This window comes from Actinomadura vinacea, assembly GCF_039532545.1.
Taxonomy (GTDB): domain Bacteria; phylum Actinomycetota; class Actinomycetes; order Streptosporangiales; family Streptosporangiaceae; genus Spirillospora; species Spirillospora vinacea.
Genome location: NZ_BAAARW010000011.1, coordinates 56,649 through 171,991, shown reverse-complemented (window position 1 = coordinate 171,991; position 115,343 = coordinate 56,649). Strand labels below are relative to the sequence as shown.

The following is a 115,343-nucleotide window of genomic DNA, read 5'->3' as shown; positions in this document are numbered from 1 at the left end:
GCGTGCTCTTGCGCCAGGACGGCGCCGGCCCTTGAAAGGTGGTCATCGTCTATTACCGATATTTCTACTGATATTCACTGGATATCTTCCGGATCATCTCGCGCGAGCCGTCCTCGTCCAACGCGCTCGACGAGATGTGCTCGAACACATGGGTGTATTCGAATACCTTGGCCTCGTCCTCGATGATGAGGCTGCCGCTCATCTGGCTGATGTAGATGACCGCGGGGTACTCCGGCTCCTGGAAGTCGAGAACGCTGAAGCTCTGCGACGTGGAATAACCCCTTTCGAAGGGAAAGACCTGGAGCCGCACATTGGGCAGCGCCGCCACCTCGAGCAGATACTCCAACTGGCGGCGCATCACGTCCGCCGAGCCTATTCTACGGCGCAGCGCCCCCTCGTCGAGGACGACGTGCAGTTCCAAGGGCTCGAACGACCGGATCCGACTCTGCCGCTGCATCCGGACCTGGACCACCAGGTCGACCTCACTGGGGAGCAGCGGCGGAATCGCGGCCTCGCTGATCGCGCGCGCGTATTCCTGGGTCTGCAGCAGGCCGTCCATGATGTTGACCCGGTAGGTGCGCATCTTCTGCGCGTCGGCCTCCAGGCCGATGAACGCGGAGTACTTGTCCGGGAGGATGCCGCTGTGGCTCTCCCACCAGCCGCGTTCGCGGGCCGCCTTCGCCAGCTTCACATAGCGCTCCGCGGCCTCGCCCGTGATGTCGTAGAAGTCCAGCAGCCGGTTCAGGTCGTTGACCGTGATGAGCGTGTAGGCGGTCTCCAGGCGGGAGACCTTCGCGGTCGACCAGCCGAGCTCGGCGGCCACCTCGTCCATGTTCCGTCCTGCGCTCGTCCGCAGCTCACGGAGTTCCCGGGCAAGCTGGCGCGCCCGCACTGAGGGCGACTGCCGAGCGGCCATGACGACCTCCGAATCACCGGCCGGATGCATCCCTGCATGCAGCCTCTCACGGATGCGTGCATGCATGCGTGCGTGGAATTCTACATGCAAGCTTGCATGCACGCATGCGTTGGTTGACAATGCATACATACGGGGCGAACCGCGCCAGTGACAGGAGGCGGGGGCGACATGCGGGCAATGGAAACGAGCGGCGGGGTGTACGTCGCTCCGTCCGGTGACCGGCTGACGTACCACTTCCTGGTCGCGGTCGACATCGAGGGGTTCAGCACGCTGAGCGCCGCGCAGCAGAAGCGCATCCAGGCCGACCTGCACACGGTCCTGGAGAACGCGGCGGAGGCGGCGGGGCTCGACCGGAACTCCTGGCTGCGGCAGGTCGGCGGCGACGGCGAGCTGGCGATACTGCCGTCGGAGACCGACGGGCTGCGCCTGCTGGTGGCCTATCCCCGCGCGCTGGCGATGGCGCTGGCCCGCGTCAACCGGCGGCGCGCCCGGCGGCTTCGGCTGCGGCTGTCGATGCACCACGGGCCGCTGTCGGACGGGGTGTTCGGCGCGGTCGGCCGGGCCCCGATCGTGGTCTCCCGGCTCGTGGACGCCGACGTCCTGCGGCAGGAGTTGCGCGACCGTCCCCGGCTCGACCTCGTCCTCATCATGTCGGGGTCGCTGTACAGCGACGTCGTCGAGACCGAGTTCGGCGGGCTGGATCCCAGCGAGTTCCACCGGGTCGACGTGCACGCGAAGGGCGTCACCTATCCCGCCTACATCCATCGCGCGGTCCGGTAGGGCCGATCAGGTCCGGGCTTTCACCGCCTCCCGTTCGGAGGTGGACGGCGTGGGAGTACCCGAAGAACGCCGGGACGCGCGCACGCCCCAGAAGTGACGCGCGGTCCCCCAGATGCCGCGGCGGAAGAGCAGCACGACGACGATGAAGATGGAGCCGGTCACGATGCCGATCTCCTGGAAACCGGCCGTGGCGAGGTAGTCGTGCAACTGGACGACCAGCGCCGCCCCCACTGCGGCGCCCCACAGCGTGCCGATGCCGCCGAGGACGACCATCATCACCGCCTGCCCGGACGTCGTCCAGTAGACCTCCTGCAGGGACGCGAAGCCGTGGCTTATGGCGAAGAGGCCGCCGGCGATACCGGAGAGGGCGGCGGACAGAACGAAGGCGAGCAGCTTGTAGCGATCCACCGGATAGCCCAGGGCACGAGCACGCGCGGGGTTGTCGCGAATGGACACCAGGACGCGTCCAAAGGGAGACCGGACGATGCGCCAGGCGGCGAAGAGCCCGAACAGCACGAACGGCAGGCCCGCGTAGTAGAAGAAGAACGGGTCGGACAGGTCGACTCCGAAGAGTTCGCGCGGGATGCCTTGAAGCCCGTTCTCTCCCCCTGTGACGTCCCGCCATTGGTTGGCGACGAAGTACACCATCTGGGCGAACGCCAGGGTGACCATGGCGAAGTAGATTCCGCGCAGGCGCACCGAAAGGAATCCGATCGGCAGCGCGAGCACCGCCGCGAACACCGCACCGCCCAGGATGGCCAGCGGGAACGGCAGGCCGGAGTGCAGCGCGATCAGGCCGGTGCAATACGCGGAGCCGCCCCAGAACGCGGCGTGCCCGAACGACAGCAGTCCGGTGAAGCCGAGCAGCAGGTCGACGGCCGCGGCGAACAGCGCCCAGCAGGCGATGTCCAGGGCGACCGGCGGATAGACCATCCAGGGCAGGGCGAGGGCGGCGAAGAGGCCGGCGGCCAGCAGGACCGGGCGCCCGGCCAGCTTGGACAGGATCAACGGAACGCCTCCTCGCGTCCGAACAGCCCGGCCGGGCGCCACAGCAGGACGGCGGCCATGAGGATGAACACCAGGGTCTGGGAGAGCGCGGGCGTGTACAGGTTGCCCAGCGCCGACACCAGCCCCACCGCGAACCCGGCGGCGACCGAGCCGAACACCGAGCCGAGCCCGCCGATGACGACGACCGCGAACACCGTGATGATCAGGTCGGCGCCCATCAGCGGGTTGACCGCGCGCATCGGCGCGGCCAGCACCCCGGCGAACCCGGCCAGCGCGATCCCGAAGCCGAAGACCGGGGTGACCCAGCGGCCCACGTCGATGCCCAGGGCACGGGTCAGCTCGGGCCGTTCCGTGGCGGCGCGGACGATCATCCCGACCCTGGTGCGGGTGAGGACGACCCAGACCGCGCCGCACACCACCGCGGACACCGCCAGCACGAACACCTGGTACGCGGGGTAGCTGAACACCACCAGGTCGATGGAGCCGCCCAGCGCGGACGGCCGCGGATACGGTTGGGACTGCACGCCGTACTGCCGCTTCACCAGGTCCTGCAGGATCAGCGCCAGGCCGAAGGTGAACAGGAAGTTGTAAAGCGGATCCAAGGGCGTGAGCCGCCTGATGAAGAGCCGCTCCAGGACGACCCCCACGGCTCCTAGGACGACCGGGATCAGCAGCAGGGCGAGCCAGAAGTTCACGCCGAACGAGTCGAGCAGCACGAACGCACCGAACGCGCCAAGCATGTAGAAGGCGCCGTGGGCGAAGTTGACCACGCCGAGCATCCCGAAGATGACGGCCAGGCCGAGGGCGAGCAGGGCGTAGAACGCCCCGCCCACCAACCCGTTGAAGGCCTGCTGGAGCATCCCGGCCGCCTACAGCTTGCAGGCCGCGTCGGGCTGCGGCTGGAAAGCCTCCGCCGCCGGAATGGTCTTCAGGATCCGCTGGTAGTCCCAGGGCTCCTTGACCTCGCTGGACGGCTTCACCTGCGCCAGGTACGAGTCGTGCAGCAGCAGGTGGTCCTGGGCGCGGATGGTGCCGTTGCGGGCGAAGACGTCCTCGACCTTGCGCCCTTCCAGCTGCTTGACGACGTCGTCGGAGGCGTCGGTGCCGCCGCGCTGAACGGCCTCCAGGTACTGCAGGGCGGCCGAGTAGTTGGCGGCGTGCACAGAGGTGGGCCGTTTCCCCGTCTTGGCCTGGAACTTGTCGGCCCAGGCGCGGTTCTGCGGGTTGGCGTTCCAGTACCAGGCGTCGGTGAAGCGCGTCCCGGCCATGGCGTCCGGGCCGAGCGAGTGGATGTCGGTGAGGAACATCAGCCCGGCGGCGAGCTGCACGCCCTTGTCCTTGAGCTTGTACTCGTTGTACTGCTTCACCAGGTTGACCAGGTCACCGCCGGCCTGCATGGTGCCGAGCACCTGCGGCTTGGGGTTGAGGCCGGGCGCCTTGAGCAGGAACGTCGAGAAGTTGTCGTTGGGGAACGGCGCCGGGTCCGCCTTCACGACCTTGCCGCCCGCCCCCTGCACGGCCGCGGTGAACGTCTTGTTCATGTCCTGCCCGAACGCGTAGTCCGGGTAGACGACGTACCAGTTCTTGGCGCCGTCCTGCGTCAGCGCCCTGCCGGTGCCGTGCGCCAGCATGTAGGAGTTGTAGCCGTAGTGGAAGGTGTACTTGTTGCACTGCTTGCCTTCCAGCTCCGTCGTCGCGGCGCCCACGTCTATGAAGACCTTCTTCTTGTTCTTGGCGACGTTGGCGACGGCGAGCGCGGCCGAGGAAGTCGGCACGTCCAGGATGATGTCGGCGCGCTTCCGGTCGTACAGCTCCTGGGCCTTGGAGTTGGCCACGTCGGGCTTGTTCTGGTGGTCGGCGGCGACGACCTCGACCTCCTTGGCGGCGGCCTTGCCCCCGTACTTGGCCTTGTAGTCGGCGACGGCCATCCGCACGGCCTCGACGCTGTTGCGGCCGGACAGGTCGGCGTAGATGGCGGACTGGTCGTTCAGCACGGCCAGCACCACCTTCCCGTCGCTGATCTTGCCTCCGCCGCCGCCCGGTCCCCCCGCGCAGCCGGCCAGCAGCACTCCCGCGGCCGCGAGGCCGCCCCAGCCAATGAGTCTCATCGGGGTTCTCCTCTAGATTCCGAGATAGTCGAGCAGCTCGTGTTCGCGCTCGCGGACCTCGTCGTTGTCCAGCGATTCGACGATCCGGCCCTCGGCGAGCAGGTAGTGGCGGTCGGCGACGGTCGCGGCGAAGTGCACGTTCTGCTCGATCAGCAGGACGGTGACCCCGGCCGCCTTGACCTCGCGCAGGATGTCGCCGATCTGGGCGACGATCAGCGGCGACAACCCCTCGGTGGGCTCGTCGCACAGCAGCAGCCGGGCGCCCATGCGCAGCACGCGGGCGAGGGCGAGCATCTGCTGCTCACCGCCGGACAGCTTGGTCCCGGGAAAACGGCGCCGCTCGCGCAGGCGCGGAAAGGTGTCGTAGACCCGTTCCAAGGGCCACGGCTCCGCCCCCGCGGTCTTGGCCGTGAGGGGCAGCAGGAGGTTCTCCTCCACCGACAGCGTCGCGTAGATGCCGCGGTCGTCGGGGACGTAGCCGAGCCCGCGCCGCGCCCTGCGATGCGGGCTCAGGGCCGTGATGTCCTCGTCCAGGAACGACACCGCGCCGGACACCGGGTGCACTGGATGCAGACCCATCAGGCAGCGCAGCAGCGTGGTCTTGCCGGCGCCGTTACGGCCGACCAAGGTGACGATCTCGCCCTTGCCGACGTCCAGCGACACCTCGCGCAGCGCCTGCGCCTCGCCGTACCAGGCCGACAGTCCGTCAACGCGCAGCATGGGAGTCTCCGAGGTAGGCGGCGATGACGCGCGGGTCGTTGCGGATCTCGCCGTACGGGCCCTCGGCCAGGACGGCTCCGTGCTGGAGCACGGTCACCTTGTCGGCGAGGCTGGCGACGACGTTCATGTTGTGCTCGACCAGGACGACGGTGCGTCCGGTGCGGATCCGGCGGACCAGCTCGACGGTGCGGTCGACGTCCTCCACGCCCATTCCGGCGGTCGGCTCGTCCAGGAGCAGCACCTTGGGGTCGAGGGCGAGCGCGAGCGCCAGTTCGAGCGCGCGTTTGCGCCCGTACGAGAGGGCCCCGGCCAGGGTGTCGCCGTGCTCGCCGAGCCCCACCTGGTCGAGCAGCTCCGCCGCGCGCGGGGCGAACCGGTCCAGTGCCCGGTCCGAACGCCAGAACCGCCAGCCCAGTCCGGTGCGGCTCGCCAGCGCCAGCTCCACGTGCCGGCGCGGCGTCATCTCGGCGAACAGGCTGGTGATCTGGAACGAGCGCGCCACGCCCAGCCGCGCGATCGTCTCGGGACTGCGCCCGGCCAGCTCGCGGCGGCCCTCCAGCAGCACGCTGCCCGCCGTGGGCCGCAGGAACCCGGTCAGCAGGTTGAACAGGGTCGTCTTGCCAGCGCCGTTCGGGCCCACCAGCGCGTGCACGTCGCCGGCCGCGATGTCCAGGTCCACGCCGTCCACGGCCCGGAACCCCCGGAACTCCCTGACCAGACCCCGCGCCGTCAGAACGGGGGCCGGGCCTTCCCCGCGTTCCTCTGCCATGCGCCCTCCTAGCGTTCAGGACGTGACCGGGCCCACACCCGGGACGCCGTGACCGTGAACGCTAGGTCGCGCGGGGTGACGCGGCCATGTGACCGCTCCACACATTCGGACGACCCGATAAGGGAGTGACTCACACCACACTCCGGCCGTCCAGGGGCCACACGCCACGGCCCGCGGGCATGTGGACGGGGCGGCGCGGCCGCCCGTGCCGGCATGGGGGCACCGCCCACAGCGCCCCGGCCAGAGTGGTCTCCGCACACGTGGGCGGGCTCACGGCCTGACAGGGACCACGGCCAGGCGGTTCAGCGCGCTCCGGTCGTCCAGTCCAACAGGTCGCCGACGGAAAGGGTGTTGACGACGCGTTCCGGCGGCACGCCGCAACGGGCCGCGCGCTCGCAACCGTGGGGCTGCCAGTCGAGCTGGCCCGGCGCGTGCGCGTCGGAGTCGATCGAGAAGCGGCACCCGGCCTCGAACGCCAGGCGGAGCAGCCGCTTGGGCGGGTCGAGCCGCTCGGGACGCGAGTTGATCTCGACGGCGACGCCGTACGCCGCGCAGGCGTCGAAGACCAGCGCCGCGTCGAACTCCGACTCCGGCCGCAGCCCGCCCCGCTTGCCGCCCGCCTTCACGATCCGGCCCGTGCAGTGCCCGAGGACGTTCACCCGCGGGTCGGCGACCGCGGCGACCATCCTCCTGGTCATGGCGACCTTCTCCATGCGCAGCTTGGAGTGGACGCTGGCCACCACCAGGTCGAGCCGGTCGAGCAGATCGGGCTCCTGGTCGAGAGAGCCGTCCTCCAGGATGTCGACCTCGATCCCGGTGAGGATCCGGAACGGCGCCAGTTCCTCGTTCAGTTCCGCGACCACGTCGAGCTGCCGGCGCAGCCGCTCGGCGGACAGGCCGTTGGCGACCGTCAGGCGCGGCGAGTGGTCGGTCAGCGCGATGTAGTCGTGGCCCAGACCGCGTGCCGTCTCGGCCATCTCCCGGATCGGCGACCCGCCGTCCGACCAGTCGCTGTGGGTGTGCAGGTCGCCCTTGAGCGCGGCGCGGAGCGCGGCCGTCGAGTCGTCCAGCGGCTCCCCCTCGGTGGCCTCCAGCCGCCGCAGGTACACGGGCACCTCGCCGCGCAGCGCCTCCTCGACCACCAGGGCGGTGACCTTCCCGACCCCGTCCAGCCTGGTCAGCGTGCCCTCGCTGGCCCGCGACTCCAGTTCGCCGGGCGGAAGGCCCGCGACGACGTCGGCCGCCCGCCGGAACGCCCGCACCCGGTAGGTCGGCTCCTGCGCGCGCTCCAGCAGGAACGCGATCCGGCGCAGCGCCTCGACTGGTTCCACGGACGCACCGTACCCAGGTACTACAAGGTCATGGCACCGTGGTCGCATTCGGGATGTCCTGCCCGGCCTCTAGCCTGAGCGCATGACCAGCGAGAACAGCGGCGGCGCCGGAGAGACGCTCCGGCTCGTGACGCGGCCGGTGGCCTGGCCGTTCGCGGCACTGGTGACCGGTAAGGCCGATCCCCTCCCCGCCGAGCGCCCGTGGCCGTCCTGGTTGCGCTGGACGCGCCGCGCCGGCGTCGGGCGGCTGCCGTACGGCCTGGTGCTCCAGATCGTCGACCTGATCATCGCGGTGAGCGTGCTGTTCGGCACCTACCAGCTGTTGCAGACCCAGGTCGCGAAGACCAATACGTACGGTCCGGACTGGTACCTGTTCCTATGGTCGGCCGCGCTGGCGGCGCCGGCGGCGCTGCGGCAGCGCCATCCGGTCGGGGCCTGGCGGCTGTCGGCGCTCGCGCTGCTGGTCACGTCGTCGCACAGCTGGATGATGGACAAGCCGAGGGACGTGCCGTACGTGCCCGGCGGGGTGTTCGTCCTGATCCTGTGCCTGTACGCGGTGGCGCTGCGCAGCCCTCGCGGGGTCACGATCGGCGCCGGCCTGGTGCTGTTCGCCGGGGCGCTCGCCTTCGACTCGCACACCGCGGCCGGCGCGGCGGTGCTGATCACGCTGCCGCTGCTGTTCGGCCATCTGGTCCGGCAGCGCCACCTGACCCGCCGCGAAATGGCCGAACGGGTCGAGGCGGCCGAGCGCGAGTTGGCCGAGCAGGAGCGCCGGCACCGCGACGCCGAGGCCGTCCTGAAGGAGCGGCAGCGCATCGCGCGCGAGCTGCACGACGTGGTCGCCCACCACATGTCGATGATCGCGATCCAGGCGGAGGCCGCGCCGTACACCGTCCCCGAGATGCCCGACAAGATCCGCAAGGATCTCGCCGAGATCCGCGGGACCGCGCTGGACGCGCTCACCGAGATGCGACGCATCCTCGGCGTGCTGCGCGCGGAGGACGGCGCGGAGACCGCCCCGCAGCCCGGCCTGGACCGGCTCGACATGCTGTTCTCCGGCGCGCGGGTCAGCGGGCTGTCGGTCTGGACGAGCCTGGACGGCGACCTCGACGGCGTGCCGCAGGGCGTCAGCCTGAGCGCGTACCGGATCGTCCAGGAGGCGCTGAGCAACGCGATGCGGCACGCCCCCGGGGCGAGGGTCGACGTCGAGCTGATCCGCAAGGAGGCCATCCTCCTGCTCAGCGTGATCAACGGGCCCGCGGCCGACGGGCACCGGCCGACCCCGTCGCCGCCCGGCAGCGGGCACGGGCTCATGGGGATGCGGGAACGTGCCACGATGCTGGGCGGCGGCCTCACCGCCGAACCGACCCCCGAAGGAGGATTCGCCGTGACCGCGACGCTCCCGCTGGGACCGGAGGCATGACGATCAAGGTCGTGATCGTCGACGACCAGGGCATGGTCCGCACCGGTTTCGGGGTGCTCCTGAACGCCCAGCCCGACATCGAGGTCGTCGGCGAGGCGGTGAACGGCGAGGAGGGCCTGCGGGTCGTCGCCGAACTGGCCCCCGACGTGGTCCTCATGGACGTGCGGATGCCCGTCATGGACGGCCTGGAGGCCACCCGCCGGCTGCTCGCCGACGCCCAGGGCGACGGCGACGGCGAGCGGACCGGCCCGAAGGTGCTGATGCTGACCACCTTCGACCTCGACGACTACGTGTACGAGGCGCTGCGCGCGGGGGCCAGCGGCTTCCTCCTCAAGGACGCCTCCGCGACCGAGCTGTCCGACGCGGTGCGCGTCATCGCCGCCGGCGACGCGCTGCTGTCCCCGTCGATCACCCGCCGGCTGATCGCCGAGTTCTCCCGGCTGGGCGCTCCGCGCGCGCCGTCCCGCAAGCGGATGGAGGAGCTGACCGAGCGGGAGACCGAGGTGCTGACGCTGGTCGCGCGCGGCCTGTCGAACGGCGAGATCGCCGCCGAGCTGGTCGTCGCGGAGCAGACCGTCAAGACGCACTTCGGCCGCGTCCTGATGAAGCTCGGCCTGCGCGACCGCCCGCAGGCGATCGTGTTCGCCTACGAGACGGGCCTGGTCCGCCCCCGCGAGTAAGGGGTGAGGGGTCACCGCCCTCATACCGCGGTCGTACGCGGGAAGACCGCTCCGCGGGTTGATCTCCGTTACGGGGTCCGATTTCTACCTTCCTGCTCAGTGAACGAATCGCTGAGCAGGAAGGACGCTCCCCGTGCGCACCGTCCACCGCAGGACCGTCGCCACCCTGATGGCCATGGCCGCGGTCGCCACGACCGCCGCCGTCCCGGGACGGCCGGAGCCCTACGCGGCACCCGGAGCCGTGCCCGCGCTGTCGGGGGCGTCCTCGCTCGCGGCCCGGTTCGCCGCCGCCGAGCGGGAGATCCGGCGGGCGTACGCGGACGCGGCGCGCGCTGAGGACCGGGGGCGGGTCAAGGCCCTGTCGGGTCTGCTGGCGCCGGGCCGCAGGTTCCTGTCGTTCGACGCGCGCGGCCACGGCCGGGCGGTCGAGGTGCTCGGCGACCTGGCCCGGGCCGACCGGGTCGCGGTCGTGGTGCCGGGCGCGGACGGCCTGCTCACCAACTTCGACTCGTGGAAGTGGGCGGGCGGCGGCGCCCGTTCGCTGCGGCAGGAGGCCGGACGGGTCGCGCCCGGTACGCGCCTGGCGGTCGTCGCCTGGCTCGGGTACGACTCGCCGTCCACGCGCAGCCCGGCCGTCCTCACCGACGGGCGCGCCGCCGACGCGGCGCGGGAGCTGAACCGCTTCGTCACCGGCGTGCACCGCGTCAACGGACGGGCCGGTGTCGCGCTGCTCTGCCACAGCTACGGGTCGGTGGTGTGCGGCAAGGCCGCCCCCGAGCTGGCGCGACGGCGGCTGCCGGTGGACGAGGTCGCGCTGTACGGCAGCCCCGGCGTCGCCGCCCCGACCGCCGCGGCCATGAAGTCGCGGGCCCGGGTCTGGGCGGGACGGTCGAGCGGCGACTGGACGCGGTTCGTGCCCAAGGTCCGCATCGCCGGGATCGGTCTCGGCCATGACCCGGTCGCGCCGTCGTTCGGCGCGCTCCGCTTCGACGCGGGGTCGGGCCCGCACAGCGCCTACCTGCGCCCCGGCTCGCGCTCGCTCGGCAATCTCACGCTCATCGCGCTCGGCCGCGACGCGCAGGTCAAGTGAACAGGAGGTCGTCCATGCTCGCCTCTCTTGAGTCACCGTCCGGTAAGCCCGGGCTGGTCACCCGCATCAACGCCGCGACGCCGCCGGGCCGCGACCGGGCCGTGGACGCGCTGCGGGCGCTGGCCATCCTGGGCGTGGTGCTCGGCCACTGGCTGGTCACGGCGTTCGTGACGGCCGGCGACGGCACCGAGCTGCGGGTGACGAGCCCGCTGAAGCAGATGCCGGAGATCACCCCGATCTCCTGGGTCTTGCAGACCCTGGCGGTGTTCTTCCTCGTCGGCGGCTACACGGCGGCCAAGGGGAACAGGCCGGGCGAGCCGTGGGTGCGGCGGCGGGTGGCGCGGCTGCTGCGGCCGGTGCCGGCGCTCCTGCTCGCCTGGGTCCCGGCGACCGCCGTGCTGCTGTGGGCGGGTTTCTCCGCCGGCACCGCGCGGGTGCTGGTGAAGCTGGTGCTGAGTCCGCTGTGGTTCCTGGTGGTGTACGGCGCGCTGACCGCGCTCGCCCCGCTCATCATCGCGTTCTGGCGGCGGGCCGGGCTCTGGGGCGTCGCCGTCCCGGTCGCCGTCACCGCCGGGATCGACCTGGCCCGCTTCGGGTTCGAGGGGCCGGCGTGGCTCGGCTGGGGCACGGTCCTGACGGGCTGGCTGGTGCCGTTCTACCTGGGGATCGCCTGGGCGGACGGGGCGCTCGGCTCGCGCCGCGCCGCCGCGTCCATGCTGGCCGGGGGCGCCGCCGCCACGGCCGCGCTGGTCCTTTTCGCGGGCTACCCGGCGAGCATGGTCGGGGTGCCGGGGGCGGAGGTGTCCAACCTCAACCCGCCGACGCTCGCGGCGGTCGCGTTCGGGGTCGCGCAGGTCGGACTCGCGCTGCTCCTCCGGGACCGGCTGGAGGGCTGGATGCGGCGGCCCCGGGCCTGGGCGGCGGTCGCGCTGGCGAACCTTTCGGCGATGACGGTGTTCCTCTGGCACCAGACTGCCATGATGTTCGTCACGGTCGGCGTGTTCGTCCTGGCCGGGCCGATGCCGGGGCTGCACTCCAGGCCCGGCGACCTCGGCTGGGCGGTCGACCGGCTGTGCTGGCTGCCGGTGTTCGTCGCCGCGCTGGCCGGGCTGTGGGCCCTGGCGCACCGGTTCGAACGGCCCCGGCGGTGATCCCGGGGCGCGGCGCGCCCCGTACCTCCCAACACGCAGACGAACATCCGGTGCGCCGAGCATCCCCGGCCATCCGGTAGAAAGACGGACCATGCCGCCGCCACGCAAGACCTCGACGCGCGCCCGACGGCTGCGACGGGCCCTGGCCTGCGCCGCGACGTTCGCGGGAGTCCTGCTGACGACCGCCGGGACGGGCCACGCCGACCCCTACGCCGCGCCCGCTGCGGTCCCGTCGCTCAGTTCCGCGACGCTCGATGTCCGCTACGTCGCCGAGCGGCGCCTCATCGAGGGGGCGCTGCGCACCGCGCGGGAGGTCGGCGACCGCGACCGGGCCCGGGCGCTGGGCGGTTTCCTGCGGCCCGGCCGCCGGTTCCTGTTCTTCGATCCGCGCGGCCGGGGCCGCGCCATCGAGGTCGTCGGCGACCTGGCCGCGGCGCGCCGGATCGCGCTGATCGTGCCGGGCGCCGACACCACCCTCAGCGCGTTCGACCGGCGGGCCGGCAAGCCCTGGTCGACGCCGGGCGGCGGGGCGCGGGCCCTGTACGACCAGGCCAGGAACGACCAGGCCACCAAGGCCGGGGGCGGGCTGGCGGTGGTGGCCTGGCTCGGGTACACCGCGCCGCGGACGTTCAGCAGCGACGTGCTCACCGACGAGCGGGCCGAGCACGGCGGCCGCGAGCTGCGCGAATTCCTCGGCGGCCTGCACAAGGTCAATCCGGGCGCGCGGGTCGGGCTGCTGTGCCACAGCTACGGCTCGGTGGTCTGCGGCCGCGCCGCCCTCGAAGGGCGCGGCCCCGCGCGGAGGGCGTGGCGGTCGGTCACCGACATCGCGCTGTACGGCAGTCCCGGCACGACGGCCTGGTCCGCCGGGCGCCTCGGCGGCACCGCCCGGGTGTGGGCCGGGCGCGGCGCCACCGACTGGATGGAGGACGTGCCGCACGTGCGGATCCTCGGGCTCGGGCTCGGCCCGGACCCGGTGTCGCCGGCGTTCGGCGCGCAGGTCTTCGACGCCGGTCCCGGCGGCCACAGCGACTACCTCGAACCCGGTTCCACGTCCCTGCGCAACCTCACCGACATCGCCCTCGGCCGGCCGTCGGACGTGACGCGGATCTCCCCGGCCTGATCCCCGGCCCGCCCCGCGGCACGCCGCCGGACCGGGCACCGGGACGGTCCACGGCCGGGATGGTGGCACCCTGGGAAGGTGGACACCACGAGCGAGGCCGCCATCCGGGAACAGACGACCGAACGCCTCGAGAAGGCGATGGGAACGTTCGGGACGGCCGCGCTGGCCAGCATGGAGGAGCAGCTGCCCTGGTTCCGGCGGATGCCCCCCGACCAGCGCTCCTGGATCGGGCTGGTCGCGCAGGCGGGCATCGCCGCGTTCGTGGAGTGGTTCAAGAGCGCCGAGAAGACCCGTCCCGCGATAGCCGGCGAGGTGTTCGGCACCGCCCCGCGCGAGCTGATGCGCGCCATCAAGCTGCAGCACACCATCGACATGATCCGGGTGATCATCAACGTGGTGGAGACCCGGCTGGACGAGCTGGCCGCGCCCGGCGGCGAGGCCCAGCTGCGCGAGGCCATCCTGCGCTACACCCGGGACGTGGCGTTCGGCGCCGCCCAGGTGTACGCCCGCGCCGCCGAGACCCGCGCCGCCTGGGACGCCCGGCTGGAGGCCCTGGTCGTCAACGCGGTGCTGCGCGGCGAGGTCGACGACGGCATGCACTCCTGGGCCGCGGCGCTGGGCTGGACGTCCAAGCCGGTCACCGTGGTCGCCGGGTACACGCCCGAGGACGAGGAGCCCGAGATCACCATCGACCAGATGCAGCTGGCCGCCCGCCGCGCCCGGGTCGACGTGCTGGCGGGCGTGCAGGGCCGCCGGGTGGTGGTGATCGTCGGCGGGGCCGCCGACCCGCTGGCGGCCGCCCGGCCCATCGCCGCCAAGTGCGGGCCCGGCCCGGTCGTGGTCGGCCCGCAGGTCGAGGACCTGTACGCGTCCACCATCTCGGCGCGGGCCGCGATGGCCGGGCTGCGCGCCGCCGCGGGCTGGCCGGACGCGCCCCGTCCGGTGCTCGCCGCCGAACTCCTTCCCGAGCGGGCCCTGGACGGCGACGAGGCCGCCCGCCGCCACCTGGTGGAGGAGGTCTACAACCCGATGCTCGCCGCGGGCGCCCCGCTGCTGGACACCCTCACCACCTACCTGGAGCAGGGGTCGTCGCTGGAGGCGACCGCGCGGCTGCTGTTCGTCCACCCCAACACCGTCCGCTACCGGCTGCGGCGCGTTTCGGAACTGACCGCGCTGGCGCCCACCGACGGCCGCAACGCCTTCACGCTCCGGATCGCGCTGGTGCTCGGCCGCTTCACCGATCACGCCGCGTACTCCTGAGCACCAGGTGTTCGTGAACACGACCGCGGGGCGTCCCGCGCCGGCCTTGTAGGTCTCTTACAAAGCCCTCCGCGGAAACTTCGTGGTGATCGGCATCGTGAGCGAGGTGCCGTTCCCGGCAGGCTTGAGCCTGTGATTCTCCTCGCATCGCCCGGCCAGGGCGCCCAAACCCCCGGATTTCTACAGCCGTGGCTCGAGGTGCCCGGAGTCGCCGACCGGCTGGCGTGGTGGTCCGCGGTGACCGGGCTCGACCTGGTCCGCTACGGGACGACCGCCGACGCCGAGGAGATCCGCGACACCGCCGTGGCCCAGCCGCTGCTGGTCGCCGCGGCGCTGGCCGCCTTCGAGGCGCTGTACGGCGACGCTCCCGACGCGGGGCCGGGAGCCGTCGCCGGGCACAGCGTCGGGGAGCTGGCGGCCGCCGCCATCGCCGGGGTGCTCAGCCCGGAGGCCGCGCTGGTCCTGGTGCGCGAGCGCGGCCGGGCGATGGCCGAGGCCGCCGCGGTCACCGCGACCGGCATGACGGCCGTGCTCGGCGGCGACGGCGAGGAGGTGCTGAAGGCCATCGACAAGCACGGCCTCACGCCCGCCAACGTCAACGGCGCGGGACAGGTGGTCGCCGCGGGCACCGTCGAGCAGCTCGCCGCGTTCGCCGAGGAGCCCCCGGCCAAGGCCCGGCTCCGACAGTTGTCGGTCGCCGGCGCCTTCCACACCGAGCACATGGCGCCCGCCGTCGACACGCTGCGCCGGCTCGCGCCGGGCGCCCCGGTCGCCGACCCGCGCGCCGCCCTCCTGCAGAACCGCGACGGCGCCGTCGTCGGCTCCGGCCGCGAGTTCCTGGACCGGCTGGTCGAGCAGGTCAGCGCCCCGGTCCGCTGGGACGCGTGCATGGAGACCATGCGCGGGCTCGGGGTCACCGCGATCATCGAGCTGCCGCCCGCGGGCACCCTGGTCGGGCTGGCCAAGCGGGACCTCAAGGGCGTCCCGACGCTCGCCCTGAAGACCCCGGACGACCTGGCCAAGGCCCGGGAGCTCATAGAGCAGGCCGCCGAGCCCGAGGGAGCGATGGCATGAAGCTGCGCATCCCCGAGGCGACCGCGGGCGCCCGCATCCTGTCGTTCGGCGACTACCAGCCGGCCAGGGTCGTCACCAACGACGAGATCGCCGAGAAGGTCGACACCGACGACGAGTGGATCCGCTCCCGGGTCGGCATCGCCGAGCGGCGCATCGCCGGGCCCGAGGAGGGCATCGTCGAGATGGCCGTGCAGGCCGGCGGCAAGGCCGTCGCCGGCAGCGGACTGGCCCCCGAGGACATCGACCTGGTGATCCTGGCCACCTGCTCGGCCGAGTCGCCGATGCCCGGCCACGCCGGCATGGTCGCGGACCGGCTCGGGATCGGCGCGCCCGGCGCGTTCGACCTCAACGCCGCCTGCGCCGGGTTCTGCTACGCGCTGGCCACCGCCGACTCGGCGGTGCGCGGCGGCAGCGCCCGCAACGTGCTGGTGATCGGCGCCGAGAAGATGTCGCAGTGGCTCGACTGGACCGACCGGTCCACCTGCATCATCTTCGCCGACGGCGCCGGCGCCGCGGTCGTCACCGGCAGCGACGAGCCGGGCATCGGCCCGGTGGTGTGGGGCAGCGCCGGCGCCCAGTACGACAAGATCATCATCCCGGACCGGCACTCGTTCATCCAGCAGGAGGGCCAGGCCGTCTTCCGCTGGGCCACCAGCGCGGTCGCGCCGGTCGCGGTGGAGGCGTGCGAGCGCGCCGGGATCCGTCCCGACGAGCTGGCCGCCATCGTCCCGCACCAGGCCAACCTGCGCATCATCGACGCCATCGCCCGCAAGGTGAAGGCCCCCAACGCCGTCGTGGCCGACGACATCGTCCACTCCGGCAACACCTCCGGAGCGTCCATCCCCTTGGCGCTCTCCCGGATGATCGAACGCGGCGACGTCCCGTCCGGCGCACCGGCCTTGCTGGTCGGTTTCGGCGCCGGACTGGCCTACGCTGCCCAGGTCATCCAGATCCCCTAAAGCCACGCCCCGGCGGCGAGGCCCACGACCAGGGCCTGGAACCCGACCCCAAGAAGGAGAAAGCACGAAAATGGCAGTCAGCGAGAAGGAGATCCTGGACGGTCTCGCCGAGATCATCGATGAGATCGTCGGCGTCGACAAGTCCGAGGTGACCCCGGAGAAGAACTTCATCGACGACCTCGACATCGACTCGCTGTCGATGGTGGAGATCGCCGTGGCCGCCCAGGACAAGTTCGACGTGGAGATCCCCGACGACGAGCTGCGCAACCTGAAGACGGTCAAGGACGTCATCAACTTCGTCCAGAACCTGCAGCCGTAAGGCGGCTGGAGCGGCGCGCCGTCGCGCCCCCCGCCCCCCGCATCCCCGGGGGGCGGGCCGGGAGACGGCGCGCCGCGGTCCCATTTCCCCAGTTCGCGAGGAGCACTCACACATGAGCATCAGCCAGACCAACGTCGTCGTCACCGGGCTGGGTGCCACGACCCCTCTCGGCGGCGACTGGCCGTCGACCTGGTCCGCGCTGCTCGCCGGGAAGTCCGGGGTGCGCGCTCTGGACTGGGAGGATGCGGACAAGCTGCCGGTGCGGTTCGCCGCCACGCTCGCGGTGGACCCGTCCGAGATGATGCCCAAGCAGCAGCTGCGAAAGCTCGACCGCAACCAGGCGATCGCGCTGATCGCGGCCCGCGAGGCCTGGCGGGACGCCGGCTTCGCACCGCCCGCCCGGTCGTCCAAGAACGCGGCCGACGAGCCCGCCGACGGTTTCACGATGGACGGCGACCGGCTCGGGGTCGTGGTCTCCAGCGGCATCGGCGGCCTGCACACCGCCCTGGGCAGCTACGACGTCTACAAGGAGAAGGGGTGGACGCGGGTCAGCCCGTTCACCGTCCCGATGCTGATGCCCAACGGCGCCTCCGGGCACGTGGGCATCGAGTTCGGCGCCATGGCCGGCTCGCACGCCCTGGTCAGCGCCTGCGCGTCCAGCGCCGAGGCGGTCGGCTACGCCGTCGACATGATCCGCGCCGGCCGCGCCGACGTGGTGATCTGCGGTGGCACCGAGGCGTGCATCCACCCGCTGCAGCTGGCCTCCTTCGGTGTGATGCGGGCGCTGTCGACCCGCAACGACGAGCCCGAGCGCGCCTCCCGCCCCTACGACAAGAACCGCGACGGGTTCGTCCTCGGCGAGGGCGCCGCGGTCATGATCCTGGAGTCGGAGGAGCACGCCCGCGCCCGCGGCGCCAAGATGTACGGCATCGCCGCCGGCTGCGGCTACTCCGGCGACGCGCACGACATCGTCCAGCCCGAGCCGACCGGCAGCGGCCAGGCCAAGGCGATGCGCCGCGCGATGGCCGACGCGGGGCTGGACCCGGCCGAGATCGCGCACATCAACGCGCACGCGACCTCCACGCCGCAGGGCGACGTCGCCGAGCTCGCCTCCATCAAGAACGCGCTCGGCCCGGAGGCCGCGAGCAAGGTGATCATCACCGGTACCAAGTCGATGACCGGGCACCTGCTCGGCGGCGCCGGCGCGCTGGAGTCGATCATCACGCTGGTGTCGCTGAAGGAGGGCCTGGTCCCGCCCACCGCGAACCTCGAGGACCTCGACGACGAGGTCGATCTGGACATCGTCCGCGGGGAACCCCGCCGGCTTCCGGACGGCCCGCTCGCCGCTCTCAACAACTCGTTCGGGTTCGGCGGCCACAACGTGTCGGTCGCCTTCCGCCGCGTCTAAGGAGCCAGCCGTGACCGTTCTCGACAACCGGGTGCTCGCCCCGGCGGCCGGACCCGGGGAGGCCGATCCCCGGCATCCCCGGGTCCGGCTGTCCGCGCTCTTCGACGAGGGCGCGTTCCGGCCGCTCGGCGAAGAGGACGACGGCTCCGGCACGCTGGCCGGCATCGGGCGGATCGAGGGCCTGCCCGTGGTCGCCTTCGCCTCCGACCCGCGCGTCCAGGGCGGTGCGATGGGCATGGCCGGCTGCGAGGCGATCGTGGCCGCGCACGACCTCGCCGTCCGGGAGCGGCTGCCGATCATCGGGCTGTGGCACTCCGGCGGTGCCCGGCTCGCCGACGGCGTCGAGTCGCTGCACGCCGTCGGGCTGGTGTTCCAGGCGATGACCCGGGCGTCGGGGATCGTGCCGCAGATCTCGGTGGTGCTCGGCGCCGCGGCGGGCGGCGCCGCCTACGGGCCCGCGCTCACCGACATCGTGATCCTGTCGCGGAGCGGCAAGATCTTCGTGACCGGCCCGGACGTGGTCCGCTCGGTCACCGGCGAGGACATCGACATGGCCTCCCTGGGCGGTCCGGAGCCGCACTCCAGGAAGTCCGGCGTCGTGCACGTCGTCGCCGCCGACGACACCGAGGCCATCGTGCAGGGCCGCCGCGTCGCCGTGCTGCTCGGCCACCAGGGCCGGGTCCGCCAGGACGGCGTCGAGGAGCGCGACTTCTCCTCCGTGCTGCCGGCGTCGGCCCGCCGCGCCTACAGCGTCCACCCGCTGGTCAAGGGCATGGTCGACGACGCCGAGCACTACGTCGAGCTGCACCCCAGGTGGGCGCCCAACATCGTCACCGCGCTGGGCCGGCTCGGCGGCCGCACGGTCGGCGTCATCGCCAACAACCCGCTGCGCCTCGGCGGCTGCCTGGACTCCACCTCCGCCGAGAAGGCCGCCCGCTTCGTCCGCATGTGCGATGCGTTCGGGGTGCCGCTGGTGGTGCTGGTGGACGTCCCCGGCTACCTGCCCGGCGTGGGCCAGGAGCACGAGGGCGTGGTCCGCCGCGGCGCCAAGCTGCTGCACGCCTTCGCCGCCGCGACCGTCCCGCGGGTCACGCTGGTGACGCGCAAGGCCTACGGCGGCGCGTACATCGCGATGAACTCCCGTTCGCTCGGCGCGACCAAGGTGTTCGCCTGGCCGACCGCCGAGCTCGCCGTGATGGGCGCCGTCGCCGCGGTCCGCGTGCTGCACCGCCGCCGGCTCGCCGCCGTCCCGGAGGAGGAGCGCCCGGCCCTGGAGGCAGAGCTGGCCGCCGAGCACGAGAAGATCGCCGGCGGTCTCGACCGGGCCCGCGAGCTCGGCGTGGTGGACGAGGTCGTCGACCCGTCCGCGACCCGCTCCGCGATCGCCCGCGCCATCGCCGAGGCCATCCCCGCCCGCGGCACCCACGGCAATATCCCGCTGTGATCGCCCCGGCTTTCCCGACCGACGCGAAGACCTCGGCCTGACCGCACTTCGGCCGAGGTCTTTCGCTTTCTCAGACGGCGGCGTGGAGCCACCGGACGGGGGCGCCGTCGCCGGCCCGCCGGAAGGGCTCCAGCTCGTTGTCCCAGGGCGTGCCCAGCAGGCGGTCCAGCTCGTGCTCGAGAGAGGTCTTGCCGACCGCGGCGTTGGCCATGACGGCGCGCAGCCGGTCCTCGGGGACCATGATGTCGCCGCTGGCACCGATCACGCCCGTGAAGACGCCCAGCGACGGCGTGAAGCTGTAGCGCACCCCGTCGCAACCGGTGGTGGCGTCCTCGGTGACCTCGAAGCGCAGGAGCTTCCAGTTGCGCAGCGCGGAGGTGATCCCGGCGGCGGTACCGGGCTTGCCCTCCCAATGCAGCTCGGCGCGCAGCGTCCCCGGTGCGGCCGCCTGATCGGCCCACTCAAGGGACACGGGCACGCCTAGAACACCTGCGGCGGCCCATTCGATATGCGGGCTCAGCGCAGGTGGCGCGGAGTGGACGTAGAAAACGCCACGTGCGGTCACCGGACCTCCTGGATCTGTACTGAGGCTCGTCTTCCCCTACGGCCTCTCAGATCCCAGAACGGCTTCCGCGTCCCTCATTCTGCATCATCGGCACGGGTCGCACCACCACACGACCGCTGTTTGCCGAGACCTTGACCACAGGACGTGCCCCGTCCATCACGAGGACGGTACGCCGAAAAGCCTCCCGCCGTGCGCGGAAGCGGCGGACGGGAACCGTCCGGCCCGGCCTGGAAATGCGACGACCCCGCTCGCGCCGTCTCGCGGGAACCCCCGGTCCGCGGACGCGCCGAGCGGTGGTCAGGTGGCCGTCGCGACGAAGACGCTACGGCCGGTGCCGTCCCGGCCGCGAGGGACCGCGGTCCCGCCCGGGCCGGGCGCGGGCGGCGGCCGCGAGGGCGGTGCCCGCCGCGACGGCCAGGGCCAGGAGGGCGACGTAATCGCCGAGACGATCGTACGGCGTCCGGTATCCCGGCGCGGGCGTCCTCAGCGTGACGACGGCGGCGCCGCGGCGGTCGGTGTCGAGCCGGCCGAGCCGGCGGCCCTGGGCGTCGAAGGCCACGGAAACGCCGGTGAGCGCGGCCTGGACGGCGGGCCGCCCGGTCTCCGCGGCGCGCACGGCGGCCAGCGACGCGTGCTGGGACGGCGCCCAGCTGTCCTGGAAGGTCGAGGTCGCGGACTGGTAGACGAGCACTTGCGCGCCGCGCCGCGTGACCTCCCGTCCGAGATCGGGGAACGCGGACTCGAAGCAGATCAGCGGCCCGATGGCGACGCCGCCGGGGGACGGGGACATGACCACGTTCCCCGTGCCCGGCACCCGGTCCTCGCCCGCCGCTCGGCTGATGTCGGCCAGCCAGCCGAACGCGGAGCGGAAGGGGATGTACTCGCCGAACGGGACCAGCCGGGTCTTCACGTAGCGCTCACGGCTGCCGTCCGGGCGCAGCAGGATCGCGCTCTTGGAGATGCGTCCGCGGGCGTCCCGCGCGTCTTCGTTCACCAGGATCGGGGTCGTGGCGGCGAGCGCGTTCAGGCGGGCGGCGACGCCGGTGTCGCTTGCGACGTCGTAGCCGACGCTGCTCTCCCCCCAAACTATGAGGTCGACGCGCGGGAGTCCTCTGGTGATGCGTTCGCCTTCGGTCAGACGGGCTGCGGGGTTGTGCACGACCCCCGGCTGCACGAGCGCCACCCGGAACGTACGCTCGGCAGGGGGTGCGCTACGAACGGCGTGCACGACGGGCGCCACGAGCATCAGCGCTAGGGCGAGCCCCAGCGGCACTAGGCGGCGCCGGGGCGTCATCAGGGCGACGGCGATAGCGGTGTTGACGGCCACCAGGACGAACGAAATCAGCCACACGCCGCCCAACGCCGCCAAACTCAGAACGGCCGGGTGTGCCCATTGGCTCGCCCCGAGCAACGCCCACGGCCCGCCGAGTCGGGGCCATGACCGCGCGAACTCGATGACGACCCAAATACACGGCAGGACGGCTATAGCCGCAAAGGGGTTCAGCCATCGGGCGGCGGCTCCCCAACCCGTCCACATCGCACCGAAGACGAAGGCGACGAGAAGCAGTCCCGGACCGATGTTGGGAATCGTCCAGTAAAGCGCGGCGAGCAGATATCCCGTACCGAACCACCAGCCCCGTTTGGCCGCCGTCCCGACCGCGGGGGCCGACCGCATCAGCAGGAGGCCGGGCACCAGTACGAACCAGGCCAGCCAGGACAGGCCCGGCCTGGGGAAGGTGAGCACCGGCAGCGCCCCGGCCCCGAGGCATGCGGCGCGCATCCACCAGCCATCGGACGGCACGGGTTCTGCACGCGCCTGAGAGGACGCCTGAGCGGATGTCCGGGCGGACTTCCGGGAGGGCGTCCGCGTGCGAGGGCCGGGCAGACCGTCCGACCGCCGGAACCTCTCGCGTCCGATCACTCCTCCAGTAACGCACATTTTCCCAAAAGGCCGTCGGCGGGCGACATGAGCGGGCACCATGGGTCAGCGAGCGGTCACACAACGTGAAGAGCGAGGGGTTGATGTTCGATCAGGAAGCCCGGCTGGAGCGCCTGCTGGCCCGCCATCCCGACGCCGTCGTGGTCGAGACCGCGCCCGGGCGGCCCGCGCTGATCCGGCGCGACCAGCTGCTGGTCGCCGATCACGACGCCGCCGCCGCGCACGACCTGGTGCGCCGCTGGCACGATTCCAGCCGCGTCGAGCACGGGGTCGCCAGCCTGCGGCTGCGCGCCCCCGCCAGGGTCGACGTGTGCGAGCTGGCGGCGCGGCTCGGCGGGGACGGGCGGCACCGGCGGCTGAGCGTCGCGCCCAACCATCTGGTGTACGGGCAGCCCATGTGGTGGAGCGGTCCGGCCGAACCGCCCCGTCCCGCCGAGCCGGTGCCCGCACCCGAGGCCGCGGCCGCGCGCCGGGAGGTCACGGTGGCGGTCCTCGACACCGGGCTGTCGCCGCACCCCTGGTACGAGGACGCCGACTGGTTCGCCGAGCAGCCCGCCGAGGACGCCGAGGTCCTCGACGCCGACCTCGACTTCGAACTCGACGCGCAGGCCGGGCACGGCACGTTCATCGCCGGGGTGGTGCTGCGGTACGCGCCGTCCGCGCGGCTGCGCGCGCACCGGGTCATCGGCGGCGACGGCGTCGGCGACGAGCTGGAGGTCATCCGGGCGCTGGGCCGGCTGGCGGCGTGGGGCCGGGCCGACGTCGTCAACCTCTCGATCGGCTGCCACACCTTCGACGACCGGCCGTCCCCGCTGCTGGCCCGGGCGGTCGCGGCGCTCGGGCGCCGCACCGTCGTGGTCGCCTGCGCCGGGAACTCCGCGGGCGACCGCCCGTTCTGGCCGGCCGCCCTCAAGCCGGTGGTCGCGGTGGCCGCGCTGGACGCGGGCGGCGACGACCGCGCCTGGTTCTCCAACTACGGCTGGTGGGTGGACGCGTGCGCGCCGGGCGTCGACATCGCCAGCAGCTATGTCCGCTTCGACGGGCCGCGTCCCGGGCCGGGCGGCGTCGATCCCGACGCGTTCGAGGGCTACGCCACCTGGAGCGGCACGTCGTTCGCGGCCCCCGCCGTGGCGGGACGCATCGCGGGCCTGGCCGCCGCGGAGGGCGTCGGCGCGGTCGACGCGGCCGACCGGCTGCTCGACCCCGCCTCCGGCCGCACCCTGCCCGACCTGGGGGTCGTCGTCGGCGCCTGACCCGCGGCCCGTCCCGCTCCCCGCCCCCGACCGCTTCCACCCGCAAGAGACGAGACCACCGCACGAGGCGCTGTGACCGGACACGACGACACCACCACGACGACGCGCGCCGCGGACGCCGCACACCAGCGCGACGGCGCCCGCGGCCAGGAGGACGTGGCCGCGCTGATGGCCCGCGCACGGGGCGGCGACGGCGCGGCCTGGGCCGGGCTCGTCGAGAGGTACAGCGGGCTGCTGTGGTCGATCGCGCGCTCGTACGGCCTCGGCACGGCCGACGCCGGCGACGTGGTGCAGACGACGTGGCTGCGGCTGGTGGAACGGATCGACCGGATCGAGCAGCCGGGCGCCGTCGGGCGCTGGCTGGTGGTCACCGCGCGCCGGGAGAGCCTGCGCGCGGCCCGGCACGCCTCGGCGCGCGGTGACCTGGTGGCCGACTCGGCGGTGCCCGCGCCCGCGCACACGGCGCCGGAGGAGCTGGCCCTGGCGCGGGAGCGGGTGGCGCAGGTCGCCACGGCGCTCCAGGCGCTGCCGCGGCGCTGCCAGGTGCTGCTGCGGCTGTTCGCCGTCGCGCCGAGCTACGCGGAGCTGGCGGCGGCGCTGGAGATGCCGGTCGGGAGCATCGGGCCGACCCGTGCCCGCTGCCTCGAGAGCCTGGTGCGGAGGCTGGCGTCGTGAGCGATGAGCTGCTGGCCCGGGTGCGGGCGACGTTCCAGGCGCTCGATCCGGTCCCCGGCGAGGTGATGGCCGCGGCGCGCTCCGCGCTGGCGTGGCGGGTACCCGGTGCGGCGCTGGCCGAGCCGGTGGAGGACCGCCCGGCCGGCGCGGGCTCGGTGCGGGGCGGGGCCACGCGCTCGCTCACGTTCGCCGCGCCGGGCCTGGCGATCGAGCTGGAGATCGCCGGGTCCGGGCGGGTGCGGGAGATCGCCGGACGGCTGGCCCCGCCGGTGCCCGCCCGGGTGCGGGTGCGGCATCTGGCGCTGGTCCCCGAGCAGCCGTCGACGTGCGCCGACCGGGCGGGGCACTTCGTGCTCCCCGAACTGCCCGAGGGGCTGGTCAGCATCGTGTTCCTGCTGCCGGACGGAAGGTCCGTGGTGACCAGCTGGATCCGCCTGTGACCAGCCCCGAGCTAGAGGCGGAGACTCTGCTGGGGCTCGTCATGTCCGACCCGGCCTCATGCCATGCGCGCGCTCGTTCCTTCCTGGCCCGTACGGAGGACGGCAGGGCCGCCGTCATCGCGTTGCGGGCGGCGGGGCTGGCCGCCAAGGAGCTGGGCCTTCTGGACGAAGGCATCGATCTGCTCAAGGAGGCCCTGGAACGGGCACAAGGCTATGACGCGGCCCTGGTACGGATGAATCTCGTCGGCCTTCTGACCGCATGCGGGGATTTCCAAGGCGCCCTGGCCGAGGGGGCCCGTGCGGAGGATGTCCTTGAGGGTGCCGACGCGGACCGTCTGGCGGCCAACATCGCCTGTGCACTGGCACGTGTGGGACGCCTACCCGAGGCCGACGCGGTCACCTCGCAAGCGCTCCCCCGCCTCCGCCGACAACAAGACCCTGCGGCCCTGACGGGACTGCTCACCAACCTCGGCCTTGCCCGCGCCCTACAGGGAGAACTCGACACCGCCGAAACGGCTCTGCGCGAAGCCGTCGCCGTGGGAGAGGCCGCGGGGCTGTGCCACCTCGCCGCGATGGCGCAGGGCAACCTCGCCTTCGTCGCGTCCCGGCGCGGCGACGTTCCACGGGCGCTCCGCCTCTTCGCGTCCGCCGAGCCTGGCCTGACTCCCGAACGGGCCGCGCAGTGCCGGTTCGACGTCGCCGAGACGCTCATCCGGGCGGGCCTGCCCGGAGAGGCCCGCCCGCTTCTGGAGGCCACGCTCGCCAACGTGACGGCGAACGGCTACAGGTGCGACATCGCCGACGGGCTCCTGCTGCTGGGACATGCCGAGCTGGCCGACGGCGATCCGGAGCGGGCGGCCGAGACCGCCGAACGGGCCCGCGCCGCGTTCGCCGAGCACGAGCGCACCGGCTGGATGCTGCTGGCCGAGCACCTCCTCCTCCGCGCGCGCTGGGCCGCCGGCGACCGTTCGGCCGTCTTCCTGCGTTCGGCGGTCGCGACCGCCGACCGGCTGCGTGACAAGGGCTGGGCGGAGACCTCGGCGGAGGCCCGCGTCATCGCCGCCCGCATCGCCCTCGCCCTCGGCCGCCCCGCCGGGCACCTGCTGGAACCGATCGCCCGGGCGCGCGACCGCGGGCCCGCCGCGCTCCGCGCCGCCGCCTGGCACGCCACCGCGCTCGACCGGTCCGCACGCCACGACCACGATGGCGCCCGCGCCGCGATCCGGGCGGGGCTGCGGGTCGTCGAGGAGCACGCCGAGGTGTTCGGGGCGCTCGAACTGCGCGCCCGGGCCGCCGGGCTGGGCGCCGAGCTGGCGGGGCTGGCCCTGCACGCGGCGCGGTCGCCGCGCGAGCTGCTGTCGGCCGAGGAACGGCGCCGCGCCCTCGCCCGTCCCGCCTCGCTGCGTCCACCGCGGGACCCGGCCCGCGCCGCGGCGCTGTCGGAGCTGCGCGCCCTCAGCGCCCGGCACGCCGCCGCCCTGGCGCACGACCAGGCGCCCGACACCGCCCTCACCGACCGCCTGGCGCGGCTGGAGACCTCGGTCCAGGCCCGCATCCGCCGCCGCTCGGGCGGCGGCCCGGCCGGGCGGCCCGACATCGGACGGCTGACCGCGGCCTTGGGGCAGCGCGCTCTGGTGGAGCTGATCCAGGTCGGGGACGGCTTGCATGCCGTGACCGTCCACGAGGGCCGGTTCCGGCGCCACCGCCTCGGCGCGTATGAGAAGGCGGTCCGGGAGTCCCGGTTGGCGCGTTTCGCTCTGCGGCGGCTCGTCGAACGCGGCGACGGCGACCGGCAGAGCCGCAACGGCCTCGCCCAGGCCGCCCGGCGCCTGGACGACCTTCTCCTGGGGCCGCTCAAGGAGGAGCTATCCCGCGCCACCGAGATCGTCCTGGCCCCTACAGGACCGCTGCACGGCCTCCCCTGGGCGACGCTCCCCTCGCTGCGCGGCCGCCCGTACACGCTCGTCCCATCGGCGGCGGCGTGGTTGCAAGCGCGCGCGGCGTGCACCGAGCGCCGAACAGGCCACGTCGTACTCGCCTCAGGCCCCGACCTAGACCATGCAGACGAAGAGGTGCGGACGCTCCGGCAGCTCTACCCGGAGTCGCTCACCTACACCGGTGCGTCCGCCGAAGCAGAGGCCGTACGGGACGCGCTGGACGGCGCCGACCTCGCCCACATCGCCGCGCACGGCGAGTTCCGCGACGGCAACGTCCTCTTCTCCAGCCTGCGCCTGGCCGACGGCCCCCTGATGCTCTGCGACCTGGAGGAGCTGGACGTGCCGCCGCGCGTGGTCGTGCTGTCGGCCTGCGACCTCGGCCGCGCCGGGGGCCACGACGCGGTGATCGGCATGGTCGGCGTCCTCCTGGCGCTCGGCACCGCCACCGTGATCGCCAGCGTGACCCCCGTGCGCGACGCGGACGCCCCGCCGTTCATGGCCGCCGTCCACGCCGCCCTGGCCGCCGGGCGGAGCCCTGCCGGCGCCGTGGCCGCCGTCCCCCGCCCCCTGGGCGTGGCAGGCGTCAACTGCTACGGCGCCGGCTAGGCGTCGCCGGTGGCCACCGGGTTGGCGGGGTCGGTGATCCAGTCGGACCAGGAGCCGACGTAGAGGGCGGCCGGGATGCCCGCGAGGGTCAGGGCGAGGATCTCGTGGGCGGCGGTCACTCCGGAGCCGCAGTAGGCGCCGACGTCGACGGCGTCGGTGGCGCCGAGCCCGGCGAAGCGCTCCCGGAGCAGGGCGGGCGGCAGGAACCGGCCGTCGACGCCGACGTTGCCCAGGGTCGGGGCGCTTCTGGCGCCGGGGATGTGCCCGGCGACCGGGTCGACGGGCTCGGTCTCGCCGCGGAAGCGTTCGGCCGCGCGGGCGTCGAGGAGGGCGCCGGCCTCGGCGAGGGCCGCGGCGCCTCCGGCGTCCAGCACGGGGAGCCGGCCGGGACGGGAGATGAAGTCGCCCGGCTTGACGGCGGGCTCCTCCTCGGTCACGGGGCGGCCTGCCTCGTTCCAGGCGCGGAAGCCGCCGTCCAGCACGCGGACGCGGTCGTGGCCGAAGTGGCGCAGCGTCCACCACAGGCGCGCCGCCGCGGTGGAGTCGGCGTCGTCGTACACCACCACGAGCCGGTCACCGGTCACGCCGGCGCGTCTCATGGCGGCCTCGAAGTCGGCGGGCGCGGGCAGCGGGTGGCGCCCGCCCTCGCCCGGCGGGCCCGCCACGTCGCGGTCGAGGTCGACGAAGACCGCCCCGGGAAGGTGTCCCCGCCGGTAGGAGTCGATCCCCGGCGGGCCGGACAGGTGCCATCGGACGTCAAGGAGGACGGGCGGGGGGTCCCGCCGGATCAGCCGGGCCAGCGCGGGAACGTCGATGAGAGGCTGCACATCGTCAGTTTGGCCCGCCTTGCCCGGATAAGGGAGGGGCGGAATCGCGTTCGTCACATCTCCCGACCCTACGACGCCGAGCGGACGGACGGCTGGACTTCCGCCAATGATGGGGTTACCTTGGGGTCATACCCCCCATATAACCCCATCTGGAGTCGACGTGCCGAAGATCAACGTCTACGTCCCGGACGAGCTCGCCGAGGCGGTCAAGGAGGCCGGCGTGCCGGTGTCGGCCGTCTGCCAGCGGGCCCTTGAGCAGGCCGTACGGCGCGTGACGGCCATCCGGGAGACCGCCGCCACCCGCTCCGACATCGCCGCCACCGTGGCCGGACTCGACCACTTCACCCAGCGCGCCCGCGGGGCGATCAAGCTCGCGCACGAGCAGGCCCGGTCCGCCGGCGCGGCCGGGATCGGCACCGAGCACCTGCTCGGCGGGCTGCTGGCCGAAGGCGGCAACCTGGCCCTCCAGGTGCTCCGCGCCCTGGAGATCGACCCCGACCGGATCTGGAGCGAGATCGTCCGCACGACCGGCGACGGCGGACCGGTACAGGACGACCCCGCGCTGCGGTTCGGCGCGCACGCCGCCGCCGCGCTGGAACTGGCCGTGACCGAGGCGACCGCGCTCGGCCACAACTACGTCGGCTGCGAGCACCTGCTGCTCGGGCTGATCACCGAGCCGGACGGGACGGCGGGGCACATCCTGCGCTCCCTAGGGGCCGAGCAGCGGCTCGCCCGCCGCGCGGTCAGCGCGGCCCTCGCGGGCTACGTCCACCTGCGCGCACAGGTCGCACAGCCCGCGCCGCCCGCCGCCGAATCCGCCCCTGCCGCGCTGGCGGCGGCCATCCGCGAAGAACTGCGGCCGCTCGTCCAGCGCCTGGAACGCCTCGAAGAGCGCCTCACCTGAGCCGCGCGTCAGGCGTGGGTGTGCGTCAGCAGCGGCACCATCTGTTCCGCCGGGACGAGCGAGCCGTGCATCCCCACCATCCTCTCCAGCCACGGCTCGCGCTCGGACGCCACGATGGCGAGGTCGGCGTGGGGCACCGCGATCACGTCGCCGATCCGGTCCAGGAGGGCGGGCTCGACCGGGCCGAACCACCCGGCCGCCACCGCCTCGTCCCGCGAGCACACCCACGCCTTGGCGCCCAGCGCCTCCTCCCAGGCGGCCAGTACGTCGCCGTGCGCGCCGGGCTCGCTGTAGACGTAGCGGGCCCGGGCGTCCCCGCCGAGCAGGGCGACGCCCTCCCGGAGGGCGGGTGTGGTGTCCACGTCCACCCGCTCGGTGGGGTCGACCATGCCGTGGTCGGCGGTGACGTACAGGGCCGCGCCCGGGGGCAGCACACCGGCGATCTTCTCCGCCAGGAGGTCGACGAACCGCAACTGGTGCCGCCAGTCCGGCGACCCGACACCGAACTGGTGGCCGGTGGAGTCGAGATCGGCGTGGTAGACGGTCACGAAGGCCCGGTCGCCCTGCCGCAGCGCGTACTCGGCACGGCCCACCAGCTGGCCCGGCCCGTCCGCCGCCACGTAGGACGCCCCGCGGGCCGTGGCACGGCTCAGGCCGCTCCCCCGGTACATGCGCGACGCCACGTACGAGACGGCCACCCCGTCGGCCGCCGCCCGCTCGTAGGCGGTGGGCGCCGGCTGGAACGTCTCCGGATCGACGGTGTCGTCCTGCCAGCGCAGGCAGTTCAGCAGCCGCCCGGTGCCCGGAATGGCCACCTGGACGCCCAGGAGCCCGTGCCCGCCCGGCGGCAGGCCGGTGGCCAGCGACCCCAGGCTGGCGACGGTCGTGGCCGGGAACCCGGCGGTGAGCGCGCCGCCCGCCAGCGAGGCCAGGAACGGGGCCTGCTCGCGGTGCGCGTCCAGCAGTTCCCGGCCCAGCCCGTCGATGACCAGCACGCAGGCGCGCGGCAGCGCGGGCAGGCCCAGCACGTCGGCCGCGCCCGGCACGCCCAGCGCCGCCAGTACCGAGGCGGGCAGGTCGGCCAGCGCGCCCGCTCCGTAGCGTGGGACCGGCGGAGGGCTCATCTGGCGGTCTCGATCGAGAGCGCCTCGGCGAAGGCCAGCACCTGGGTGACCGCGTCCCGGCCGTCGGCCGCCTCGCTCACCCGCAAGGACAGGTCGTCGGCGGTGACGCTGCCGGTGTAGCCGTGGTCGGCCTCGCAGTTCTCGTCGCCGCACGTCGCCGGCTCCAGGTCGATGTGGGCGATGGCGCCCCATCCGATGGTCAGCACCACCTCCGTGGGCGGCACGCCCGGCACGTAGGACGCCGGGTCGGGCACGACCCGGGTGACCGCGACCGACTGGACGCGGTCGAGCTTGATGGCCTCCGTCGTGGTGGACGCGTGCGGCTGCGCCATCCCCTCGCCGGGCGGGTGCTCGTCGGTATGGCAGACCAGCAGCCGGGTGGCCGACAGCACCAGCACCGTGACGTGCCGCCGCACCTCCATCGCGGGGTCGAACGTCGCCTCATGATGTACGACGTAGGCGGCCACCGGCTCGTCGCCTACCGCCGACTCGACCGCGTCCGCGACCAGGGCCGGATAGTAACCGCTGCGCTCGATGGCCGTGCGCAGCCCGTGAGCCGTCGCTCGGGTTTCCCTCATGGCCCCATCCTGCCCTGTTCCGGGTGGGCCGCGCACATACCGTCCCATCAACCGTCCGATCAACGCGGTCATTTGGGCCCCCTCGGGGTAGGGGATGGGCATGGCCGCTCGTGATCCGTTGCCGTCGCCGCCCCCCATTCCCCCGCCCACGCCCGATCCGGCGCCGCCCCCTCAACCTCCGGTGCCGCCTCCGGAACCGCCGCCGGGACCCACGCCCCAGCCGCCGCCGAGACCGCCGCAGCCCGTCCCGCCCGGGCCGGCCCCCGATCCCGTACCGCCGACCCCGGAACCCGAACCGGTCCCTCCTGGGCCGCCGCCCGAACCCGAACCGCCCGGGCCGGCCCCCGATCCTGTACCGCCCACGCCGGAGCCGCACCCGCCCGAGCCCCCGGGTTGATCTCTCAGGGGAGGCGGCGCGGGCCCAGTTCCGGACGAGGCCCCAACGGGCGCTCAAGGCGCAGCGTCACCTCGCGTACCGCGATGCCCGAGACGCCCACCACCACCGGGTCGAGTTCCAAACGGGCGACCTCGGGCAGGTCGTCGCCCAGGCGGGACACGCGCAGGAGCAGATCTTCCAGCGCGGGCACGTCGACGGGCTCGGCACCGCGATGGCCAAGGAGGAGTGGCGCGGTACGTATGGCACGCACCAGTTCCGCGGCCTCCACGTCCGTCAAGGGCGCCAGGCGGTAGGCCCGGTCGTCCAGAAGGGCCGCTGTCTCGTCGGCCAGGCCGAACGACACCACGGCGCCGAACGACGCGTCCTCCATGGTGACGATGCGCGTCGGTACGCCATCGCCCTTGTCGGCGATCGGGATCCCGTAACAGGCCAGCAACTCGGCGGCCTGCTGGGGCGTTGCCACCACGCTTTCGCCCGAATCCAGCCATTCACCCACCAGCGCCCGCGCGCGCTTGCGATCCATGCCCGAAAGCTCGGGAAGGCTGCCCTGCGGGCGTTGCCGCCACTGCGCGTACCGGACGACGTAGGCCAAGGCCCGTACCGCGACCTCCGGCGCCGGATACGAAGGGATCGACCCCGCCGCCGCCATGCCGTCGGGACCGGCGACCCGCAACTCCTCCGGCATGCCCTCGGAGCCCAGGTACGTCGCCACGATCGGCTTGGAACTCCCGGCGGCCAACCGCAGGAGCTTCTCCGGCACCCGGGCGTCGTAGCCCCCGATCGTGGGCGGCGTGAACAGCGCCACGACCGCGTCTGCGCCCTCGTCCTCCAAGGCCTCCGCCAGCGCCGCCTCGTACTCGTCGGCGCCCGCGCGGGGACCGAGGTTGACGGGGGCGGCGACGTCCAGGCCGAGCGCCACGGCGGCGTCCTGGGCGAGCAGGCCCAGCGAGTCGGAGTTGTCGATGATCGCGATCCGGTCGCCGGCCGGCAGCGGCTGGTAGGCCAGCAGCTGCGCCACGTCGAACAGCTCCGACAGGCCCTCGACGCGGATCACTCCGGCCTGCGCGAACAGCGCGCTGACCGCATGGTCGGGCAGGCTCAGGGCCTTCGCGGCGTGCCCGATCGGGACGCCCTGGGTGCTGCGGCCGCTCTTCACCGCCACGATCGGCTTGCGACGGCTCAGCCGGCGCGCCAGCCGGGCGAACTTGCGGGGATTGCCCAGCGATTCCAGATAGAGCAGGACCGCCTTGGTAGCCGGATCCTCCTCCCAGTACTGCATCAGGTCGTTGCCCGACACATCGGCCCGGTTCCCAGCCGAGACGAACGACGACAGGCCCAGCCCGCGTTCGGCCGTGCGCTGCAAGATGGCGATGCCCAGGGCGCCCGACTGCGAGAAGAACCCCACCGGCCCCCTACCGGGCATGGTGGGGGCCAGGGTCGCGTTCAGGCGCACGTCAGGGTCGGTGTTGGCGATGCCCAGGCAGTTGGGGCCCACCACGCGCATCCCGTACGCCCGCGCGAGCCGCACCAACTCCTGCTGGCGCGCCCTGCCCTCCGCGCCCGTCTCCCCGAAACCGGACGACACCACGATGAGGCCGTGCACGCCCTTGCTCGCGCACTGCTCCACCACCTCGTGCACCGCCCCGGCCCGGACCGACACCACGGCCAGGTCGACGTCGTCGGGGATGTCCAGGACCGAGGCGTACGCCCGCACACCGGCGACGGCCGTGGCGGTGGGGTGCACCGGGTAGACGGGACCGCTGAAGTCGCCGCGCAGCAGATGCCGCAGGACGGTCTGCCCCACGCTGTGCGCGGCCCGGCTCGCGCCGACCACCGCCACCGAGCCGGGGAATAGCAGCCGCTGGATCGACCGCGACTCGGCGCGGTGCTCGCGGGCCGCCATCACCTCCACCGACGTCTCGGTCGGCTCCAGGTCCAGGCGCAGCTCGATCACGCCGTCCTCGAACCGCTGCTCCGCCCGGTATCCGACCTCCCGGAACACCCGGGTCATCCGCCGGTTGTCGGGCAGCACGCTCGCCACGAACCGGTCCACGCCCCGCTCCCGGGCCGCGGCCGCGATGTGCTCCAGCAGCACCGCCCCCAGCCCGCGCCCCTGGTGGGCGTCCTCGACCAGGAAGGCGACCTCGGCGGTGCCGGGACGGTCGGCCGACCGGTCGTAGCGCACCACCGCCACCATCGCCCCGCCGATCGTCGCGATCAGCGCCACCCGCCGATCGTGGTCGACGTTGACGAAGTGCTCGATCTCGCGGTCGGACAGCGTCGGCCGCGGCGAGAAGAACCGGTAGTAGATCGACTCGGGCGACAGCCGTGCGTAGAAGGCCCGCAGCAGCTCGGCGTCCTCGCTCCGGATGGGACGCAGATGCGCGGTCCCGCCGTCGGTGAGGACGACGTCGGCCTCCCAATGATCGGGATACACGTCCCCGAGCGTATGACACGCCGCCCTCCGGGAGCGGTTCCCGCTGGTCCGGGCACTGAAATAGGATCTCCCCGACGGTCGGCGCGGCGCCGCCCCGGGTTAACGCGCAGGGAAAAACGCCGGGTTCCCCGGTTTCGCTGCGCGTTCGAGACCTATTCGGGGGTCAAGAGCTGTTACGGTCGTCCACACGCCCAGAATGCCGCTCGCGCGGGCCGTGTTGATCGAGGTGATGACTCCATGACGCGCGTGGTCGTGGTCGGCGATTTGATGACTGACACCGTGGCTCGTGCCGCATTCCCCCTGGCCAAGGGCAGCGACACGCCCGCCGCCGTGACGACGCACGGAGGCGGCTCGGGCGCCAACGTGGCCTCGTGGCTGGCCCTGGAAGGGGTCGAGGCGGCCTTCGTCGGCCGTCGCGGCTCCGACATCGCGGGCCGGAACCGGGACATGGAGCTCATGGGGTACGGCGTGGACGCCCGCCTGGTCATGGACCAGGAGCGCCCCACCGGGACCTGTGTGGTGCTGGTCACCCACAAGGGTGACCGGACCATGCTGTCCGACCCCGGGGCCAACGCGGCGCTCCTCCCGGAGGACATCGAACGCTGCAGAGACCTTTTCAACCAGGGAACCCACCTGCACCTGTCCGGGTACTCCCTGATCAACGAGGGGTCCCGGAAGGCCGCCATCCACACCCTGGAGCTGGCCCGCAAGGCCCAGATGTCCATCTCGGTGGACGGCGGCTCGTCCTCGCCGCTCAAGCGGATGGGCGCCGAGCCCTTCCTCGAGTGGACGCAGGGCGCCCGGCTGCTGGTGGTCAACGCCAAGGAGGCCGAGGTGCTGACCGGCCGGGACACCCCCGACCAGGCCGCCAAGGTGCTCACCGCCTGGTACCCGCAGGTGGTCATCATGAACGGGGGCGAGGGCGCCCTCTGGTACACCAACGGCCGCCCCGAAGCGGTCACGGTCGCCGCCGAACCCGTCGAGAAGATCGTCGACGGGACGGGCGCCGGGGACGCGTTCGTGGCCGGGTTCATCCCGGTCTGGCTGGACGGCAAGCCGCCCGCCGACGCGCTCACCGCCGGCACCCACCTGGCCGCCCGCGCCATGCAGCACCTGGGCGCCCGCCCGACCCTCGACGTGGTCGACAACCAGATCAAGAACTGAGGCTGTGTTAATTCAATCCCGGCCCAGGGGCTCGCCTGGCGGCTCGCACCCTGACCGGGCTTGGTGCGAGCGCGACATCGCTTCGCGATCTGGCCGGTGCAGCTCGCCTCCGGCTCGCCTCACCGGCCAGGTAGCGCGCTCGCGCGGCACCTGAGGCCACGTCGAGACAGGCCCTAGGTCACGGACCGCCGGCGGGCTCTGCCGTGTGGGCACGGGCGTCCTCGCGTACGGCGGCCCATAGCCGGTTCAGCGGATGGCTCGGGTCGTAGCGCCCGAGATCGGCCTTGCGCACGAACGCGCCGGTCATCAGTTCGGCCTTGGGTTCGAGGTCGTCGTGCAGGTCCAGGGTGCGCAGCGGGCGCTCCCCCGGCTCGATCCGCTCGGCCATGCGGCGCCCGATCGACGCCGTGACGATCATGCAGCCGCGGACGAAGCCCGAGCGCAGCAGCGAGAACCCGTAGTGCACGTCGTCGATGTCGGCCACCACGTTCAGCCGGTCCCGGAAGCCGGGGCCGTACCAGCAGGCCAGGAAGTCGGCGATCAGCCCGGCGGGCGGCACCACCAGGGGCAGCCCGGCCAGCGCGCTGGTGCGCGCGGCGGTGCCGGGCAGCTCGGACTCGTCCAGGTTGGTGAGCAGCGTCGCCCGGCCGCGCGCGTACTCCACCAGGTCGTAGTCGCGCAGCCTGTCGTCGCCGTCGGGCGTGCTGACGATCGTGCCGCAGATCAGGTCCATCTCCCTGGACTCCAGCCGCGCCCACAGATCCTTGGTCCGCACGTGCACGACCTTGAACTCCACCTCCCGCTGCCGCAGCTCCTCGGCCACCAGGTCCCAGGCACGCGAAACGATGGGCAGGGTGAACTCGGTCGTCCCCACGGTGATCATCCGGCCGAGCCTGCGGCGGCTCCAGTGCACGGCGTCCAGCCACTCCCGGAGCGTCTGCCGCGCCAGCCCCGCCGCACCCTCCCCGGTCGGCGTGAACAGGAAGTCCTTGCCGCGCCCCTGCCGCAGCGTGAGCACCTCGCCGCACAGCGCCTGGCAGTTGCGGTTCAGCGTGTCGAGCTGCTTCTGGACGCTGGACTGCTCGCGCCCCAGGGCCCGGGCCGCGCGCAGCGCCGAGCCGGTCTCGTACACCACCAGCAGCGTTCTCAGCTGGTCGAAGGTGGTGTCGAGCAGCCCCGGCGGGCAGTCGAGGAGCTCGTCGAGGAGCGGGCGTTGCACAGAGGACGACACGGACACGGACGGTACTACCCCGCCCGATCGGCGGGCGACGGCCCCGCGAAATGGCCGCAGGGCCATTCCAGCGGGAAATGATGACATTTACCGCCGAACTTATCTGGAGATGCTCTTCCAAACAGCTGGACGGGCTTTGCTGTTCTCTAGAACACTCTCGTCCCGTTGCGCGAGGCCGCCCGCAGGCGCGACAACGAACCTCCTCCCCTTGCGCGCGGCCCACGTGGGGCGGTCGCGCGCAGGGGGTGGGACGACGAGCCCGCTGCTGGACGGGAGCAGGAGGCTTGCTGGCCGCTGCTCGGCTTGGAAGCCGGCATGGCGTGCCGGGGTCGGGTGGTCATGAGGTTGTGGCCAGGGCCAGTGGGAGGACGGTGGGGGCTCCTGCCTGTCGGAGTAGGCGGGTGGCCACGGTCATGGTCCAGCCGGTGTCGATGTGGTCGTCGACCAGGAGGATGGGGCCGGCCGCCTCTCGGGTGGCCGTGGCGACGTCGTCGGGGAGCGTCAGGCCGTGCCAGACGGAGCGGAGGCGCTGGGCGCTGTTGTGGCGGCGCGGGACGGGCTCGCCCAGTGGGACGAGGCCGCCGAGGTAGGGAAGGCGGCCGATCTGGGCGATCCGGCGGCCGAACCCCTCGACCAGGCGGGGACGGGAGCGGGAGGCGACGGTCACCACGCCGGACGGGCGTTCGGCCCAGTCCCAGGCGGACAGGACCTTCACTACGGCGTCGAACATCTCCTGGGTGATGTCGGTGTCGGGGCCCGCGAACAGCTCGCGGAGCCGGTTGCCCCAGCCGATGTCGGTGAGACGGCCCAGGACTCTGCCCGGCTCGGCCAGGTGGTCGGGCGGGATGCGGCCTGAGACGCCGAGGTCGTCCTTGACCCCGGTGGGCCACATGCGGCGCGGCGCGACCTCCACGCCGGGACGGCGCAGGCGATCGCGGGCCTGGGCGGCGCCCGCCTGCGACACCTCGGCGGGCCAGTGCCGGCCGGTGCAGTTGTCGCAGCGTCCGCAGGGACGGGCCTCGGGATCGTCGAGCTGGCGCCGCAGGAACTCCTCGCGGCAGCCCTCGGTGGCGAGATAGTCGAGCATGGCGCGCTGCTCGCGGGCGCGCTCGGCGGCCACCCGCTCGTAGCGTTCGCGGTCGTAGGCCCAGCTCTGGCCGGTGGCCGTCCAGCCGCCCTTGACCCGCCGCACCGCGCCGTCGACGTCCAGGACCTTGAGCATCATCTCCAGCCGCGCCCGGCCGAGGTCGACGCGGGGCTCCAGAGCGCTGGTGGAGAGGGGGCGGCCGGCCTCGTCGAGGATGTCGAGGGTCGCTCTGACGACGGGCTCGGGCGGGAAGGCCAGGCTCGCGAAATAGGCCCAGATGTCGCGGTCTTCCACGCCTGGCAGGAGGATCACCTCGGCGCGGTCGACGCCGCGGCCGGCGCGGCCGATCTGCTGGTAGTAGGCCACCGGCGACTGCGGCGCGCCCACATGGACGATGAAGCCGAGGTCGGGCTTGTCGAAGCCCATGCCGAGCGCGCTGGTGGCGACCAGGGCCTTCAGCTTGTTGCCGTGCAGGTCGCGCTCGGCCTGGAGGCGCTCGGCGGGCTCGGTCTGGCCGGAGTAGGCGGCCACCTCGTAGCCGCGTTCGCGCAGGTAGCCGGCGATCTCGTGGGCGGCGGCCACGGTGAGGGTGTAGACGATGCCCGAGCCGGGGAGCCGGTCGAGGTGCTCGCCGAGCCAGGCGATGCGGCGCTCGGCCTCGGGCAGCCGGACGACCGCCAGGCGCAGCGAGTCGCGTTCGAGCGCGCCGCGCAGCACCAGGGTGTCGGCGGCGGCCAGCTGCTCGGCGACGTCCTGGGTGACGCGGGCGTTGGCGGTCGCGGTGGTGGCCAGCACGGGGATGCCCGGGGGCAGGTCGGCGAGGAGGGTGCGCAGGCGCCGGTAGTCCGGACGGAAGTCGTGGCCCCAGTCGGAGATGCAGTGCGCCTCGTCGACCACGACCAGGCCCGCCCCGGCGGCGAGCTTGGGCAGCACCAGGTCGCGGAAGTCGGGGTTGTTGAGACGCTCGGGGCTGACCAGCAGCACGTCCACCGCGCCCGCCTCGACCTCGGCGAAGATCGGCTCCCAGTCGTCGGTGTTGGCGGAGTTGATCGTGCGGGCGCGGATGCCGGCCCGCTCGGCGGCCTCGATCTGGTTGCGCATCAGCGCCAGCAGCGGCGAGACGATCACCGTCGGGCCGGCGCCGCGCTCGCGCAGCAGCCGGGTCGCCACGAAGTAGACGGCGGACTTGCCCCAGCCGGTGCGCTGCACGACCAGGGCCCGGCGCCGGTCGACGACCAGCGCGTGGATCGCGGTCCACTGGTCCTCGCGCAGCCGGGCCCGTTCGCCGGCCAGGGCGCGCAGGCAGCGCTCGGCCTCGTCGCGGAGGGCCCCGTCCCCGGGGGCGGGCGCGGACGGCTCGGGCGGCATCTCCGGAAGGCTCATCCGTCCTTGCTACCAGCCGCCTCCGACCGCATGCACCCGAATCCGATTCTGGGGATAACTCCCTGGCCTCCCAGGGATTAAGCATGATCGCAGCTTGGGTAGCCTACCGGTCGTATCGGCATGAGTGCGGACAGGAGGCGTGGTACCGGGCATGGGGCGGGCGACTGAGCGCTTGCGGCGGACCTGGCAGGTCTTGATGGACGGATCACCGCCCGAACCGCCTGAGGACGAACCCAGCGAGGTCGTCAACGCGCGCGCGATCGACCTCGTCCTGCGCGTCGGCGAGCTGCTCCTGGCCAGCGGCGAGTCCACCGAACGGGTGAACGAGGCGATGCTCGGGCTCGGGGTCGCCTACGAACTGCCGCGCTGCGAGGTCCAGGTCACCTTCACCAGCCTGCTGGTGTCGGCGCATCCGGGGGGCTGCGCGCTCCCGGTCACCGGCACGCGGGCGATCCGGCGCCGCACCCCCGCCTACTGGCGGCTCACCAAGCTTCACGAGCTCGTCCAGGACGCCTCGATCGGGATGCTGGAGCTGGAGGACGCGCACACCCGGCTGGCGGAGATCAAGCGCGGCCGCGGCCCCTACCCGCCGTGGCTGCTGGTGGTGTCGTTCGGGCTGATCTCCGCCTCGGCCAGCCTGCTGGTGGGCGGCGGGCCGCTGGTCGCCATCACCGCCTTCGTGGCCACGATGCTGGGCGACCGCGCCGCCGCGGCGCTGGCCCGCCGGGGCATCGCGGAGTTCTTCCAGCTGCTGGTCGCCTCCTCGTTCGGCGCGACCGCCGCCGTCCTGGTGGTCGCCATGGGGAACCCGGCCCAGGGGTCCACCCTGGTGACCGGCTCGATCCTCGCGCTGCTCCCCGGCCGCCCCCTGGTGGCGAGCATCCAGGACGGCATCACCGGCGACCTGGTGAGCGCGGGCGCGCGCGTGCTGGAGGTCTTCTTCATCATCGCGGCGATCGTCGCCGGACTGGGCGTCGTCGTGTACATCGCGGTGAAGCTGGACGTGAAAGTCGTCCCCCACCTGCCCAGCGCCCCCGCGCTGTTCGAGCCCGTCCCCGTCCTGGCCGCGGCGGCGGTGTCGCTGGCCTTCGCCGTGTCCCTGGTCGTGCCCAAGAACGTCCTGGTCGCGGCGGCCGCCGGCGGCGCACTGATCTGGATCATGTACACGCTGCTGCTGAATTGGAACGTGACGCCCGTCCTGGCCTCGGCCATCTCCGCCATCACCATCGGCGTACTGGCGAGCATGCTGGCGCGCCGTCGGAACGCGCCAATGCTCCCGTACATCGTCCCGGCCATCGCGCCCCTGCTCCCCGGGACGCTGCTCTACCGGGGGATGGTCGAGCTCAACACCGGCAACCCGCAGGTGGGCGTGCTCAGCCTCATCGGGGCGCTGTCGGTGGCGCTGGCCCTCGCCGCCGGTGTCAACCTCGGCGGCGAACTCGTCCGCGCCTTCCAGCGGGTCGGCCTCAGCGCGTCCGGCCGGTGGGCGCGGCCCGCGGCCCGCCGCACCCGCGGTTACTGAGCGTCCCGGCGAGGATTTTCCGGCCTCTCGGCGGCGGATGAATCGGCTGGTCAAAGCCCCGTGCGCCGGATCTTCCAGGGCAGGTGGACGGGCCGCGCGGGCGGAAATGTCAGTGGCCCCCGTTACGTTGCGGCGCATGTACCGACAGGGAGACATCCTCATCCTGCCCCTCCGGGAGGACGAGGTCCCGCAGACCGTCCGGGACCTTCCGCCCGCTCCGCGCGACGAGCGCGGCCGCATGGTGCTCGCACTGGGCGAGGCCACCGGCCACGCGCACGCGATCGCCGCGCCGGGCGAGCTGCTGCGCGACTCCGACCCGCTGGTGCCCGACCATCTGCACCTGCACTCCGGCGGGCGGCTGGTGCACGAGGAGCACGCCGAGATCTCGCTGCCCAAGGGATGGTTCCGCGTCATCCGCCAGCGCGAGTACGTGCCGGGTGCCGTCCGCTCCTCCCGCTTCGTCGCCGACTGACCCCCCGGAGCCCCCCCGTGCAGACGCAGACCACGCCCCCCACCGCCACCGAGCCTCCGGAGCCCCCGGCGCGGACCCGCGGCGACGTCGTCCTCGCCTGGCAGGCCGTCGCGTTCGCTTCTGGGCCGACCCGCGCCGACGAGCACGAACGCGCCGAAGCCGCCGTCCGCACCACCTACACCGCGGCCGGCCGCACACCGCCCGAGCGCATCGTCCGGGTGCCCTCCCCGGCGTACGGGGCGATCGCCGCCGCGCTGATCGCCGGGCACCGGGACCGGCTCGAAAAGGCCGGGCTGTCCGAGTACATCGAGCCGGTCGCGGCCCTGATCGACGTGGCGGACGCGGGCGCGAGCGTCCGCGAGGACGTCCGCACCCATCCGTGGGAGAAGGCACGCGGCGCCGCTTGCTCCGAACTGGGGCCGGAGCAGTGGGCACGCGCCTGGGAGGAGACCGGCGGCCGGCTCTGGGAGCCGGTGGGCGACCTGGTGGGACGGATCCGGCGCGCCATCGGCGAGCTGGCCGGCGACGACGGCGAGGCCGCCGCCCTGCTGCGCGGCGCCACCCTCGACGCCGTCCTCGGCCGCCACGACGCCGCCTGGCTCGCCCTGGTCGACTCCCTCGGCCACCTCGATCAGGCCGGGCATCCCGGCGCCGCGCTGGCCGGGATGGCGGAGATCGCCAAGGTCGCCGGCTGGTGGTGGCCGTACGAGCGCATCGCGATCATCTCCGCGCGGCCGGTCGAGCTGCACCGGGACGAGCAGGGCCGGCTGCACCGCGGCGACGGACCCGCCCTGGCCTACGGCGACGGGTTCGCGCTGCACGCCTGGCGCGGCATGCCGCTGCCGGCCGGCTTCATCGAGTCGCTCACCGACCTGACGCCGGAGCGCATCAGGGCCGAGACCAACGCCGAGCAGCGGCGGGTCATGCTCGAGATCTACGGCTACGACCGCTACCTGGCCGAGACCGGCGCCAAGCCGGTCCAGCAGGGCAAGTCCGGGGTGCTGTGGCGGATCGACCTTCCCGACGACGAGCCCATCGTCATGGTGGAGGTGGTCAACTCCACCCCGGAGCCCGACGGGTCGTACCGCACCTACTTCCTGCGGGTCCCGCCGGGCACGCGCAGCGCCCGCGAGGGCGTCGCCTGGACGTTCGGCCTCAGCGCCCGCGACTACCGTCCGGAAAGGGAGACCTGACCCTCCCCTTCAGACCGGCCGGGGCGGCCCGGAAAGGTGCCGCGGCCCCGGCCCGCCACGGCGGATGTCCCTTGATGATCACTTCCCTAGTCATCAGGGGACATCCGCCAACGCGAACCCGCCTCAGGCGTCCAGTCGAGGGATGCGTTCCAGGATGCCGCCGGCGAAGACGTCGTAGAGGCCCAGGGGCTCCAGGTGGACGTAGCCGATATGGCAGTCGCAGATCTTCGAAGGGCATGGGCGGGGACGCAGCGCCGAGCGGAATGAGCCGTCATAGATGTTGCCCAGCACGGCCGGGACGAAATGGCAGCGCCGTACCGTCCCCTCGCCGTCCACCGAGATGACCGTGTCACCGGTCCGGCACGGCAGGCCCTCGCTGGCATGCGGGTCCCGGCTGATGCCGAAAAGGGGATCCAGTTCGGCCCATTCGGCGGCCTCCTCATCGGTGTAGGTGAGACCTTCGGCCGCGTTCACCCAGAGATACACGTCACCCGGCAGGTCCGCGCGGAGGCGGCGCGCGGCGTCGAGGTGCTCCGGCTGCCCCACGACGCCGACGCTGAACCGCACTCCGCGGTCCGCGAGGTCGCGGGTCCTGCCGAGGAACCGCTCGTAAGGGACCTGGCCGGGATGGTAGGTGCTCCACAATGCCAGCCGGGAGAGATCCGCCTCCGACGTCCACTCGACGCGGTGGCTCAGGTTCGTCTGGATGGCGACGCGCTGGACGTGCGGGAGATGGCTCAGCTCGACCAGGGCGCGCCTGTACCAGGACCGCACCAGGCCCTCGCCCCACGGGGTGAACAGCACCGATATCGGGTCGTGCTGGTCACGGGCCCAGTTCACGAAGCGTTCCAGAGCGGCCCGGTCGGCCCGGAGCTGCTCCGGGGTGTCCCGCCGCTTGGCGAACGGGCAGTAGGGGCAGTCGTAATCGCAGCTCGCGAGAGGCCCCCGGTAGAGCACCGTTAGATGATCTCGCTTCATCAGCGTGCCTCGTAGGAGTCCATGAGCGTCCGGACGCGGGGCGAGAACAGCGCCGGTCCGATGGCGTCCGAGTGAGCGAGCCCTTCCGGGGTGAGCCTGATGGCGGCCGGGTCGTCCTCCAGCCAGCCTCGCGCGGCGAACGGCTCCAGGTCGAAGTCGTCCGCCGCCTCGGTTCCGAAGCGTTCACGGTAGGCGGCGCGGTCGAGCCCCGGCGCCTGGAGCAGCGACTGGATGAGGTGGCGCCGCCGCCGCTCGCCCTCGTCCAGCGTGAATCCGACCCGCGCGGTGGTGAAGTCGGTCTCCCGCACGAAGTCGTCGATGATCGCGCGCACCGGGGTCGCGCCGACTGCGTAGTCGAACGAATAGTGCAGGTCGGCGGTGTACGAGCGGGCCCCGCAGCCGAGTCCGATCATCCCGTCGGTCTGGCAGCGGTACTCGGTCCCGGGGAGCCCCTGGCCCGGCGCGGCGGAGTCGGGGCGGCGGAACATGCGCATAGACACCTGCTCGTAGCCGTGGGCCAGCAGATGGTCGCGGCCGATCCGGTACAGCTCCATGCGTTGGTCGTCCCAGTCCCGCCCCTGCCGGCCCAGGCCGGTCAGGGGACGGACGTACAGCGGGTAGAGGTACAGCTCCTCGGGCTCCCAGGCCAGGGCGGCGTTGAGGGAGTGCAGCCAGGTCACAGGGGTCTGGCCGTCGATGCCGTAGATGAGGTCGATGTTGAGGGCAGGGAAGCCCGCGGCGCGGATGCGGTCCAGCGCGGCCTCGACCTCGGCGCGTTTCTGGGGGCGGACGGCGGCGCGGACCTCCTCGTCCAGGAAGCTCTGCACGCCGATGGAGACGCGGGTGGTGCCGCGTTCTGCGAGGACGGTCAGCCGGTCGGTGGTGGCGGTGGCCGGGGAGGTCTCCACGCCGAGCGGGATCGATCCCAGATCGGCGAAGCGACCCGCGATGTCGCAGAGACGTTCCAGCTCAGCGGCGGTCAGGTAGGTGGGGGTGCCGCCGCCGAACGCGGCCGTCGCGAAGGTGTTGGGGTCGGGGTCGGCTAGGGCGGTCAGGACGGCGGTCGCCTGGCGGTCCAAGGCGTCGAGGTAGGCGCCGGTCAGTTCCTCGGGTGCGCCGGTTCGGGTGAAGAGGTTGCAGAACCCGCATCGCATCTCGCAGAAGGGGATGTGCAGGTAGAGGAAGAGGGCGCTGCGGTCTTCGTGAGCCCACACGTCCCGGAGCGAGGGGCGGGGGTCGAGTGGCCGGTAGGCCGTCTTGTGCGGGTAGGCGTAGACGTATCCCTGGTAGGGCCCGGTCATGACAGCACGAACTCCCCGTACGGAACGGTCCAGACGACCTCGTGGCCGATGCGGTGACCGGTGTGGCCGTCCTCGCCGTACGCGGTCCCGTGGTCGGAGCAGACGATCACGAAGCAGGGGCGGCGCATGAGGGCGAAGAGGCGGTCCAGGTGCCGGTCGACGTGGCGGAGGGCGGCGGCGTGGCTGTCGCGCGAGTCGCCGTGCTCGCGGGTGGCGCCGTCCAGGTAGAACCAGTTGGGCTGGTGCAGGGCGGCGACGTTGAGGAGGAGGAAGAGCCTGCGGTCGGCGGGGAGGCGCCGGGTCACCCCGGCGACCCGGTCGATCTGGTGGACGATCGAGTCCGGGTCGGTGACGCCGAAGCGCGGCTCCCAGTGGCTTTCGGCGAAGAGGGCGGGCAGGGCCGAGCCGAGCGGGGTGAGCTTGTTGAAGAAGCCGACGCCGCCGACGCAGACCGTGTGGTAGCCGGCCTGGGCGAGGCCGGCGGGCAGGTCGGCGGCGTCGAACGTCCAGGTGCCGGGGCCGGTGGTCGCGCTGCCGGGGAAGCTTCCGGCGAACGGCCGGGGGTGCGGGCCGGGCGCGGCGGGGGTGGGGAGGAAGCCGGCCAGGATCGCGGCGTGCGCGGCGTAGGTGAAGCTGCCGGGGGTGTGCCGGCGTTCCCAGCGGCCGCCGGGGAGCAGCCCGGCGAGGGTGGGGGTCGCGCCGGCGGCGGCGAGTTCGGCGGCCACGTCGTAGCGCAGCGTGTCGAGGGTCACCAGCAGCAGGTCATGGCTGCCGATGATCCCGTTCATGTCGTGCATGCTGGGACATTTCCCGATAGGGCGGCTCTGACCTGGGCAGTGTAGGTGTCGAGCCCCTCGGCGACGCCGCCCGGCAGGCCGGTGATCCCGGGGAGCAGGTCGCCGAACGCGTTGACCTCGCCGACCGCGACCTGCCGCCGGCCGAGCCCGACCAGCAGGTCGACGCCGACCATGAGGCTGCCCGGGAAGCAGGCGGCGGCCCGCGCGCACACGTCGAGGGCGCGGCGCCAGCCGTCGTCGCCGAGCGCGCGCCGCACCGCGTCCAGGTCGCCGCGCGCCCCGCCCAGGTGGAGGTTGGTCATGGGCGAACGGCTCGTGCGCACCACCGCGTGCGTCGCCTCCCCCGCGATGACGACCACGCGCAGGTCGAACACGCGGCCGTCCAGCGTGGCCTTGGGCAGCCACCGCTCGACGTGCAGCCCGTCCGGGGCCAGGGTGTCGACGAGATGCGCGACCTCGGACTCGGTGTCGTAGGACCGGACGCGGAGCGAGTTGACGTAGCCGTCACCTCGCCGGGCCGCCGAGGTGACGGCCTTGATCCGTCCGCGGGGCGCGGTCTGCAACGCGATCACGCCGGACGCGGACGAGCCGTGCGCCGGTTTGACGAACACGCGGCGCATGCCCGACTCGTCCATCCGCGCGCGCAGTTCGGCGTAGTCGCGGACGGCGGGCAGGACGTCCGGCACCGGGACCCCGGCGGCGAGCAGGCGGGCGTGGCAGCGTCTCTTGTCGCACATGACGGCGATGTCGTCGATGTCGTTGAGCAGCCGCGCCCCGGCCCGCTCCGCCTCCGCCGCGATGCGCGACAGCCCGCGGGTGAACGTCCGGTACCAGCGGGCGCCGCCGCCCACGCGGGCCGGGTCGCCGGGGCCGCGCAGCAGGGCGTCGACCTCGGTGTCCTCGCCCGGCGAGTCGATCCGCACCGGTCCCGGCCCGTCGGTGCCATCGAGTTCCAGGCCGCCGCCCAGCACGTCCGGCCAGGAGACCACGCGCGGCTCGGGCAGCGCGGCGGCGCGGCAGGCGTCCGAGAAGAACGCGGTGCGCCGGTCGCCCGGGGTCCCGATGACGGTGAACGCGGTCATCGTCACTCCGAGACCTGGACGTACATGGGGCCGTCCCACTCGTCCCATTCCTCGACCTGCGCACCCTGTGGCTTGCCCAGGTCGACCTCGACGCCGGCGAGCGCGGTGCGCAGGCGCTCCATCAGCGGCTCCGACAGGTGGTGGAAGCAGAGGTCGAGCCGTTTCAGGTGGGTGAGGGGCTGGCCCAGCAGCAGCGCCTCAGCGCCCTGGTCGGACAGCATGCCCATGCCCAGGGCCAGCGTCTCCAGCCTCGCCACGATCGGCGCGGACGCGACCGCCGCCGCGATGTCGTCCTGGAAATCGGCGTTCTGCAGCCCGAGATGCCGGAGCGCGGGCAGCCGGACGCCTTCGAGGATCGGGGCCAGGTCGTCGACGGTGGAGTCGCCGCCGTACTGCCGCACGCCGAACCAGAGGTCCAGCTCTTCGAGGGCGGGCAGATCGCTGGCCGCCACGCCCCGCACGACCTCCGCGGGCAGACCGCCGGTCTCGAACCGCAGCGCCTTCAGGTTGTCGTGGCGGAACGGGCTCAGTTCGAGGCCCTCGCCACCCCGCACCTCCAGCCGTTCGAGGGCGGGGAACGCCTCGACCAGCGGGCTGATGTCGCCCTGCTGGATCCAGGAGATGTGGTACTCCTCGTCGAGGATGTCCCCGACGAACACCGCCCGCAGGTTCGGGAACCGGTCGGCGGCGGCGACCAGGGTCCTGGCGCCGAAGCCGTCGGCGTCGTCCCATCCCCAGAAGCCGATCACCAGCGCGGTCACTCGAGTGGTGTCGACGGCGGCCACGAAGCGGTCGAAGAGCTGCGCGAACCCGCCGTCGCCCCAGTCGCTGCGGACGGCCCATGCCACCTCTCCCGCGGGCGGCAGCGGCGCGTCCGGCTCGGTGTCGGGGGTGAAGTCCTGCACCGGGAGGCCGGCGAACTCGGTCAGATGACCGTCGAGAGACATCGGATTCTTCCGTTCCTATTCCGCAACGGCGACATAGCGCCATTCGTCGTCAGGGTCCTGGGCGTCGCTGAGGTCGAGGGCCACGCTGGGCAGCGCCGCCCGGACGCGGTCGGCCATCCCGCCGGTCATGTAGTGGTGCCGCAGGTCGAGGGAGGCGAGATGGGTGAGCGGCTGCCCCGACAGCAGCGCCTCCACGCCCTGGTCCGACAGCGCCCCCATGCCGAGGCTGAGCGACTCCAGCCGGGCGACGATCGGGGCGGCCGCGACCGCCGCGGCGATGTCGTCCTGGATCTCGCTGTCCTCGAGCCCCAGGTGGCGCAGCGACGGCAGCCGTTCGCCGCTCAGGATCGGGGCGAGGTCGCCGACGGTGGCGTCACCGCCGTAGTTGGAGTGCCCGAGCCACAGATCGAGATGTTCCAGGGCCGGGAACTCGCAGGCCGCCACGCCGCGCACGACCTCGCCGGGAAGCCCGCCGGACTCGAACCGCAGCGTCTTCAGCCGCTCGGCGCGCACGGGCTTCAGCTCCAGATCCTCGCCGCCGCGCACCTCCAGCCGTTCCAGCCCAGGGAAGGCCGCGAACACCGGGGTGATGTCGCACTGCTCGATCCAGGAGATCTCCCGTTCCTCCAGGACGATGTCACCGAGGAAGAGGGCGCGCAGGTCGGGGAAGCGTTCGGCGGCACCGGTCAGCACCTCGACGGGGGTGGGGTCGCCGGGGGCGCGGATGCCCCAGTGCCCCATGATCAGGTGGGTCACCAGGGTGGTGTCGACGGCCGCGGCGAACCGGTCGAGGACCGCGGGAGTGATCCTCTCCTCGCGCCATCCGCTGGTCAGGCTGACCCTCCAGGCGGACAACCCGGCCGGGGGCAAGGCGGTCGTGTCCGGGTCGGTCTCCATGTCGAACGGGGTCACCGGGAGCCCGTCGAACTCGCCCAGATGACTATGGATCACAGCACGGGTCCCTTTCACGCGATCATCAGGACCCGTTCCTACCAGCCGGGCCCGACATACCGCCGCCGAACGGCGGCTCCGGCGCCGTTACTCCGCGACCGCCACGTAGACCCTGTCGTCCTCGGGTCGCCGCTGGTCCCCGAGCTCGACCTCGACGCCGGGGAGGGCGGTGCGGAACCGTTCCATCATCGGATCGGTGAGGAAGTGGTGGTGCAGGTCGAGCCGCTTGAGGTGGGTGAGCGGCTGGCCCGACAGCAGCGCCTCGGCGCCCTGATCGGTGAGGGCCCCCATCGCCAGGCTGAGCGACTCCAGCCGCGCGACGATCGGGGCGGACGCAATCGCCGCCGCGATGTCGTCCTGGATCTCACTGTCCTCCAGGCCCAGGTGGTGCAGCGACGGCAGCCGTTCACCGCTCAGGATCCCGGCCAGGTCCTCGACCGTGGTGCGGCCGCCGTAATCGGCGACGCCCAGCCACAGTTCGAGGCTTTCGAGGACCGGCAGGTCGCTGTCGCCGACGGCCCGTACGGCGCCGTTCGAAAGCCCGCCCGACTCGAACCGCAGCGTCCTGAGTGCCGGCGCTTCGAACGGGTTGAGGACCGGGCCCGAGCCGCGCACGCCGATGTGCTCCAGGCCGGGAAACGTCTCGAAGAGCGGCGTGATGTCGAAACCCTCGATCCAGGAGATCTCGCTTTCCTCCATGGTGATGTCGCCGAGGAAGAGGGCGCGCAGGTTGGGCAGGCGGGCGGCCGCGTCGACGACCAGCCGCACCGGGTCGACGTCGGGGTTGTCGTCGTACGAAGCGCCCCAGTAGCCGATGACCAGATGCGTGACCTCGGCGGTGTCGTTCTGCTCCAGGAAGGCCCCGAAGACGTCCGCGAACGGGGTGCCTTCATACGAGGTGCCCACGCGCCAGGCCAACTCCCCCATCGTGCCCGGCTCGTAGGCGAGGGGGACCGACTCCCCCTCGTGCTCGAACGAGGAGTCGGTCACGTCCTTGCCGGCGAAGGTGCTGAGGTGCTCGTAGACGGGCATCGGATCCCTTTCGGACGGTCGAAGGATCCGTTCCTATCAGCCGACGCCGACGCCCCTACTCGAATCCGTCCAAATCCCCCTCGTCATCCTCGGACGACTCGGGCGCGCCGCCGAGCAGGCCCCGGGTCAGCGACTGGGCCGGATCGAACATCTCCTCCAGCGCCACGCCGAAGTGGGCGTCGGTGAGGGCGTCCACGGCCGGTCCGTCCCGCAGCGCCACCAGCACCGCGCGCCGCACCAGTTCCTTCACGAACGAGGCGGTCACGCCCTCGGTACGGGCGACCACGGCGTCCAGGTCGGCCGCCAGGCGCAGCTTGCGCCCGTACAGGCGGAGCAGCCGCAGCCGCCCTTCGGCGTCGGGACGGGGGATCTCGACGGCCAGGTCGATCCTGCCCGGCCGCTCGGTGAGGGCGCGCTCCAGGGAGCGGACCCGATTGGTGGTGAGCATGAACACCACGTCGGCGTCGCCCTCGATCCCGTCCATGGCGTCCAGCAGCGAGAACAGCAGCGGGTGGCCGCCGTCGACGAACTCGCGGTCCTCGGCGACCAGGTCGACGTCCTCGACGATCACGACCGACGGGCTCAGCCGGCGCGCCAGGGCCACCGCCGTGTCCAGGAACCGCATCGCCGGGCCGGTCAGCTGGATGACGGTGTAGCCCTCCAGCCGGGCCATCAGGTAGCGGACGGTGTGGGTCTTGCCGGTGCCGGGCGGCCCGTGCAGCAGCAGGCCGCGCTTGAGGTGCTGCCCGGCCGCCAGCAGCTGCGGGGCATGCTCGGCGATCCCCACGACGTGCGCCTCGATCGCCTGCAGCCGCCCGTCGGGCAGCACCACGTCGCCGGCGGTCAGCTCGGGGCGGGGCACGAAGCTCACCAGCTCGTTGCCGTGGTGCTCGCTGGCGCCGAACTTCAGCACCTGCCCGCGCAGCGCGTCGTGCTCCTCGCGCAGCCGGTCGACCTCCTCGCGGGCCGCGGCGGCGGTCGCCCGGTCCCGCGCGAAGACGGTGAGCACGCAGAGTTCCTCGTAGGACTCGCGCGTCATCACGCCGATCACGACGGGCTCCCCGTCGGGAGCCACGGTGGCGACCATGCCGAGCTCCACGGCCTCCATCGTGGAGCCGGGACCGGTCGCGGCGGTGGCGTACGCGGGCCGGCCGAGCTCGTAGGTGCCGTGCCGGAGCGCTCCGGTGAGCATGGCGGCGAGGTCGTCGAAGTGCCGTTCGGCGCCGATGACGCCGAACCATTCGGCACCGGGCGAGCGGGCGGCCAGATAGGCGTCGATGCCGCGTTGCAGTCCGGCGTGCTCCCAGGCCCGGTAGTCCTGGGTGACGGTGACCAGTTCGGTGAACGGCACGCCGACATGGCCGGTGATCCGGGCGCCCAGGGGTGATTCGGCGTTGTAGGAGTCGAGCCGGTCGCCGGCCGAGCGCAGCAGCCGCTGCATCCCGGCGGCCAGGGCGCGGGCGGTGCCCGCCTCCATCTCCCCGTTCGCCCTGTCCGTGGTGTCGTGATCGGTCACGGGGTCCTTCCGTTCGTCCGGCCGCCCAAGGGCAGGGTAGGTGCCAGCTAACGGGCGCCGCGAGCGAAATAACGCCGAAGCCCCCCGGACGGCCGGGCGTCCAGGGGCTTGTCGGCACAAGCGGCGGTGCGGGGCTCAGGCCGCGGGCAGCACCGAGCCCTTGTACTTGTCCTGGATGAACTTCTTGACCTCGGGGCCGGTCAGCAGTTCCGCGAGCTTCTTGACGTCGGCGTCGCCCTTGTTCTCCGGCTTGGTGACGAGCCCGTTGACGTACGGGTTGTTCTCTGGCTTCTCGCTCGCGAGCGCGTCCTTGGCCGGGGTCAGGCCGCCCTCCAGCGCGTAGTTGCCGTTGATGACGGAGGCGTCGACGTCGGCGAGCTGGCGGGGCAGCGCGGCGGCGTCGGTCGGCCGGAACTCCAGGCCCTTGGGGTTGCCGGCGACGTCCTTCTCGGTGGCCTTCTCGCCCGCGCCCGGCTTCAGCGTGACCAGGCCGTTGTCGGCCAGCAGCTTTAGCCCGCGGGCCAGGTTGGACGGGTCGCTGGGCAGCGCGACCGTGGCGCCCTGGCGCAGGTCCTGCAGCTTGGCGACCTTCTTGGAGTAGACGCCCAGCGGCTCGAGGTGGACGCCCGCGACGAACTCCAGCTTCTGCCCGGTCTTCTGGTTGGACTCGGTCAGGTACGGCCGGTGCTGGAAGTAGTTCGCGTCGAGCTGCCCGTCGTTGAGGGCGGGGTTCAGCTGCTCGTAGTTGCTGAACTCCTTGATCTCCAGCTTGAGCCCGGCCTTGCCGGCCAGGTTGTCCTTGACGTAGGCGAGGATCTCGGCGTGCGGCACCGAGGTGGCGCCGACGGTGAGGGTGCCGGCGTCGTTGCCCGAGCCGCCGCAGGCGGCCAGGCCCAGCAGCAGTCCGGCGGACGCGAGGGCGGTGGTGATCTTGCGCAGCACGAGGAGTGCCTTTCTCGTTCGATGGGGAAAGGGGAAGCGGGGCGGGCGGCGGCTCAGCGGTGCGAGAGCCGCCGGGCGAACAGGTCGCCGATGAGCTGGACGATCGCCACCAGCACCACCAGCAGCACGAGGATGGCCAGCATCATCTGGGTCTCGAAGCGCTGGTAGCCGTACCGGATGGCCAGGTCGCCCAGGCCGCCGCCGCCGATCGCGCCGGCGATCGCCGAGTAACCGATCAGCGCGATGACGGTGATGGTGAGCCCGGAGATCAGGCCCGGCGCGGCCTCCCGCAGCAGCACCTTGCGGACCAGCTCGGGCCGGGAGGCGCCCATCGCGCGGGCCGCCGCGATCACGCCGGGCTCGACCTCGCGCAGCGCGGTCTCCACCAGCCGGGCGTAGAACGGGATCGCCCCGACGGTCAGCGGCACGATCGCCGCCTGGGTGCCGATGGAGGTGCCCACCAGCAGCCGGGTGAACGGGATGATGCCCATCATCAGGATGACGAACGGAATGGACCGGCCGACGTTCACCACCAGCCCGAGGACCGCGTTCACCGGCCGGGAGGGCATCAGGCCGTCCCTGGCGGTGAGGATCAGCAGCACCCCGGCCAGGATCCCGCCGGCCGCGGTGAACAGCGTCGACCAGACGGTCATCTGCAGGGTCTCCAGGGTGCCCTGGCGCAGCAGCGGCGCCATCTCATCCCACGTCATGACAGCGACGCCTCCTGTTCGTCCGGTTCGGCGGCCGGCACCAAGGCCGGCGGCCCGGCGGCGGCCGGGGCGCGGACCTCGACGGTCAGCCCGGCCTCGCGCAGGTAGGCCAGCTGGGCGGCGTTGACGTCCGGGTCGCCGGGCAGCTCGATCCGCAGCCGGCCGATCCGGGTTCCGCCGATCCGCTCGACCGCGCCGCCGAGGATGTTGACGTCGATCGAGTAGGTGCGGGCGAGCGAGGACACGAACGGCCGGTCGGCGCTGTCGCCCTCGAAGGTCACGTCGGCCACGGTCGTCCCGGCGCCGGAGCGGGGGCCGGCGGCGGGCAGCGGCAGCAGGTCGCGGGCCAGTTCCGAGCCGGGACGCAGCAGCAGCTCGCGCAGCGGCCCGGACTCCACCACCCGGCCCGCCCGCATGATCGCGGCCGAGTCGCAGATCCGCTTGACCACCTCCATCTCGTGGGTGATCAGCAGAACAGTGAGCCCGAGCCGGCGGTTGAGGTCGCGCAGCAGCTCCAGGATGGAGGCGGTGGTCTCGGGGTCCAGCGCCGAGGTGGCCTCGTCCGACAGCAGCACCTTGGGCCGGCCGGCCAGCGCGCGGGCGATCCCGACGCGCTGCTTCTGCCCGCCCGACAGCTGCGCCGGGTAGGCGGCGGCGTGCTCGTCCAGCCCGACCAGTTCCAGCAGCTCGGCGACCCGGGCGGCCCGCTCGGACCTGGGCACCCCCATGACCTCCAGCGGGAAGGCCACGTTGCCGGCCACGGTCCGGCCGGACAGCAGCCCGAAGTGCTGGTGGATCATGCCGATGCCCTGGCGGGCGCGGCGCAGCTCGCGGCCGTCCAGGGACAGCAGGTCGCGGCCGTCGACCGCGATCCGGCCGGAGTCGGGGCGCTCCAGCAGGTTCACGCAGCGCAGCAGGGTGCTCTTGCCGGCCCCGCTGCGGCCGAGGACGCCGAAGACCTCGCCCTCGCGCACGGTGAGGTCGACGCCGTCGACGGCGGTGACCTCACGTCCGCGGGATCGGTAGACTTTGCTGACTTTTTCGATCTGAATCACAGGAAATCATCCGTCCGGACGGGCAGATGGGCAGAGGGATCAGACGAGCAGGCGGGAGTGCCCCGCCCCGGGCTCAGGAGCGGCCGGGCGGGTACGGCGCGTGGCTCAGGAGGTGGTGCTCGATGTTCATGTGCGGGCGGCGTTCATGTGCGGCGACGTTCGTCGGGTTCGTCGCGGGGAGTGGCTCGCTTCTGGGGCGCGAGGCGTTGCGGGGGCCCTCAGCGCTCAACACATTCGCCGGCGGCACGTACGGCCCATCGCCGGGACGGCGTGCGGCCGGCACGTCGCGAGGCAGGAGCGTACGGCGGTCACGTCATCAGTAAACCCGGCCGACAGGGCTGACGCAAACGAATCAGCGGCCCCGTGAACAGGATCACAAGCCCGCTCAGGGAGCCGCAGGGCTACCGCGAGCCGCCGGGGTAGCCGATCCGGATCGGACCCGAGCCGGCCTTCGCGACGATCTCCCGCGGCGACGACCGGTCGCCGAGCGCCGGATCGACCCGCGCCGACCCCGTCCCGCCCTCCAGGCCGACCCGGTAGTAGGACCCCCTCGGGACGGTCACCCGCACCTCCCCCGAACCGGCGGACGCCTTGACCCGCGACGGCGGCGCCGCGAAACCGAGACCGATCCGCCCCGAACCCACCTCGGCCTCCAGTTCGGTGGCGGCCAGGTCCGTTCCGGTGATCTCCCCGGAGCCCGACCGCGCCCAGACCCGGCCGTTCACGTCGGCCATGTCGAGCAGCCCGGACCCGGCCTCCAGCCGCAGGTCGCCGCTGATCCCCCGCACCCGGAACTCGCCGGAGCCGATCCTGGCGCGCACCCGCGCGCCCGGCGGGATCCGCAGGTCGAGGTCGGCGCCGCACTCGAGGTCGGGGTAGACGCCCTTGTCCCCATCGCAGGTGAATCGGACCAGCAGCACCTCGCCGGCCCAGATCTGCTCCACCCGCGGCCTGCTGAACGCCCAGGTCAGCCGTTTGAAGACGCGGACCTGCCCGGACCGCCCCGGCCCGACCGTCACCCGGGCCCCGCCGGCGTCGATCTCCACATCGGTGATCGGGCGGCGGTGCACCACCGCGTCGGTGGTGGTGCGGCGGATCGCCGTCCCGTAGACGCGCAGCCCGGCCGGCATCAGCACGGCGAGCGCGGTCCCGACCGCCAGCATCACCCAGATCCCGCGGCGCCGCGGCCGTGCCCCACCCGTTTCCACGGCCTCCGTCACGCTTCCCCGCCCGGGCCGCCGCCGCCCAGGAAGCGCAGCACGGCCAGCACACGGCGGTGGTCGCCCTCGGCGTCCGGCAGGTCCAGCTTGGCGAAGATGGAGTTGATGTGCTTGGCGACGGCGCTCTCGCTGACCACCAGCGCGGCCGCGACGCCCGCGTTCGACCTGCCCTCGGCCATCACCGCCAGCACCTCCCGTTCGCGCGGGGTGAGCCGGTCCAGCGGGTCGCTCTGCCGGCGCAGCAGCAGTTGTGCGACCACCTCGGGGTCCAGCGCCGTGCCGCCGGCCGCCACCCGGCGCAGCGCGTCCAGGAAGGCGGACACGTCGGCCACCCGGTCCTTGAGGAGGTAGCCGACCCCGCTGGTGCTGGTGGTGAGCAGGTCCGCCGCGTACCGCTCCTCCACGTACTGCGAGAGCACCAGCAGCGCCACCTCGGGCCACTGCCGCCGGATCACCAGGGCCGCGCGGACGCCCTCGTCGGTGAACGCCGGCGGCATTCGCACGTCCACGATCGCCGCGTCCGGCCGGTGCTCCTCCACCGCGGCCAGCAGCCCTTCGGCGTCCCCGACCGCCGCCGGGACCTGGAATCCCGCCGTCTCCAGCAGCTTGATCAGGCCGGCCCGCAGCAGGACCGAGTCCTCTGCGATCACAACGCGCACGGCAGCTCCACGGACACGGTGGTCGGTCCCCCTTCGGGGCTGGAAATGCGGAAGGTACCGTCCACCGACCCGACCCGCCGCGCGAGCCCGGTCAGCCCGGACCCCCGGGACGGGTCGGCGCCGCCCGCGCCGTCGTCGGCGACCCGCACCAGCAGCAGGTCGCCGCGCCGCGCCACGTCGATCTCCACCTCGGTCGCCCGCGCGTGCTTGACGACGTTGGCGAGCGCCTCGGAGACCACGAAGTACGCGACCGCCTCGACCGTGGACGAGGCGCGCCGCGGGACGTCGACGCGCAACCGCACCGGCAGCGGCACCCGGGCCGCGATGCCCGACAGCGCGGCGTCCAGGCCCCGGTCCTCCAGGACGGCGGGATGCAGGCCGCGGATCAGGTCGCGGATCTCGGTGAGGGCCTCCTTGGCCTCCTCGTGGGCCTCAACGATCACCCGCATCGCCTCGTCCGGGACGCCGGTCAGCGTCTCGCGGGCCAGGCCGAGGCCCATGGCGAGGGCGACGAGCCGCTGCTGGGCGCCGTCGTGCAGGTCGCGCTCGATGCGGCGGCGCTCGATGTCGGCGGCGTCGACCGCGCCGGCGCGCTTCTCGGCCAGGTCCTCGACGCGGCGTTCCAGCTCCTTGGCGCGGTCCGGGCCCAGCAGCACCTCGATCGCGCGGGCGTCCAGCCGCCGCACCGCCATCGCGGCCCAGGGGGCGGCCAGGAGGAGCAGCCCCCCGGCGGCGGTGAGCGCGCCCAGCCTGGACGGGGGGAGCTGCGGCAGCGTCTTCGCGTACGCCGTGATCGCGGCGAGCGCGACCCCGCCCGCCCACGCGGCGATGACCAGCAGCGCACCGCAGGCCAGCACCGGGCCGACTAGGAGGTGGTAGGCGAGCGACCGCCAGAGCCCTTCGGTGCGGAACCGGCCGGGCCGTTCTCCCGGGGGCGGGACGTGCAGGCCGAGCATGGCCCAGCAGCGTTCGCGCTGCGCCGAGGCGAGCGGGTGCGCGAGCACGACCACCACCAGCAGCGCCAGCACCAGGACGGGCACCCCGTCCAGCGGGTTCCAGACCGCCCAGGGCGCGCCGATGATCAGCCAGCCGCCGAGCTGGAGCGGGACCCCGGACGCGGTGAACGCGGTGTCCCGCCACGCCGCCGCCGACCACGGGGCGTGCCCGCGCGCCCGCGGCGGCCAGGAGAGGGACACCATGGGCAAACCGTATTGCCAGGTTCGACCAGGGGTGCAACTAGTGCCACCCCGGAGCCGGATAGCCGCCTTACTGAAATCCAACCCCGCGGACGGAATGCTGGGCAGCGATCCGATTCAGCGCAATGCAGATGGGTTTGGGGCATCCCCGCCAAGGAGGTCGTCGATGGTCGTCACCCTGCAAAGAGCCCGCCGGGCGCGCCCGCAACGCCTGGCACGGCCGGGCCCGCGGCGCGCCCGGTGGACGGGCCGGGGGCTGATCGCCGGCGGCGCCGCGATGGTGCCGTGGACCGTCGCGGTCGCGTCCCGCCTGCCGTCCGCGAAGCAGGTGTCCAACTGGTCGCTGGCGTGGACCGGGCTGGACGCGGCGATCGCCGCCGGGCTGCTGGGCACCGGGGCGCTGCTGGCACAGGGCGATGTTCGTCACAGGCCGGCCGCGGCCGCCACCGCCGCGCTGCTGGTCATGGACGCCTGGTTCGACATGACGACCGCCGCCGCGGGACCCGAGCGCGCGCGGGCGCTGGCCCTCGCGATCGGCGCGGAGCTCCCCATGGCGGCGCTCTGCGGGTACCTGGCGCTGCGCGCCGGCGACCAGAGCACGCCGGAACCGGGCGCGGACGGCGGGACTGAGCCAGACGGATGAAACCGAGTGACCCAGACCTTTAGAGTGAATCCGACGTAGGGCCCTCTCTGCGGGAGGGCCCTTTCCCTTGCCTGCCTGATCACGAGGTCCCCCGAACATGAACGACCACGAGGTGCACGCGGAGTGCCTGCGGCTGCTGCGGGACGGCCTGCCCGAGCCCATGCCGCCCGGCTTCGACGACGGCCGGGACTTCCTGCCGCTCTGCCTCGACGTCGACGGCGACATCGGCGTTGTCACGTTCCTAAGGCGACCGGGGGACGTCGCCGGAGTCTTCCCTCCCTTCATCGAAGGCTGGACGTTCCACCGCCGCGACGGCGAATGGATGGAATTGGGCGGCGGTGGCGGCTCGGCCCCCGAGGAGCCCCTCACCCGCCGTTCGGCCGCCGAGCTGGGCGGCCGCCACCTGCAGCGGTACGGGACGGGCCGGAGCGTCCGCAACGCCAACCGGCTGCTGCCCTGGGGCGCCAAGTGGGTCAGCCAGGCCCGCCTCTGGGTCGCGGCCGACGTCAGCCACCTCCGCGTGGGCAACCGGCTGCTGGAGGTCCCCCCGCACGGTCACACCGTCGTCGTCTGGGGCGCCCGCCGCGGCCCCGTCGTCGAAGCGCTGTCCGCGGACGGCGTCGTCCTGGACACCCTCATCCTGGACCAGGCCCTGGCCCGAGCCTGAGGATGCTGTGATGGCTGGATGGGCGTACCGGCCGACTACGACGAGGACCCTGAACGCTTCCGACTCGGCACTCGTGTCACAGAGCGCTACCTGACGGGCACGAGCAGCCTTTACGAGCGCGTGGCCGCCAGGTTGGGCGGCGACGTGCTCGACATCGGCTGCGGTGAAGGGGCGCTCAGCGCTGTGCCGGCCGAAGCCCCTGTACGGATCGTGGGGTTGGACGCGTCGGCGACCATGCTGCGGGCCCATCCCCGTCCGGCCGTGCGCGCCACGGCGGTACGGCTGCCGTTCAAGGACGGGACCTTCGACGCGGCCGTGGCGGTGAACATGCTGTACCACCTGGACGATCCCGTGCCCGCCATCCGGGAGGCGAGGCGCGTGCTGGCGCCGGGAGGGCTCTTCATCGCGCCCGCCATCAGCCGCTACGACAGCCCCGAGCTGGCCCACGTGTGGCGGCGGGAGCCCACCTGCTTCGACGCCGAGGAGGCCCCGGACATCGTCGCGCGCGTCTTCGGCAGGGGCCGGGTCGAGGTCGAGCGCTGGGACGCGCCGCTCATCACCCTGCCCGACCAGGAGGCCGTACGGGACTTCCTCACCGCCCGTCAGGTGGCCGAGGCGTCCGTACTGGCCGGGAGGGTGCACGCACCCGTGGCCGTCACCAAACGGGGAGCGCTCGTCCTGGCGCGCAGGTGAGGCCGAGAGGAACGGCGAGGTGAGCGGTCGCATGCACGGAGACCTTTCCGCGGGTCCGTAAGACGATAGGGATCCCGAGTTACCGGAAGGTTGCCGGCGCGTTTCACACCGTCGCCGGTCAGCTTCGCTGGAGCGTCTCCGGGCCGAGCTCGTCCGGCCGCCGGTGCCCCGACAGGGCCAGCGTCAGCTCCAGCTCCGCCTGCAGGCAGCGCAGGACGTGCCGCACGCCCGCCTCGCCGCCGAGCGCCAGCCCGTAGACGTACGGACGCGCGACCAGCACCGCCTCGGCGCCGAGCGCGAGCGCCTTCACGATGTCGGAGCCGGTACGGATCCCGCTGTCGAACAGCACCGCGGCCTGGCCGCCCACCGCCGCCGCGACCCCCGGAAGCGCGTCCAGGGACGCGATCGCGCCGTCCACCTGCCGCCCGCCGTGGTTGGAGACGATCACGCCGTCCATCCCCGCGTCCACGGCGCGCCGGGCGTCGTCGGGGTGCTGGATGCCCTTGAGCGCGATCGGGCCGTCCCAGTGCTCCCGCAGGAACACCAGATCGTCCCAGGTCAGCGAGGGATTCCCGAACGTGGCGACCCAGTGCAGGACCGCGGTGTCGCGGTTGGCGTCGGTGACCGGCCCGCCCACCGCCTTCTGGAAGACCGGGTCCGAGAAGTAGTTGGCGGTCCCGATCCCGCGCAGGAACGGGAGGTAGGCCTGCTCCAGGTCGCGCGGCCGCCACGCCAGGGTGAAGGTGTCGAGGGTGACCACCAGCGCCGTGTAACCGGCCGCCTTGGCCCGCTCCAGGAAGCTGACGGCCAGGTCGCGGTCCTTGGGCCAGTACAGCTGGTACCAGCGCGGCCCCTCGCCGCCCGCCTCCGCGACCTCCTCCATCGTGGCCGACGCCGCCGTGCTCAGCACGATCGGCAGCCCGCACGACGCGGCGGCCCGGGCCACCGCGAGCTCCCCGTCCGGATGGAAGATCGACTGGACGCCGATCGGGGCGAGCAGGATCGGCGCCGGCATCGCCGTGCCGAGCACCTCCGCCGACAGGTCGCGGTGCGCCACGTCCCGCAGCATCCGCGGGACGATCCGCCACCGGTCGAAGGCGGCCCGGTTGGCCCGCGCGGTGGCCTCGGCGCCCGCCGAGCCCGCCGCGTACCCGAACGCCTGCGCCGACAGCCGGCGCTCGGCCAGCCCCTCCAGCCTGGTCAGATCGGCGGGCAGCTCGGGCCGCACATCGCCCAGGCCCTTCAGGTAGATCTCGTTCTGGAAGTCGGCCAGCGCGCTCACGGAAACCTCCTCGGCACGATCCGCCGCCCATCCGGCGGGCGGGTTTTCGGCGCGCCGAAAGGTGGTGCGGTACGAATCTGTCTCTGGGACCCGCCACAATGTCCCACATGGCACGACGCGGATCCCAGGCCCCTCCCCCGCCGGACTTCGAAGAGAACATCATCGATGTCGATGTCTCGGAGGAGATGCGCGGCAGCTACCTCGAGTACGCCTACTCGGTCATCTACCAGCGGGCACTCCCCGACGCGCGCGACGGACTCAAGCCCGTGCAGCGCCGGATCCTGTACTCGATGAACGAGATGGGCCTGCGCCCCGACCGCGGGCACGTCAAGTGCGCCCGCGTGGTCGGCGAGGTGATGGGCAAGCTGCACCCGCACGGCGACAGCGCGATCTACGACGCGATGGTGCGGATGGCCCAGCCCTGGGCGATGCGGATGCCGCTGGTCGACGGGCACGGCAACTTCGGCTCCCTCGGCGGCGACGACATGCCCGCCGCCATGCGGTACACCGAGGCCCGGATGACCCGCGCGGCGATGCAGATGGTCGCCTCCATCGACGAGGACACCGTCGACTTCCGGCCCAACTACGACGGCCAGGAGACCGAGCCCGAGGTCCTGCCCGCCGCGTTCCCCAACCTGCTGGTCAACGGCACGTCCGGGATCGCGGTCGGGATGGCCACCAACATGGCGCCGCACAACCTCGGCGAGGTGATCGCCGCGGCCCGGCACCTGATCGACCACCCCGAGGCCACGCTCGACGACCTGATGCGCTTCGTGCCCGGCCCCGACCTGCCCACCGGCGGCCGGATCGTCGGCCTGGAGGGCATCCGCGACGCCTACGAGAGCGGCCGCGGCACGTTCCGCACCCGCGCCACCGCCCACATCGAGGACGTCACCCCCCGCCGCAAGGGCATCATCGTCACCGAGCTGCCGTACGCGGTCGGTCCCGAGCGGGTCGTGGCCAAGATCAAGCAACTGGTCAACACCAAGAAGATCAACGGGATCTCCGACCTGAAGGACCTCACCGACCGCAACGTGGGGCTGCGGCTGGTCATCGAGGTCAAGAACGGCTTCAACCCCGAAGGCGTGCTGGCCGAGCTCTACCGGCTGACGCCGATGCAGGAGACGTTCGGCATCAACAACGTGGCGCTGGTCGACGGCCGGCCCCGCACGCTGGGCCTGCGCGACATGCTCCAGGTCTACATCGACCACCGCATCGAGGTCGTCCGGCGCCGCAGCGCGCACCGCCGCAAGAAGCGCGAGGACCGGCTCCACCTGGTCGACGGCCTGCTGGTCGCCCTGCTCAACATCGACGAGGTCATCCAGATCATCCGGGACAGCGACGACGCGTCCCAGGCCAAGCAGCGGCTCATGCAGATCTTCGAGCTGTCCGACATCCAGTCCCAGTACATCCTCGACACCCCGCTGCGCCGGCTCACCCGCTACGACCGGCTGGAGCTGGAGAAGGAGAAGGAGCAGCTGGCCAAGGAGATCGCCAAGCTGACCGCGATCCTGGAGTCGGAGAAGAAGCTGCGCGGCGTGGTGTCCAAGGAGCTCGGCGAGGTCGCCAAGGAGTTCTCCACGCCGCGGCGCACGGTGCTGCTGGAGTCGTCCGGGCAGGCCGCGACCGCCGAGGTGCCGCTGGAGGTCGCCGACGACCCGTGCCTGGTGCTGATGTCGTCCACCGGGCTGCTGGCCCGCACCTCCTCGGCCGAGCCGCTGGCCCACGAGGGCGCCCGCTCCGTGCACGACGTGCTGGTGTCGGTGGTGCGGGCCAGCGCCCGCACCCAGGTCGGCGTGGTCACCTCCGCGGGGCGGATGATCAAGGTGGAGGTGATCGACCTGCCCAAGCTGCCGCCGTCGGCGGCACCGCCGTCGCTGGCGGGCGGCGCCCCGATCACCGAGTACGTCGATCTCGATCCCGACGAGCGGGTCGTGGGCCTCGCCTCGCCCGCCGGCTCGCTCGCGCTGGGCACCGCGCAGGGCGTGGTCAAGCGGGTGGTGCCCGACTACCCGCCCAACCGCGACGAGTTCGAGGTCATCACGCTCAAGGACGGCGACCAGGTGATGGGCGCCGTCACCGTGGCCGACGACGACGATCTGGTCTTCATCACCAGCGACGCCCAGCTGCTGCACTACAGCGCGTCCAACGTCCGGCCGCAGGGCCGGGCCGCCGGCGGCATGGCGGGCATCAAGCTGGCGGCCGGGGCCAAGGTGATCTGGTTCGGCGCGCTCGACCCGGCGCGCGAGTCCCGGGTGGTGACGATCTCCGGCTCGTCCTCGGCCCTGCCGGGCACCCAGTCGGGCGCGGTCAAGCTCGCCGACTACGCCGACTTCCCCGCCAAGGGCCGCGCGACCGGCGGGGTCCGCTCGCACCGCTTCCTCAAGGGCGAGGACGCGCTGATCATGGCGTGGGCCGGACCCGCGCCGGTACGCGCCGCCTCGTCCACCGGCAAGCCGCTCCTGGTGGACGTCGAGCTCGGCCGCCGCGACGGCTCCGGCGAGACCCTGACCACCGCCGTCGCCGCGTTCGGAGGCCCCCTCGACCCGGCCGCCGCCCCCGCCCCGGCACCACCCGCCGACGACCCCGAGCAAGACTGACCACCGCGGCCCCCGTACCCACCGGCACGGGGGCCGCGCCACGCTCACGCCGAACACCAGTGAAGCCGGTGGCGTCTGAGGAGTCATGAACCCAAGGTGTGAACGGTGCGACGGGTCGCTGGTCCCGGTGGAGTACGGCATGCCCGTCAACGACGAGCCGTACCGGCGGCACGAACGTCGCGAGATCTACTTCACCGGCGGGTGCATGGGCGGACCCGAGCCGTGGTGGTGCTGGTCGTGCGAAAAGTTCGCCGACCCCGAACCGCGTCCCCCGCGCACGCTGACCAAGGAGGGCTACCAGCTGTCCTTGCTCGACGACATGCGCGGCGTGGCTCCGGAGGCTCCCCTGGCTCCGCCGGCGCCCTACGACGATCCGCCGGCTCACTTGCTGGAGGAGGCCGGTCGGTGGAGGACCCTGCAATCGCAGAAGATCAAGGACCTGGCGGCGATTCTGGGCGATCCGGTCAGCGGCGGCCCGTCCCGGCACCGGTTCGCCCTTCCGCTCTGGCCCGATTTCTGGCTTGAGCACACCACCATGGACACCGAAATCGCGGGTTATGTCTTCAACCGGCGGTTCGTACGCAGGTCGGGCGAGCCGATGCGGTCACCGGACGAGCTGCGCCCCTGGTCCGTCCTGCTGCCCGAGGCCCAGGCGTTCTTCGGCTGGGAGGAGACCCGGATGCCCAACGCGTACTATCACGTCGTGCCCTTCCAACTCGAAGGGCGACGGATGGAGGCGGTGTTCGTCCACCACCTTCTCCAGCACGTCGCGGAGTCCTCAGAGGGTTAGAAGGTCCGAACCTCGGCAACGAAGGACCGCGGTGAAGACCGTCGTCTGCACGAGGATGCTGGGAGCAACGTCAGCCGACGGCGCGGGTCAGGTCCCACAGGTGGATGGCATCGTTCAGGCTGCGCGTGACGGCCACGGGGATGCCCGCGATCTCGGTGACCTGCTGAAGGTGGGCGGCGAACGGGAGGCCGATCTGTTCGCCGCGGGCCAGGTCCCAGACGCGGGTCTCGCCTTCGCCCTGGGGGGCGAAATCTCTGGAGCTGCCGGTCACGGCGATGGAGCGGCCGGCCACGGTCGTGGTGCCCAGCGTCCGGATGTCGTCGGTGTGCCCGGTCAACGGGATGCCGATGGGCTCCTGGCTCGCGAGGTCCCAGACGTGCAGCCTGGCACCGTCCCCGCCCAGCACCACCGCGCGCCCCTCCACTTCGGTGATCGCGATGGGGCCCGCCCCCGGCTCTATGCCGCGCAGGTCTCCGCCGATCCGGTCGCCGGTGAGGACATCCCAGACTTGGAGGAAGGGGTCCATGCCGCCGGTCACGGCGACGGGCCGGCCGTCGACGACGGCGGCGCCCATCACCCCGTTGTAGGCGCCCTCGATCTTGGTCACACGCTCACCGGTGGCCAGCTCCCAGGCCAGCGTCACGCCCGGCTCGCAGGTGCTGACCACGAGCGGGCCGCGCTCGGACTCGACGGTGGTGAGCGAGCACACCCCGAGCACGTGGCCGATCATGACCGAGCCGATCCGCCGCCCGGTGCGCAGGTCCCAGGCCCGCACGATGCCGCCGCTGGAATCGGAGTCGCCCTCGAACGAGAAGTCGTACCGCCGACCACCGGTGACGACCACGGGCCGCCCGTCAAGGTACGTCGCCGTCACGAGCTCGGCGATGTTCGAGGGCTCCACGACGATCCATTCCTGAACGTCCTCGTCGTCGTCCTCGTCCCAGTACTCGTTCTCGATGTACCAGGAGTCGTCGGGCCCGGCCGCATCCAGGTCCAGGGAACGGCTGACGCATCCGCCCCCGCGGAGGTCGCAGGTCCACAGCACCGCGTCATCGTCTACGCTGACCACGACGGGAGCGCCGTCGAGCTCGATCACGGGCGCATTGGGGTTGGCGGAACGGTCATGCGAATGCCCTGCAAACCCGGGCATCATGCGCTCATCGGTCATGCGGTGCAGCGTAACGATCTACACCGACACCCCGCCGGCGCGCGCCCAGCACGTCTCGGAGTCCTCGGAGGGCTAGGAGGTCCGAGGCCGGGTGCTCAGCCTGCAGGCGGGGCGTAGCGCCCGGCTCGGACCTGTGCAACGAAGGCCCGCGCCGCGGCCGCCGAGAGGACCAGAGGTGATCCCTCCAGATCCTTCGAGTCCCGGACCCCGACAAACCCGCCGACCCGGGCAAGCTCCACGCAGTTCTGCGTGTGAGCCTGGCTGTGAGAGCTCTTGCGCCACACAGCCGCTACAGAGCGGAATGAGTCATACATGCCTTTTAGTGTAGTTCACGAAGTTTGGCCGTGATGTACTTACAGGTGTCTAACGGAGACAGCGCATTAGCGTTGAGATGGCGGAAGACCAGCGCGTGATGGTTCACGTCCTCAGCAGCCTCCAGGTAGAGCTCATGGAGTCCCGTCTCCAGGAAAACGATGCTGGGCTCTTCAGAGAATTCCAAGATCGCAAACGAGCCCGCCATCGCAGGATGCAAACCAACACGGTGAGGCAGGATCTGTAGGTTGATGTGCTCGGCCTCTTGCGCCCGCAAGAGCCGCTGAAGCTGTTCTCGCTGGTCTTGGAGGCTCCCAAAGGGACGCAGCAAGGCCGTCTCATCGATCACGGCCCACAGGTGCAGCGGGTCAGCGTGTTCAAGCACTCGCTGCCGTTCGATACGCAACTCGACCTTTCGCGCGACCTCATCGCCATCTTGGATGAGCCCTGCCCGGATGAGGCTCTCCGCGTACGCCGGGGTTTGCAGGAGCCCCGGAATCGTGGTCGGCTCGTAGGTCAAGACGCGTGACGCCTCCTGCTCGAAGCCGGTGTAGGTGGGGTTCTGGAAGATGTCCTGATAGCTCGCCCACCAGCCGCGCTGGCGGGAGTCACGAGTGAGTTGAAGCAGGGCTTCGCGGCGTTCAGGGTCGGTGACCTCGTAGACGTCCAGCAGGACCCTGATGTCCTGGACGCTCGGGCGGCGCCAGTCGTTGTTCTCGATGCGGGAGAGCTTGCCCTTTCCCCATTCAAGTTCACGAGTGACCTGATCAATGGTGAGGCCTGCCACCTCTCGCAGCGCGCGGAGTTCACGCGACAGCCGACGGCGGCGCACGGTCGGACGCGGGCGTTGCTCTGTCATAGCCGATCAACTCCTGCAGGCAAAGCGGACATTCAACCCTCATTGGGCGACTTACAAAATGAGGGTTGAGACTTATGGGTCCGTAGGACACCATGATGGTAACCCTCCGCGCCTAAGTCATGACAGGGAATCACCCTGATCGGGTGCGTGCCGTGTGTGCGGGAATTCGCGTTGTCCCGCTCGACCCCCGAGGAGATCATCATGATCAGTGATCGTCCCTCCGACATTCCGCTGGGCGGTGCGTGCCTGTGGGCGCTGCCGTTGGATGCGAGCATCGCCGCACGGGCGCGGTACCTGGTGACCGACGCGCTGGGGATCCTCGGTTTCCCCGCTGAGCAGATCGACAACGGGCGGCTCGCGGTGAGCGAGGTGGCCACCAACGCGCTTCAGCACACCCGTACGCGGGCGGCTCTCCCCGAGCTCTGGATGTGGGCACGCACCTACCCGAGTCGGGAGCTGGTGGTGACGGTGTTCGACGCCTCCCGGGAACGGGTTCCCGCAGAGAAGGCAGGGGGCCCGCTCGACGAGCACGGACGTGGGCTCGGCATGGTCGCGAGCGTCTGCGTGAGCTGGGGCAGCGGCCCGTCACGGTCGCTGCTGAACGAGCAGGCGCTTCCGGGCAAGGCGGTGTGGTTCACGCTGCCGCTGCCCGGTCCCTGGCCCGGAACCGCCCGGCTGGCCTCGCCGACGCACACGGCCGCGTCCCTGCGCGGCCTGCTGGCCCGCCGTGGGGTGCACGGGGTCATCACCTCGCACACCAAGGGCATGGCCATGGTGTCGGTACCGTGCGGAATCAACGTCACGGTGGAGATGACGGCTCTGCGCCATCCGGACGCGAACGGCACCTGGGTACGGCGGCCACTGACGGACATGACCGACCTGGCCGAGCACATCGTGAGCCGCACCGAGGCGCTGGAGATCCGGCCGCTCCGGTGAAGCTCACTGCACTACGTCGTCGGGGCCCCAGTAGGCGCGCATTTCAACGATCTTGCCGTGGTCGTCGAACGTCATCACCTCGATCACACGGATGCGCAGGTCCGCGCCTGGCACCTCGACGGTGAGGGCCATCGCGGCGGCGTTGCCGTGCGAGCCGCGGATCGGGCCGTCCAGGGTGAGCCTGGCTCCGGAGCCGATCGCGTTGCGGTAGAACTCCTCGATCGCGGCTCGGCCCGAGACCGGCGGGTTCCCGACCGGGTCCTCGACCACGGCGTCGGCGGCGAACAGCGCCGTGACCATGGCGGCGTCGCCCTTGGCGAACCCGTCGACGTAGGTCTGCAGCGCCCGCTTCATCTGTTCCTGATCAGCCATGTCCCGCCCATCGCTCGTCCCGCCGACCGAGCTTAACAAGCACCTGCTTGGTTCGGACACGGGGGACAATGAGGGGATGGCGATCGCATCGTTCATGGTGCCCCTCGGCACCCCCGCTCCCGACTTCACGCTGCCGCCGGCCGGTGGCGGCCCCGCCGTCTCGCCGGGCGACTTCCCGGACGCGTCCGCGCTGCTGGTGGTGTTCCTGTCCAACCACTGCCCGTACGTGCGACGCGTCGAGACCGCTTTCGGCGCCGTGACGGCCGAGTACGCGGCGAAGGGCCTGGCCACCGTCGCGATCTGCAGCAACGACGCCGAGAGGTATCCCGACGACGACGCGGATCATCTGTGCGAACAGGCCGCGAGGGCCGGATTCGCCTTCCCCTACCTGCTCGACGAGTCGCAGGAGGTCGCCCGCGCGTACAAGGCCGCCTGCACGCCCGATTTCTTCCTGTACGACGCCGGACGGCGGCTGGCCTACCGCGGCGAGTTCGACGGCGCCCGGCCGCACAACGACGTGCCCTCAGACGGGTCGTCGCTGCGCGCGGCCGTCGACCGGGTGCTCGCGGGCGAGCCCGTGCCCGAACCGCACACGCCGAGCCTGGGATGCGGGATCAAGTGGCGGCCGGGCAACGAACCCGGCTGATCAACCAGGTTCGGCCTTGGTGGCCATGGTCAGCCGGTTCACCAGCCACAGCACCACCCCGACGGCGATCAGGATCGCCGCCCGCAGGTACACCGCGCCCTCCCGGCCGGTGATCGGCAGTACCAGGACCAGGCAGCTCACCGCGCCCAGCACCGGCATCCACGTCGGCGCGCGGAAGTGCTCGTGCTCGACCGGTTCCCGGCGCAGCACCAGCACGCAGACGTTCACCAGTGCGAACACGCACAGCAACAGCAGCACGGTGGTGTCGGCCAGGGCGCCGACCTCGCCGGTGCTCACCAGGACCACCGCGATCGCGACCGTGAACAGGATCGCCACCCACGGGGTGGCCCGGGTGGGGTGGACGAGCCCGAACGCCGACGGCACGATCCGCTCGCGCGCCATCCCGTACACCAGCCGGGACGCCATGATCATGTTGATCAGCGCGGTGTTGCCCACCGCCAGCAGGGCGATCAGCGCGAACAGCTTGGGCGGGAAGCTCAGCCCCGCGACCTTCACCACCTCCAGCAGCGGCCCGGTGGAGGTCCGCAGCGTCTCGGTGTCGACCAGCATGGTCGCGGTGAACGCCACCGCGACGTAGATCACCACGGCGATGCCCAGCCCGCCGAACAGGGCCACCGGAAAGTCCCTGGCCGGGCTCTTGGCCTCCTCGGCGAGGTTGACCGAGTCCTCGAAGCCCAGCAGCGCGTAGAAGGCCAGCGCGGTGCCGCCCAGCACACCGAGGAACGCGCCGTTCGCCGGATGGAACTGCACCGCCCGGCTCGGCTCCCCGTCCCCGGCGATGAGCGCGAACAGCCCGATCACGATGATGACCAGCAGCCCGAACACCTCGATCAGGGTGAGCACCACGTTCACCTTGAGCGACTCGGAGATCCCGGCGAAGTTGACCAGCGTCACCAGGGCCAGGAAGATCAGCGCGCCCACCAGCGTCGGCAGCGAGACGAACTCGGCCAGGTACTTGCCGCCGAACGCGCGGGCGGCCGTGCTGGCCGAGGTGATCCCGCTCATCATCACCGCGAACGCCACGATGAAAGTGACGAACGGGATCCCGAACGCCTTGTTGGTGTAGAGCGCGGCCCCGGCGGCCCGCGGGTACTTGCCGACCAGCTCGGCGTAGGCGGTGGCGGTCAGCGCCGCCAGCACGAACGCCACCAGGAACGGGATCCACACCGCTCCGCCGACCTCGCCCGCGACCTCCCCGACCAGGGCGTAGATGCCCGCGCCGAGGATGTCCCCGACCACGAACAGCATGAGCACCTTGCGCCCGATGACCCGGCGCAGCCCGCCTTCGGCCCGCCGTGAATCGGCCTCCGCCTCCGTCATGCACGCTCCCTCGAAAGGATCTTTGAGCGTCCATTACCCGAGGGGCGGCCGCTAATCCGCTCCCGAGGGCGGCCTCAGAAGCGTCCCGAGTAGCTTCGGGGCGGTTCCGCTTCGGTCATGTCCCGGTCCGCGTCCGAGCCCCTGGCGGCGGTGGGCTTGATCGCCACGACGTCCGGGGCGAGGTGCCCGATCCGCTCCCACTGATCGCCGCGCACGGGCCAGGTACTGGAGCCCCTCGAGGGTGGCGATCGTCTCGATGCTCTCGACGTCGGCGCCCGAGATGTCGAGCGCCCAGAGTCGGGGCAGCGCCTCCAGCGGGGCCAGGTCGACCGGTTTCCTGGAGATGAGGGTGAGGGCGCGGAGTTCGCCGTGCCCTCTCAAGGCCTCCAGGTCGAAGCGCGGCCCTTGGAGTTCGAGCGTCTCCAGCGGCAACCCGTCCAGGGGGCTGAGGTCGAGTTCGGCCGAGGTCTCGACGCGCAGCCCATGAAGGTTCGGGGCCGACCGCACGAAGGCGAGGTCGTCGACGTCGGACGCCCGGAACTCCTGAACCAGTGGCCGCGGCTCGTGCGAGACCGTCCCGTTCACGTACTCGCACGCGGCGTCCTCGGCTTCGCGCCGCTTGGGCAGGTCGGCCTTGTACCTGAGGCTCTTGCCCTCGTAGGTGGCGGTGTCGAGAGCCTCGATGAGGCGCCGCAGGAGGGTGGTGACCGAATCGGCGATGTAGAGCGGCCCGGACGAATAGTGCGTCCCGATCTTGATGACCTGCCCGGGACGCCTCGTGGGCCCGGGATCCATGTCGACGGCCAGGTAGTCGCCACCCGTGCTGTGCGCGAAGGGGATCCATCCCGGCCGCATGATCGACCGTTTCACCGCCCCGGCGGGGTCCGAGTCGCGGATCAGCGTCCGGTGGGGCTCGTATTCCCAGCTGAGCGCGACGTCCGTCCACTCTTCGACGCCGCCGCCGGCGGCGATGTCGCCGATCCCGAGCCAGGGATGCCGGTTGAACAGGCCGGCTTCCAGGTCGTCTCCGTCGCAGATGCCGTACAGGGCCCGCAGATCGGGCGGCAACGGGTGGCCGAGACCCTCCTCCAGTTCGGCGATGTCCTCCTCGGCCGCCGGTTCGGGAAGCCTCTCCTCGTACCCGATGATCTCGGCCCGCCGCCGCATGTACTCCCGGAACAGCCGCACGGCCTCCTGGGGATCGCCTGCGGGCGCCGGGTCGGACGGCCCCTCCTGCTCATCCCCCGATCGCGATACCGGATCCCGTAGTCGCTCAGGTGGATGGTGGACGCCTTCTGGATATCGCCGATCTGTGCCCGGTATGTTCCTGCCGCCTCGCACTCCAGTGTGAAGCCGAGCTTGTCCGGGGACGCGTTCGCCAGCCCGTACAGCTGTACCAAGCCCTCGGACAGATCCGGGCGTGCCTGTGCTTTCTTGCCGTCATAGGTCAGCGTCAGGGTCGCGTCACCGCTGAAGTCGATGCTGCCCCGCAGGCGCGCCGACGCCCACCCGTCGGGCGCCGCCCCGGCCACCGCGGCGGCCAGCGCGTCGAGAACCTCGGACTTGATCTTGTCGGACATGCCACCGCAATCTAGTGCGGCCCCCCGACGTTCAGGTGTCGATCCGCTCCATGTCCAGTTCGGCGGCGCCGGCGGTGATGAACTCGCGGCGGGGGGCCACCTCGCTGCCCATCAGGAGGTCGAAGATCTTGGCGGCGTCCTCGGCGTCCTCGATGCGGATGCGGCGCAGGATGCGGTGCCGCGGGTCCATGGTCGTCTCGGCCAGCTGGTCGGCGTCCATCTCGCCCAGGCCCTTGTAGCGCTGGACCGGCTCCTTCCAGCGCATGCCCTTGCGCTCGAACTCCACCAGCTTCTTGCGGAGCTCGGCGTCGCTGTAGCAGTAGACGTACTTGTCCTGGCCCTTCCTGGGCTTGACCAGCTCGATCCGGTGCAGCGGCGGGACGGCGGCGAAGACGCGGCCGGCCTCCAGCATCGGGCGCATGTAGCGGTACATGAGGGTGAGCAGCAGGCAGCGGATGTGCGAGCCGTCGACATCGGCGTCGGCCATCAGGATGATCCGGCCGTAGCGGGCCGAGTCGAGGTCGAAGGTGCGGCCCGAGCCGGCGCCGATCACCTGGATGATCGCGGCGCACTCGGCGTTCTTGAGCATGTCGGCGACGGACGCCTTCTGCACGTTCAGGATCTTGCCGCGGATCGGCAGCAGCGCCTGGAACTCGGAGTTGCGGGCCAGCTTGGCGGTGCCGAGCGCGGAGTCGCCCTCGACGATGAACAGCTCGCTGCGGTCGTCGGCCGTGCGGCAGTCGACCAGCTTGGCCGGGAGCGCCGAGTTCTCCAGGGCGTTCTTGCGGCGCTGGTTGTCGCGCTGGGTCCGGGCGGCGATCCGGGTCTTGGCGGCCCCGACGATCTTCTCCAGGACGGCGCGCAGCGGCTGCTTCTGCCCGCGCCCCGGCGACTCGAAGATCTCCTTCAGCTCGCGGCCGACGACCTGGGAGACGATCCGGGCGGCGGCGGAGGTGCCGAGCACCTCCTTGGTCTGGCCCTCGAACTGCGGCTCGGGCAGCCGCACCGTGACCACCGCGGTCAGGCCCTCCAGGATGTCGTCCTTGATGACGTCCTCGTCGCTGTTCTTGAGCAGCTTGGTGGCGCGCAGCTGTTCGTTGATCACCCGGAGCAGGGCGCGGTCGAAGCCGCGCACGTGGGTGCCGCCCTTGGGCGTGGCGATGACGTTGACGAACGACTTGGTGATGGTGTCGTAGCCGCTCCCCCAGCGCAGCGCGACGTCCACCTCCATGTCGCGTTCGACGTCGGTGGGCACCAGGTGGCCCTGCTCGTCCAGCACCGGGACGGTCTCGGTGAAGTGGCCCCGGCCCTGGATCCGCAGCACGTCGACGATCTCGGTGTCCTTGGCGAGGTAGGAGCAGAACTCGCCGATGCCGCCGTCGAACCGGAAGGTCTCCTCGACGATCTCCTCGCCGCGCTCGTCCCGCAGGTCGATGGTCAGGCCGGGGATGAGGAAGGCGGTCTGCCGCATCCGGTCGAGGACCTGGGCCTGGTCGACGGTGGCGCCCTTGATGAAGATCTGCATGTCCGGCCAGAACCGGATCCGGGTGCCGGTGGTGGTGCGCGCCACCTTGCGGACCTGGTGGACCCCGGAGCGCTTCTTGAAGCGGGCGTTGGGCCGCTCGTCGGCGAACTCGCCGGGCAGCCCGCGGCGGAAGCTGATGGCGTGGGTGGCGCCGCCCTGGTCGACCTCGACGTCGAGGCGGGCCGACAGCGCGTTCACCACCGAGGCGCCCACCCCGTGCAGGCCGCCGGAGGCGGTGTAGGCCACGCCGCCGAACTTGCCGCCCGCGTGCAGCCGGGTCATCACCAGCTCGATGCCGGGCAGCTTGGTCTTGGGCTCGATGTCGACGGGGATGCCGCGACCGTTGTCGCCTACCTCGAAGGAGCCGTCGGCGTGCAGCACGACGTTGATGTGGGTGCAGTAGCCGGCGAGGGCCTCGTCGACGCAGTTGTCGACGATCTCCCAGAGGCAGTGGGCGAGCCCACGGCTGTCGGTGGACCCGATGTACATGCCGGGTCGCTTGCGCACGGCCTCCAGCCCCTCCAGCACCGTGAGGTGCCGGGCGGAGTAGCCGTGCGTATCGTCGGTCGTCACTTCAGCGGTCGCGGCGGTCAACTGCGTGTGCTCCTCGGGGGTAGGACATTCGGCAGCAGGGTACCCCCATCCGCCGACGGCCCACGGGCAGGCTCGCCGCCCGTGCCATGCGGGACGCGGTCGAACATACTATCGACACGGGCCGCGGCGGGGAGGATTTTCCGCCAGGCCGGAGCGCGCGGCGGTGCGAACTCCGACTTCAGGGGGTGTCGTCCCGTATTTCCCCGGCCTTACCGTTCTATGCATGACACACACGATCAGTGCGGACGGGCTCCGTAAACGTTACGGGGATGTCCGCGCCGTCGACGGGGTCTCCTTCGAGGTCCCCGAAGGCGAGTTCTTCGGAATCCTGGGGCCCAACGGGGCGGGGAAGACGACCCTCCTGGAGATCGTCGAGGGGTTACGGGAGGCCGACGAGGGCGCGGTGACGGTGCTGGGCGAGGCGCCGTGGCCGCGCAACCCGCGGCTGCTGCCGCGGATCGGCGTGCAGTTGCAGGCGTCCTCGTTCTTCGAGCGGCTGACCGCGCGCGAGCAGTTGCGCACCTTCGGCTCGCTGTACGGGGTGCCGGCGGCCAAGGCGGACGCGATGCTGGAGACCGTCGGGCTGAACGACAAGGCCGACGTGCGGGTGGAGAAGCTGTCGGGCGGGCAGGCGCAGCGGCTGTCGATCGCGTGCGCGCTCGTCCACGATCCGGAGCTGGTCTTCCTGGACGAGCCGACCGCCGCGCTGGACCCGCAGGCCCGGCGCAACCTCTGGGACGTGCTGCGCGCCATCAACACCGAGGGCCGCACGATCGTGCTGACCACGCATTACATGGACGAGGCCGAGCTGCTCTGCGACCGGGTGGCGATCATGGACGCGGGCCGGATCCTGCGGCTGGGGCCGCCCGCCGCACTGGTCCGCGATCTGGACGCGCCGGCCCGGATCAGCGTGGCCAGCGGGGTGCTGGCGGCCGCCGAGGCGGGGGCGCTGCCCGGCGCGGACGAGGTCGCCGACGACGGCGTGTCGCTGGTGATCTCCACCCGGGCGCCCTCGGAGGTGGTGGCGGCGATGGCGGCCCGGGACGCGCTGGACGGCGTGCAGATCCGCGGCGCCACGCTGGAGGACGTCTTCCTGGACCTCACCGGGCGGGAGTACCGCGCGTGACCGACTTCCAGAGTTTCCGGAGCCTGTCGCGGGCCATGGCGCTCGGCTTCGCCCGCGACCGCGGCGCGCTGTTCTTCACGGTGCTGTTCCCGCTGATGTTCCTGGTGATCTTCGGGGGCGTGTTCGGGAACCAGACCACCTCGAAGGTCGAGGTGGTCCAGGTGGGGCCGGCCGCGGTCCTGGACGGCGCCGTCGCCGGGGGCGGCGGTGAGCTGGCCAAGGTCCTGGAGGTCACCAGGAGCGCCGACCGGGCCGGCGCGCTGAAGAAGGTCGCCGACGGCGACGCGGACGCGGTGGTGGAGCAGCAGGGCGGCGAGCTGGTGGTGCACTACTCGGCCGCCGACTCGGTGAAGTCCGGGACGGTCCGCGGGCTGATGGACTCGATCGTCCAGTCGGCCAACATCGCCGCGAGCGGGCGGCCCGCGGCGTACCGGCTGACGGTCGAGCAGGTGGAGGACGACTCGCTGAAGGCGATCCAGTTCTTCACCCCGAGCCTGCTGGGCTGGGCGCTGGCGTCGGCGGGCGTGTTCGGGGCCGCGCAGACGCTGGTGACCTGGCGGACCAAGGGGATCCTGCGGCGGCTTCGGCTGTCCCCGGCGCCGGTCTCGGCGGTGTTCGGGGCGCGGGTGTCGGTGAGCGTGGGCATCGCGCTGGTGCAGCTGGCGCTGTTCCTGGTGGTGGCGCGGCTGCCCCTGTTCGATCTCAAGCTGCGGGGCTCCTGGTGGATGTGCGTCCCGATGGTGGTGTCGGGCGTGCTGGCGTTCCTGGCGATCGGCATGGTCATCGGGGCGTGGGCGAAGACGCAGGAGGCCGCGCAGACGGTGGGCCAGCTGGTCGTGCTCCCGATGGCGTTCCTGGGCGGCTCGTTCTTCCCGCTGGACGCGGCCCCCGGCTGGATGCAGGCGGTCTCGTACGCCTTCCCGCTGCGCTATCTGAACGAGGGCATGCTGGACGTCATGGCCCGCGGCCAGAGCCCGGCCTCGGTCCTTCCGGAGATCGGCGTTCTGCTGGGGATCGCGGTCGCGGGAACATTCGTCGCCGTCCGGCTGTTCAGATGGGACGATGCCTAGGCGGCGGGTGTGATGTCGGTCACCAATCGACCCATTCCGCTGTGGGCGTACGAAGAAACAGGTTGGGAACGTCAGCGTCGGGTTAGATGTTGTTCTAAGTACCGACCCCGAGCATGAGGAAGGTGCCGTGACTGGAGCCCTTGCCCCAACCAAGCCGTTGTCCGTCGCAGACCGCTGCGACCGCTGCGGTGCCCAGGCCTACGTCCGTGCAGTCCTTGTAGGCGGCGGCGACCTTCTGTTCTGCGCCCACCACGGGCGTAAGTACGCAGAGGCCCTCCGAGCCAACGGGGCCGACATTCAGGACGAGACCGACAGGCTCACCGAAACCCCGGCCACCGCGCCCAACGATGAGCGGTAAGCCCTCGCGATAAAAGAATCTGGAACGGCGGTCACCGGCGACGGCGGCCGCCGTTCCCCCATTCCTGGATATGCCCTGAAAGCAGCCTGGACGCGTTTTCGATCGCATTGTGTGATCGAATTATCACGCAGTGTCGCCGATCGCAAGGAGGCCTCGGACACGTGCTGATTCTGCTGCCGCCGTCGGAGCGCAAGGCCACCGGCGGGGACGGCCCGCCGCTCGATCTCGGCGGCCTCGCCTTCCCGGAGCTCAACCCCGTCCGGGAGCGGGTGCTGGACGCGCTGGGCGAGGCGTGCCTGCGGGACGACGCGCGCGAGGTGCTGGCGCTCCCGGCCGGGCAGGCGGAGGAGGCGCTGACCCGCAACCGGGTCCTGCGGCGGACCCCGACACTGCCGGTCGCGCGCCTGTACACCGGCGTCCTGTACGACAACCTGGCCCTGCACGAGCTCGATCCCGGCCGGGCCGCCGACCAGATCATCGTGTTCTCGGGCCTGTGGGGCGCGCTGCGCCTCACCGACCGGATCCCGCCTTACCGGCTGGCCATGGACGTGACACTGCCGCCGGAGGGGAAACTGGCGGCGCTGTGGCGTCCCGCGCTCCGGGAGGCCCTGGGCTTCACCCGGCGGCGGCTGATCGTGGACATGCGCTCGGGGCCGTACGTCTCGGCATGGAAGCCGGCGCGGGGCCAGGGGCCCGCGGTGGCGGTCCGGGTCTTCCGGGAGCGGATCCTGGGAGGCGTCCCCAAGCGCAGCGTGGTCAGCCACATGGCGAAGGCGACGCGCGGAAGGGTGGCGCATGACCTGCTGGAGGCGGGCGCGGCTCCGGAGACCCCGGAGGAACTGCTGAAGATCGTGGCGGGGCTCGGCCACACGGCGGAGCTGAACGGCGACAATCTGGACATCATCCTGCACGCCTGAGCCGGGCCGGATGGCCACTGTCGGTCGGGCGCTGTCGGTCGGGCGCTGTCGGTCGGCCCGGTCACGACGTCGCGGCCGTTTCAGACCGTGGTGATGTTGAGGTGGCGGCACGCCTTGACGTACTGGCCGACCTCGTTTCCGCCCAGGTAGGCCCACGGCAGGCTGCTGGGACGCCCCTGGGTGCGGAGCAGGTGCTGGCGGGCGGGCCGGCGCGCGTCGGCCAGGTGGAACGCGGCGCCGAAGATGTTGTGGGCCTCGATGGTGCGCGGATGCGGGCGCGGCCCTTCGAACCAGCCGCGGGCGGCGACCTCGACGTCGCGGCACTCCTCGGCCGAGAACCAGGACGACGAGCCGCGGATGATGCCTTGGCGTTCCTGGACGAAGTACTCGAAGTAGGCCAGCGGCAGCAGCGCCGAGCGCGGGTCCTCGCGTCCCGCGGTGCTCATCCCGACCCGGGCGAACTCGAACATCTCCTCCGGCAGGCCGCCCCATTGCGGCGAGAGGCTGACCACGCGGGCGACGTGCGAGCCGTACAGCGTGGGGCCGCGCCGGTACGCCTGCCGCCACAACTCGTCCTTCTCCTCGCGGTCGGCGTCGAGGCCGAGGGCGAGCCAGAGCATCGCCTCCCAGGGGACCGGGTCGTCGGGCCACAGCCTGGCGGCGGTCAGCAGCGGGTCGCGGGCCTCGCGCATCTTCTTGGTGTAGGCGGTGTAGCCGGCGGCCTGCACCGCCCGCGCTCGGGCGTCGGGCCGGATCCGCCAGCCCTCCTCGATCCGGGTGCGGCCGAGCCACAGCCACAGGTCGGGGTTCGCGGAGTCCTCGGTCAGGAGTGCCTCGATGTAAGGGCCGGCTCCGATGGCGGCCTTGGCCAGCGCCTCGACCCGCACCGAGCGCAGTTCCGGGTCGTGCCGGGCCTCGGCCAGGGCGCGCGCCCCGCCCCTCAGGTGGCGGTCGTGGACGGCGTCGACGGCATGGTCGAGGACGGGATCCGTCCAGGGACGTCCGCCGATCACGCGTGTCGTGCGGCCGCGGACCGGGGTGGGCGCCCGGCCGAGCCTGCTCTGCTCCACCGGCCCTCCACGTGTCCGATCAAGCTCCACAAGTCCCATGGGGCGGAAGCGTAGGAACGGGCACGACGGCGCGCGCTACCTGGATGTAAACAGTGTGTTACATACCCTGGAGCATCTTTGACCTGGATATTTCCGCACGTCAACAAAAATGGACAGCTCCCCGGGCGGATGGGGCCCGGCCTGCGGGAACAATTCCGAAACACGGCGATGCTCCGCCGCGCCGCCCGGTCCCGGCCGCGCCTCCGGAACCCCATCGGCACCGCCTGCCCCACTGACCACATGTGGTCGCGAGGTTTTACGGCCGGTCACCCGGGCCGAAAAAGACGAGACCGCTCCGGGGCTGCCGGAGCGGTCTCGTCTCACCTCACGTCGTGCGGGCGCCCGTTCAGTCGAGGTAGTCGCGCAGCACCTGGGACCGCGACGGGTGGCGCAGCTTCGACATGGTCTTGGACTCGATCTGGCGGATCCGCTCGCGGGTCACGCCGTAGACCTTGCCGATCTCGTCGAGCGTCTTGGGCTGGCCGTCGGTCAGGCCGAACCGCATCGAGACCACCCCGGCCTCGCGCTCGCTGAGCGTGTCCAGAACCGAGTGCAGCTGCTCCTGCAGCAGCGTGAAGCTCACCGCGTCGGCCGGGACGATCGCCTCGGAGTCCTCGATCAGGTCGCCGAACTCGCTGTCGCCGTCCTCGCCCAGCGGGGTGTGCAGCGAGATCGGCTCGCGGCCGTACTTCTGCACCTCGACGACCTTCTCCGGGGTCATGTCGAGCTCCCTGGCCAGCTCCTCCGGGGTGGGCTCGCGGCCCAGGTCCTGGAGCATCTGGCGCTGCACGCGGGCCAGCTTGTTGATGACCTCGACCATGTGCACCGGGATGCGGATGGTGCGGGCCTGGTCGGCCATCGCGCGGGTGATCGCCTGCCGGATCCACCAGGTGGCGTAGGTGGAGAACTTGTAGCCCTTGGTGTAGTCGAACTTCTCGACCGCGCGGATCAGGCCCAGGTTGCCCTCCTGGATCAGGTCCAGGAACAGCATGCCGCGGCCGGTGTACCGCTTGGCCAGCGACACCACCAGGCGGAGGTTGGCCTCCAGCAGGTGGTTCTTGGCCCGGCGGCCGTCCTCGGCGATCCACTCGAAGTCGTCGCGGTCCTCCTCGGACATGGTGTGCCCGGCGGCCGCGAGCCGCTCCTCGGCGAACAGGCCGGCCTCGATCCGCTTGGCCAGCTCGACCTCCTGCTCGGCGTTCAGCAGGGGGACCTTGCCGATCTGCTTGAGGTAGTCCTTGACCGGGTCGGCGGTGGCCCCGGCTGCCGCGATCTGCTGGGCGGGGGCGTCCTCGTCGTCGTCGCCGAGGACGAACGCCTCCTCGTCGTTGCCGCTGGGCTTGCCGCTGGGGCCCTTGGCGGGCGCGGCGACCACCACGACAGGGGGCTCCTCCTCGGCCGGCTCGTCGGCGTCCGGAGCGGCCGTCTCCTCGCCGCCGTCCTCGACGACCTCCAGGTCGTCGCCCTCCAGCTCCTCGAGGTCGTCGAGGTCGGTGACATCGACGTCGTCCTCGAGCTCGGGGTCGTCGGCGGACTTGGCCGGGCCCTTCTTGGCCGGACCGGCGCCCTTGGCCGCGGGGGCCGGGGCCGCCTTCTTGGCCGGGCCCTTGGCCGGCTCGCCCTTGGCGGGCACCGGCTTCTGCTTGGCCGCGCCCTTGCGGGCCTGGGCCTTCTTGGCGACGGTGGCCGGGCTGGGCGCGGGGGCCGGTGCCTCCTCGGCGCCGTCGTCGACGACGGCGGTCACCGTGGTGGGCTGCTCCTTGGCCGCGGCGGCCGTCTTGGGCTTGCGCGCGGCAGGCGCCGCGCGCTTGCGCGAACGCTTGGGCGCCGCAGAGTCGGCAGCGCTCACCATGACGGTCACACCCTCCTTGCTGAGGCTCCGCAGGATGCTGGAGGCCTTCGACACGGGGATGTCGGCCTCCTCGAACGTACGTCGTACGTCGTCGACGTCGAGGTAACCCTGGGACCGTCCACGCTCGATCAGTTGCGCGATGACGTGCTCGTGCAGATCTGACGCTTTCGAGGTCGAGCTAGCAGGCGACACAAATACCTCTCGAACGAACGTGTGGCTTGGTTGACCCAAGTGCCCTGACGGGCCCGGCCTCACACTGGGTGGGACCACACACCGCGCGGGTCACGCTGTGCGGGTCCGCAGCGTACCCGCTTCTTACTAGGGTCAAGCATTCTGGCACTGCTGCGCATTCCGCATTTCGATGTCCTGCCCGGTAACACACCACCTTAGAGGGCGCTGAGCGGTCCTTCGTACGGACGGTGCCGTCTTCGCGACCTCTTCCGGCCCTTCCGGGGCCGTCTCAGGCGCCGCCGCCAGGCGGCGGTTCACACGGGTCTCACATGGGCTTGGGCGGGACGTGCAGGGCTAGTACGGTCACATCGTCCACTTGCTCATAACCGGCAAGCATCCGATCGACCAGGAAGTCGACGAGTCTCTCCGGATCTCCTACCACTTCAGGTGGGGCGTCGGCCGCTACCGCGACCAGTTCCTCCAGGCCGGCGTCCACCCCACGCCTACGGTTCTCCACAAGTCCATCGGAATAGAAGACCACAGTGTTGCCGGTCTCGATGGAAAAACTTGTCTGCTGTCGCTGGGAGGGCCAGCCGAGCGGGGTCCCCGGCTCGAGCCCGCTGACCCTGGCGGGTGCGTCCGCCGAGATCAGCAGGGGTGGCGGATGGCCTGCGTTGCTGAAGGCGCCGTGGCCGGTCTCGGGGTCGATGACCGCGTAGGCGACCGTGGTGAACTGCTCCTCGTCCTCGGTGGCGGAGAAGAGCCGGTCGAGACCGGCCAGCACGGCGGCGGGCCGGGGGTCGTTGAGGGCCAGGGCCCGGAGCGCGTTGCGGACGCGGCCCATGCCGGCCGCGGCGAGCACGCCCTTGCCCATCACGTCGCCGACGGCGATGGCGAGCCGGTCGTCGGGGAGGCGGAACACGTCGTACCAGTCGCCGCCGACCTGGACGTGCCGGGTGGCGGGGTTGTAGCGGGCGGCCAGCACCATGCCGGGCAGCTGCGGCAGGTCGCTGGGGAGCAGGCTGCGCTGCAGCTCCTCGGCGGTCTTGTGCTCGCGCTCGAACAGCAGCGCCCGCTCCACCGCCAGCGCGCACTGGCCGGCCAGGGCCTCCAGGAAGACCCGCTCCTCCTCGGTGATCTCCCGGGGCCGGGTGAAGGAGAACCGCAGGGCTCCTATGGGCGCGCCCGCCGCCAGCAGCGGCAGGCCCACCCAGGCGCGTTCCTCGGTGTGCTGGGTGAACAGCCCGGTCTCGTCGCGGCCGAGCTGGAGCCGGAGGCTGTCGGGGTGCTCGGCCAGGAACGGCCGGCTCTCCCGCACCGCGACCGACATGACCGTCTGGTCGCTGACCTTGATGCCGTCGCGGGACTCGGGCCGGCCCTCGGGCCGGGGCTCGCCGCCGGGCTGGGACGGGGCGACCACGCTCAGCCGCAGCTTGTCGTCGTCCAGCAGCGCCACCGCGGAGTAGTCGGCGCCGATCGCGGACCGGCCGACCTCGGTGATCACCTGGACCACCTGGCTGACGGTGAGCGCCTCGGCCAGCATCGAGGTGGCCTGCTGCAGCCGCGCGGTGCGCAGCGCGGCCGCCGACAGCTGCTCGGTGAGCCGCCCGCGCATCTCCTCGGCCTCGCGCTGGCCGGTGACGTCGGTGTTGGCGCCGACCCACTCGATCACCGTGTCGCCGCGCCAGATCGGCACCGCGCGGACATCGAAGTGCCGGTACTGGCCGGTCTTGGTGCGGATCCGGTAGTTGGTCTCGAAGACCCGGTTGTCGGCGACGCACTCGCGCCAGGTCGTCTCGATCCGGGGCCGGTCCTCGGGGTGGACGACCGCGAGCCAGCCGTCCACGGCGTAGTCGTCGGGGGTCTGGCCGGTGATCGACCGCCACTCCGGGGCGTCGTCGATCACGCCGCCGTCCGGGGAGGCCACCCAGACGACCTGGGAGCTGGCCTCCACCAGCGAGCGGTAGCGCTGCTCCTTGCGCCGGATGACCTCCTCGGCGCGGCGGCGCTCGGTGACGTCCAGCGCGGTCAGCACCACGCCCAGCGGCCGCCCGTCGGCGCCGCGGGCGGGCAGCCAGGTGCAGGCCAGCACGCGGGTGCCCGCGGCCACGGTGGTGGCGGGCGGGCCGGGGACCGGCACCGGCGGCTCGACGACCGGGACCGGCGGGGCCTCCTGGCGGGGCCTCGGGACGGTCAGGTCGGCCTCGGTGATCGGCCGGTCCTCGGCGAGCACGGTGCGCAGCGCGGTCTCGAACGCGGCGGCCACGTCCGCGGGCAGGAAGTCGGCCGGGCGGCGGCGCAGCGGGTCGGCACCGGGCACGCCGAGCAGCTCGGGCAGCACCGCGTTGGCGCGCACGCAGCGCAGCCCGGTGTCGAAGAACGCCAGGCCCGCCGGGGCCTGGCCCATCAACGTGGCGTACAGCGCGGCGTCGGTCGCTTCCATGGGCTGGCCCTTCACCCCGGAGATCCGGGGATGCGGAACGGACGTATCGGTGCTCATCGGCAACACCTCCGCCCCAGGGGGTCCCGTACCGCGCGGTAACTTTTCATCACAATGAGTGAATGGGAGCAGGCTAACGCTCCCGCCTCCATCACAACACCGGTCGGAGTCAAGTACTCATCATCCCGATGGTTCGCCGCCGACGGAAGACCCGGGGCGTCCTCGGCCCGCGTTTCCCGGCCGCGATCCCGGCTCGGCCCGCCGCCCCTCCGGCGCCCCCGCCGAACGGCGGCGGCCGGGAGGCGTCCAGGCGGACGGCGAGTACGTGATGTTACGACGCCGGGACGCGGCACGCCCGGACGGCGCGCCCGTTCGGCGAGTTCCGGACACAACACATCCCGATCGGCGGCAGGCAACGAATGGCTACTTCGGGGCTTTGGCGGCCTTGGCCGCGGCCTTCATCTCCTGCTTGAAGGCGCGCACCTCGGCCAGCGAGTCCGGCCCTGTGATGTCGGCCACGGAACGGCGCGAGCCCTCCTCGCCGTAGTCGCCGGCGGCCTCCCGCCAGCCCTCGGGACGCACCCCGTACTGCTTGCCGAGCAGGGCCACGAAGATCTGCGCCTTCTGCTTGCCGTAGCCGGGGAGGGCGTTGAGCCGCTTGAACAGCTCCTTGCCGCTGTCGACGTCGCGCCAGATCGCCTCGGCGTCCCCGCCGTAGTGCTCGACGATGTAGTGGCAGAGCTGCTGAACCCGTTTGGCCATCGAGCCGGGGTAGCGGTGCACGGCGGGCTTCTCCGACAGCACCGCGGTGAACCGCTCGGGGTCCTGCGCGGCGATCTCGGCGGCGTCCAGATCGCCGGTGCCGAGGCGTTCGGCGATCGTGTACGGGCCGGAGAACGCCCACTCCATCGGGATCTGCTGGTCGAGCAGCATGCCGATAAGAGCGGCGAGCGGGCTGCGTCCAAGCAGTTCGTTCGCCTCCGGGCGCTGCGCGAGATGAACCTTGATGGCCATGGGCCCAGCCTAGAGCCCACCCGGTTCCCTGCGCGGGCGTACGGGGCATGGTGGCCGCGGCGCAACGGTGCTCGAATGGGAACGTGGAGCAAAAGGGCGTCAAAGACGGCACGCCGGTCGGGAGACGGGTCGTGCTGGGCATGCTGGGCTTCGGCGTGGCCGGGGTCGCGGTAGGGGCGACATTGCAGAAGGGCTTCAACCGGGCCCTGGCGCCCGTGAACCAGATCGGGGAGGTCCTGCCGGGCGCGGCGGACGGGTTCCGCTACTACTCGGTCGTGGGGAGCGTGCGGCCACGTCCACCGGCACGGCACAAGGTCACGGTCGGCGGTCTGGTGCGCCGGGAACAGGCGTTCAGCATGGCCGACCTGGCGGCGCTGCCCCAGACGCGCCTCACCCGCGACTTCCAGTGCGTGACCGGCTGGCGCGTCCCTGAGGTGATGTGGGCGGGCGTGGCGCTGCCCGACCTGCTGGACGCGGTGGGCGTGTCGCCGCGTGCGCGGGCCGTGCGGTTCACCTCGTTCGACGGCGTCTACACCGAGTCGTTGACGCTGGACCAGGCGCGCAGGCGGGACGTGCTGGTGGCGACCCAGATGCTCGGCGCGCCGGTCACGCACGACCACGGCGGCCCCGTCCGGCTGTTCGTCGCCCCCATGTACGGCTACAAGTCGCTCAAGTGGCTGGGCGGCATCGAGCTGACCGACAAGGTCATCTCCGGTTACTGGGAGCGGCGGGGTTATGACGTGGACGCGTGGGTCGGCCGGTCGAACGGACGCGACGATGCCCCGACCTGATCCGCTGGACCGGTTCTCGCGGGCCGAGCGCTGGGTCCACCATCTGACGGCGCTGCTGATGCTGGTGTGCCTGGTGACGGCGGCGCTGCTGTACGTCCCGGCGCTTGCGGCCGAGGTGGGCCGCCGCGACCTGATCAAGCCGCTGCACGTCTGGGCCGGGTACGCGCTGCCGGTGCCGGTGCTGCTCGGCCTGCTGTCCCGGGCCTTCCGGGCGGACCTGCGCAGGCTCGACCGGTTCGGCCCGCACGACTGGGAGTGGCTGCGCAGCGCCGACCGCCGCGCGGTGGCCCGCGTCGAAGGCGGGGACGCCGGTGGCGGCGGAGCCGGCGGGTACCGCGCGGCCGGGCCGGTCGTGCGCGGGGTGATCCCGATCGGCAAGTTCAACCCGGGCCAGAAGCTGAACGCCGCGTTCACCGCCGGCGCCGTCCTGGTCATGCTCGGCACCGGCACGATCCTGACCTTCCCCGGCCCCTGGCCCGACCGGTTGCGGACCGGCGCGACGTTCGTCCACGACTGGCTGTTCCTGATCATCGTCGTGGTGACGCTGGGGCATCTCTGGTACGCGCTGCGCGACCGCGGCGCGCTCGGCGCCATGGTCACCGGGCGGGTCGGCCGGGATTGGGCGGCCCGCCATCACCCGGGGTGGCTGGACGAGGCGGTCCGCGCGGACCCGGCCGTCCAAGATCGGGCCGTTCAGGAGCCTGCCGTCCAGGATCGGGCGGGGCCGGAAGGGGCTTGACACTCACCGCAAAACCGCTGAAATGAGACATCGAGGCGAGGCCGGGCGGCACGGTCTCCGCCGGGCCCTGACGCGGCCCGGCGCGTGCCCGGCCGGGTCCCGCCCGCCCCGGCGGTCACCCCGTACCGCCGGACCCTCGGGCTCGGAGGCCGCGTTGATGCCCGCACTGGCCGAACACCGCGGTGAGGTCCGCCGGCTGCTCGCCGGACGGCTCGCCCAGGAATTCGCGATCTTCAATACCGACACCGTCGAACGCTGCGTCGCCGACGTCCAGGCGTGCGTGACGCACCTGGGACTGGAGGCGACGCCCGAACTGGTGGAACGCATGGCCAGGGAGCATCTGATCGGGATGGTGAAGTCCGAGCCGCCCTCGGGAAGGGTGGCCGGGCCCTGAAGGCGGTACGGACGGAAGGGCCCGCGCGGTTCCGGCCCGTCCCATTTCGGACTCCCCGCGATGTCCTGGGCGAGGACCGGCGCCGGATCTGAGAAGCTAGTGACGTGAGTCCCCGCAGCCGCCGCCGATCGTCCGGGGATCCCGCGCGGGACGGGCCGCCGCCCTCGGACGAGGTCTTCGCGATCTTCGATGGCATGCTGCGCCACGCGCGCGAACTGCTGGCGGTGCGCAGCCCGCTGGACGCCGAGCTGATCGTCAGCGAGATCCTGGGCTCCTGGTGGGGACGGCGGGTGCCGGGCGGCGACGTCGAGGAGGTCATCGGCGAGGCGCTGGTCGACTACGCCGCCGACGTCGGCACCCCGGCGGCGCTGGCGCTCCTCACCGGCATCGCCTACCTGGGCACCCCGCGGCAGGCGGCCAAGGCCGAGCGGGCCGCGCTGGCCCTGATGGAGCGCGGCGTCGCGCGCCCCGGCTGGGCCGACCGGGTCGGCATGGTCCTCCCCGAGGAATGCCACGTGTCCCGGGACGTCTACGGCGACCAGGACTCGATCATCTGCACCTACACCTACGGCGGCCGCGACCGGCACGCCCTGGTCGTCATGGTCGACCGCAACAAGCCCGGCGCGGTGCACGCCGCCGTGCTGCACGGGACGGGCGGCGCCCCACCGCACGGGACGGGCGGCACCGCGCGGTCGCTGGAGCCGCCGGCCGCCGCGGAGGGCCGCCTCCATCCGCCCGCCGGCGGGATGGTCCGCGACGCCTGGGTCTCCTCGCACGTCGACCGGCTGCTCGAGCACTGCCGGCAGGAAGGCCGCACCAACCCGCTGATGCGGTTCGAGCAGCTCGACCAGCGCGACACCCGCGCGATGCTGCAGCGCGCCCTCGAGTACACCAACGACACCCCGGACGCGCCCGTCAACGAGAGCCTCGGCTCCTACCACGCCTTCGTCCGGGCCCGGGTGAACTCGCTGCCGCCCGGCGGCCGGCTGCCGCACCCGCCGGTGTACAGCAGGGACCGGCGCGCCACGATCGCCATCCGGTTCCTGGCCTCCGACGAGGCCGAGGAGCTGTCGGACCGGTCGGCCGCCAGCCGCTGCGTCGACCGGATCATCGAGTACGGCTGCGCGCACGACTTCGGCCGCCCGCTGCGGGTCTCCCCGATCAAGTGCGAGCTGTTCCTGCTGGACTGGCTGCCGCGCAAGGTGCTGCTGTCCCCGACCGAGCAGGAGGCCGTCCCGCACGTGCTGGCGGCCTGGGTGCGGTGGGCGGGCAAGCGCACCGGCCTGCCGGAGGCGGGCGTGCGCGCCACTCTCGACGCCGTCTGGGACGCCACCGCCAAGTTCGCCGAGGCCTACCGCGACCCGGCCGCGTTCGGGCTGGACCGCGCCCTGGTCGCGCGGCTGCTGCCGGACGGCGAGCTGGAGGCGCTGCCCCGGCGCGCGTTCGCGCTGCCGTTCCTGTCCGGCCGGCACCGGCTGTCGGGACGGCACGGTTCGATAGATCTGTCCACTCTCGACCCCGCCGATCCCGACGACCGCCGTATCCTGCTTGAGTTCGAGCACCCGGGCGCGACCGAGGAGCATCTGGACGCCCATGAACGGCTCACCGAACGGTTGTGGAACGGCGACCCGCCGCAGTTGTGGGAGACCGCCCAGGCGATGCTGGACGTGGGCTTCGAGCGGCACGAGATCCTGCACCGGCTCATGGACGTCATCGACGGCTGCGGCGACGATCCGCCGGAGCTGCGGCGCGCGCTGCGGGTGCTCCGGCATGCGACGCCGCCGGAGTGAGCCCGCGGGCCGCCGGGCGGCTCCCCGGTTTGCCAGCGGCGATCGGGGCGACAATCATCGGGGGCTGGGGTACCGGTCGCGCGGGGGTCGCGGCCCCTCCCCGGTTGATAGGGAGTGATCTTGTTGGAGTGGTCCGAGTTCGCGCGGCGTCTGGGACGCGAGCTGGCGGGTCTGGACAGGGACACCATCCTCATCGTGCGCGAGCGCGATGAGAGCCGCCACTACGTCCAGGCCATGCGGGAGCCGGACCGGCTCTACGCCGAGGCGGTCAGCAACAACTTCCTCGACGGCCCGCTGCTGCTGACGCTGGCCGACGAGGAGGTCATGAGCGACGCCGGATGGCGCCCGCCGGCCGATCCCGCCCCGCGCAACTGGTGGACCGAGCTGCCCGCCCGCGCCACGGTCGACGACCACGGCCGGCTGGCCGACGTCATGGTCACCGCGCTGCGCGACGTGCAGGGCGTGCGGCGGCCCTCCGACCTGGTGTACGAGTCGTTCCACCGGCACGGCACCGGGCTGATCGAGCTGCTCGACTTCGGCATCGACGCCGCCGACCCGTCCCGGGTCGCCAAGCGCCGCAGCACCTCCGCCGAGCTCGCCGAGGGGGCCGCGCCGGGCGGCGGCGTGCCCGCGCCGGCCGCGGCGGTGCTGGCCGCGCCGGTGCCCGAGCAGCCGATCCCGGACGGGCCGGACGACCTGGAGCCGCGGCTGGCCGACGCCAAGCAGCGCGGCGACCACACCACCTACTTCGACCTGCTGCTGTCGGCCGACCTGGTCCTGCCGGCGACCGCCCCGGCGGTGGAGCACCCCGAGACGGCCGAGTTCCCGACCACGTCGATCGGCACCGGCACGTACGTGGTGGTGTTCTCCTCGCCGCAGGCGCTGGTCCGCTCGGGGCACCGGCCGGGGCTCTACCGGCGCACCTCGTTCGCGCAGCTCGCGGTGGCCTGGCCGGATCCGGCCTGGCAGCTGGCGATCAACCCGGGCCTGCCCAGCGAGGTGCACCTGGACGCGACGGCCGTCACGCGGCTGGACGCGACGCAGCGCGCCATCAACCAGCCCGGCGTCCAGGCGTCCGCGCCGCCGCCCGTGCCGCCCGTGCCGCCGGGGCCGGGGCCCGCTCAGCCGGCACCGCCCGCGCCGCCGGCCGCGCCGGGCCCCATGCCCGGCCTGCCGGCGCCGCCCCCGCCCACCGCGCCGCCGCCCACCGCGCCGCCGCCCACCGCGCCCCCGGCCACTCCTCCGGGGCCGCCCGCCGCCGCGGCGCCGCCTCCTCTTCCTGCCGCGCCGGCTACGCCGCGCCCAGTCGTTCCGCCACCCGAACCGCGCCCCGAACCGCGCCCCGAACCGCGGCCCGAACCGCGGCCCGCGCCCGAGCCCACGTCTGGGCCCGCGCCGCGGCCTCCGCTCCCACCGGCTCCGGCGCCCGAGGTCCCGGCGATCGCTTCCGGCATCCCGCTCCGGCCACCGCCCGGCACCCCCCTGTGGCGCTGGGACGGCGAGGGCGACGAGGCCGAGGCCGCGGTCCCCACGGCCGTCTACGACGCCATCGCCGGCTCCTGGACGCCGGTGCGCGCCGACGCGCTCCCGACGCCGCGCAGCGACTGACCCGCCGCCTGGAGCGGAGCGGAGGGTGGTGGGTCAGTCTGACCTTGCCGGGGAGTCTGAGGGGTCGTCCCGTCAGAAGGGAACGACCCGCGCCCGACCCTTACCGGCCCATGGGCCGGTAAGGCATGCGCGCGCCGCGGCGGCTACCGTCGAGTACGGAACATCACCACGAACGGGAGAGTTGGGGCCCGATTGGACTGGAACGACTTCGCCAAACGGCTGACGATCGAGCTGCTGCGGCTGCCGGTCCGGTCGTTCCTGATCGTGCAGGCGACCGGCGGGCTGCCCTACGTCCAGGTGCTGCGGGAGTGGAACGCGCTGGAGGCCGAGGCGGTCGGCAGCGCCTTCCTGCCGCGCGCGCTGTCGCCGAGCCAGGAGCGCCGGCTGACCGTGCTCGGGTGGGAGCCGCCGGAGGACCCGGACACGCAGAACTGGTGGTCGTGGGTGCCGCTGGTCGATCGGTCCGGGCGGCCCGTGTCCGACCAGGCGGAGCGGTGCGCGGGCCTGGCGGGGCGCATGGTCGCCGCGTTCCGGGAGGTGTACGGCACCGATTCCCCGCTCGACCTCGTCTACCAGGCCGGCCACAACGACGGGCGCGCGCTGGCGCTGCCCGGCCTGGGCATCCCGCGCGACGCCCTGGAGGGCGAGGGCGGCGAGACGGGCCCGGACGGCCCGCCGGGGTGGACCCTGGAGCCCGCGGAGGGGCTCGAGGGCCCGTCCGGGCCGGGGCCGGGCGGCGCGCTGGAGATCGCGCTCGTCCGCGCGCGTGAGGACGGCGACCAGAACGCCTACCTGGACCTGTTGCGGCACACCATGCTCTACCTCCCCGCTCCCGCCGACCCGGCGGACGACGACGGTGCCGGGCATCGGTACGCGACCGCCCGGTTCGGCGACGGCACGTTCGTGCTGGCGTTCACCTCGCCCGAGGCGATGAGCCGGTCGCTGCGCGGGCAGGCCGTCCACCACCGGCGGGCGCTCCTGCAGGAGCTGGTCCGGCAGTGGCCCGACCCGGAGTGGCAACTGGCGATCGACCCGGGGCTGCCCAGCGCGGCGTACCTGGACGCGACCGCGCTCCCTTCGGCGCCCTCCGAGCAGCCCGCGCCGCCACCGGCAGCCGATAACGGACATTCGTCCCGCCCATCTCCACCCGGACCCGATTCCGCGCCCCCAGAACGGCCCCTGCCGCCCCTGCAGCACCCTCCGCGAGTGCAGGCCCCGCCACGCCCCGCGGTGCCGCCTGAGCCGCCTGAGCCGCCTCAGGACGTTGCCGCGGCCCTCGAGTCGAAGCCGTCTGCGACCGGCGAGCCCGAGGTCGTGGTCATGCAGAAGGTCGTGCGCCCCGAGCACGTCGCGCACTACCTGGAGGGCGGCTACGAACTCGTCGCGGGGTACGTCCACACGCTCAGGGACGTCCGCGACCTCAACACCCCGGCCAAGCTGGTCCGCGGCCTCGGGCTCGTCTACGAGGGCGCGCCGTTCTCGCCGATGGACGAGGCCGTCCACGTGATCCGCTGGCCCGCGCTGAAGCCCGGCCTGTTCCGCACGCCGCTCGGCGGGATCGACGAGTGGAGCATGGGGACCGTGCCGGGCGGCTGGGTGATCGAGAAGGCGCCCTTCCCCGGCTCGGGGTACGCGCCCGGCGAGGGCGCGGCCATCCCCGAATTCAAGATCGACAGCCAGCGGCTGCCGCACGGAGCGGAGATGTACCGGATCGAGCCGTCCGGGCAGGAGACGCTGATCGGCGGGTACGACGCCGACCTGCGCCGCTGGCTGCTGCGGCCAGGGGTGGCCGGGCCTGCCGCGGCGGCGGTCCCGGCGGCGCGTGCGCCGGAGCCGGAGGCGGGATCGGAGTCGGCGCGCGTGGCGGAGGCGGCGCCCGGCGCCCACGAAGGAGGACACCGGTGAGCTTCCGGCACGGCTACTTCGCGCGCTGGCGCGGCACCGAGTACGAGGCCAGCCCCGACGGCGCCCAGGTGCGCCTGTACGTGTCCGCCCCCGCCGAGGGCTTCACCCAGGTGACCGCGGACCGCCACGTCCGGGTCGTGCCGGCGGCCGAGGTGGAGCGGCTGGCGTACGTGAGCACGTTCTGCACCTGGCGGGGCGAGCGGTTCGTCGTGCTCGGCGAGCACGACGGCTGGACGCGGGTGGAGTACGTGGGCGGCAAGGCCCCGGTGGCCGAGCGGCTCGGGCTGGAACGGTTCGACCGGGGCGTCTACCAGGCGTGGGCGCCGCGCGCCGAGATCGAGAATCTGCGTGAGGAGGCCGTCTGAGCCATGGCGGTCATCGATATCAACGCCGATCTGGGCGAGGGCTTCGGCAACTGGACGCTCGGCGACGACGACGCGCTGCTCGATGTGATCACCAGCGCCAACGTGGCCTGCGGCTTCCACGCCGGCGATCCGCTGATCATGCGGCGGGTGTGCGCGGGCGCGGTGGAGCGCGGCGTGACGATCGGGGCGCAGGTGTCGTACCGGGACCTCGCCGGATTCGGCCGCCGCGAGATGGACGTGGCCGCGCCCGAGCTCACCGCGGAGGTCCTGTACCAGATCGCCGCGCTCGACGGCATCGCCCGCACCGAGGGCGGCCGGGTGGCGTACGTGAAGCCGCACGGGGCGCTCTACAACCGCGTCGCCCGCGACCCGGTGCAGGCCCGCGCGGTCGCCGACGCGGTGCGCGCCTACGATCCCGGCCTGCCGCTGCTGACCCTGCCCGGGTCGGCGGTGTACGAGGCGGCCGAGGGGCTGACGGTCGTCGCCGAGTGCTTCGCCGACCGCGCGTACACCCCGGCCGGGGCGCTGGTCTCGCGGCGCGAGCCGGGCGCGGTGATCCACGAACCGGATGCCGTGGTGCGGCGCGCGGTGCGGATGGCCGTGCAGGGCACGGTGGTCGCCGTGGACGGCGGCGAGATCGCGCTCGACGCCCGTTCCGTCTGCGTGCACGGCGACACCCCGGGTGCGGTGGAGCTGGCCCGCGCGGTCCGGGCCGCACTGACCGAGGCCGGCGTGCGGGTGGCGGCCTTCGCATGAGGATCCGCCGGGCCGGGGACGCGGCGCTGCTGGTGGAGACCGGCGATCTGGCGACCTCGCACCGCCTGAACGCGGCGCTGCGGGACGCCGCCCTGCCCGGGATCGTGGACGTCGTGCCGGGCGAGCACACCGTCCTGGTGACCGCCGACCCGGCCGCGTGCGATCTGGACCGGCTCGCCGCCCGCCTTCCCGCGCTGCCCCTGCCCGAGGCGGCGGCCGCGGAGGCGGCGCCGGTCGAGGTCCCGACGGTGTACGACGGCGCGGACCTGGACGAGGTCGCCGAACTCGCGGGCCTCTCCCGCGAGGAGGTCGTCGCGCGCCATGCCGCGTCCTCGTTCACGGTCGCCTATCTCGGCTTCTCCCCCGGATTCGGCTACTTGACGGGCCTGGATCCGGTGCTGCACGTGCCGCGCAGGGACTCGCCCCGCACCGCCGTGCCGACCGGGTCGGTCGCGATCGCGGGGCCGTACGGAGCGGTGTACCCGTCGCGGTCGCCGGGCGGCTGGCGGCTGCTCGGCCGGACGGATCTCACCCTGTGGGACGTCACGCGCGACCCCCCGTCCCTGCTCCAGCCGGGGACGCGGGTCCGCTTCACCGTCAGGGAGGGGACGCGATGATCGAGGTCGTCCGTCCGGGACCGCTGGCGACGGTGCAGGACCTCGGGCGTCCCGGGCACGCGCATCTGGGCGTTCCATGCTCCGGCGCCGCCGACGGGCGGGCGCTGCGCCTGGCCAACCGCCTGGTCGGCAATCCCGAGGGCAGCGCCGCGATCGAGTTCACCTTCGGCGGCGGCGCGTTGCGGTTCGGGCAGGCGGCCTGGATCGGGGTGACGGGGGCACCCGTCCCGCTCCGTATAGGCGGACGCCCGTACGGGATGAACGCCCCCTGCCACGTGCCCGCCGGCGCCGTTGTCGAGCTCGGTATGCCCATGCAGGGGCTGCGGAGCTACCTCGCTGTACGGGGCGGGCTGACCGTCGAAGCGACGCTGGGAAGCCGCTCCACGGACCTGCTGTCCGGCCTGGGGCCCTCCCCGCTCGCCCAAGGAGACCGCTTGCCCGTGGGGCCGTCCACGGAGCTGAAGGACATCCAGGTGGACATCGCTCCGTCCCCTGCCCTGCCCGAGGTTCCCGTACTGCGTATCCTTCCCGGCCCCCGGGACGACTGGTTCACCGGCGACGCGCTCAGCATCCTCACCACGGAGCCTTACGAAGTGGCCTCGGCGAGCAACCGCGTGGGCGTACGCCTGGACGGCCCCGCCCTCACCCGAGCGCGCGAGGGCGAGCTGAGCAGCGAGGGCATGGTGACGGGTGCCGTCCAAGTGCCGCCCAACGGGCTGCCGATCCTGTTCCTGACCGACCATCCGACGACCGGCGGCTACCCGGTGGTCGCCGTGCTGGCCGGCGACGACATCCCGGTCGCCGCGCAGCTGCGTCCCGGACAGCGGATCCGCTTCCGCCTCTGAGCTTCCGCCCCAGGCCATCCGGGCCCGACCCGGTGCTCAGGTGAGGGGGGCGGGGGCGGCGTGCGGCAGGTGGGCGATGTCGTTGAAGCCGCGGATCGCCCAGACCCCGTCCAGCACGATCAGCCGCGAGATCGAGCAGTTGTCGGGGCCGACGAACGCGAACGGGCGCGAGCCGGTGGCCAGAGCGAGCACCTCCCCGATGACACCGCCGTGCGTGAACACCGCCACGCGCTCCTCCTTGTGGGCGGCCGCGATGCGGTCGACGGCGGCGCGCACCCTGGCCTCCAACTTCTCCATGGGCTCGGCGCCGGGGATGACGTCCCAGCGCTCCTCGGTGCGCACGCGCCGCGCCACCGGGTCGTTCTCGGTGAACTTGACGCGGAAGTACCCGCCCTCCCATTCGCCCAGGTGCACCTCGCGCATGTCCGGCTCCACGACCGGGTCGAGTCCGAGGCGCCGGGCGAGCGGCTCGGCGGTCTGGCCGGTGCGGCGCAGCGTGGTCACGTAGATCGCGTCGATCCGCTCCTTGCCGAGCCGCTCGGCGACCAGCTCGGCCTGCTCGCGCCCCTCGGGCGCGAGGTTGGGATCGCTCTGCCCGTCGACCAGCTCGAACGGCCTGTCGGGGTGGAACGCCTCGGAGGCACCGTGCCGCACCAGCAGGATCTCGGTCGCGCCGGCCGGAGTCTTGTACGGGCTCTGGTGGTAGGTCTTCGCTTCCTGATCAGTCACGTCCGCACCTTAGGGCATGTTTTGTGAATCCTGTTCGTCGCACAGGAGAACATGGATCCACGAAGACGGCGACGTAGGACGGGGTCAGGACGGCAGGAGGCTCCGCCCGGGGGCGCCGCCGGGCGGGTCGAGGTTCCGGCGCCGCGGCCGGAGCCCGTCTCAGCCGAGGCGGTCGGTCAGCTCCGAGTACGCGGCGTGCACGTCGTCGGCCGTGAGGACGGTGAGATCGGCGGCGGTGGCGGCCGACCCGAGCCGGGCCGCCCGCGGCGCGCGCGACGCGCACGCCTTCTCGTAGATCGACCGCGCGAAGCGGCCGTTGCCGAGCTCGTCGGTCCGGCCGCGGCCGCAGACCCGCTGGAACAGCAGCGCCAGATCGTCCAGCGCGGCCTCCTCCCAGTGGTCCCCGCTCTCCTCGGCGATCAGCTGCGCGATCTGGAGCAGCTCGTCGGGCCCGTAGGTGGGGAAGCCGACCCGCACGTCGAACCGCGAGGCCAGGCCCGGGTTGGACGACAGGAACCGGTCCATGTCGGGCTCGTATCCGGCCAGCACGATGACCAGCCGGTCGCGGTCGTCCTCGGCCCGCTTGAGCAGCGTCTGGACCGCCTCCGCGCCGAACGCGTCGCCGCCGCTGTAGCCCGGGTTGATCAGCCCGTACGCCTCGTCCACGAACAGCACCCCGCCCAGCGCCGAGTCGATCACCTTGTTGGTCTTCAGGGCGGTGGCGCCCAGATGGTCGCCGACCAGGTCGGCGCGCTGGCACTCGACCACCGACGGGCGGGCCAGCAGCCCCAGCGCGGCGAAGATCCGGCCCAGCACCCGCGCGACTGTGGTCTTCCCGGTGCCGGGCGGCCCGGTGAACACGAAATGCCGGGTCGGCGGGCGGGTGACCAGGCCCTGCTCCTGGCGCATCCGGGCGACCTGGAGCTGCGCGGCGATCTCCCGGACCTGCCGCTTCACCGGCTCCAGCCCGATCATGGCGTCCAGCGAGCCGAGCGCCTCGTCCAGGGTGGGCGTCTCGACGTATCCGCGGTAGCGCTCGGTGACCTCGGCGTAGGCGGTGTCCACGTCCACGGCGCGCACGGTGACCAGGTCCTCGGCGGTGGGCCGCCGCCCGGTCGGGGCCGCGGCCGCGGCCCCGACCACGCGCACGTCGCGGGCGCGCGCCGCCGCCTCGGTCAGCGTCCGGACGAACCGGCCGTTGCCGAGCTCGTCGACGATGCCGCGCCGCTCCACCTCCTCGAACCGGGCGGCGAGCCGGGTGCGCGCCCCGTCGTCGAGCCGGTCCTCGCGCAGGGCGGTGTGGTATTCGGCGATGCTGAGCAGCTCCTCGGGACGGTAGGAGGGGAAGTGCACGCGGGTGCCGAACCGCGAGGCCAGGCCGGGGTTGGAGGCCAGGAACTCCGACATCTGCGCCTCGTACCCGGCCAGAATGATCACCAGGTTGTCGCGGTCGTCCTCGGCCCGCTTGAGCAGCGTCTGGACGGCCTCGTTGCCGAACCGGTCGGGCTGTCCCTCGGCGGCGTTGACCAGCGCGTACGCCTCGTCCACGAACAGCACCCCGCCCAGCGCCGAGTCGACCAGCTGGCTGGTCTTGATCGCGGTGGCGCCGAGGTACTCGCCGACCAGGTCGGCGCGGTGCGCCTCCACCACCGCCGGGGTGGGCAGCAGCCCGAACGCGTAGAAGATCTTGGCCAGCACCCGGGCGACGGTCGTCTTGCCGGTGCCGGGCGGGCCGACGAACACGAAATGCCGCATCGGCTTCTCGGTGGGCACCCCGGCCGCGGCGCGCAGGTGCGCGGCCTCGATGGACGCGGCGATCGACCGGACCTGCCGCTTCACCGGCTCCAGCCCGATCATCGCCTCCAGTTCGGCCAGCGCCTCGGCGACCGAGATCTCCGGGACGGTCTCATCGCCGCCCTGCCCGGCGCCGCCGCTCCGGCCGCCGCCCGCGCCGCTCCCGGCCTGCCCGGCCTGGGCGGCGGCGCGCCGCTCGTAGGCCGCCTGCGTGGCCGCCGGGACCCCGGCCGCGGCGGCCGTGTCGTCCTGGTCCGCGTCCGGGCCGGGCCGCGCGCCGGAGGCGGGCCGGGGCGCCTGGTCGGGCTTCGGCCCCGGGTCGCCGGGACGGCGCGGGCGGTCGGAGAACGGTCGTTTCCCGGGCACCGTCATGGCGCCTCCCTGCGAATCGGCCTGTGCGTCGGCCTGTGCGTCGGCCCGCTGCTCCTGCACCCAGCCGGTGTCGTACGCCTCCGCCGGAACGGAACGCCGCGCCTGGTCCCAGCGGTAGGCCAGCAACGCCAGCGCGGCCGCCCAGCCGGGCGCGACGTGCAGGGCGGGCAGCGGGTGCGCCATGGCCGCGGTCATCACGCCCGCCGCGCCCAGGGCGGCCAGCGCCGTGCGCCACGGCGCGTACCCGCGCAGCCGCAGCGCCATGAACGCCACCGGCAGCGCCAGCAGCGCCAGCAGCAGCGACGGGTCCGGGTGGATCCGGCTCACGTGCTCCGGGTACATCCGTCCCAGCGGCACCGACGCCGCCAGCCAGCAGGCCAGCACCGAGACGACGGCCATGCCCGCGGGCGAGCGCAGCACCAGGTGCAGGACGGCCAGCAGCGCCGCCGTGCCCGCCACGGCGCCGGCGGTGGTGGTCACCGGCGCCCCCACCAGCACCGCGCCGACCGCCACCAGCGCGACCAGCAGCAGCCCGCCGAGGAAGCGCAGGCCAGGCTGGATCTGGAAGTACCGCCACCGCAGGCGCTCGAACAGATCCCGCGCCGCGGTGGCCGCCGCGGCGCGGGAACGGGATCTCCGGAACGCAGCCATACAAGGCGAGTAAAGCGCAGTGCCCGTGATTACGGGACTCCTCGGCGCGGGTTCGTTCAGTCATGACATCGCGGCGCCCTACCATCGGCGGTACCGAAGAAGCGCTGAGCACGGAGCATCGTTGAGCGACTACAAAGACGAGAGTGACCCGGGCGATCCGGGTGACCCGGGCATGCTTCCTGGTCTGGAGGTGGAATCCGTCCACGCGGCGTCCCCGCCCGAGCCGGGCCGGATCGCCGGGTACGCGATCGAGGAGGAGCTGTGCGCCGCCCTCGGCGGCGGGGGCCGTCCCGTGCCGCGGATCGCCGGGGTGGACGAGGTCGGGCGCGGCGCCTGGGCGGGCCCCGTCGTCGTCTGCGCCGCCGTCACCGATTTGAGCCCGCCGCCCGAGCTGCCCGGACGGGGCGGGCGGACGATCTCCCTCACCGACTCCAAGCTGCTCACCCCGGCGTACCGGGAGGGCTTCGCCGAACTGCTGCCCGGCTGGCTGGCCGGGCATGCCATCGGCGCGGCGTCCCCGGCGGAGATCGACGAGCTCGGCATGACCGCGGCGCTGCGGCGCGCCGCCATGCGCGCCCTTGAGTCGCTGCCGGAACCGCCCGACGTGGTGATCCTGGACGGCGGGCACGACTTCCTGCGCGGCCCGTGGCGGGTCCGCTGCGAGATCAAGGCCGACCAGCGCTCGGTGACCGTCGCCGCCGCGTCGGTGCTGGCCAAGGTGCACCGCGACCGGCTGATGGCCGCCCTGGACGGCGAGTTCCCCGGGTACGGGTTCGCCGACGCCGCCGGGTACCCCTCCCCCGTCCACCAGAAGGCGCTGGAGGAGCGCGGGCCGACGCCGCACCACCGGATGTCCTGGTCCTACCTGGACGACCTGCCCCGCTGGCGGCACCTGAAGAAGCACCGTGACCCGGCGGCGGGGGAAGGCCAGCTCAGCCTCCTCTGACCGCCGCGGGTCCGCCTCGGCGAATCGGGGAGTCATCGCGTCTTCCCTGGGTACGCCGCCTGAAACGGGAGGTGCGTCCATGGAAGCCGTCGTGAAGAAGTTGATGCATGAAGCGGGCAGGACCTACGCCGAAGAGGCCGGGATCCCGTTGAAGGATCAACCGGCGGCCCTGTTCAAGCTGCTGGTCCTGGCCAACCTCATGAGCGCCCGCATCACGGCCGACATCGCGCGGGCCGCGGCAGGAGAACTGTTCGAGGCCGGCGGCGGCACCCCGCGGGGCATGAACCGGCTCACGTGGCAGCAGCGCGTGGACGCCCTCGGCCGCGGCCACTACGTCCGCTACGACGAGAGCACGGCGACCCGGCTGGGCGAGATGGCCGAACTCGTCCAGGAGAAGTACAACGGCGACCTGCGCCACCTGCCCATCGAGGCCGGACGCGACGTCGAACGGGCCAAGGAGCTCCTCAAGGAGTTCAAGGGCATCGGCCCGACCGGCGTCGACATCTTCTGCCGCGAGGCGCAGCAGGTCTGGCCCTGGCTCCGCCCCTACTTCGACGAGCAGGCCTGCAAGGGCGCCGACCGCCTCGGCCTGCCCACCGACCCCAAGAAGCTCGCGGACCAGGTCCCCGAGAAGGACCTGGCCCGCTTCGCCGCCGCCCTCGTCCGCGCGGCCCGCGACAAGAAGATCGCCGAGGCGGTGAAACCGAAGAGCTGACGGACCGCCGTCAGTCCTTACCGCGGGCGGCGACCCATTCGAGGTTCCAGCCGTAGGCCTGGTCGACCGACATCTTCCCCCAGCGCGGCCGGCCGGGCGGGGGCATGACGAACCGGCCCTCGCGGCGCACCACCAGCTCGCCGTTCACGTTCTCGATCAGCGCCAGCACCGCGTCGCGGGAGGCGTCCACGCAGTCGCTGATCCGCATCTCGATGGGCGGGGCGCCCAGCGGGTACAGAGTGGCGATCGCGTCCAGGCCGCGGAAGTCGTCGGCGCCGTCGTAGATCTCGGCGAACACCAGGATCCGCTTGAAGTCGGCGGTGTGGTCGAGGTTGATCGTCAGATTCTCACCGGTGGTCACCGCCCCGGACCGGTCGTCGCGGTCGAGCAGGATGTAGGGCGGACGGTCCAGGGCGCCGAAGTCGCCGAGGGCGTGAATGATGCCCTTGCGGCCGTCCTGCAGTTCCCACAGGCAGCACAGGTCCAGGTCGAGGTCGACGCCGCGGCGCAGCTTGCCGAGCAGGCCCTTGGCCGCCCCCTCCTTCGCGGCCCAGTTGAGGTTGACGCGCATGTTGCCGCCGGTGGCGCCGTGCTTGGTCAGCGACACCGACGGGGAACTCTTGGTCAGCGAGATCGTGCCGCCGCCCCCCTGCTGCGGCTGCTGCGGCTGGGCCTGCTGCGGCGGCGCCGGGGCAGGCGGCGGCGGGTAGGGCGGCGGCGCGAAGGACCCCTGCCCCGGCGGCGGGGCGGGAGGGGCGTACTGGCCCGGGGGCAGCGGAGGAGGCGGAGGCGGCATCGGCGCCTGGCCGGGCGGCGCGTACTGCGGGCCGGGCGCGGGAGGCGGGGGCGGAGCGGGCTGCGCCGGCGGCGGAGCCGGTGCGGCCGCCCCCGAGGACGGCGAGTCGTCGACGGAGATGCCGAAGTCGGTGGCCAACCCGCCCAACCCCGAGTCATAGCCCTGGCCGATCGCGCGGAACTTCCACGCCCCCTGCCGCCGGTACAGCTCGCCCAGCACGAACGCGGTCTCGGAGGTGGCGCCCGGATTGTCGAAGCGGGCCACCTCCGTCCCGGCGGCCGCGTCCACCACCCGCACGTACAGGCCCTGGAACTGGCCGAACGTCCCGCCGTCCGCGGAGGCGGCGACCACGATCTTCTCGATGCCGGGCTCGACGCCGTTCAGGTCCACCGCCAGCACGTCCAGCACGGTCGGGCCCTGCCGCTTGCCCTCGTGCCGCACCGCGCCCGAGGAGTGCGCCGGCTGGTTGTAGAAGACGAAGTCGTCGTCCGACCGCACCTTGCCCGTGTCCGCGAGCAGCAGAGCGGAGGCGTCGGCGTCGGGCACCCCCGGGCCGCTCTGCCAGCCCACCTCCACCCTGACCGACGGGACCGGCACCGGTGTGTTGGCGCCCTTCTGCATCGACATGAACGCTCCTCCTACTCGTCCTACGGTCCCCAACCTAGGCCCGATCAGGGCGCCGGGCGACCGCACGACCCCGTCCCGCTCCCCCGTCCCCACCTGGAACGCTCGCGCGATGGCCGCGGTCGGCGTCATACTCACGGACGAAACCCCCGGGTCCGCCCGCGCGCGGAAGGAGAGGACGACATGCGCTTTCGGCCGCTGCACGACATCGCGGCGCTGCTCGCGCGGCTCGGCGTGGGCGTGGTCTTCATCGCGCACGGCTGGCAGAAGATCGAGGCCGGGGTCACCGCGACCAGCCGGTCGTTCGACACGATGGGCGTGCCGCTGCCGACCGGCGCCGCGGTGTACTCGACCTTCGTCGAGCTGCTGGGCGGCGCCGCCCTGATCGCCGGGCTCGGGCTACCCGTCGCCGGCGCGCTGCTGTTCCTGGACATGGCCGGCGCGCTGGTGTTCGTGCACGCCGGCGACGGCCTGTTCCTGGTGGACGACGGGACCGCCCGCAACGGGTTCGAGCTCGTCCTGGTCCTCGGGCTGGCGAGCCTGCTGTTCGCCGTCGGGGCGGGCGGCCGGCTGACCCTCGACCAGTGGCTGTCGGCCACCCGGTCGGGCGGCGGGCACCGGGCGCGGCGCGAACGGGAGACCGAGGACGACGGGCAGAGCTTCGTGGACGCGCTCCGCGAGGCCGAGGAGGCACCGCCCAAGACCGCCCCGCCGGCGCCCGCTCTGCCGAAGCGTCCCAGGAAGAAGCCCCAGCCGTCCCTCCCCGAGGCCGCCGCCGCGCCCCCGCCGGCACCCGAGCAGAGCGCCAAGGCGCGGCTGGCCACCGACATCGTCTCGGACACCGGGGACGACACCCTCGTCGCCGGGCGCCGCAAGCCGCGCCGCCGCCGCCCCGACACCCAGCCGATCAAGCGGACCGGCGACGACAAGGACTCCTGACCTGGTCAGGGAACGCGCGCGGTCCACTCCGCGGTGTCGAACTTCGCGGCGACGAGCTTCTCGGCCGCGCGCAGCTCGTCGCCGGTGACACGGTCGCCGGCGAGGCCGTACCGGCCGCGGAAATGGCCGATCATCCGCTCGATGATCTCCTCGCGGGGCAGCCCGGTCTGGCGGCGCAGCGGGTCCACCCGCTTGACCGCGCTGGCGATGCCCTTGCCCACCAGCTTCTCCTTGCCGATCCGCAGCACCTCCAGCATCTTCGCGGCGTCGATGTCGTACGACATCGTCACATGGTGCAGCACCGCGCCCGCCGCCAGCCGCTTCTGCGCCGCACCGCCGATCTTGCCCTGGTCGGAGGCGATGTCGTTCAGCGGCCGGTACCAGGCCTTGACGCCCAGCTCCCCCAGCGCGCCCAGCACCCAGTCGTCCAGGAACGCGTAGCTCTCGGCGAACGACATCCCCGCCACCAGCGACGCGGGCACGTACAGCGAATAGGTGATGGTGTTGCCGGGCTCGACGAACATCGCGCCGCCGCCGCTGATCCGGCGGACCACCCGGACCCCGTGCCGCTCCGCGCCCGCGGCGTCCACCTCGTTGCGCAGCGACTGGAAGCTACCGATGATCACGGCGGGCGAGGCCCACTCCCACACCCGCAGCGTGGGCGGGCGGCGGCCCGCCCCGACCTCCTCGGCGAGCACCTGGTCCAGCGCCATGTGCAGCGCGGGGTCCTGCGGCCCCTCGTGGACGAGCCGCCACGGGTGATCGTGCCAGTCGGAAGCGTGCGCCACCGCCCGCCGCACGGCGATCCCGACCGCCTCCGCGGACAGGCCCAGCATCACCGTCCCCGGCGGCAGGCCGCGCTCGACGCGGGCGGCGATGTCGTGGGCCTCCAGCGCGGCGGGCAGACCGTCCAGCGCCCTGTTGACGGCCTCCAGCGCCTCGTCCGGCTCCAGGAAGAAGTCGCCGCTGATCCGGGGCGACCTCAGCAGGCCGTCGACGACCTCCACATCGGCCACCACGAGCTTCCCGCCGGGCACCTTGTACTCACCGTGCATCACGTCCATGGCAACCACCGGCCGGGCCCGGCGATTCCTGCCGGTTCAGCGGGCGCGGCCGCGCGGCTTGAGCGGCGTCCCGGGAAGCGGCGGGGCGGGCACGGGCGCGCCGTCGTACCCGCGTACCTCGCCGAACCGGTCGCCGTCCGTCCAGTCGTGCCGGGCCTGCGCGATCTCCTCGCCCGTCCGGGCGACGAAGTTCCACCACATCACGAGCTTCTCCGCGAACGGCTCGCCGCCCAGCAGCACCAGCCCGGCGGCCCCGTCCACCGCCCGCAGCGGCAGCTCGTCCCGGCCGCAGCCCAGGTAGAGCATCGAGCCCGGCTCCACCCGCTCGCCGTCGATCTCGACGGTGCCCGACATCGTCAGCGCCGCGTACTCGAAGTCGGGCTCGACCGGCAGCCGCGCGGCGGCGCCGTCCGCCAGCGCGAGGTCGGCGCCGACGATCGGGGTGTAGGAGGTGCCCGGCGACGCGGCCCCGTCCAGCTCGCCGAGGATGACGGTGGCCTCGACCCCGGTCCCGCCGGTGACGACGGGCAGCCCGGCATGGTGCTCGAACGCGGGCGGGACGTGCCGGTGCTCGTCCGGCAGGGCCACCCACAGCTGCGCGCCGTGCAGGATCGGGGCGTGCCGCCGCGGCGACTCCTCCGAGTGGGAGATCGCCCGTCCCGACGTCATCAGGCCGAGCTCCCTGGGCCGCACCGTCTGCAGGCTGCCGACGCTGTCGCGGTGCAGCACCTCGCCGTCGTGCAGCCAGCTCACCGTCTGCAGGCCGATGTGAGGGTGCGGCGGCACCTGCATCCCCGGCTCGCCGGCGATGTCGTCGGGCCCGTAGTGATCGACGAAGCACCACGCCCCGACCATCCGGCGGCCGAGACCGGGCAGCAGCCTGCGCACCACGGTGCTCTCGCCCAGCGGCACCCTCCGCGGCGGCAGCAACTCGTGCACGGGCCCGCCCGCCACGCCGTCCCGCCCGCCGCACACCACCGGAGCCGGCCGCAACTGGAGATCGCTCACCCCACGACTGTACGGCGTGCGCCCGGGGACCCGTCCCGCGCCATCCCACCCAAGTACGCCGAGTACTGATGCGGTCGCCGTCGAGGGGGTCGTGTTGCACCAGGCGCAACACGACCCCCTCGACCGGAGCAGCGACACCCCGGCTCTCTATCGGGCCATGCCGAGGTGAGGCTCGGGAATACCGGGGCAGTGCACTTATTCCGAGGATGCGGTATTCCGCCCGTGGAAGAAGCGGGCGGTCTCGGCGTCGGCGGGAAAGTACGCTTCGACGGCGATCTCCTCGAGCGTGATGTCGAAGGCCGCACCAAAGGTCGTGATCGTGTTCAAGAAGCACAGGTCGGCACCGCGATGGCTGATGCGGATCGGCAGGGCGATGTCGGTGGGATCGGGCGGCGGGCCATCGTCGCCCTCGGTGCCGTACGACAGGAGTTCCTCATACAGCGCACTCAACTCGGGATCCCCTGTCCGCGCGGCCTGGCGGGCAAGACGGGGCAGCATGAAGGCCCGCACCTGCCGTAGATTGCGCAGCCGGGACGCAAAGCCGTCCGGGTGCAGGCCGAGTCGCATCATGTTGACCGGGGGACGCAGCAATTTCGGGCCGACGCCGTTCAGAAAGACGTCCGCCGCCGCGTTGGCGAACAGGAGGTTCCAGCGGCGATCCACCACGAGCGCCGGATACGGTTCATGGCCCCGTATCACCTGTTGAAGAGCCTCACGCGCCCCGGCCAGGTCCGCGTCTTCCAGCGGGCGCTGCCGGAAGACCGGCGCGTGCCCGGCGGCCACCAGCAGGCGGTTGCGCTCGCGCAGCGGAACGCCCAGGTGCTCGGCCAGGTGGAGGACCATCGAACTGCTGGGAATCGTCCGCCCCGTCTCGACGAAGCTGATGTGGCGGGTGGACACCTCCGCCTGGATGGCCAGGTCGAGTTGGCTCAGCTTCCGGCGGTGCCGCCACTCGCGCAGCAGCTCGCCGACCGGTCGGTCATGATGCATGGCCGAGTATCACCCGACGGCGCCGATCCCCGCAATTACAAGGCATGTAATCGACCGGACCGGCCGGCGCCTGGGATGGTCAATACATGAATGACAGCAGCCAGGCGGAACGCAACAAGGAACTCATCGTGCGCGGCTTCACAGAATTCGCGGCAGGGAATATAGAAATACTGCGCACGCTGCTACGGGAAGATTTCATCGAACACAGCCCCGGAAACCCGTCCGGACGGGACGCGTTCATCGAATTCATCGCCGCCGCGCCGGTGGCCGGCGCGCGACTCGACCTCAAACGGGTCATCGCCGACGACCAATACGCGGTGGTGCACTACAACATGATATCGCCCGAAGACGAACGCGGCGTGGCGGTGGTCGACATCTGGCGGCTGGTCGACGGCCGGATCGCCGAGCACTGGGACGTCGTACAGCCGGTGCCGGAAGCCGCAGAGATTCCGAACGGGATGTTCTGATCGGCGGGGTGCCGGTAAAACCGGCACCCCGCCTTGACACGACCGCCGAGAGCGTTCGGAACTCCTCACCGCCACCATTCCGGAGCGGGGAGCCAACATCTTGCCGTCTCCCCGCTCCGACCCGTTGTCAGCTGCAGCCGCTGGTGGAGCCGCAGCCCTCGCAGACGTAGCAGCTGCCGGCCGGGCGCATCTTCGTGCCGCAGGTCAGGCACAGCGGCGCGTCGGCGGTACGGCCCTGGCGGCTCTCGATGACCTCCATCGACGAGTGCGCCTGCGGCGCGGCGGACGGCTCCGCCGCCGGGCGGCTGATCTCCGCCGTCTGCGCCAGGCTCTCCCGGTCGATCTGGTCGTCGTGCTGCAAGCTGGCCGGGTCCTCCCCGTTGACCTGCATCGCCCGCTCCTTGGCCGACAGGATGCCCAGCTCCGCGCGGGTCTCGTACGGCAGGTGGTCCAGCGCCAGGCGGCGGAAGATGTAGTCCATCATCGAGGTCGCCATCCGGATGTCCGGATCGTCGGTCATCCCGGCCGGCTCGAACCGCATGTTGGTGAACTTCTCCACCCACGTCTCCAGCGGCACCCCGTACTGGAGGCTGATGGAGATCGCCATGGAGAAGGCGTCCATGACGCCGGCCAGCGTGGAGCCCTGCTTGCCGAGCTTGAGGAAGACCTCGCCGACGCCGTCGTCGGGGTAGGACGAGGCGGTCATGTAACCCTCGGCGCCCGCGACGGAGAACCGGGTGACGGTCGCCGGACGCTGCTTGGGCAGGCGCTTGCGGACCGGCCGCGGCACCGCCGCGGCCTCGGCCGGAACCTCCTCGGCCTTGGCCTCCTCCGCCTTCTTCGCCACCGACAGCGGCTGCCCGACCTTGCAGTTGTCGCGGTAGATCGCCAGCGCCTTCAGGCCGAGCTTCCAGCCCTCGAAGTACACCTTCTCGATGTCCTCGATGGTGGCCTTCTCCGGCATGTTGACGGTCTTGGAGATCGCTCCGCTGAGGAACGGCTGCGTCGCCGCCATCATCCGGACGTGCCCCATCGGGCTGATCGCCCGCTCGCCCATCGCGCAGTCGAACACCTCGTAGTGCTCGGGACGCAGGCCGGGGGCGTCCACGACATGGCCGTGCTCGGCGATGTACTCGACGATCGCCTCGATCTGCTCCTGCTGGTAGCCCAGCTTCACCAGGGCCCGCGGCACCGTGAGGTTGACGATCTGCATCGACCCGCCGCCGACCAGCTTCTTGAACTTCATCAGCGCCAGGTCGGGCTCGATGCCGGTGGTGTCGCAGTCCATCATCAGGCCGATGGTTCCGGTGGGGGCGAGCAGCGAGGCCTGCGCGTTGCGGTAGCCGTGCCGCTCGCCGGTCTTGAGGCAGTCCTGCCACTGCTTGGTGGCGGCGGTGTGGATCGCCTTGTCGATCTCGTCGAGCGTGCGGATCTCGTCGTTGGCGGCGGCGTGCTTGCGCATCACCCGCTTGTGCGCCTCGGCGTTGCGGGCGTACCCCTCGTAGGTGCCGACCACGCCGGCCAGCTCCGCCGAGCGCCGGTAGGCCACGCCCGTCATCAGGGACGTGATCGCGGCGGCCAGCGACCGGCCGCCCTCGGAGTCGTAGGCGTGCCCGGTCGCCATCAGCAGCGCGCCCAGGTTGGCGTACCCGATGCCCAGCTGCCGGTAGTCGCGGGTGGTCTGCGCGATCTTCTCGGTCGGGAAGTCGGCGAAGGTGATCGAGATGTCCATCGCGGTGATGATGATCTCGGTCATCTTGACGAACTTCTCGACGTCGAAGGCCCCGTCCTCGCGCAGGAACTTCAGCAGGTTGATGCTGGCCAGATTGCAGGACGAATTGTCCAAACTCATATATTCGGAGCAAGGGTTACTTGCTGTGATACGTCCGGACTCGGGGTTGGTGTGCCAGTCGTTGATCGTGTCGTCGTACTGGATGCCCGGGTCGGCGCACTCCCACGCCGCCTTGGCCATCAGCCGGAACAGCTCCTTGGCCCGGATCTTCTCCACGACCTCGCCGGTCAGCCGGGCGCGCAGCCCGAACTCGTCGTCGGACTCGACCGCGCGCATGAACTCGTCCGACACCCGGACGGAGTTGTTGGCGTTCTGGTACTGGACGCTGCCGATGTCCCTGCCGCCCAGGTCCATGTCGAAGCCGGCGTCGCGGAGCGCGCGGATCTTGTCCTCCTCGCGCGCCTTGGTCTCGATGAAATCGGCGACGTCGGGGTGGTCCACGTCCAGCACGACCATCTTCGCGGCCCGCCGGGTGGCGCCGCCGGACTTGATCGTCCCGGCGGAGGCGTCGGCGCCGCGCATGAACGACACCGGCCCGCTGGCGGTGCCGCCGGACGACAGCAGCTCCTTGCTGGAGCGGATCCGGGACAGGTTGAGCCCGGCCCCCGAACCGCCCTTGAAGATCACGCCCTCTTCCTTGTACCACTCCAGGATCGACTCCATCGTGTCGTCCACGGAGAGGATGAAGCAGTTGTGGACGCGGAGGTTGCCGGAGAGGTACTCCCCGCTCTCGGTCTGGATGTCGTAGACGTCCATCGGACCGAGGTCCTCGATCCGGTCGATCTCGAGCCGCTTGGTCTGCTTGGCGGCGAGTCCCGGCTTGGCGAAGCTCTCGTGCAGCTTGAGGGACTTGGCCGGGTCGACGAAGCCGATCTCGTCGCAGAAGATCCGCCGGTCCCCGGCGGTCTGGACGCGGAGCGTCCAGCAGGGCTTCTGGTCCGGCCGGTTGGGCTTCTTGACGCCCACCCGCGAGTAGATCCCGAACCGGAGTAGCAGCCGCTGCATGCCGCGGATCAGCTTCTCGGAGATCATGTCCACCTCGACGACCGTGGACCGCTCCCGCTCGGAAACGAACCCTTCGGCCTGGAAGACGCTCCGCAGGTAGGCCGCGACCACCGGCAGTGGAGCCGTAAACAGGCGCGGCGGGACGACCATGTCGACACCGCGCGCACGCAGCCCCCAGGCCTCGACGAAGTCCTTGAGGACGGCCCCGTAGAGACGGGTGCGGCGGCAGTCCAGCCCGGCGTCCTGCGTCTCCACGGAGCGCTCGTGTCGGTGGACGTCCGGAAAGACGATGTTCAGCTGGCGGTTCACCCATTCCCGCTCAGCCTCGGTGACCGTCATCGCCTCGACGGTCAGCGACCGGTTCGTGCCGTGCTCGTACTGCCCGACGAACCCGTCGGACTGCAGCCAACCGGCAAGGGCGGCCTCGGCCATCTCGGCCGTGGTGATCTCAGCCTCGCCGTACGAGTCACGCCGGTGCCATTCGAGCTTGTCGCCGACCTTGAGCTCACCTGCCGGGACGAACGCGCCGTACTGCTCGTCGCTCGCCTTCCAGACCAGGTGGTCGGCCGTGACGTCCAGCGCGTAGCCCGCCTTGGTGTGCACGCGGAGCACGTTCTTGACGCCGTTGGCCTTGGTGGCGACGATCCGGGTGAGGCCGTCCGCGTCGTACACCTTCGTGCCGACCGCGTTCTGTTCGACCAGCCGACCGATCGGGATCAACCCTGCGGGCGTGCTGACCAGCGAATCATATGGCTGGCACGCCGAGACCTGCTGCGGGGACTTGGTGCCGACGTTGAACCAGACCGGGGAGTTGAAGCTGAACAACTGGTGGACCAGTGCGTACTTCAGTTCGTGGTCGAAGACCTCGGCGTCCTGCTCGGAGGCGAAATAGCCGTTGGCGAGGCCGGTGTCGGTGTACATGCGGACGACCCGGTCGACCAGTTGCTTGAGGCTCCATTCCCGCTGCGGGGTGCCGACCGCGCCGCGGAAGTACTTGGACGCCACGATGTTGACGGCGTTCACCGACCAGAAATCGGGGAATTCGACGCCGCGCTGCTCGAAGTTCACCGAGCCGTCGCGCCAGTTCGTCATGACGACATCGCGCCGCTCCCAGCGCAGTTCGTCGTACGGATGCACGCCGGGCGTGGTGAAGATGCGCTCGATCTTGAGCCCCTTGCGGACCCCCTTGCCGCGCCGGGATGCCGAGCCGCTCACCGTCTCCGTCATGCCTTCCCCCTCTCGGGCCCTCGCCCCGGGCCCTGTTCAGGACAACCGCGCCCGGCGGCCGGGTCATCCCGGCCGCGGGCTCTTCTTCTGTGCTGATCTGCTGCTTTGACCTGCTGCTCGATCCGCCCTCAGCGGGGCGGGGCGGGCTCCCCCGAGGAACCTCTCGTGCGCAGCGACTCGATCTCCCGGGCGAAGTCGTCCAGCGACTCGAAACTCCGGTAGACCGACGCGAACCGCAGATAGGCGACCTCGTCGAGCTCGCCGAGCGGTCCCAGAATGGCCAGTCCGACCTCGTTCGAGGGGATCTCCGCGGCGCCGGTCGCCCGGACCGCCTCCTCCACCCGCTGCCCGAGCTTGGCCAGCGCATCCTCGTCCACCGGGCGGCCCTGGCAGGCCCTGCGCACCCCGGCGATGATCTTTTCCCGGGAGAACGGCTCGGTGACCCCGCTGCGCTTGGCCACCATCAGGAGCACGTTCTCCTGTGTGGTGAATCGCTTGCCGCATTCCTGGCACGAACGGCGGCGCCTAATGGCCGACCCGTCGTCGGTGGAGCGGCTGTCGATCACTTTGGTGTCGGGGTTTCGGCAGAACGGGCAGTGCACGCGTTCCCCTCCTTCCCCTTGCACCCAGAAAACCAATGACCACAAGAACACAACTTATGGTTAATGACATTCATGTGACCACTAGATGTTGTGGTCAACCGTACGAGGATCCGGGGGCACGCGCAACCTGGACCGCACCCCTCGCACGTAGACCCTGGTCACATCGAGCCTCCCGCGCCCCGTCGGGCGTGTCGGCCACAGCCACCACCAAAACACCACAAACCACTCGCGTCAGCGCGGCAGGACGAGGGCCGCGATCTCCTCGACGGCGCCCGCCTCCAAGGGGTTGAAGCGGTTCTTGGTCACCGCGAACGCCGTCCCCGTCGCCGGGTCCGCGAACGCTGCGCTCCCGCCGATGCCCGGCATCCCGAACACCCCCGGACGGTCCGGCCCGAGCGGCCCCAGCGGGTATCCCAGCGCCCACGTCGCCGGGGAGCCCATCACCTCGTCCACGCCCTCGAAGGCCGGGGCCGACAGCTCGCGCAGCCGCTCCGGCGACACCAGGCGCACCCCGTCGACCTCGTCCAGCAGCGCCGCGTACACGCGGGCCACCGCGCGGGCGGACAGGCACCGGCCGCCACCTCGGCGATCGGCTCCCCATGCCGGTACACCGACACCTGCATCCCGGTCTCCGTCCCGGTTTCGATCATCCGGTCGACGGCGTCCTGAATTCTCTTCTGCAGCATGGCGGCACCTCTCACTTGATCAGGGCAGGTTCGGGCTCTGGCCGATCCTGGACGGGCTCCGCGCCGATCGGCGGCACGCGGCGAAGCATCACGGCCATCAGGACGGCCATGCCCGCCAGCAGGACGGCGCAGGCCAGCGCGACGACGTGCAGTCCGCCCGTGAACGCGGTGCGGGCGGAGTCGAGCAGCGCGTCCCGCGCCGGGCCCGGCAGGCCCGCCGCGGCCGAGACGGCGCCGGACAGGCTCTCCTTGGCCTCTCCCGCACCCGCCGGAACCTCCACCCGCGCGCGGTACAGGGCCGTGCCGAGGCTGCCCAGGATCGCGATGCCCAGCGCGTAGCCGAACTCGCCGCTGGTCTCGTTCAGCGCCGCGGCCGAGCCGGCCTTCGCCGGCGGCACGGAACCGACGACCAGATCGGTGGCCAGCGTGACCAGCGGGCCGCCGCCCAGCCCGATCAGCGCCCAGCCGGCGATCAGGGTCGCCGGGCCGGGCTCCGTGCCGACCTGGGTGAGCGCCAGCAGCCCGCACACCGACACGGCCAGGCCCGCGGCGATGAGCGGGGCGGGACGGAACCGGCGGGCCAGCACCGGCGACACCTGGAAGCCCACCATGTTCGCGGCGAGCGCGGGCAGCATCCACACCGCCGCGCGCAGCGGCGACAGCCCCTGGACGAGCTGCAGGTGCTGGGTCAGCAACATCATGATCGAGCCCATCAACAGGGTCGCCGCCATCATCCCGGCCAGCGCCGCGCAGAACTCCCGGTCACCGAAGAGGCGCAGGTCGATCAGCGGATCGCCGAGCCGCCGCTGCCGCCGGACGAAACCCGCGCCCACCAGCACCCCGGCCACCGCCGCCGCCACCGGGAGCGGCTCCGGGCCGCCGCGGGCCAGTTCCTTGAGCCCGTAGACGATCGGCAGGATCGCCGCGAGCGACAGCAGCACGCTGGCCAGGTCGATCCGGCCCGCGCCCGGCTCGCGGCGCTCGGGCAGCAGCACCGGGCCGAAGACCAGCAGCAGGACCATGGCGGGCACGCCGATGAGGAACACCGACCCCCACCAGAAGTGCTCCAGCAGCATCCCGCCGGCGATCGGCCCGAGCGCAGCGCCGCCCATGAAGCAGCCCATCCACACGCCGATCGCCAGCGACCGCTGCCGCGGATCGCGGAACATCGTGCCGATCAGCGACAGCGTCGAGGGCGCCAGGGCGGCGCCGGCGACGCCCAGCAGCGCCCGCGCCGCGATCAGCATCCCGGGGCTCGTCGCGTACGCCGCCGCCACCGACGCGACGCCGAACGCGGCCGCCCCGGCCAGCAGCAGCCGGCGGCGCCCGATCCGGTCGCCCAGGCCGCCCATCGTGATCAGGAACCCGGACAGCAGGAAGCCGTACACGTCCATGATCCACAGCTGCTCGGTCGCCCCGGCGCCCAGCTCGGCGCTCAGCCGCGGGAGCGCCAGCAGCAGGACGAAGACATCGATCGACACCAGCAGGGCGGCCAGGGCGAGCACGCCCAGCCCCGCCCATTCACGCCGTCCCGCCCTCGCGGTCGCGTCCATGAGACCCTCCTCCGCGGCGCCCCCGTCGGGCGCCTTTCGCGAGGAGGTCGGAGCGGGCACACGGATCTCTACACACCCGCGCGGCATTCTTTGCCGGCGGGCGGGGTCAGCGGGCGGGCATGCGCAGGTGCTGGCCGGGCTGGACGATCGCGTCGGACAGGCCGTTGAGATCGGCGATGCGGCGCACCGTGACCCGCGGGTCGCCCTCGGGATCGTCGCGGCGGGCGATGTCCCACAGCGTCTCGCCGGGCTCGACCACCACGGTCTCGCCGCGCCCGGACGCGCCCTCGGGAGGCGCGCCGCCGCCCGCCCCGCCCGCGTTCGCGCCGAGCGCCGCCGTCAGCCAGAACAGCACCAGCAGCACGGCGGCGATGAATCCGATCAATACGGCGCGGCCCCTCCGGGTCAGCCGCAGCGGCGGCTCCGTGGCTTTCCTTCCGGAATGTCGCCCGTTGAGCGAACCCGCCATCTCGGCCCTCCCTGGATCAAGCCGTGAACCCGAACCGCACGTTCTACTCGAATACATTTTCGATCGAACGCCTGTACGATGTTGTACAGCACGGAGACGACGAAACGCGAGTACTTTCTTCGAACAATTGTTTGATCATCGGCTCCGGACGCGATAGCGTGCCATGACAAGGAGTGACGGATCCCAGCGCCGGGGAGGCGACGAGCGATGAGCAAGGTCCGGGAGCTGCCCGACGGCCCGATGGACGAGAGCGGGCTCACCCAGCGGCAGCGCATGGTGCTCGAGGTGATCCGCGACTCCGTCCAGCGCCGCGGCTACCCGCCGTCCATGCGCGAGATCGGGGAAGCGGTCGGGCTGACCAGCACCTCCAGCGTGTCGCACCAGCTCCGCGCCCTGCAGCGCAAGGGCTTCCTGCGCCGCGACCCCAACCGGCCGCGCGCGGTCGAGGTCCGGGTGCCGGGCGCCACCCCCGTCCGCACCGAGGACGAGGCCTACGAGGCCGCCGCGACCGCCGACACCTCCACCCGCCCGGCGCCCGCGTACGTGCCGCTGGTCGGCCGGATCGCCGCCGGCGGCCCGATCCTGGCCGAGGAGGCGGTGGAGGACGTCTTCACCCTGCCCAAGCAGCTGGTCGGCGAGGGCACCCACTTCCTGCTCAAGGTGACCGGCGACTCGATGATCGACGCCGCGATCGCCGACGGCGACTGGGTCGTGGTCCGCCAGCAGCCGGTGGCCGAGCAGGGCGACATCGTCGCCGCCATGATCGAGGGCGAGGCGACGGTGAAGACGTTCAAGCGCCGTGACGGCCACATCTGGCTGATGCCGCAGAACCCGGCCTACGAGCCCATCCCCGGCGACGAGGCGTCCGTGCTGGGCCGCGTCGTGGCCGTCCTCCGCAAGATGTGATCCGCACGCTCCCCGCGCGGACGGCGGCCCGGAAACCCGGGCCGCCGTCCGCGCGGACGGCGGCCCAGCGCCCGAGCGGGCACGGTGGGAGGACGGTCAGGAGGACGCCGGTGCGCCCCTGGCACCTGCCACCGGGGGCACCGACTTCCTGACCTGGCGGAAAGCGGGCGCCGCGCCCGTGGCGCGTGCGCGGGTCAGGCCGGGACGATGTTGACGATCTTCGGGGCGCGGACGATCACCTTGCGGATCTCCCGCCCGCCCAGCGCATCCTTGATCTTTTCCGAGGACAGCGCCAGGCTCTCCAGCTCGCCCTCGCCGATCCCCGGCGCGACCTCCAGCCGGTCGCGGACCTTGCCGGCGACCTGGACGACGCAGGTGACCGACTCCTGCACCAGCAGCGCCGGGTCGGCCGCGGGCCAGCCCGCGGTCGCGACCGGGGCGGTGCGGCCCAGCAGCTCCCACGCCTCGTCCGCGGTGTACGGCGCGAACAGCGACAGCATGATCGCCATGGTCTCGGCGGCCTCCCGCACGGCCGGGTCGGACCCGCCGGGCCCGCCGTCGATCGCCTTGCGGGTGGCGTTGACCAGCTCCATGATCCGCGAGATCGCCACGTTGAACCGGCGCACCTCGACCAGCGCGGTGGCCTCCTCGACGGTGCGGTGGGTGACCCGGCGCAGCTCGTCCGAGCCGGCCGCGGGGTCGGCGCCGACCGGGGCGGTGACCTCGGTGGCGATGCGGTGCACCCGGGACAGGAACTTGGACATGCCGTGCGGCGACACGTCGGCCCAGTCGATGTCGTCCTCGGGCGGGCCGGAGAACAGCATGGCCAGCCGGACGACGTCGACGCCGAACCGGTCGATCTGCTCGCCCAGGTCGACCATGTTGCCCAGCGACTTCGACATCGCCTTGGCGTTCAGGATGACCTGGCCCTGGTTCAGCAGGCGGGTGAACGGCTCGGTGAAGTCCACCATGCCCATGTCGTACAGGACCTTGGTGAAGAACCGGCTGTAGAGCAGGTGCAGGATGGCGTGCTCCACGCCCCCGGTGTACTGGTCGATGGGCATCCACTTGCGGACCTGCTCGACGTCGAACGGGCCCTCGGTGTAGCCGGGCGAGCAGTAGCGGAAGTAGTACCAGGACGAGTCGACGAAGGTGTCCATGGTGTCGGTGTCGCGCTTGGCCGGACCGCCGCACTTGGGGCAGTCCACGTTGACCCAGCCGGACGCGGCGGCCAGCGGCGAGGCGCCCTTGGGCGCCAGGTCGGCGCCGCGCAGGTCGTCGGGCAGCCGGACGGGCAGCTGGTCGTCGGGCACCGGGACCTCGCCGCACGCCTCGCAGTGCACGATCGGGATCGGGCAGCCCCAGAAGCGCTGGCGGGAGAGCAGCCAGTCGCGCAGCCGGAAGTTGACCGCGGCCCGGCCCAGGCCCTTCTCGGCCAGGATCTCGGTGATCCGGGCGATCGCGTCGGCCTTGGCCAGACCGTCGATCGGGTCGGAGTTGACGATGCGGCCGTCGCCCGCGGTGGCCACGCCGGTCTCGGCCGGGTCGGGCTCGCCGGTGTCGACGACCACCCGCACCGGCAGGCCGAACTTCAGCGCGAAGTCCAGGTCGCGCTGGTCGTGCGCGGGCACCGCCATGATCGCGCCATGGCCGTACTCGGCCAGCACGTAGTCGGAGGCCCAGATCGGGATGCGCTCGCCGTTGACCGGGTTGATCGCGTACCGGCCCAGGAAGACGCCGGTCTTGTCGCGCTCGGTGGACAGCCGCTCGATCTCGGACTCGCGGGAGACCTCGTCGCGGTAGGCCTCGAACGCGGCGCGCTCCTCGGGGGCGCAGATCTCCTCGGCCAGCGCGGCGTCGGCCGCGACGACCATGAACGTCGCGCCGTACAGGGTGTCGGGACGGGTGGTGTAGACGGTGACGGGCTCGTCCCGGCCCTCGATGACGAAGTGGACGTCGGCGCCGGTGGAGCGGCCGATCCAGTTGCGCTGCATGAGCAGGACCCGGTCGGGCCACTTGCCCTCCAGCTGCTTCATGTCGTCCAGGAGCCGGTCCGCGTAGTCGGTGATCTTGAAGTACCACTGGGTGAGCACGCGGCGCTCGACCAGGGCGCCGCAGCGCTCGCAGTGGCCGCCGACGACCTGCTCGTTGGCCAGCACGGTCTGGTCGTTGGGGCACCAGTTGACCTGGCCGCCCTTGCGGTAGGCCAGCCCGCGCTCGTAGAAGCGCAGGAACAGCCACTGGGTCCACCGGTAGTACTCGGGGTCGGAGGTGTGCAGCCGCCGGGACCAGTCGAACGAGGGGGCGTACCGGTGGAACGAGGCCGCCTGGGTCTCGATGTTGGCGTAGGTCCACTCGGCGGGGTGGGAGTCGCGCTTGATCGCGGCGTTCTCGGCGGGCAGGCCGAAGGAGTCCCAGCCGATGGGGTGCAGGACGTTGTAGCCCTTCTGGAACCAGTAGCGGGCGATGACGTCGCCGATGGCGAACGCCTCCGCGTGCCCCATGTGCAGGTCGCCGGAGGGGTAGGGGAACATGTCGAGCGCGTAGCGACGCTCCCGGCCGTCGGCGTCCTCGGCGGCCTCGAACGGGTCCAGCTCCGCCCAGCGGGCCTGCCACTTGTCCTGAACCGCGCGCGGGTCGTACCCGTCGCCGGAGGCGGACGGGCCTCCCGCCGGCGCGTCGCGGAAGGTGTCGTCGCTGCTCACGGTCGCTACTCCACTGGTCCTGTCGGTACGGGGTGCGGCCCCGTGCCCTGACATGTCCGTGCCTTGAAAAGGCGATGCCCTGACATGAAAGGACCCCTCGCACCAGGAGGGGTCGCCGCGCCGGCCTGCTGGCGGTCAGCGCGGCGGGCTGAGAAGCAGCCGGGTCCGCATACAGCAAGACTAGCGCAGGGGCAAGGCCCCCCGCTGGCCCGCGGGACCGCGGCCGGGCGCGGGTTTGGGCCTTGACGGGTGCACGGGAGGTCGTTCAGCCTGTCATTGACAGGAAGGTTTCCTATTAGTAGGAGCCCTCGCCGATCCCCGACCCCGTCCCCCCGCCAAGGAGGATCGCGCATGTCCAGTACATTCCGCATGCCTGGAAAGAAGGGCCTCGTCCTGGCCGCGGCCGCCGGGCTCGGCCTGCCGCTCGCCGTCGCCGCTCCCGCCCTCTCCCACGGCTACACCACCTCGCCCCCGAGCCGGAGTTCCCTGTGCAACACCGGGCAGGTGCAGAACTGCGGCGCCGTCCAGTGGGATCCGCAGAGCATCGAAGGCCCCAAGGGCTTCCCGCAGGCCGGCCCCGCCGACGGCAAGATCTGCGCCGCCGGTGACAGCCGATGGGCTCCGCTGGACGACCCGCGCGGCGGCCAGTGGCCGGCGGCCAGGCTGAACAGCGGCCAGTCGTTCACCTTCACCTGGAAGCTGACCGCCGCGCACGCCACCACGTCCTTCCGCTACTTCATCACCCGCAACGGCTGGAACCCGGCCCAGCCGCTCACCCGTGCCGCCCTGGAACCGCAGCCGTTCCTCACGCAGAACTACGACGGCCGGCAACCGCCCTCGAACGCCTCGCACCCCGGAAGGCTCCCCGCCAAGCAGGGCCGCCACCTCATCCTGGCCGTCTGGGACATCGCCGACACCGGCAACGCGTTCTACCTCTGCTCGGACGTCACCTTCGGCTGATCCCGCCCCCGGCCCCGGCCCGGTCCCGCCCCGTCCCGTCCCCCGTTCGGGGTATGGCGCGGGGCGTTCCGGATACAGGAGGATGAGCGCAACCGTTTGTACACTCGCCGGTAACAACCGGCCGGGTGGCCAGCAGCCCCGTGCGAGGAGTGCCATGCTCAACCTCTCCGTCCTGCTCGAGGACGCCGCGCGCAAGACCCCCGACCGCGACGCCGTCGTCTTCGGCGAGATGCGGCTGTCCTACGCACTGATCGAGACCGTCGCGAACCAGGTGGCGAACCTCCTGCGGGATCGCGGTATCGGCCCGGGCGACAGGGTCGCGCTGTCGTGCCCGAACGTCCCGTACTTCCCCATGGCCTACTTCGGGATCCTCAAGGCGGGAGCGGCCGTCGTCCCGCTGAACGTGCTGCTCAAGCCGCGCGAGATCGCCTACCACCTGGACGACTCCGGCGCCAGGGCGCTGTTCGTCTTCGAGGGGACGCCGGAGCTGCCGCTGGGCGAGATGGGCCGCGCCGGTTTCCAGGACGCCGCGGGCTGCGAGCACCTGTTCCTGATGACGGCCGACCCGGGGGCGGCCGAGTCGCCGTACCCGGACGCGGAGCTGTTCTGGCCGGCGCTGACCGGCATGCCCGGCACCATCGACCCCGCGCCGACCGGCGCCGACGACACCGCGGTGATCCTCTACACGAGCGGGACCACCGGGCGGCCCAAGGGCGCCGAGCTGTCGCACTCCAACATGCTGATGAACGCGTTCGTGTCGGAGGCGATGTTCGAACGGCGCGAGC

Annotated in this window: 102 protein-coding genes and 1 pseudogene (2 of these 103 cut by a window edge); 49 read left to right on the top strand and 54 right to left on the bottom strand. The window is 72.3% G+C overall.

The features are described 5' to 3' along the window. Both ABD340_RS12520 and ABD340_RS12515 read right to left on the bottom strand, forming a co-directional pair. Positions 1–46, bottom strand: partial view of a DUF397 domain-containing protein gene (locus ABD340_RS12520; protein ID WP_344589002.1) — the beginning only. The gene continues 167 nt to the left of window position 1, outside the view; only the first 46 of its 213 coding nucleotides appear in the window; its start codon is at positions 44–46; the stop codon falls past the left edge of the window. Between the two features lie 18 nt (positions 47–64). Then, positions 65–916 carry a helix-turn-helix domain-containing protein gene (locus tag ABD340_RS12515; RefSeq protein WP_344589001.1) on the bottom strand — a complete coding sequence of 284 codons (852 nt, stop codon included), beginning with the start codon at positions 914–916 and terminating at the stop codon, positions 65–67. 168 nt (positions 917–1,084) lie between these two features. On the opposite strand from ABD340_RS12515, the gene ABD340_RS12510 reads away from it, so the two are divergent. After that, the gene (locus ABD340_RS12510) at positions 1,085–1,696 is read left to right on the top strand and encodes a hypothetical protein (RefSeq protein WP_344589000.1); all 612 of its coding nucleotides are present in this window, start codon (positions 1,085–1,087) and stop codon (positions 1,694–1,696) included. Positions 1,697–1,702: 6 nt separating this feature from the next. Here the strand turns inward: ABD340_RS12510 and ABD340_RS12505 are convergent, their stop codons facing one another. The 6 genes from ABD340_RS12505 to ABD340_RS12480 form a co-directional block, all read right to left on the bottom strand. Next, on the bottom strand, positions 1,703–2,704 hold the full coding sequence (locus tag ABD340_RS12505) for a branched-chain amino acid ABC transporter permease (protein ID WP_344588999.1): 1,002 nt from the start codon (positions 2,702–2,704) through the stop codon (positions 1,703–1,705). After that, positions 2,701–3,564 carry a branched-chain amino acid ABC transporter permease gene (locus ABD340_RS12500; RefSeq protein WP_344588997.1) on the bottom strand — a complete coding sequence of 288 codons (864 nt, stop codon included), beginning with the start codon at positions 3,562–3,564 and terminating at the stop codon, positions 2,701–2,703. The genes ABD340_RS12505 and ABD340_RS12500 overlap by 4 nt, the downstream gene beginning before the upstream one ends. A gap of 9 nt (positions 3,565–3,573) precedes the next feature. After that, a complete protein-coding gene (locus ABD340_RS12495; RefSeq protein WP_344588996.1) occupies positions 3,574–4,812 on the bottom strand; it encodes an ABC transporter substrate-binding protein in 1,239 nt (412 codons plus the stop codon). Between the two features lie 12 nt (positions 4,813–4,824). Next, a complete protein-coding gene (locus ABD340_RS12490; RefSeq protein ID WP_344588994.1) occupies positions 4,825–5,532 on the bottom strand; it encodes an ABC transporter ATP-binding protein in 708 nt (235 codons plus the stop codon). Further along, positions 5,519–6,301 (bottom strand): ABC transporter ATP-binding protein, encoded by a 783-nt coding sequence (locus tag ABD340_RS12485; RefSeq protein ID WP_344588992.1) that lies wholly within the window; start codon positions 6,299–6,301, stop codon positions 5,519–5,521. The genes ABD340_RS12490 and ABD340_RS12485 overlap by 14 nt, the downstream gene beginning before the upstream one ends. 302 nt (positions 6,302–6,603) lie before the next feature. Then, complete coding sequence (locus ABD340_RS12480) at positions 6,604–7,632, bottom strand: PHP domain-containing protein (RefSeq protein WP_344588990.1); 1,029 nt, start codon at positions 7,630–7,632, stop codon at positions 6,604–6,606. Between the two features lie 82 nt (positions 7,633–7,714). Here ABD340_RS12480 and ABD340_RS12475 point away from each other — a divergent pair, with 82 nt between their 5' ends. The 11 genes from ABD340_RS12475 (at position 7,715) to ABD340_RS12425 (ending at position 19,563) form a co-directional block, all read left to right on the top strand. Beyond that, the gene (locus ABD340_RS12475) at positions 7,715–9,055 is read left to right on the top strand and encodes a sensor histidine kinase (RefSeq protein ID WP_344588988.1); all 1,341 of its coding nucleotides are present in this window, start codon (positions 7,715–7,717) and stop codon (positions 9,053–9,055) included. Further along, a complete protein-coding gene (locus ABD340_RS12470; RefSeq protein ID WP_344588986.1) occupies positions 9,052–9,735 on the top strand; it encodes a response regulator in 684 nt (227 codons plus the stop codon). Before ABD340_RS12475 ends, ABD340_RS12470 begins: the two co-directional genes overlap by 4 nt. Before the next feature lie 133 nt (positions 9,736–9,868). Further along, positions 9,869–10,825 (top strand): alpha/beta hydrolase, encoded by a 957-nt coding sequence (locus ABD340_RS12465; protein ID WP_344588984.1) that lies wholly within the window; start codon positions 9,869–9,871, stop codon positions 10,823–10,825. Between the two features lie 14 nt (positions 10,826–10,839). Beyond that, entirely contained in the window at positions 10,840–11,976 is a 1,137-nt protein-coding gene (locus tag ABD340_RS12460) for an acyltransferase family protein (protein WP_344588982.1), read from the top strand. Positions 11,977–12,067: 91 nt separating this feature from the next. Then, a complete protein-coding gene (locus tag ABD340_RS12455; RefSeq protein ID WP_344588980.1) occupies positions 12,068–13,099 on the top strand; it encodes an alpha/beta hydrolase in 1,032 nt (343 codons plus the stop codon). Positions 13,100–13,177: 78 nt separating this feature from the next. Beyond that, positions 13,178–14,359, top strand: a complete 1,182-nt coding sequence (locus tag ABD340_RS12450) for a PucR family transcriptional regulator (RefSeq protein ID WP_344588979.1) — start codon at positions 13,178–13,180, stop codon at positions 14,357–14,359. Positions 14,360–14,491: 132 nt separating this feature from the next. After that, on the top strand, positions 14,492–15,433 hold the full coding sequence (locus ABD340_RS12445) for an ACP S-malonyltransferase (protein WP_344588977.1): 942 nt from the start codon (positions 14,492–14,494) through the stop codon (positions 15,431–15,433). After that, positions 15,430–16,392, top strand: coding sequence for a beta-ketoacyl-ACP synthase III (locus ABD340_RS12440; RefSeq protein ID WP_344588975.1), 963 nt, complete (start codon positions 15,430–15,432; stop codon positions 16,390–16,392). Before ABD340_RS12445 ends, ABD340_RS12440 begins: the two co-directional genes overlap by 4 nt. A gap of 70 nt (positions 16,393–16,462) precedes the next feature. Continuing rightward, the gene (locus ABD340_RS12435) at positions 16,463–16,711 is read left to right on the top strand and encodes an acyl carrier protein (RefSeq protein WP_344588973.1); all 249 of its coding nucleotides are present in this window, start codon (positions 16,463–16,465) and stop codon (positions 16,709–16,711) included. Positions 16,712–16,829: 118 nt separating this feature from the next. Continuing rightward, entirely contained in the window at positions 16,830–18,119 is a 1,290-nt protein-coding gene (locus ABD340_RS12430) for a beta-ketoacyl-[acyl-carrier-protein] synthase family protein (protein ID WP_344589605.1), read from the top strand. Between the two features lie 10 nt (positions 18,120–18,129). Then, positions 18,130–19,563: an acyl-CoA carboxylase subunit beta gene (locus ABD340_RS12425; protein WP_344588971.1), complete on the top strand. Its 1,434-nt coding sequence runs from the start codon at positions 18,130–18,132 to the stop codon at positions 19,561–19,563. A 70-nt stretch (positions 19,564–19,633) separates the two neighbouring features. On the opposite strand, the gene ABD340_RS12420 is transcribed toward ABD340_RS12425, so the two are convergent. Together ABD340_RS12420 and lnt are read right to left on the bottom strand one after the other, a co-directional pair. Beyond that, complete coding sequence (locus tag ABD340_RS12420; RefSeq protein WP_344588970.1) at positions 19,634–20,128, bottom strand: DUF3145 domain-containing protein; 495 nt, start codon at positions 20,126–20,128, stop codon at positions 19,634–19,636. A gap of 322 nt (positions 20,129–20,450) precedes the next feature. Beyond that, positions 20,451–21,908: an apolipoprotein N-acyltransferase gene (lnt, locus tag ABD340_RS12415; protein WP_344588968.1), complete on the bottom strand. Its 1,458-nt coding sequence runs from the start codon at positions 21,906–21,908 to the stop codon at positions 20,451–20,453. A 242-nt stretch (positions 21,909–22,150) separates the two neighbouring features. On the opposite strand from lnt, the gene ABD340_RS12410 reads away from it, so the two are divergent. From ABD340_RS12410 to ABD340_RS12395, 4 genes are all read left to right on the top strand, one after another. Then, positions 22,151–23,320: a S8 family peptidase gene (locus tag ABD340_RS12410; protein ID WP_344588967.1), complete on the top strand. Its 1,170-nt coding sequence runs from the start codon at positions 22,151–22,153 to the stop codon at positions 23,318–23,320. A 72-nt stretch (positions 23,321–23,392) separates the two neighbouring features. Next, positions 23,393–23,995, top strand: a complete 603-nt coding sequence (locus ABD340_RS12405) for an RNA polymerase sigma factor (protein ID WP_344588966.1) — start codon at positions 23,393–23,395, stop codon at positions 23,993–23,995. Further along, positions 23,992–24,435 carry a hypothetical protein gene (locus ABD340_RS12400; RefSeq protein ID WP_344588965.1) on the top strand — a complete coding sequence of 148 codons (444 nt, stop codon included), beginning with the start codon at positions 23,992–23,994 and terminating at the stop codon, positions 24,433–24,435. The genes ABD340_RS12405 and ABD340_RS12400 overlap by 4 nt, the downstream gene beginning before the upstream one ends. Then, entirely contained in the window at positions 24,432–26,978 is a 2,547-nt protein-coding gene (locus ABD340_RS12395; protein ID WP_344588964.1) for a CHAT domain-containing protein, read from the top strand. The genes ABD340_RS12400 and ABD340_RS12395 overlap by 4 nt, the downstream gene beginning before the upstream one ends. Here ABD340_RS12395 and ABD340_RS12390 read toward each other — a convergent pair. After that, positions 26,975–27,805 (bottom strand): sulfurtransferase, encoded by an 831-nt coding sequence (locus ABD340_RS12390; protein ID WP_344588963.1) that lies wholly within the window; start codon positions 27,803–27,805, stop codon positions 26,975–26,977. The genes ABD340_RS12395 and ABD340_RS12390 overlap by 4 nt on opposite strands. A 160-nt stretch (positions 27,806–27,965) precedes the next feature. Here ABD340_RS12390 and ABD340_RS12385 point away from each other — a divergent pair, with 160 nt between their 5' ends. Then, on the top strand, positions 27,966–28,709 hold the full coding sequence (locus ABD340_RS12385) for a Clp protease N-terminal domain-containing protein (protein ID WP_344588962.1): 744 nt from the start codon (positions 27,966–27,968) through the stop codon (positions 28,707–28,709). Positions 28,710–28,717: 8 nt separating this feature from the next. Here the strand turns inward: ABD340_RS12385 and ABD340_RS12380 are convergent, their stop codons facing one another. From ABD340_RS12380 to ABD340_RS12370, 3 genes are all read right to left on the bottom strand, one after another. Continuing rightward, a complete protein-coding gene (locus tag ABD340_RS12380) occupies positions 28,718–29,833 on the bottom strand; it encodes an alkaline phosphatase family protein (protein WP_344588961.1) in 1,116 nt (371 codons plus the stop codon). After that, on the bottom strand, positions 29,830–30,411 hold the full coding sequence (locus tag ABD340_RS12375; RefSeq protein ID WP_344588960.1) for a DUF5998 family protein: 582 nt from the start codon (positions 30,409–30,411) through the stop codon (positions 29,830–29,832). Before ABD340_RS12375 ends, ABD340_RS12380 begins: the two co-directional genes overlap by 4 nt. A gap of 401 nt (positions 30,412–30,812) precedes the next feature. Then, positions 30,813–33,245, bottom strand: coding sequence for a bifunctional acetate--CoA ligase family protein/GNAT family N-acetyltransferase (locus tag ABD340_RS12370; RefSeq protein ID WP_344588959.1), 2,433 nt, complete (start codon positions 33,243–33,245; stop codon positions 30,813–30,815). Between the two features lie 237 nt (positions 33,246–33,482). Between ABD340_RS12370 and ABD340_RS12365 the strand changes: the two genes are divergently transcribed. Beyond that, entirely contained in the window at positions 33,483–34,409 is a 927-nt protein-coding gene (locus ABD340_RS12365) for a carbohydrate kinase family protein (protein WP_344588958.1), read from the top strand. Between the two features lie 178 nt (positions 34,410–34,587). Here the strand turns inward: ABD340_RS12365 and ABD340_RS12360 are convergent, their stop codons facing one another. Both ABD340_RS12360 and ABD340_RS12355 read right to left on the bottom strand, forming a co-directional pair. After that, complete coding sequence (locus ABD340_RS12360; RefSeq protein WP_344588957.1) at positions 34,588–35,640, bottom strand: LysR family transcriptional regulator; 1,053 nt, start codon at positions 35,638–35,640, stop codon at positions 34,588–34,590. Positions 35,641–35,977: 337 nt separating this feature from the next. Next, positions 35,978–38,110 (bottom strand): RecQ family ATP-dependent DNA helicase, encoded by a 2,133-nt coding sequence (locus tag ABD340_RS12355; RefSeq protein WP_344588956.1) that lies wholly within the window; start codon positions 38,108–38,110, stop codon positions 35,978–35,980. Positions 38,111–38,306: 196 nt separating this feature from the next. Between ABD340_RS12355 and ABD340_RS12350 the strand changes: the two genes are divergently transcribed. From ABD340_RS12350 to ABD340_RS12340, 3 genes are all read left to right on the top strand, one after another. Continuing rightward, the gene (locus ABD340_RS12350) at positions 38,307–39,632 is read left to right on the top strand and encodes a threonine/serine exporter family protein (protein ID WP_344588955.1); all 1,326 of its coding nucleotides are present in this window, start codon (positions 38,307–38,309) and stop codon (positions 39,630–39,632) included. Between the two features lie 136 nt (positions 39,633–39,768). Continuing rightward, positions 39,769–40,104, top strand: coding sequence for a hypothetical protein (locus tag ABD340_RS12345; protein ID WP_344588954.1), 336 nt, complete (start codon positions 39,769–39,771; stop codon positions 40,102–40,104). Positions 40,105–40,121: 17 nt separating this feature from the next. Then, the gene (locus tag ABD340_RS12340; RefSeq protein WP_344588953.1) at positions 40,122–41,297 is read left to right on the top strand and encodes a DUF6745 domain-containing protein; all 1,176 of its coding nucleotides are present in this window, start codon (positions 40,122–40,124) and stop codon (positions 41,295–41,297) included. Between the two features lie 123 nt (positions 41,298–41,420). Here ABD340_RS12340 and ABD340_RS12335 read toward each other — a convergent pair whose 3' ends face one another. The 14 genes from ABD340_RS12335 to ABD340_RS12270 all read right to left on the bottom strand — a co-directional run bounded on the left by ABD340_RS12335 (position 41,421) and on the right by ABD340_RS12270 (position 55,686). Then, a complete protein-coding gene (locus ABD340_RS12335; protein ID WP_344588951.1) occupies positions 41,421–42,275 on the bottom strand; it encodes an STM4011 family radical SAM protein in 855 nt (284 codons plus the stop codon). Further along, positions 42,275–43,576 carry an STM4012 family radical SAM protein gene (locus ABD340_RS12330; protein WP_344588949.1) on the bottom strand — a complete coding sequence of 434 codons (1,302 nt, stop codon included), beginning with the start codon at positions 43,574–43,576 and terminating at the stop codon, positions 42,275–42,277. The genes ABD340_RS12335 and ABD340_RS12330 overlap by 1 nt, the downstream gene beginning before the upstream one ends. After that, positions 43,573–44,373, bottom strand: coding sequence for an STM4013/SEN3800 family hydrolase (locus tag ABD340_RS12325; RefSeq protein ID WP_425547338.1), 801 nt, complete (start codon positions 44,371–44,373; stop codon positions 43,573–43,575). Before ABD340_RS12325 ends, ABD340_RS12330 begins: the two co-directional genes overlap by 4 nt. Next, positions 44,361–45,455 carry an STM4014 family protein gene (locus ABD340_RS12320; protein ID WP_344588947.1) on the bottom strand — a complete coding sequence of 365 codons (1,095 nt, stop codon included), beginning with the start codon at positions 45,453–45,455 and terminating at the stop codon, positions 44,361–44,363. The genes ABD340_RS12325 and ABD340_RS12320 overlap by 13 nt, the downstream gene beginning before the upstream one ends. A gap of 2 nt (positions 45,456–45,457) precedes the next feature. After that, the gene (locus tag ABD340_RS12315) at positions 45,458–46,402 is read right to left on the bottom strand and encodes an STM4015 family protein (protein ID WP_344588946.1); all 945 of its coding nucleotides are present in this window, start codon (positions 46,400–46,402) and stop codon (positions 45,458–45,460) included. Between the two features lie 15 nt (positions 46,403–46,417). After that, positions 46,418–47,353, bottom strand: coding sequence for an STM4015 family protein (locus ABD340_RS12310; RefSeq protein WP_344588945.1), 936 nt, complete (start codon positions 47,351–47,353; stop codon positions 46,418–46,420). Between the two features lie 87 nt (positions 47,354–47,440). Beyond that, a complete protein-coding gene (locus tag ABD340_RS12305) occupies positions 47,441–48,385 on the bottom strand; it encodes an STM4015 family protein (RefSeq protein ID WP_344588944.1) in 945 nt (314 codons plus the stop codon). Positions 48,386–48,440: 55 nt separating this feature from the next. Continuing rightward, positions 48,441–49,901 carry an AAA family ATPase gene (locus tag ABD340_RS12300; RefSeq protein ID WP_344588943.1) on the bottom strand — a complete coding sequence of 487 codons (1,461 nt, stop codon included), beginning with the start codon at positions 49,899–49,901 and terminating at the stop codon, positions 48,441–48,443. A 135-nt stretch (positions 49,902–50,036) separates the two neighbouring features. Beyond that, the gene (locus ABD340_RS12295; protein WP_344588942.1) at positions 50,037–50,843 is read right to left on the bottom strand and encodes a MetQ/NlpA family ABC transporter substrate-binding protein; all 807 of its coding nucleotides are present in this window, start codon (positions 50,841–50,843) and stop codon (positions 50,037–50,039) included. A gap of 53 nt (positions 50,844–50,896) precedes the next feature. Beyond that, positions 50,897–51,553, bottom strand: coding sequence for a methionine ABC transporter permease (locus ABD340_RS12290; protein ID WP_344588941.1), 657 nt, complete (start codon positions 51,551–51,553; stop codon positions 50,897–50,899). Continuing rightward, positions 51,550–52,608, bottom strand: coding sequence for a methionine ABC transporter ATP-binding protein (locus ABD340_RS12285; RefSeq protein ID WP_344588940.1), 1,059 nt, complete (start codon positions 52,606–52,608; stop codon positions 51,550–51,552). The genes ABD340_RS12290 and ABD340_RS12285 overlap by 4 nt, the downstream gene beginning before the upstream one ends. A gap of 401 nt (positions 52,609–53,009) precedes the next feature. After that, positions 53,010–53,828, bottom strand: coding sequence for a DUF4097 family beta strand repeat-containing protein (locus ABD340_RS12280; RefSeq protein ID WP_344588939.1), 819 nt, complete (start codon positions 53,826–53,828; stop codon positions 53,010–53,012). Beyond that, complete coding sequence (locus ABD340_RS12275; protein ID WP_344588938.1) at positions 53,825–54,487, bottom strand: response regulator; 663 nt, start codon at positions 54,485–54,487, stop codon at positions 53,825–53,827. The genes ABD340_RS12280 and ABD340_RS12275 overlap by 4 nt, the downstream gene beginning before the upstream one ends. Further along, entirely contained in the window at positions 54,475–55,686 is a 1,212-nt protein-coding gene (locus ABD340_RS12270) for a sensor histidine kinase (protein WP_344588937.1), read from the bottom strand. Before ABD340_RS12270 ends, ABD340_RS12275 begins: the two co-directional genes overlap by 13 nt. A 163-nt stretch (positions 55,687–55,849) precedes the next feature. On the opposite strand from ABD340_RS12270, the gene ABD340_RS12265 reads away from it, so the two are divergent. The 3 genes from ABD340_RS12265 (at position 55,850) to ABD340_RS12255 (ending at position 57,686) form a co-directional block, all read left to right on the top strand. Beyond that, positions 55,850–56,326, top strand: a complete 477-nt coding sequence (locus tag ABD340_RS12265) for a hypothetical protein (RefSeq protein WP_344588936.1) — start codon at positions 55,850–55,852, stop codon at positions 56,324–56,326. A 97-nt stretch (positions 56,327–56,423) separates the two neighbouring features. Continuing rightward, positions 56,424–56,993 (top strand): hypothetical protein, encoded by a 570-nt coding sequence (locus ABD340_RS12260; protein ID WP_344588935.1) that lies wholly within the window; start codon positions 56,424–56,426, stop codon positions 56,991–56,993. 18 nt (positions 56,994–57,011) lie between these two features. Beyond that, entirely contained in the window at positions 57,012–57,686 is a 675-nt protein-coding gene (locus ABD340_RS12255) for a class I SAM-dependent methyltransferase (RefSeq protein WP_344588933.1), read from the top strand. Positions 57,687–57,804: 118 nt separating this feature from the next. Here ABD340_RS12255 and ABD340_RS12250 read toward each other — a convergent pair whose 3' ends face one another. Continuing rightward, positions 57,805–58,968, bottom strand: coding sequence for a lactate 2-monooxygenase (locus ABD340_RS12250; protein ID WP_344588932.1), 1,164 nt, complete (start codon positions 58,966–58,968; stop codon positions 57,805–57,807). A 107-nt stretch (positions 58,969–59,075) separates the two neighbouring features. Between ABD340_RS12250 and ABD340_RS12245 the strand changes: the two genes are divergently transcribed. Together ABD340_RS12245 and ABD340_RS12240 are read left to right on the top strand one after the other, a co-directional pair. Further along, positions 59,076–61,568, top strand: a complete 2,493-nt coding sequence (locus ABD340_RS12245) for a DNA gyrase/topoisomerase IV subunit A (RefSeq protein ID WP_344588931.1) — start codon at positions 59,076–59,078, stop codon at positions 61,566–61,568. Positions 61,569–61,653: 85 nt separating this feature from the next. Further along, positions 61,654–62,358: a hypothetical protein gene (locus ABD340_RS12240; protein WP_344588930.1), complete on the top strand. Its 705-nt coding sequence runs from the start codon at positions 61,654–61,656 to the stop codon at positions 62,356–62,358. Between the two features lie 70 nt (positions 62,359–62,428). Here the strand turns inward: ABD340_RS12240 and ABD340_RS12235 are convergent, their stop codons facing one another. The 3 genes from ABD340_RS12235 to ABD340_RS12225 all read right to left on the bottom strand — a co-directional run bounded on the left by ABD340_RS12235 (position 62,429) and on the right by ABD340_RS12225 (position 64,697). Beyond that, the gene (locus ABD340_RS12235) at positions 62,429–63,454 is read right to left on the bottom strand and encodes a WD40 repeat domain-containing protein (protein ID WP_344588929.1); all 1,026 of its coding nucleotides are present in this window, start codon (positions 63,452–63,454) and stop codon (positions 62,429–62,431) included. A gap of 167 nt (positions 63,455–63,621) precedes the next feature. Then, positions 63,622–63,840 (bottom strand): DUF397 domain-containing protein, encoded by a 219-nt coding sequence (locus ABD340_RS12230; protein ID WP_344588928.1) that lies wholly within the window; start codon positions 63,838–63,840, stop codon positions 63,622–63,624. Positions 63,841–63,845: 5 nt separating this feature from the next. Further along, positions 63,846–64,697 (bottom strand): helix-turn-helix domain-containing protein, encoded by an 852-nt coding sequence (locus ABD340_RS12225; protein ID WP_344588927.1) that lies wholly within the window; start codon positions 64,695–64,697, stop codon positions 63,846–63,848. Between the two features lie 201 nt (positions 64,698–64,898). On the opposite strand from ABD340_RS12225, the gene ABD340_RS12220 reads away from it, so the two are divergent. Next, complete coding sequence (locus ABD340_RS12220) at positions 64,899–65,633, top strand: ATP-binding protein (RefSeq protein WP_344588926.1); 735 nt, start codon at positions 64,899–64,901, stop codon at positions 65,631–65,633. A gap of 3 nt (positions 65,634–65,636) precedes the next feature. On the opposite strand, the gene ABD340_RS12215 is transcribed toward ABD340_RS12220, so the two are convergent. Then, positions 65,637–66,005 (bottom strand): steroid Delta-isomerase, encoded by a 369-nt coding sequence (locus ABD340_RS12215; RefSeq protein WP_344588925.1) that lies wholly within the window; start codon positions 66,003–66,005, stop codon positions 65,637–65,639. Between the two features lie 76 nt (positions 66,006–66,081). On the opposite strand from ABD340_RS12215, the gene ABD340_RS12210 reads away from it, so the two are divergent. Next, positions 66,082–66,651 (top strand): thioredoxin family protein, encoded by a 570-nt coding sequence (locus ABD340_RS12210; protein WP_344588923.1) that lies wholly within the window; start codon positions 66,082–66,084, stop codon positions 66,649–66,651. On the opposite strand, the gene ABD340_RS12205 is transcribed toward ABD340_RS12210, so the two are convergent. The 3 genes from ABD340_RS12205 to ABD340_RS12195 form a co-directional block, all read right to left on the bottom strand. Continuing rightward, positions 66,652–67,992, bottom strand: a complete 1,341-nt coding sequence (locus tag ABD340_RS12205; RefSeq protein WP_344588922.1) for an APC family permease — start codon at positions 67,990–67,992, stop codon at positions 66,652–66,654. A gap of 51 nt (positions 67,993–68,043) precedes the next feature. Next, entirely contained in the window at positions 68,044–69,180 is a 1,137-nt protein-coding gene (locus tag ABD340_RS12200) for an SMI1/KNR4 family protein (protein WP_344588921.1), read from the bottom strand. A gap of 423 nt (positions 69,181–69,603) precedes the next feature. Beyond that, a complete protein-coding gene (locus ABD340_RS12195; RefSeq protein ID WP_344588920.1) occupies positions 69,604–71,691 on the bottom strand; it encodes a DNA gyrase/topoisomerase IV subunit B in 2,088 nt (695 codons plus the stop codon). A gap of 223 nt (positions 71,692–71,914) precedes the next feature. On the opposite strand from ABD340_RS12195, the gene ABD340_RS12190 reads away from it, so the two are divergent. From ABD340_RS12190 to ABD340_RS12175, 4 genes are all read left to right on the top strand, one after another. Continuing rightward, positions 71,915–72,817: an ABC transporter ATP-binding protein gene (locus tag ABD340_RS12190; protein WP_344588919.1), complete on the top strand. Its 903-nt coding sequence runs from the start codon at positions 71,915–71,917 to the stop codon at positions 72,815–72,817. Next, a complete protein-coding gene (locus tag ABD340_RS12185) occupies positions 72,814–73,887 on the top strand; it encodes an ABC transporter permease (RefSeq protein ID WP_344588918.1) in 1,074 nt (357 codons plus the stop codon). The genes ABD340_RS12190 and ABD340_RS12185 overlap by 4 nt, the downstream gene beginning before the upstream one ends. A 127-nt stretch (positions 73,888–74,014) precedes the next feature. Continuing rightward, entirely contained in the window at positions 74,015–74,245 is a 231-nt protein-coding gene (locus ABD340_RS12180) for a DUF7455 domain-containing protein (RefSeq protein WP_344588917.1), read from the top strand. Between the two features lie 161 nt (positions 74,246–74,406). Beyond that, on the top strand, positions 74,407–75,162 hold the full coding sequence (locus ABD340_RS12175; protein WP_344588915.1) for a YaaA family protein: 756 nt from the start codon (positions 74,407–74,409) through the stop codon (positions 75,160–75,162). Positions 75,163–75,242: 80 nt separating this feature from the next. On the opposite strand, the gene ABD340_RS12170 is transcribed toward ABD340_RS12175, so the two are convergent. The 4 genes from ABD340_RS12170 to ABD340_RS12155 all read right to left on the bottom strand — a co-directional run bounded on the left by ABD340_RS12170 (position 75,243) and on the right by ABD340_RS12155 (position 81,748). Then, a complete protein-coding gene (locus ABD340_RS12170; RefSeq protein WP_344588913.1) occupies positions 75,243–76,232 on the bottom strand; it encodes a hypothetical protein in 990 nt (329 codons plus the stop codon). A 385-nt stretch (positions 76,233–76,617) separates the two neighbouring features. Next, the gene (locus ABD340_RS12165; RefSeq protein ID WP_344588912.1) at positions 76,618–78,315 is read right to left on the bottom strand and encodes an RNA polymerase sigma factor; all 1,698 of its coding nucleotides are present in this window, start codon (positions 78,313–78,315) and stop codon (positions 76,618–76,620) included. Positions 78,316–78,619: 304 nt separating this feature from the next. Beyond that, positions 78,620–80,794 carry a SpoIIE family protein phosphatase gene (locus ABD340_RS12160; protein ID WP_344588911.1) on the bottom strand — a complete coding sequence of 725 codons (2,175 nt, stop codon included), beginning with the start codon at positions 80,792–80,794 and terminating at the stop codon, positions 78,620–78,622. 363 nt (positions 80,795–81,157) lie between these two features. Next, entirely contained in the window at positions 81,158–81,748 is a 591-nt protein-coding gene (locus ABD340_RS12155; protein WP_344588910.1) for an HhH-GPD-type base excision DNA repair protein, read from the bottom strand. A gap of 83 nt (positions 81,749–81,831) precedes the next feature. Here ABD340_RS12155 and ABD340_RS12150 point away from each other — a divergent pair, with 83 nt between their 5' ends. The 10 genes from ABD340_RS12150 (at position 81,832) to ABD340_RS12105 (ending at position 91,558) form a co-directional block, all read left to right on the top strand. Continuing rightward, positions 81,832–82,539, top strand: a complete 708-nt coding sequence (locus ABD340_RS12150; protein ID WP_344588907.1) for a molybdopterin-dependent oxidoreductase — start codon at positions 81,832–81,834, stop codon at positions 82,537–82,539. Then, on the top strand, positions 82,526–83,278 hold the full coding sequence (locus ABD340_RS12145; protein ID WP_344588905.1) for a hypothetical protein: 753 nt from the start codon (positions 82,526–82,528) through the stop codon (positions 83,276–83,278). Before ABD340_RS12150 ends, ABD340_RS12145 begins: the two co-directional genes overlap by 14 nt. 157 nt (positions 83,279–83,435) lie before the next feature. Beyond that, the gene (locus ABD340_RS12140) at positions 83,436–83,672 is read left to right on the top strand and encodes a hypothetical protein (RefSeq protein ID WP_344588904.1); all 237 of its coding nucleotides are present in this window, start codon (positions 83,436–83,438) and stop codon (positions 83,670–83,672) included. Positions 83,673–83,866: 194 nt separating this feature from the next. Beyond that, positions 83,867–85,462, top strand: coding sequence for a hypothetical protein (locus ABD340_RS12135; protein ID WP_344589604.1), 1,596 nt, complete (start codon positions 83,867–83,869; stop codon positions 85,460–85,462). 120 nt (positions 85,463–85,582) lie between these two features. Further along, positions 85,583–87,070 (top strand): TY-Chap domain-containing protein, encoded by a 1,488-nt coding sequence (locus tag ABD340_RS12130; protein ID WP_344588903.1) that lies wholly within the window; start codon positions 85,583–85,585, stop codon positions 87,068–87,070. Positions 87,071–87,262: 192 nt separating this feature from the next. Next, positions 87,263–88,975 carry a TY-Chap domain-containing protein gene (locus ABD340_RS12125; RefSeq protein ID WP_344588902.1) on the top strand — a complete coding sequence of 571 codons (1,713 nt, stop codon included), beginning with the start codon at positions 87,263–87,265 and terminating at the stop codon, positions 88,973–88,975. Further along, complete coding sequence (locus ABD340_RS12120; RefSeq protein ID WP_344588901.1) at positions 88,972–89,340, top strand: hypothetical protein; 369 nt, start codon at positions 88,972–88,974, stop codon at positions 89,338–89,340. Before ABD340_RS12125 ends, ABD340_RS12120 begins: the two co-directional genes overlap by 4 nt. Before the next feature lie 3 nt (positions 89,341–89,343). After that, complete coding sequence (locus ABD340_RS12115; RefSeq protein WP_344588900.1) at positions 89,344–90,096, top strand: LamB/YcsF family protein; 753 nt, start codon at positions 89,344–89,346, stop codon at positions 90,094–90,096. After that, a complete protein-coding gene (locus tag ABD340_RS12110) occupies positions 90,093–90,713 on the top strand; it encodes a 5-oxoprolinase subunit B family protein (RefSeq protein WP_344588899.1) in 621 nt (206 codons plus the stop codon). The genes ABD340_RS12115 and ABD340_RS12110 overlap by 4 nt, the downstream gene beginning before the upstream one ends. Beyond that, a complete protein-coding gene (locus tag ABD340_RS12105) occupies positions 90,710–91,558 on the top strand; it encodes a 5-oxoprolinase subunit C family protein (RefSeq protein ID WP_344588898.1) in 849 nt (282 codons plus the stop codon). The genes ABD340_RS12110 and ABD340_RS12105 overlap by 4 nt, the downstream gene beginning before the upstream one ends. Positions 91,559–91,594: 36 nt before the next feature. On the opposite strand, the gene ABD340_RS12100 is transcribed toward ABD340_RS12105, so the two are convergent. After that, complete coding sequence (locus ABD340_RS12100) at positions 91,595–92,287, bottom strand: histidine phosphatase family protein (RefSeq protein WP_344588896.1); 693 nt, start codon at positions 92,285–92,287, stop codon at positions 91,595–91,597. 159 nt (positions 92,288–92,446) lie between these two features. Further along, on the bottom strand, positions 92,447–95,104 hold the full coding sequence (locus tag ABD340_RS12095; protein WP_344588894.1) for an AAA family ATPase: 2,658 nt from the start codon (positions 95,102–95,104) through the stop codon (positions 92,447–92,449). Positions 95,105–95,276: 172 nt separating this feature from the next. Here ABD340_RS12095 and ABD340_RS12090 point away from each other — a divergent pair, with 172 nt between their 5' ends. Together ABD340_RS12090 and ABD340_RS12085 are read left to right on the top strand one after the other, a co-directional pair. After that, positions 95,277–96,050 carry a ribonuclease HII gene (locus ABD340_RS12090; protein ID WP_425547360.1) on the top strand — a complete coding sequence of 258 codons (774 nt, stop codon included), beginning with the start codon at positions 95,277–95,279 and terminating at the stop codon, positions 96,048–96,050. A gap of 79 nt (positions 96,051–96,129) precedes the next feature. Further along, a complete protein-coding gene (locus ABD340_RS12085; protein WP_344588890.1) occupies positions 96,130–96,765 on the top strand; it encodes an HhH-GDP family DNA glycosylase in 636 nt (211 codons plus the stop codon). A 10-nt stretch (positions 96,766–96,775) separates the two neighbouring features. On the opposite strand, the gene ABD340_RS12080 is transcribed toward ABD340_RS12085, so the two are convergent. Beyond that, positions 96,776–98,188, bottom strand: a complete 1,413-nt coding sequence (locus ABD340_RS12080) for a TerD family protein (RefSeq protein ID WP_344588889.1) — start codon at positions 98,186–98,188, stop codon at positions 96,776–96,778. A 180-nt stretch (positions 98,189–98,368) separates the two neighbouring features. On the opposite strand from ABD340_RS12080, the gene ABD340_RS12075 reads away from it, so the two are divergent. Beyond that, on the top strand, positions 98,369–99,124 hold the full coding sequence (locus tag ABD340_RS12075) for a DoxX family protein (RefSeq protein WP_344588888.1): 756 nt from the start codon (positions 98,369–98,371) through the stop codon (positions 99,122–99,124). 5 nt (positions 99,125–99,129) lie between these two features. On the opposite strand, the gene lplAB is transcribed toward ABD340_RS12075, so the two are convergent. The 3 genes from lplAB to ABD340_RS12060 form a co-directional block, all read right to left on the bottom strand. Then, a complete protein-coding gene (lplAB, locus tag ABD340_RS12070; protein WP_344588887.1) occupies positions 99,130–100,188 on the bottom strand; it encodes a lipoate-protein ligase LplAB in 1,059 nt (352 codons plus the stop codon). 36 nt (positions 100,189–100,224) lie between these two features. After that, positions 100,225–101,196 carry a pirin family protein gene (locus ABD340_RS12065; RefSeq protein ID WP_344588886.1) on the bottom strand — a complete coding sequence of 324 codons (972 nt, stop codon included), beginning with the start codon at positions 101,194–101,196 and terminating at the stop codon, positions 100,225–100,227. A gap of 195 nt (positions 101,197–101,391) precedes the next feature. Beyond that, complete coding sequence (locus ABD340_RS12060; protein ID WP_344588885.1) at positions 101,392–102,186, bottom strand: helix-turn-helix domain-containing protein; 795 nt, start codon at positions 102,184–102,186, stop codon at positions 101,392–101,394. A gap of 86 nt (positions 102,187–102,272) precedes the next feature. Between ABD340_RS12060 and ABD340_RS12055 the strand changes: the two genes are divergently transcribed. Continuing rightward, positions 102,273–102,653, top strand: a complete 381-nt coding sequence (locus tag ABD340_RS12055; RefSeq protein WP_344588883.1) for a nuclear transport factor 2 family protein — start codon at positions 102,273–102,275, stop codon at positions 102,651–102,653. Between the two features lie 127 nt (positions 102,654–102,780). Here the strand turns inward: ABD340_RS12055 and ABD340_RS12050 are convergent, their stop codons facing one another. The 5 genes and pseudogenes from ABD340_RS12050 to ABD340_RS12030 form a co-directional block, all read right to left on the bottom strand. Next, positions 102,781–106,677 carry a vitamin B12-dependent ribonucleotide reductase gene (locus ABD340_RS12050; RefSeq protein WP_344588882.1) on the bottom strand — a complete coding sequence of 1,299 codons (3,897 nt, stop codon included), beginning with the start codon at positions 106,675–106,677 and terminating at the stop codon, positions 102,781–102,783. Positions 106,678–106,805: 128 nt separating this feature from the next. Continuing rightward, positions 106,806–107,279 carry a transcriptional regulator NrdR gene (nrdR, locus tag ABD340_RS12045; protein ID WP_344588881.1) on the bottom strand — a complete coding sequence of 158 codons (474 nt, stop codon included), beginning with the start codon at positions 107,277–107,279 and terminating at the stop codon, positions 106,806–106,808. A gap of 231 nt (positions 107,280–107,510) precedes the next feature. Continuing rightward, positions 107,511–107,918 (bottom strand): annotated as a pseudogene (locus ABD340_RS12040) (serine hydrolase); the annotation flags it as partial. Between the two features lie 58 nt (positions 107,919–107,976). Then, positions 107,977–109,518 carry an MFS transporter gene (locus ABD340_RS12035; RefSeq protein WP_344588880.1) on the bottom strand — a complete coding sequence of 514 codons (1,542 nt, stop codon included), beginning with the start codon at positions 109,516–109,518 and terminating at the stop codon, positions 107,977–107,979. 106 nt (positions 109,519–109,624) lie between these two features. Then, positions 109,625–109,987 (bottom strand): LysM peptidoglycan-binding domain-containing protein, encoded by a 363-nt coding sequence (locus ABD340_RS12030; RefSeq protein ID WP_344588879.1) that lies wholly within the window; start codon positions 109,985–109,987, stop codon positions 109,625–109,627. Between the two features lie 207 nt (positions 109,988–110,194). Between ABD340_RS12030 and lexA the strand changes: the two genes are divergently transcribed. Beyond that, on the top strand, positions 110,195–110,893 hold the full coding sequence (gene lexA / locus ABD340_RS12025; RefSeq protein ID WP_344588878.1) for a transcriptional repressor LexA: 699 nt from the start codon (positions 110,195–110,197) through the stop codon (positions 110,891–110,893). 194 nt (positions 110,894–111,087) lie between these two features. Here the strand turns inward: lexA and leuS are convergent, their stop codons facing one another. Continuing rightward, complete coding sequence (gene leuS / locus ABD340_RS12020) at positions 111,088–113,598, bottom strand: leucine--tRNA ligase (protein WP_344588876.1); 2,511 nt, start codon at positions 113,596–113,598, stop codon at positions 111,088–111,090. 351 nt (positions 113,599–113,949) lie between these two features. Here leuS and ABD340_RS12015 point away from each other — a divergent pair, with 351 nt between their 5' ends. Both ABD340_RS12015 and ABD340_RS12010 read left to right on the top strand, forming a co-directional pair. Beyond that, on the top strand, positions 113,950–114,558 hold the full coding sequence (locus ABD340_RS12015) for a lytic polysaccharide monooxygenase auxiliary activity family 9 protein (RefSeq protein WP_344588874.1): 609 nt from the start codon (positions 113,950–113,952) through the stop codon (positions 114,556–114,558). 154 nt (positions 114,559–114,712) lie between these two features. Further along, positions 114,713–115,343 carry the 5' end (the start) of a long-chain-fatty-acid--CoA ligase gene (locus ABD340_RS12010; RefSeq protein ID WP_344588873.1) on the top strand. It continues 911 nt past the right edge of the window, so the window shows 631 of its 1,542 coding nt (coding positions 1–631); the start codon lies at positions 114,713–114,715; its stop codon lies beyond the right edge, outside the window.

Coding starts and splice junctions, on each gene's coding strand:
- ABD340_RS12265 (WP_344588936.1), top strand. CDS start 55,850: ATGGTCGTCACCCTGCAAAGAGCCCGCCGGGCGCGCCCGCAACGCCTG.
- ABD340_RS12215 (WP_344588925.1), bottom strand. CDS start 66,005: ATGGCTGATCAGGAACAGATGAAGCGGGCGCTGCAGACCTACGTCGAC.
- ABD340_RS12485 (WP_344588992.1), bottom strand. CDS start 6,301: ATGGCAGAGGAACGCGGGGAAGGCCCGGCCCCCGTTCTGACGGCGCGG.
- ABD340_RS12090 (WP_425547360.1), top strand. CDS start 95,277: ATGCTTCCTGGTCTGGAGGTGGAATCCGTCCACGCGGCGTCCCCGCCC.
- ABD340_RS12060 (WP_344588885.1), bottom strand. CDS start 102,186: ATGCATCATGACCGACCGGTCGGCGAGCTGCTGCGCGAGTGGCGGCAC.
- ABD340_RS12190 (WP_344588919.1), top strand. CDS start 71,915: ATGACACACACGATCAGTGCGGACGGGCTCCGTAAACGTTACGGGGAT.
- ABD340_RS12500 (WP_344588997.1), bottom strand. CDS start 3,564: ATGCTCCAGCAGGCCTTCAACGGGTTGGTGGGCGGGGCGTTCTACGCC.
- ABD340_RS12245 (WP_344588931.1), top strand. CDS start 59,076: ATGGCACGACGCGGATCCCAGGCCCCTCCCCCGCCGGACTTCGAAGAG.
- ABD340_RS12380 (WP_344588961.1), bottom strand. CDS start 29,833: ATGAGCCCTCCGCCGGTCCCACGCTACGGAGCGGGCGCGCTGGCCGAC.
- ABD340_RS12330 (WP_344588949.1), bottom strand. CDS start 43,576: ATGACCGGGCCCTACCAGGGATACGTCTACGCCTACCCGCACAAGACG.
- ABD340_RS12110 (WP_344588899.1), top strand. CDS start 90,093: ATGAGGATCCGCCGGGCCGGGGACGCGGCGCTGCTGGTGGAGACCGGC.
- ABD340_RS12375 (WP_344588960.1), bottom strand. CDS start 30,411: ATGAGGGAAACCCGAGCGACGGCTCACGGGCTGCGCACGGCCATCGAG.
- ABD340_RS12205 (WP_344588922.1), bottom strand. CDS start 67,992: ATGACGGAGGCGGAGGCCGATTCACGGCGGGCCGAAGGCGGGCTGCGC.
- ABD340_RS12030 (WP_344588879.1), bottom strand. CDS start 109,987: ATGGCGGGTTCGCTCAACGGGCGACATTCCGGAAGGAAAGCCACGGAG.
- ABD340_RS12240 (WP_344588930.1), top strand. CDS start 61,654: ATGAACCCAAGGTGTGAACGGTGCGACGGGTCGCTGGTCCCGGTGGAG.
- ABD340_RS12495 (WP_344588996.1), bottom strand. CDS start 4,812: ATGAGACTCATTGGCTGGGGCGGCCTCGCGGCCGCGGGAGTGCTGCTG.
- lplAB (WP_344588887.1), bottom strand. CDS start 100,188: ATGGACGTGATGCACGGTGAGTACAAGGTGCCCGGCGGGAAGCTCGTG.
- ABD340_RS12515 (WP_344589001.1), bottom strand. CDS start 916: ATGGCCGCTCGGCAGTCGCCCTCAGTGCGGGCGCGCCAGCTTGCCCGG.
- ABD340_RS12145 (WP_344588905.1), top strand. CDS start 82,526: ATGCCCCGACCTGATCCGCTGGACCGGTTCTCGCGGGCCGAGCGCTGG.
- ABD340_RS12230 (WP_344588928.1), bottom strand. CDS start 63,840: ATGTATGACTCATTCCGCTCTGTAGCGGCTGTGTGGCGCAAGAGCTCT.
- ABD340_RS12315 (WP_344588946.1), bottom strand. CDS start 46,402: ATGTCTCTCGACGGTCATCTGACCGAGTTCGCCGGCCTCCCGGTGCAG.
- ABD340_RS12470 (WP_344588986.1), top strand. CDS start 9,052: ATGACGATCAAGGTCGTGATCGTCGACGACCAGGGCATGGTCCGCACC.
- ABD340_RS12055 (WP_344588883.1), top strand. CDS start 102,273: ATGAATGACAGCAGCCAGGCGGAACGCAACAAGGAACTCATCGTGCGC.
- lnt (WP_344588968.1), bottom strand. CDS start 21,908: ATGCGCGCCGCATGCCTCGGGGCCGGGGCGCTGCCGGTGCTCACCTTC.
- ABD340_RS12210 (WP_344588923.1), top strand. CDS start 66,082: ATGGCGATCGCATCGTTCATGGTGCCCCTCGGCACCCCCGCTCCCGAC.
- ABD340_RS12320 (WP_344588947.1), bottom strand. CDS start 45,455: ATGACCGCGTTCACCGTCATCGGGACCCCGGGCGACCGGCGCACCGCG.
- ABD340_RS12015 (WP_344588874.1), top strand. CDS start 113,950: ATGTCCAGTACATTCCGCATGCCTGGAAAGAAGGGCCTCGTCCTGGCC.
- ABD340_RS12075 (WP_344588888.1), top strand. CDS start 98,369: ATGCGCTTTCGGCCGCTGCACGACATCGCGGCGCTGCTCGCGCGGCTC.
- ABD340_RS12440 (WP_344588975.1), top strand. CDS start 15,430: ATGAAGCTGCGCATCCCCGAGGCGACCGCGGGCGCCCGCATCCTGTCG.
- ABD340_RS12255 (WP_344588933.1), top strand. CDS start 57,012: ATGGGCGTACCGGCCGACTACGACGAGGACCCTGAACGCTTCCGACTC.
- ABD340_RS12135 (WP_344589604.1), top strand. CDS start 83,867: ATGCTGCGCCACGCGCGCGAACTGCTGGCGGTGCGCAGCCCGCTGGAC.
- ABD340_RS12435 (WP_344588973.1), top strand. CDS start 16,463: ATGGCAGTCAGCGAGAAGGAGATCCTGGACGGTCTCGCCGAGATCATC.
- ABD340_RS12290 (WP_344588941.1), bottom strand. CDS start 51,553: ATGACGTGGGATGAGATGGCGCCGCTGCTGCGCCAGGGCACCCTGGAG.
- ABD340_RS12220 (WP_344588926.1), top strand. CDS start 64,899: ATGATCAGTGATCGTCCCTCCGACATTCCGCTGGGCGGTGCGTGCCTG.
- ABD340_RS12490 (WP_344588994.1), bottom strand. CDS start 5,532: ATGCTGCGCGTTGACGGACTGTCGGCCTGGTACGGCGAGGCGCAGGCG.
- ABD340_RS12085 (WP_344588890.1), top strand. CDS start 96,130: ATGGAAGCCGTCGTGAAGAAGTTGATGCATGAAGCGGGCAGGACCTAC.
- ABD340_RS12105 (WP_344588898.1), top strand. CDS start 90,710: ATGATCGAGGTCGTCCGTCCGGGACCGCTGGCGACGGTGCAGGACCTC.
- ABD340_RS12140 (WP_344588904.1), top strand. CDS start 83,436: ATGCCCGCACTGGCCGAACACCGCGGTGAGGTCCGCCGGCTGCTCGCC.
- ABD340_RS12475 (WP_344588988.1), top strand. CDS start 7,715: ATGACCAGCGAGAACAGCGGCGGCGCCGGAGAGACGCTCCGGCTCGTG.
- ABD340_RS12350 (WP_344588955.1), top strand. CDS start 38,307: ATGGACGGATCACCGCCCGAACCGCCTGAGGACGAACCCAGCGAGGTC.
- ABD340_RS12260 (WP_344588935.1), top strand. CDS start 56,424: ATGAACGACCACGAGGTGCACGCGGAGTGCCTGCGGCTGCTGCGGGAC.
- ABD340_RS12080 (WP_344588889.1), bottom strand. CDS start 98,188: ATGTCGATGCAGAAGGGCGCCAACACACCGGTGCCGGTCCCGTCGGTC.
- ABD340_RS12325 (WP_425547338.1), bottom strand. CDS start 44,373: ATGCACGACATGAACGGGATCATCGGCAGCCATGACCTGCTGCTGGTG.
- ABD340_RS12155 (WP_344588910.1), bottom strand. CDS start 81,748: ATGGCCATCAAGGTTCATCTCGCGCAGCGCCCGGAGGCGAACGAACTG.
- ABD340_RS12270 (WP_344588937.1), bottom strand. CDS start 55,686: ATGGTGTCCCTCTCCTGGCCGCCGCGGGCGCGCGGGCACGCCCCGTGG.
- ABD340_RS12410 (WP_344588967.1), top strand. CDS start 22,151: ATGTTCGATCAGGAAGCCCGGCTGGAGCGCCTGCTGGCCCGCCATCCC.
- ABD340_RS12095 (WP_344588894.1), bottom strand. CDS start 95,104: ATGGCTGCGTTCCGGAGATCCCGTTCCCGCGCCGCGGCGGCCACCGCG.
- ABD340_RS12365 (WP_344588958.1), top strand. CDS start 33,483: ATGACGCGCGTGGTCGTGGTCGGCGATTTGATGACTGACACCGTGGCT.
- ABD340_RS12035 (WP_344588880.1), bottom strand. CDS start 109,518: ATGGACGCGACCGCGAGGGCGGGACGGCGTGAATGGGCGGGGCTGGGC.
- ABD340_RS12345 (WP_344588954.1), top strand. CDS start 39,769: ATGTACCGACAGGGAGACATCCTCATCCTGCCCCTCCGGGAGGACGAG.
- ABD340_RS12355 (WP_344588956.1), bottom strand. CDS start 38,110: ATGAGCCTTCCGGAGATGCCGCCCGAGCCGTCCGCGCCCGCCCCCGGG.
- ABD340_RS12335 (WP_344588951.1), bottom strand. CDS start 42,275: ATGAAGCGAGATCATCTAACGGTGCTCTACCGGGGGCCTCTCGCGAGC.
- ABD340_RS12115 (WP_344588900.1), top strand. CDS start 89,344: ATGGCGGTCATCGATATCAACGCCGATCTGGGCGAGGGCTTCGGCAAC.
- ABD340_RS12305 (WP_344588944.1), bottom strand. CDS start 48,385: ATGCCCGTCTACGAGCACCTCAGCACCTTCGCCGGCAAGGACGTGACC.
- ABD340_RS12225 (WP_344588927.1), bottom strand. CDS start 64,697: ATGACAGAGCAACGCCCGCGTCCGACCGTGCGCCGCCGTCGGCTGTCG.
- ABD340_RS12455 (WP_344588980.1), top strand. CDS start 12,068: ATGCCGCCGCCACGCAAGACCTCGACGCGCGCCCGACGGCTGCGACGG.
- ABD340_RS12460 (WP_344588982.1), top strand. CDS start 10,840: ATGCTCGCCTCTCTTGAGTCACCGTCCGGTAAGCCCGGGCTGGTCACC.
- ABD340_RS12050 (WP_344588882.1), bottom strand. CDS start 106,677: ATGACGGAGACGGTGAGCGGCTCGGCATCCCGGCGCGGCAAGGGGGTC.
- ABD340_RS12510 (WP_344589000.1), top strand. CDS start 1,085: ATGCGGGCAATGGAAACGAGCGGCGGGGTGTACGTCGCTCCGTCCGGT.
- ABD340_RS12160 (WP_344588911.1), bottom strand. CDS start 80,794: ATGAGCACCGATACGTCCGTTCCGCATCCCCGGATCTCCGGGGTGAAG.
- lexA (WP_344588878.1), top strand. CDS start 110,195: ATGAGCAAGGTCCGGGAGCTGCCCGACGGCCCGATGGACGAGAGCGGG.